At 61.1% G+C, this 113,154-nt stretch carries 102 protein-coding genes, 2 tRNA genes, 3 rRNA genes, 4 pseudogenes and 1 riboswitch (2 of these 112 running past the window's edge); of the genes and pseudogenes, 67 read left to right on the top strand and 44 right to left on the bottom strand.

The window, feature by feature from the left end; translation table 11 throughout:
- The 3 genes in view from greB to VCJ09_RS14415 are tightly spaced (at most 34 nt apart) and all read right to left on the bottom strand, a layout consistent with a single transcriptional unit that may run on beyond the window.
- On the bottom strand, positions 1-154 hold the start of the coding sequence (gene greB, locus VCJ09_RS14425; protein ID WP_324730849.1) for a transcription elongation factor GreB. The gene continues 344 nt to the left of window position 1, outside the view; the window shows 154 of its 498 coding nt (coding positions 1-154); its start codon is at positions 152-154; the stop codon falls past the left edge of the window.
- Between the two features lie 34 nt (positions 155-188).
- Positions 189-2,693: an ABC transporter permease gene (locus VCJ09_RS14420; RefSeq protein WP_324730848.1), complete on the bottom strand. Its 2,505-nt coding sequence runs from the start codon at positions 2,691-2,693 to the stop codon at positions 189-191.
- Positions 2,693-3,376 (bottom strand): ABC transporter ATP-binding protein, encoded by a 684-nt coding sequence (locus VCJ09_RS14415; protein WP_324730847.1) that lies wholly within the window; start codon positions 3,374-3,376, stop codon positions 2,693-2,695. Before VCJ09_RS14415 ends, VCJ09_RS14420 begins: the two co-directional genes overlap by 1 nt.
- 10 nt (positions 3,377-3,386) lie before the next feature.
- Here VCJ09_RS14415 and VCJ09_RS14410 point away from each other — a divergent pair, with 10 nt between their 5' ends.
- The 8 genes from VCJ09_RS14410 to rrf all read left to right on the top strand — a co-directional run bounded on the left by VCJ09_RS14410 (position 3,387) and on the right by rrf (position 11,637).
- A complete protein-coding gene (locus tag VCJ09_RS14410; protein ID WP_407692970.1) occupies positions 3,387-3,992 on the top strand; it encodes an arylesterase in 606 nt (201 codons plus the stop codon).
- Positions 3,993-4,050: 58 nt separating this feature from the next.
- Positions 4,051-4,332: a hypothetical protein gene (locus tag VCJ09_RS14405; protein ID WP_324730845.1), complete on the top strand. Its 282-nt coding sequence runs from the start codon at positions 4,051-4,053 to the stop codon at positions 4,330-4,332.
- A 74-nt stretch (positions 4,333-4,406) separates the two neighbouring features.
- Positions 4,407-5,363, top strand: coding sequence for a L,D-transpeptidase family protein (locus tag VCJ09_RS14400; protein WP_324730844.1), 957 nt, complete (start codon positions 4,407-4,409; stop codon positions 5,361-5,363).
- 1,056 nt (positions 5,364-6,419) lie between these two features.
- A 16S ribosomal RNA gene (locus tag VCJ09_RS14395) occupies positions 6,420-7,956 on the top strand.
- 84 nt (positions 7,957-8,040) lie between these two features.
- A tRNA-Ile gene (locus VCJ09_RS14390) sits at positions 8,041-8,117 on the top strand.
- A 37-nt stretch (positions 8,118-8,154) separates the two neighbouring features.
- Positions 8,155-8,230, top strand: a tRNA-Ala gene (locus tag VCJ09_RS14385).
- Between the two features lie 248 nt (positions 8,231-8,478).
- Positions 8,479-11,369: ribosomal RNA gene (locus VCJ09_RS14380) — 23S ribosomal RNA — on the top strand.
- Positions 11,370-11,521: 152 nt separating this feature from the next.
- A 5S ribosomal RNA gene (gene rrf / locus VCJ09_RS14375) occupies positions 11,522-11,637 on the top strand.
- The 16S, 23S and 5S rRNA genes sit together here with 2 tRNA genes alongside, the layout of an rRNA operon.
- Before the next feature lie 135 nt (positions 11,638-11,772).
- Here rrf and VCJ09_RS14370 read toward each other — a convergent pair.
- The 9 genes and pseudogenes from VCJ09_RS14370 to VCJ09_RS14330 all read right to left on the bottom strand — a co-directional run.
- Positions 11,773-12,420 (bottom strand): annotated as a pseudogene (locus VCJ09_RS14370) (IS3 family transposase); the annotation flags it as partial.
- Entirely contained in the window at positions 12,408-13,352 is a 945-nt protein-coding gene (locus VCJ09_RS14365) for an IS1595 family transposase (protein WP_324730843.1), read from the bottom strand. The gene VCJ09_RS14365 and the pseudogene VCJ09_RS14370, both read right to left, overlap by 13 nt.
- Positions 13,353-13,592: 240 nt before the next feature.
- Positions 13,593-14,396 carry an IS21-like element helper ATPase IstB gene (istB, locus tag VCJ09_RS14360; protein WP_324730842.1) on the bottom strand — a complete coding sequence of 268 codons (804 nt, stop codon included), beginning with the start codon at positions 14,394-14,396 and terminating at the stop codon, positions 13,593-13,595.
- Positions 14,389-15,888: an IS21 family transposase gene (gene istA / locus VCJ09_RS14355; protein ID WP_324734669.1), complete on the bottom strand. Its 1,500-nt coding sequence runs from the start codon at positions 15,886-15,888 to the stop codon at positions 14,389-14,391. The genes istB and istA overlap by 8 nt, the downstream gene beginning before the upstream one ends.
- Positions 15,889-15,999: 111 nt before the next feature.
- Positions 16,000-16,512 (bottom strand): annotated as a pseudogene (locus tag VCJ09_RS14350) (transposase); the annotation flags it as partial.
- Positions 16,513-16,567: 55 nt separating this feature from the next.
- Positions 16,568-16,705, bottom strand: coding sequence for a hypothetical protein (locus tag VCJ09_RS14345; RefSeq protein WP_324730841.1), 138 nt, complete (start codon positions 16,703-16,705; stop codon positions 16,568-16,570).
- 243 nt (positions 16,706-16,948) lie between these two features.
- Complete coding sequence (gene queD, locus VCJ09_RS14340; protein WP_079202358.1) at positions 16,949-17,305, bottom strand: 6-carboxytetrahydropterin synthase QueD; 357 nt, start codon at positions 17,303-17,305, stop codon at positions 16,949-16,951.
- A gap of 159 nt (positions 17,306-17,464) precedes the next feature.
- Complete coding sequence (locus VCJ09_RS14335; protein WP_324730840.1) at positions 17,465-18,610, bottom strand: catalase family protein; 1,146 nt, start codon at positions 18,608-18,610, stop codon at positions 17,465-17,467.
- 75 nt (positions 18,611-18,685) lie between these two features.
- Positions 18,686-20,560: a di-heme-cytochrome C peroxidase gene (locus tag VCJ09_RS14330; protein WP_324730839.1), complete on the bottom strand. Its 1,875-nt coding sequence runs from the start codon at positions 20,558-20,560 to the stop codon at positions 18,686-18,688.
- A 190-nt stretch (positions 20,561-20,750) separates the two neighbouring features.
- Between VCJ09_RS14330 and VCJ09_RS14325 the strand changes: the two genes are divergently transcribed.
- Positions 20,751-21,218 (top strand): DUF3429 domain-containing protein, encoded by a 468-nt coding sequence (locus tag VCJ09_RS14325; protein ID WP_079202355.1) that lies wholly within the window; start codon positions 20,751-20,753, stop codon positions 21,216-21,218.
- A 185-nt stretch (positions 21,219-21,403) separates the two neighbouring features.
- Here the strand turns inward: VCJ09_RS14325 and VCJ09_RS14320 are convergent, their stop codons facing one another.
- Both VCJ09_RS14320 and VCJ09_RS14315 read right to left on the bottom strand, forming a co-directional pair.
- Positions 21,404-22,018, bottom strand: a complete 615-nt coding sequence (locus VCJ09_RS14320) for a hypothetical protein (RefSeq protein WP_324730838.1) — start codon at positions 22,016-22,018, stop codon at positions 21,404-21,406.
- Positions 22,019-22,026: 8 nt separating this feature from the next.
- On the bottom strand, positions 22,027-23,661 hold the full coding sequence (locus VCJ09_RS14315; protein WP_324730837.1) for a methyl-accepting chemotaxis protein: 1,635 nt from the start codon (positions 23,659-23,661) through the stop codon (positions 22,027-22,029).
- A gap of 339 nt (positions 23,662-24,000) precedes the next feature.
- Here VCJ09_RS14315 and VCJ09_RS14310 point away from each other — a divergent pair, with 339 nt between their 5' ends.
- The 3 genes from VCJ09_RS14310 (at position 24,001) to VCJ09_RS14300 (ending at position 26,630) form a co-directional block, all read left to right on the top strand.
- A complete protein-coding gene (locus VCJ09_RS14310; protein WP_324730836.1) occupies positions 24,001-24,831 on the top strand; it encodes an undecaprenyl-diphosphate phosphatase in 831 nt (276 codons plus the stop codon).
- Between the two features lie 88 nt (positions 24,832-24,919).
- Positions 24,920-25,888 (top strand): alpha/beta fold hydrolase, encoded by a 969-nt coding sequence (locus VCJ09_RS14305; protein WP_324730835.1) that lies wholly within the window; start codon positions 24,920-24,922, stop codon positions 25,886-25,888.
- A gap of 40 nt (positions 25,889-25,928) precedes the next feature.
- Positions 25,929-26,630, top strand: a complete 702-nt coding sequence (locus tag VCJ09_RS14300; protein ID WP_324730834.1) for a DUF1294 domain-containing protein — start codon at positions 25,929-25,931, stop codon at positions 26,628-26,630.
- 5 nt (positions 26,631-26,635) lie between these two features.
- Here VCJ09_RS14300 and VCJ09_RS14295 read toward each other — a convergent pair whose 3' ends face one another.
- A complete protein-coding gene (locus VCJ09_RS14295) occupies positions 26,636-26,989 on the bottom strand; it encodes an MmcQ/YjbR family DNA-binding protein (RefSeq protein WP_318961243.1) in 354 nt (117 codons plus the stop codon).
- Positions 26,990-27,070: 81 nt separating this feature from the next.
- Between VCJ09_RS14295 and VCJ09_RS14290 the strand changes: the two genes are divergently transcribed.
- Both VCJ09_RS14290 and VCJ09_RS14285 read left to right on the top strand, forming a co-directional pair.
- Positions 27,071-27,577 carry a DUF1993 domain-containing protein gene (locus VCJ09_RS14290; RefSeq protein ID WP_324730833.1) on the top strand — a complete coding sequence of 169 codons (507 nt, stop codon included), beginning with the start codon at positions 27,071-27,073 and terminating at the stop codon, positions 27,575-27,577.
- A gap of 295 nt (positions 27,578-27,872) precedes the next feature.
- Entirely contained in the window at positions 27,873-29,057 is a 1,185-nt protein-coding gene (locus tag VCJ09_RS14285; RefSeq protein ID WP_324730832.1) for an MFS transporter, read from the top strand.
- A gap of 186 nt (positions 29,058-29,243) precedes the next feature.
- Here the strand turns inward: VCJ09_RS14285 and VCJ09_RS14280 are convergent, their stop codons facing one another.
- Positions 29,244-30,242 (bottom strand): AraC family transcriptional regulator, encoded by a 999-nt coding sequence (locus VCJ09_RS14280; RefSeq protein ID WP_324730831.1) that lies wholly within the window; start codon positions 30,240-30,242, stop codon positions 29,244-29,246.
- 158 nt (positions 30,243-30,400) lie between these two features.
- Between VCJ09_RS14280 and VCJ09_RS14275 the strand changes: the two genes are divergently transcribed.
- From VCJ09_RS14275 to VCJ09_RS14265, 3 genes are all read left to right on the top strand, one after another.
- The gene (locus VCJ09_RS14275; RefSeq protein ID WP_324730830.1) at positions 30,401-31,540 is read left to right on the top strand and encodes an acyl-CoA dehydrogenase family protein; all 1,140 of its coding nucleotides are present in this window, start codon (positions 30,401-30,403) and stop codon (positions 31,538-31,540) included.
- 61 nt (positions 31,541-31,601) lie between these two features.
- Positions 31,602-33,239, top strand: coding sequence for an AMP-binding protein (locus VCJ09_RS14270; RefSeq protein ID WP_324730829.1), 1,638 nt, complete (start codon positions 31,602-31,604; stop codon positions 33,237-33,239).
- An 85-nt stretch (positions 33,240-33,324) separates the two neighbouring features.
- A complete protein-coding gene (locus VCJ09_RS14265; RefSeq protein ID WP_324730828.1) occupies positions 33,325-34,506 on the top strand; it encodes a CaiB/BaiF CoA transferase family protein in 1,182 nt (393 codons plus the stop codon).
- 287 nt (positions 34,507-34,793) lie between these two features.
- Here the strand turns inward: VCJ09_RS14265 and VCJ09_RS14260 are convergent, their stop codons facing one another.
- The gene (locus VCJ09_RS14260) at positions 34,794-35,507 is read right to left on the bottom strand and encodes a lipoyl protein ligase domain-containing protein (protein WP_324730827.1); all 714 of its coding nucleotides are present in this window, start codon (positions 35,505-35,507) and stop codon (positions 34,794-34,796) included.
- 121 nt (positions 35,508-35,628) lie between these two features.
- On the opposite strand from VCJ09_RS14260, the gene VCJ09_RS14255 reads away from it, so the two are divergent.
- Complete coding sequence (locus VCJ09_RS14255; protein WP_324730826.1) at positions 35,629-35,871, top strand: hypothetical protein; 243 nt, start codon at positions 35,629-35,631, stop codon at positions 35,869-35,871.
- A 116-nt stretch (positions 35,872-35,987) separates the two neighbouring features.
- Here the strand turns inward: VCJ09_RS14255 and VCJ09_RS14250 are convergent, their stop codons facing one another.
- The 3 genes from VCJ09_RS14250 to VCJ09_RS14240 form a co-directional block, all read right to left on the bottom strand.
- Entirely contained in the window at positions 35,988-36,482 is a 495-nt protein-coding gene (locus VCJ09_RS14250; protein WP_324730825.1) for a SprT family zinc-dependent metalloprotease, read from the bottom strand.
- Between the two features lie 111 nt (positions 36,483-36,593).
- A complete protein-coding gene (locus VCJ09_RS14245) occupies positions 36,594-37,193 on the bottom strand; it encodes a Yip1 family protein (protein ID WP_324730824.1) in 600 nt (199 codons plus the stop codon).
- A gap of 165 nt (positions 37,194-37,358) precedes the next feature.
- A complete protein-coding gene (locus VCJ09_RS14240) occupies positions 37,359-37,955 on the bottom strand; it encodes a DNA-J related domain-containing protein (RefSeq protein WP_324730823.1) in 597 nt (198 codons plus the stop codon).
- 97 nt (positions 37,956-38,052) lie between these two features.
- Between VCJ09_RS14240 and ttcA the strand changes: the two genes are divergently transcribed.
- The 20 genes and pseudogenes from ttcA to argE all read left to right on the top strand — a co-directional run bounded on the left by ttcA (position 38,053) and on the right by argE (position 56,779).
- On the top strand, positions 38,053-38,877 hold the full coding sequence (ttcA, locus tag VCJ09_RS14235; protein WP_324730822.1) for a tRNA 2-thiocytidine(32) synthetase TtcA: 825 nt from the start codon (positions 38,053-38,055) through the stop codon (positions 38,875-38,877).
- A 42-nt stretch (positions 38,878-38,919) separates the two neighbouring features.
- Positions 38,920-39,591: a DNA-3-methyladenine glycosylase I gene (locus VCJ09_RS14230; protein ID WP_324730821.1), complete on the top strand. Its 672-nt coding sequence runs from the start codon at positions 38,920-38,922 to the stop codon at positions 39,589-39,591.
- 49 nt (positions 39,592-39,640) lie between these two features.
- Positions 39,641-40,420, top strand: coding sequence for an NAD-dependent deacylase (locus tag VCJ09_RS14225; protein WP_324730820.1), 780 nt, complete (start codon positions 39,641-39,643; stop codon positions 40,418-40,420).
- A 52-nt stretch (positions 40,421-40,472) separates the two neighbouring features.
- Positions 40,473-41,096: a C40 family peptidase gene (locus tag VCJ09_RS14220; protein ID WP_324730819.1), complete on the top strand. Its 624-nt coding sequence runs from the start codon at positions 40,473-40,475 to the stop codon at positions 41,094-41,096.
- An 83-nt stretch (positions 41,097-41,179) separates the two neighbouring features.
- Complete coding sequence (locus VCJ09_RS14215) at positions 41,180-41,698, top strand: C40 family peptidase (RefSeq protein WP_324730818.1); 519 nt, start codon at positions 41,180-41,182, stop codon at positions 41,696-41,698.
- A 132-nt stretch (positions 41,699-41,830) separates the two neighbouring features.
- Entirely contained in the window at positions 41,831-42,493 is a 663-nt protein-coding gene (locus VCJ09_RS14210) for an O-methyltransferase (RefSeq protein ID WP_324730817.1), read from the top strand.
- Positions 42,494-42,702: 209 nt separating this feature from the next.
- Positions 42,703-42,942: riboswitch (cobalamin riboswitch) on the top strand.
- A 201-nt stretch (positions 42,943-43,143) separates the two neighbouring features.
- On the top strand, positions 43,144-43,755 hold the full coding sequence (gene cobO, locus VCJ09_RS14205) for a cob(I)yrinic acid a,c-diamide adenosyltransferase (protein WP_324730816.1): 612 nt from the start codon (positions 43,144-43,146) through the stop codon (positions 43,753-43,755).
- Positions 43,756-43,861: 106 nt separating this feature from the next.
- Entirely contained in the window at positions 43,862-45,166 is a 1,305-nt protein-coding gene (locus tag VCJ09_RS14200) for a cobyrinate a,c-diamide synthase (RefSeq protein ID WP_324730815.1), read from the top strand.
- Positions 45,163-45,822 carry a 5,6-dimethylbenzimidazole synthase gene (gene bluB, locus VCJ09_RS14195; protein ID WP_324730814.1) on the top strand — a complete coding sequence of 220 codons (660 nt, stop codon included), beginning with the start codon at positions 45,163-45,165 and terminating at the stop codon, positions 45,820-45,822. Before VCJ09_RS14200 ends, bluB begins: the two co-directional genes overlap by 4 nt.
- Positions 45,823-45,850: 28 nt before the next feature.
- A complete protein-coding gene (cbiB, locus tag VCJ09_RS14190; RefSeq protein WP_324730813.1) occupies positions 45,851-46,759 on the top strand; it encodes an adenosylcobinamide-phosphate synthase CbiB in 909 nt (302 codons plus the stop codon).
- Positions 46,752-47,744: a threonine-phosphate decarboxylase CobD gene (gene cobD / locus VCJ09_RS14185; protein ID WP_324730812.1), complete on the top strand. Its 993-nt coding sequence runs from the start codon at positions 46,752-46,754 to the stop codon at positions 47,742-47,744. Before cbiB ends, cobD begins: the two co-directional genes overlap by 8 nt.
- On the top strand, positions 47,741-49,192 hold the full coding sequence (locus tag VCJ09_RS14180) for a cobyric acid synthase (protein WP_324730811.1): 1,452 nt from the start codon (positions 47,741-47,743) through the stop codon (positions 49,190-49,192). Before cobD ends, VCJ09_RS14180 begins: the two co-directional genes overlap by 4 nt.
- 126 nt (positions 49,193-49,318) lie before the next feature.
- Positions 49,319-49,840 (top strand): bifunctional adenosylcobinamide kinase/adenosylcobinamide-phosphate guanylyltransferase, encoded by a 522-nt coding sequence (cobU, locus tag VCJ09_RS14175; protein ID WP_324730810.1) that lies wholly within the window; start codon positions 49,319-49,321, stop codon positions 49,838-49,840.
- Complete coding sequence (gene cobT / locus VCJ09_RS14170; RefSeq protein WP_324730809.1) at positions 49,837-50,892, top strand: nicotinate-nucleotide--dimethylbenzimidazole phosphoribosyltransferase; 1,056 nt, start codon at positions 49,837-49,839, stop codon at positions 50,890-50,892. Before cobU ends, cobT begins: the two co-directional genes overlap by 4 nt.
- The gene (gene cobC / locus VCJ09_RS14165) at positions 50,889-51,464 is read left to right on the top strand and encodes an alpha-ribazole phosphatase family protein (RefSeq protein WP_324730808.1); all 576 of its coding nucleotides are present in this window, start codon (positions 50,889-50,891) and stop codon (positions 51,462-51,464) included. The genes cobT and cobC overlap by 4 nt, the downstream gene beginning before the upstream one ends.
- Complete coding sequence (locus VCJ09_RS14160) at positions 51,461-52,186, top strand: adenosylcobinamide-GDP ribazoletransferase (protein WP_324730807.1); 726 nt, start codon at positions 51,461-51,463, stop codon at positions 52,184-52,186. Before cobC ends, VCJ09_RS14160 begins: the two co-directional genes overlap by 4 nt.
- Positions 52,187-52,929: 743 nt before the next feature.
- Positions 52,930-54,320: pseudogene (locus VCJ09_RS14155) on the top strand (flavin-containing monooxygenase).
- Entirely contained in the window at positions 54,320-54,730 is a 411-nt protein-coding gene (locus VCJ09_RS14150; protein WP_079202324.1) for a RidA family protein, read from the top strand. Before VCJ09_RS14155 ends, VCJ09_RS14150 begins: the two are co-directional and overlap by 1 nt.
- Positions 54,731-54,873: 143 nt before the next feature.
- Positions 54,874-55,548 (top strand): DUF1028 domain-containing protein, encoded by a 675-nt coding sequence (locus tag VCJ09_RS14145; RefSeq protein ID WP_324730806.1) that lies wholly within the window; start codon positions 54,874-54,876, stop codon positions 55,546-55,548.
- Positions 55,549-55,621: 73 nt separating this feature from the next.
- On the top strand, positions 55,622-56,779 hold the full coding sequence (gene argE / locus VCJ09_RS14140; RefSeq protein WP_324730805.1) for an acetylornithine deacetylase: 1,158 nt from the start codon (positions 55,622-55,624) through the stop codon (positions 56,777-56,779).
- 220 nt (positions 56,780-56,999) lie between these two features.
- Here argE and VCJ09_RS14135 read toward each other — a convergent pair whose 3' ends face one another.
- A complete protein-coding gene (locus tag VCJ09_RS14135; RefSeq protein ID WP_324730804.1) occupies positions 57,000-57,323 on the bottom strand; it encodes a 2OG-Fe(II) oxygenase in 324 nt (107 codons plus the stop codon).
- A gap of 160 nt (positions 57,324-57,483) precedes the next feature.
- Here VCJ09_RS14135 and VCJ09_RS14130 point away from each other — a divergent pair, with 160 nt between their 5' ends.
- Together VCJ09_RS14130 and VCJ09_RS14125 are read left to right on the top strand one after the other, a co-directional pair.
- Complete coding sequence (locus VCJ09_RS14130; protein WP_324730803.1) at positions 57,484-58,308, top strand: alpha/beta fold hydrolase; 825 nt, start codon at positions 57,484-57,486, stop codon at positions 58,306-58,308.
- A 59-nt stretch (positions 58,309-58,367) separates the two neighbouring features.
- Positions 58,368-58,709, top strand: a pseudogene (locus VCJ09_RS14125) (peptidase dimerization domain-containing protein); the annotation flags it as partial.
- Between the two features lie 17 nt (positions 58,710-58,726).
- Here the strand turns inward: VCJ09_RS14125 and VCJ09_RS14120 are convergent.
- Both VCJ09_RS14120 and VCJ09_RS14115 read right to left on the bottom strand, forming a co-directional pair.
- Entirely contained in the window at positions 58,727-59,119 is a 393-nt protein-coding gene (locus tag VCJ09_RS14120) for a GFA family protein (protein WP_324730802.1), read from the bottom strand.
- A gap of 380 nt (positions 59,120-59,499) precedes the next feature.
- Complete coding sequence (locus tag VCJ09_RS14115; RefSeq protein WP_324734668.1) at positions 59,500-60,417, bottom strand: DMT family transporter; 918 nt, start codon at positions 60,415-60,417, stop codon at positions 59,500-59,502.
- A gap of 142 nt (positions 60,418-60,559) precedes the next feature.
- Here VCJ09_RS14115 and VCJ09_RS14110 point away from each other — a divergent pair, with 142 nt between their 5' ends.
- Positions 60,560-61,486 carry a LysR substrate-binding domain-containing protein gene (locus VCJ09_RS14110; RefSeq protein ID WP_324730801.1) on the top strand — a complete coding sequence of 309 codons (927 nt, stop codon included), beginning with the start codon at positions 60,560-60,562 and terminating at the stop codon, positions 61,484-61,486.
- Positions 61,487-61,871: 385 nt separating this feature from the next.
- Here VCJ09_RS14110 and VCJ09_RS14105 read toward each other — a convergent pair whose 3' ends face one another.
- Both VCJ09_RS14105 and VCJ09_RS14100 read right to left on the bottom strand, forming a co-directional pair.
- Complete coding sequence (locus VCJ09_RS14105; protein WP_324730800.1) at positions 61,872-63,110, bottom strand: NADH:flavin oxidoreductase/NADH oxidase family protein; 1,239 nt, start codon at positions 63,108-63,110, stop codon at positions 61,872-61,874.
- A gap of 73 nt (positions 63,111-63,183) precedes the next feature.
- Positions 63,184-63,492, bottom strand: a complete 309-nt coding sequence (locus tag VCJ09_RS14100; protein WP_324730799.1) for an ArsR/SmtB family transcription factor — start codon at positions 63,490-63,492, stop codon at positions 63,184-63,186.
- Between the two features lie 613 nt (positions 63,493-64,105).
- On the opposite strand from VCJ09_RS14100, the gene VCJ09_RS14095 reads away from it, so the two are divergent.
- The gene (locus VCJ09_RS14095) at positions 64,106-64,882 is read left to right on the top strand and encodes a phosphatase PAP2 family protein (protein WP_324730798.1); all 777 of its coding nucleotides are present in this window, start codon (positions 64,106-64,108) and stop codon (positions 64,880-64,882) included.
- Positions 64,883-64,911: 29 nt separating this feature from the next.
- On the opposite strand, the gene VCJ09_RS14090 is transcribed toward VCJ09_RS14095, so the two are convergent.
- Positions 64,912-65,886 (bottom strand): cysteine synthase A, encoded by a 975-nt coding sequence (locus VCJ09_RS14090; protein ID WP_324730797.1) that lies wholly within the window; start codon positions 65,884-65,886, stop codon positions 64,912-64,914.
- A gap of 629 nt (positions 65,887-66,515) precedes the next feature.
- Here VCJ09_RS14090 and acuR point away from each other — a divergent pair.
- Together acuR and acuI are read left to right on the top strand one after the other, a co-directional pair.
- Positions 66,516-67,148 carry an acrylate utilization transcriptional regulator AcuR gene (gene acuR, locus VCJ09_RS14085; protein ID WP_324730796.1) on the top strand — a complete coding sequence of 211 codons (633 nt, stop codon included), beginning with the start codon at positions 66,516-66,518 and terminating at the stop codon, positions 67,146-67,148.
- 47 nt (positions 67,149-67,195) lie between these two features.
- Entirely contained in the window at positions 67,196-68,179 is a 984-nt protein-coding gene (gene acuI, locus VCJ09_RS14080) for an acrylyl-CoA reductase (NADPH) (RefSeq protein ID WP_324730795.1), read from the top strand.
- A gap of 438 nt (positions 68,180-68,617) precedes the next feature.
- Here the strand turns inward: acuI and VCJ09_RS14075 are convergent, their stop codons facing one another.
- On the bottom strand, positions 68,618-69,532 hold the full coding sequence (locus tag VCJ09_RS14075; RefSeq protein ID WP_324730794.1) for a LysR family transcriptional regulator: 915 nt from the start codon (positions 69,530-69,532) through the stop codon (positions 68,618-68,620).
- A 331-nt stretch (positions 69,533-69,863) separates the two neighbouring features.
- On the opposite strand from VCJ09_RS14075, the gene VCJ09_RS14070 reads away from it, so the two are divergent.
- The 5 genes from VCJ09_RS14070 (at position 69,864) to VCJ09_RS14050 (ending at position 75,214) form a co-directional block, all read left to right on the top strand.
- Positions 69,864-71,354 (top strand): aldehyde dehydrogenase, encoded by a 1,491-nt coding sequence (locus VCJ09_RS14070; RefSeq protein WP_324730793.1) that lies wholly within the window; start codon positions 69,864-69,866, stop codon positions 71,352-71,354.
- 42 nt (positions 71,355-71,396) lie between these two features.
- Entirely contained in the window at positions 71,397-72,815 is a 1,419-nt protein-coding gene (locus VCJ09_RS14065; protein WP_324730792.1) for an APC family permease, read from the top strand.
- A 52-nt stretch (positions 72,816-72,867) separates the two neighbouring features.
- Positions 72,868-74,250, top strand: a complete 1,383-nt coding sequence (locus tag VCJ09_RS14060) for an aspartate aminotransferase family protein (RefSeq protein ID WP_324730791.1) — start codon at positions 72,868-72,870, stop codon at positions 74,248-74,250.
- A gap of 221 nt (positions 74,251-74,471) precedes the next feature.
- The gene (locus tag VCJ09_RS14055) at positions 74,472-74,756 is read left to right on the top strand and encodes a glutathione S-transferase family protein (RefSeq protein WP_324730790.1); all 285 of its coding nucleotides are present in this window, start codon (positions 74,472-74,474) and stop codon (positions 74,754-74,756) included.
- A gap of 242 nt (positions 74,757-74,998) precedes the next feature.
- Positions 74,999-75,214, top strand: a complete 216-nt coding sequence (locus tag VCJ09_RS14050) for an SRPBCC family protein (RefSeq protein ID WP_324730789.1) — start codon at positions 74,999-75,001, stop codon at positions 75,212-75,214.
- A gap of 101 nt (positions 75,215-75,315) precedes the next feature.
- Here VCJ09_RS14050 and VCJ09_RS14045 read toward each other — a convergent pair whose 3' ends face one another.
- Entirely contained in the window at positions 75,316-77,571 is a 2,256-nt protein-coding gene (locus tag VCJ09_RS14045; RefSeq protein ID WP_324730788.1) for a CehA/McbA family metallohydrolase, read from the bottom strand.
- Between the two features lie 470 nt (positions 77,572-78,041).
- Between VCJ09_RS14045 and VCJ09_RS14040 the strand changes: the two genes are divergently transcribed.
- From VCJ09_RS14040 to VCJ09_RS14020, 5 genes are all read left to right on the top strand, one after another.
- Positions 78,042-79,250, top strand: a complete 1,209-nt coding sequence (locus tag VCJ09_RS14040; RefSeq protein WP_324730787.1) for an MFS transporter — start codon at positions 78,042-78,044, stop codon at positions 79,248-79,250.
- Positions 79,247-79,375 carry a hypothetical protein gene (locus VCJ09_RS14035; RefSeq protein ID WP_256573162.1) on the top strand — a complete coding sequence of 43 codons (129 nt, stop codon included), beginning with the start codon at positions 79,247-79,249 and terminating at the stop codon, positions 79,373-79,375. Before VCJ09_RS14040 ends, VCJ09_RS14035 begins: the two co-directional genes overlap by 4 nt.
- Positions 79,376-79,535: 160 nt before the next feature.
- Complete coding sequence (locus VCJ09_RS14030) at positions 79,536-80,462, top strand: lipase family alpha/beta hydrolase (RefSeq protein ID WP_324730786.1); 927 nt, start codon at positions 79,536-79,538, stop codon at positions 80,460-80,462.
- Between the two features lie 49 nt (positions 80,463-80,511).
- The gene (locus VCJ09_RS14025) at positions 80,512-81,582 is read left to right on the top strand and encodes a lipase secretion chaperone (protein ID WP_324730785.1); all 1,071 of its coding nucleotides are present in this window, start codon (positions 80,512-80,514) and stop codon (positions 81,580-81,582) included.
- 48 nt (positions 81,583-81,630) lie between these two features.
- Positions 81,631-83,418 carry a hybrid sensor histidine kinase/response regulator gene (locus VCJ09_RS14020; RefSeq protein WP_324730784.1) on the top strand — a complete coding sequence of 596 codons (1,788 nt, stop codon included), beginning with the start codon at positions 81,631-81,633 and terminating at the stop codon, positions 83,416-83,418.
- A gap of 48 nt (positions 83,419-83,466) precedes the next feature.
- Here the strand turns inward: VCJ09_RS14020 and VCJ09_RS14015 are convergent, their stop codons facing one another.
- The 4 genes from VCJ09_RS14015 to VCJ09_RS14000 form a co-directional block, all read right to left on the bottom strand.
- Complete coding sequence (locus tag VCJ09_RS14015) at positions 83,467-84,084, bottom strand: response regulator transcription factor (protein ID WP_324730783.1); 618 nt, start codon at positions 84,082-84,084, stop codon at positions 83,467-83,469.
- A gap of 69 nt (positions 84,085-84,153) precedes the next feature.
- Entirely contained in the window at positions 84,154-85,419 is a 1,266-nt protein-coding gene (locus VCJ09_RS14010) for an OmpP1/FadL family transporter (RefSeq protein WP_324730782.1), read from the bottom strand.
- A gap of 187 nt (positions 85,420-85,606) precedes the next feature.
- On the bottom strand, positions 85,607-86,086 hold the full coding sequence (locus VCJ09_RS14005; RefSeq protein WP_324730781.1) for a hypothetical protein: 480 nt from the start codon (positions 86,084-86,086) through the stop codon (positions 85,607-85,609).
- Positions 86,087-86,752: 666 nt separating this feature from the next.
- On the bottom strand, positions 86,753-87,625 hold the full coding sequence (locus tag VCJ09_RS14000) for a sulfurtransferase (RefSeq protein WP_324730780.1): 873 nt from the start codon (positions 87,623-87,625) through the stop codon (positions 86,753-86,755).
- 55 nt (positions 87,626-87,680) lie between these two features.
- On the opposite strand from VCJ09_RS14000, the gene VCJ09_RS13995 reads away from it, so the two are divergent.
- Together VCJ09_RS13995 and VCJ09_RS13990 are read left to right on the top strand one after the other, a co-directional pair.
- Positions 87,681-88,535: a ZIP family metal transporter gene (locus tag VCJ09_RS13995; RefSeq protein ID WP_324730779.1), complete on the top strand. Its 855-nt coding sequence runs from the start codon at positions 87,681-87,683 to the stop codon at positions 88,533-88,535.
- A 52-nt stretch (positions 88,536-88,587) separates the two neighbouring features.
- Positions 88,588-89,271 (top strand): spermidine synthase, encoded by a 684-nt coding sequence (locus tag VCJ09_RS13990; protein ID WP_324730778.1) that lies wholly within the window; start codon positions 88,588-88,590, stop codon positions 89,269-89,271.
- A 292-nt stretch (positions 89,272-89,563) separates the two neighbouring features.
- Here the strand turns inward: VCJ09_RS13990 and VCJ09_RS13985 are convergent, their stop codons facing one another.
- Both VCJ09_RS13985 and VCJ09_RS13980 read right to left on the bottom strand, forming a co-directional pair.
- Positions 89,564-90,625, bottom strand: a complete 1,062-nt coding sequence (locus VCJ09_RS13985) for an SMP-30/gluconolactonase/LRE family protein (protein ID WP_324730777.1) — start codon at positions 90,623-90,625, stop codon at positions 89,564-89,566.
- An 82-nt stretch (positions 90,626-90,707) separates the two neighbouring features.
- Positions 90,708-91,622 (bottom strand): LysR family transcriptional regulator, encoded by a 915-nt coding sequence (locus VCJ09_RS13980; protein ID WP_324730776.1) that lies wholly within the window; start codon positions 91,620-91,622, stop codon positions 90,708-90,710.
- A 153-nt stretch (positions 91,623-91,775) separates the two neighbouring features.
- Here VCJ09_RS13980 and VCJ09_RS13975 point away from each other — a divergent pair, with 153 nt between their 5' ends.
- The 6 genes from VCJ09_RS13975 (at position 91,776) to VCJ09_RS13950 (ending at position 96,882) form a co-directional block, all read left to right on the top strand.
- On the top strand, positions 91,776-92,519 hold the full coding sequence (locus tag VCJ09_RS13975) for an SDR family oxidoreductase (protein WP_324730775.1): 744 nt from the start codon (positions 91,776-91,778) through the stop codon (positions 92,517-92,519).
- Between the two features lie 70 nt (positions 92,520-92,589).
- Positions 92,590-93,723, top strand: a complete 1,134-nt coding sequence (gene rnd, locus VCJ09_RS13970; RefSeq protein WP_324730774.1) for a ribonuclease D — start codon at positions 92,590-92,592, stop codon at positions 93,721-93,723.
- Complete coding sequence (locus tag VCJ09_RS13965) at positions 93,720-94,013, top strand: YcgL domain-containing protein (protein ID WP_324730773.1); 294 nt, start codon at positions 93,720-93,722, stop codon at positions 94,011-94,013. The genes rnd and VCJ09_RS13965 overlap by 4 nt, the downstream gene beginning before the upstream one ends.
- Positions 94,014-94,018: 5 nt before the next feature.
- On the top strand, positions 94,019-94,951 hold the full coding sequence (locus VCJ09_RS13960; protein ID WP_324730772.1) for a D-2-hydroxyacid dehydrogenase: 933 nt from the start codon (positions 94,019-94,021) through the stop codon (positions 94,949-94,951).
- A 145-nt stretch (positions 94,952-95,096) separates the two neighbouring features.
- Positions 95,097-95,546: a YcgN family cysteine cluster protein gene (locus VCJ09_RS13955; protein WP_079202296.1), complete on the top strand. Its 450-nt coding sequence runs from the start codon at positions 95,097-95,099 to the stop codon at positions 95,544-95,546.
- 106 nt (positions 95,547-95,652) lie between these two features.
- Positions 95,653-96,882 (top strand): hypothetical protein, encoded by a 1,230-nt coding sequence (locus tag VCJ09_RS13950; RefSeq protein ID WP_324730771.1) that lies wholly within the window; start codon positions 95,653-95,655, stop codon positions 96,880-96,882.
- A gap of 75 nt (positions 96,883-96,957) precedes the next feature.
- Here the strand turns inward: VCJ09_RS13950 and VCJ09_RS13945 are convergent, their stop codons facing one another.
- A complete protein-coding gene (locus VCJ09_RS13945) occupies positions 96,958-97,425 on the bottom strand; it encodes an RNA methyltransferase (protein ID WP_324730770.1) in 468 nt (155 codons plus the stop codon).
- Positions 97,426-97,808: 383 nt separating this feature from the next.
- Positions 97,809-98,183, bottom strand: coding sequence for a YajD family HNH nuclease (locus tag VCJ09_RS13940; protein ID WP_318946739.1), 375 nt, complete (start codon positions 98,181-98,183; stop codon positions 97,809-97,811).
- A 129-nt stretch (positions 98,184-98,312) separates the two neighbouring features.
- Here VCJ09_RS13940 and VCJ09_RS13935 point away from each other — a divergent pair, with 129 nt between their 5' ends.
- Positions 98,313-98,642, top strand: coding sequence for a hypothetical protein (locus tag VCJ09_RS13935; protein WP_324730769.1), 330 nt, complete (start codon positions 98,313-98,315; stop codon positions 98,640-98,642).
- A gap of 138 nt (positions 98,643-98,780) precedes the next feature.
- Here the strand turns inward: VCJ09_RS13935 and VCJ09_RS13930 are convergent, their stop codons facing one another.
- Both VCJ09_RS13930 and VCJ09_RS13925 read right to left on the bottom strand, forming a co-directional pair.
- A complete protein-coding gene (locus VCJ09_RS13930; protein WP_324730768.1) occupies positions 98,781-99,254 on the bottom strand; it encodes a cyclic nucleotide-binding domain-containing protein in 474 nt (157 codons plus the stop codon).
- A 112-nt stretch (positions 99,255-99,366) separates the two neighbouring features.
- Entirely contained in the window at positions 99,367-101,415 is a 2,049-nt protein-coding gene (locus VCJ09_RS13925; RefSeq protein ID WP_324730767.1) for a S9 family peptidase, read from the bottom strand.
- 163 nt (positions 101,416-101,578) lie between these two features.
- Between VCJ09_RS13925 and VCJ09_RS13920 the strand changes: the two genes are divergently transcribed.
- From VCJ09_RS13920 to VCJ09_RS13910, 3 genes are all read left to right on the top strand, one after another.
- On the top strand, positions 101,579-102,061 hold the full coding sequence (locus VCJ09_RS13920; RefSeq protein ID WP_324730766.1) for an MFS transporter: 483 nt from the start codon (positions 101,579-101,581) through the stop codon (positions 102,059-102,061).
- A gap of 273 nt (positions 102,062-102,334) precedes the next feature.
- The gene (locus VCJ09_RS13915; protein WP_079202289.1) at positions 102,335-103,111 is read left to right on the top strand and encodes a class II glutamine amidotransferase; all 777 of its coding nucleotides are present in this window, start codon (positions 102,335-102,337) and stop codon (positions 103,109-103,111) included.
- 32 nt (positions 103,112-103,143) lie between these two features.
- Positions 103,144-103,668 (top strand): DUF2937 family protein, encoded by a 525-nt coding sequence (locus VCJ09_RS13910; protein ID WP_324730765.1) that lies wholly within the window; start codon positions 103,144-103,146, stop codon positions 103,666-103,668.
- 231 nt (positions 103,669-103,899) lie between these two features.
- On the opposite strand, the gene VCJ09_RS13905 is transcribed toward VCJ09_RS13910, so the two are convergent.
- The 6 genes from VCJ09_RS13905 to VCJ09_RS13880 all read right to left on the bottom strand — a co-directional run bounded on the left by VCJ09_RS13905 (position 103,900) and on the right by VCJ09_RS13880 (position 112,444).
- Positions 103,900-105,264, bottom strand: a complete 1,365-nt coding sequence (locus tag VCJ09_RS13905; RefSeq protein ID WP_407692969.1) for a TolC family outer membrane protein — start codon at positions 105,262-105,264, stop codon at positions 103,900-103,902.
- A gap of 3 nt (positions 105,265-105,267) precedes the next feature.
- Positions 105,268-106,614: an HlyD family type I secretion periplasmic adaptor subunit gene (locus tag VCJ09_RS13900; RefSeq protein ID WP_324730764.1), complete on the bottom strand. Its 1,347-nt coding sequence runs from the start codon at positions 106,612-106,614 to the stop codon at positions 105,268-105,270.
- A gap of 4 nt (positions 106,615-106,618) precedes the next feature.
- Entirely contained in the window at positions 106,619-108,358 is a 1,740-nt protein-coding gene (locus VCJ09_RS13895; protein ID WP_407693045.1) for a type I secretion system permease/ATPase, read from the bottom strand.
- Between the two features lie 677 nt (positions 108,359-109,035).
- Positions 109,036-110,214: a vWA domain-containing protein gene (locus tag VCJ09_RS13890; protein WP_324734666.1), complete on the bottom strand. Its 1,179-nt coding sequence runs from the start codon at positions 110,212-110,214 to the stop codon at positions 109,036-109,038.
- A 162-nt stretch (positions 110,215-110,376) separates the two neighbouring features.
- On the bottom strand, positions 110,377-111,222 hold the full coding sequence (locus VCJ09_RS13885) for an AAA family ATPase (protein WP_079202284.1): 846 nt from the start codon (positions 111,220-111,222) through the stop codon (positions 110,377-110,379).
- 133 nt (positions 111,223-111,355) lie between these two features.
- Entirely contained in the window at positions 111,356-112,444 is a 1,089-nt protein-coding gene (locus tag VCJ09_RS13880) for a DUF748 domain-containing protein (RefSeq protein ID WP_324730762.1), read from the bottom strand.
- Positions 112,445-112,562: 118 nt separating this feature from the next.
- Between VCJ09_RS13880 and cysK the strand changes: the two genes are divergently transcribed.
- Positions 112,563-113,154 carry the 5' portion of a cysteine synthase A gene (cysK, locus tag VCJ09_RS13875; RefSeq protein WP_079202282.1) on the top strand. The gene runs 383 nt beyond the window's last position, so 592 of the gene's 975 nt are visible here — the first part of the coding sequence; its start codon is at positions 112,563-112,565; its stop codon lies beyond the right edge, outside the window.

The raw sequence follows: 113,154 nt of genomic DNA, 5'->3' as shown, positions 1-113,154 counted from the left end.
AACGATCACCTTGCGCCGCCGCTTCACTGACCGACTGGGTGACCTGGGGTCGGCGTACGTGCCAGAGTTCGTGCAGTTCGGCGCGCAGACGTGCCTCGCCTTCGGGGGTGATCAGTGGCGTGCCGGCGGAGCGGGGTGGACGATAGCGACTCATATAACTGCTGTCTGGCCGATAAAGCGCGAGTCTATCAGCCCTCGCGCAGCACCGTCAGCGGGCTGACATTCAATGCACGGCGAGTGCCGAGCACGCCGGCGCCACCCACCAGCAGTGCGCCGATCAGCGGCAGGAGCAATAGCCAGGGGTGGGCGTGCCAGGCTAGATCGAAGGCGAAGCGATAGAGCAGAAAACTGATCAGTTCGCAGCCGATGGCCGCCAGCAGGCCACTGGTTGCACCAAGCAGGGCGAATTCGGCCCGTCGCGCCTTGACCAGCAATTTACGCTCGGCGCCCAGCGCGCGCAGCAAGGCGCCTTGGCGGATGCGCTCATCCAGGGTGGCCTGCAACCCGGCGAATAGCACGGCCAGGCCGGCGGCGAGCACGAACAGCAAGACGAATTCGATGGCCAGGGTGACCTGGGCCAGGATGCTGCGCAGTTGCGCGAGCAGGGCTTCGACCTGCAGCAGGGTGACTGCCGGGAAGGCGCGTGACAGTTCGACCAACTGCCGTTCTTGCTGGGCAGGCAGGTAGAAGCTGGTCAGGTAGGTGACCGGCAGGTCCTGCAGGGTGCCGGGTTCGAAGATCATGTAGAAGTTGGGCTGGAAGCTGTTCCAGTCGACTTCGCGCAGGTTGCTGACCCGAGCGTCGCGGTCGAGTCCACCGACATTGAAACGTAAGCGGTCGCCCAGTTTGAGCTGCAGGCTCTTGGCCAGTTCCGACTCGACCGAGACGCCCGGCAAGTCGTCGGCTGTGGAGGTGTTCCACCAAGCGCCGGCGAGCAGCTGGTTACCCTCCGGCAGATCGGCCGACCAGGTCAGGCTGAGGTCACGGCGAACGGCGCGCTCGCCCTGGGATTCCTTGCTGACGATTTGCCGTACCGGTTCGCCATTGATCATGGTCAGGCGACCGGGCACCACTGGGTAGAGCGGGGCCGGGTGGGGCGAGAGTTCAGCCAGGCGCGCGGCGAATGCATCCTTGTCGGCCGGTAAGACATTCAGGGCGAAATGATTGGGCGCCTGCTCGGGCAATTGATTTTGCCAGGTGTCGAGCAATTCGCCGCGCAGCAAGGCAATCAGCGACATGGCCAGGAGGATTAGGCCGAATGCCAGGGCTTGTCCGGCGGCGGCCAATGGGTAGCGCAATAACTGGCCGAGCCCCAGGCGCCAGTGCAGCGAAGAGCGGGCCAGCAGACGACGCAGGCTTTGCAAGCCGAGCAGGAGCAGGCCGCCGAGCAGCAGGGCGGTAACCAGGCCGCCGCCGAGCAGGGCGAGGGTCAGTTGCAGATCCAGGCTCAGGCGCCACATGATCAGGCCTAAGGCGAACAGCGCGGCGCCATACACCAACCAGGAACTGGCGGGGACGGGGAGCATGTCGCGACGCAGTACCCGTAGTGGTGGTACTCGACCGAGGGCGGCCAGGGGTGGCAGGGCGAAGCCGGCGAGGGCGACCAGGCCGGTGGCGATGCCGGCGAGCGCAGGCCATATACCGCCCGCCGGGATCTGCGCCGGTAGCAGACCCTGCAGTAGGTAGAACAGGCCATGCTGGGCAAGCCAGCCGAGCAGTGCGCCGATCAGGCTGGCGCCGAGCCCGAGCAGGGCCAGCTGCAGGCTGAACAGGCCGAGCGCTTGATTGCGCGACAGGCCAAGGCAACGCAGCAAGGCACTGGCATCGAAGCGCCTGGCGGCGAAGCGCGCGGCCGAAAGTGCTACCGCAACCCCGGCGAGTAGCACGGCCGCGAGGCTGGCGAGGTTCAGGTAGCGTTCGGCACGACCCAGGGCACTACCGATTTGCCGATTGCCGTCGCGGGCATCTTCGAGGCGCTGGTTGGCCGCCAGATTGGTGCCGATTGCTTGTCGGTAAGCGCCCAAGGCCTGCGGTGTGCCACGCCAGAGCTCGTGGTAACGCACCCGGCTGCCGGGCTGAACCACGCCGGTGGCGGCCAGATCATCCAAATGCATCAGCACGTGTGGGGTCAGGCTGTAGAAGTCGCCAGCGCGATCCGGTTCATAGGTCAGGACCCGGCGCAGGATCAGGGTTTTCGAGCCGACCTCTATGCTGTCGCCGACGTTCAGTTCAAGTGCGGCGAACAAGCGCGCCTCGGCCCAGGCCTCACCGGGTTGCGGACCGGGGCCGGTTTGCTCGGATTCGTAGGGTGCCGCTGCGCTTTTCAGCTGGCCGCGCAGGGGGTAAGCACTGTCCGCGGCTTTGACGCTGGCCAGTTGGATGCCGGCATCGCTGGCGATCACGCTGGAGAACTCGACCACTTGAGCGTGATCCAGCCCCAACTGGGCGCCGCGACTGATCTGTTCTGGCGCGGCGGGCGAGCTGCCGCTGAGGCGCAGGTCGGCGCCGAGGAACTCGGTTGCCCGCATCAACATGCCGTCGTTCAGTCGCGCGCTGAAGTAGCCGATCGCGGTGCTGGCTGCGACGGCGACCAACAGGGCGAAGAACAGCACGCGCAACTCGCCGGCGCGGGCGTCGCGCAGCAGTTGGCGGGTCGCCAGCGAGAGCAGTCGGGTAAACGGCAAGTGAGTCATCAGGGTTCCACGTGGTCGACCAGATGACCGCCTTCGAGGCGGATCAGGCGCTGGCAGCGATGGGCCAGGCGCTCGTCATGGGTGACCAGCACCAGAGTCGCGCCGCGTTCCCGGTTAAGTTCGAAGAGCAGGTCGCTGATGCGTTCACCGGTGTGGCTGTCGAGGTTGCCGGTGGGCTCGTCGGCGAACAGCACGTCGGGTTCGGCCACAAAGGCGCGGGCAATGGCCACGCGTTGCTGCTCGCCACCGGAGAGCTGACGCGGGTAGTGGGTCAGGCGCTGGCCCAGGCCGACCCGCTCGAGCAGAGCGCGGGCGCGCTCGCGGGCGTCGGCATGGCCTTCCAGTTCCAGTGGCAGCATGACGTTTTCAAGGGCATTGAGGCTGTCGAGCAACTGGAAGGATTGAAAGACGAAGCCGACATGCTCGGCGCGTACCCGGGCGCGCTGATCTTCATCCAGCGAACCCAGGTTGTGCCCGGCCAAGGCGACTTCGCCGCCACTCGGAAGATCGAGGCCGGCGAGCAGGCCTAGCAGGGTCGACTTGCCCGAACCCGAGCTGCCGACGATGGCCAGGCTATCGCCCTTGTTCAGCGCCAGGGACAAGTCATGGAGTATGGTCAACTCGCCTTCCGCGCTGGCAACCACTTTGCTAAGGTTGCGGGCGGTAAGAATGCTTGAGCTCATGGGGAATCCAATGCGTGCAGGGCTAATGAGTGCGATTTTTACCCTGTTGTGCTGGGGGCAGGTCGCGCTGGCGGACACCGTGCTGGTCGTTGGCGATAGTATCAGCGCGGCTTTCGGCCTGGATACCCGTCAGGGTTGGGTCGCTTTGCTGGAAAAACGTCTGGCCGAGCAGGGTTATGAGCACCAGGTGGTGAATGCCTCGATCAGTGGCGACACCAGTGCAGGCGGGGCTGCACGGCTGCCCGGGCTGCTTGTCGAGCATCAGCCAAACCTGGTGATTTTAGAGCTGGGTGGCAACGATGGCCTGCGTGGCCAGGCCCCGGATCAATTGCAACAGAATCTTGCGTCGATGATTGAGCAGGCGCATGACGCCGGTGCCAGGGTGCTACTGCTGGGGATGCGCCTGCCGCCCAATTACGGTATTCGCTACACGACAGCCTTTGCCCAGGTGTTTGCCACCTTGGCGCAGGAGAAACGGGTGGCCTTTGTTCCCTTCTTTCTTGAGGGGGTGGGAGGCGTGCCCGAAATGATGCAGCGCGATGGTCTTCATCCCGCCGCCGTTGCTCAGTCAGTACTCCTGGAAAATCTCTGGCCGGCCCTGCAACCGCTGCTTTGACAGGCTTTTCCGCGAGCGGTCTTTCGGCTAATGTGGCGCCCCCGCCTAGGAGCCATCAATGCCGCGTTCTGCCTGGTCCTTGTACGCCTATCAATTGATCGAGCCGGACGAGCAGCTCGACCTATTCGCTTGCCGTGAGGTGCGCGTGCACCTGGTCGCGCGTCAGCTCGAGTTGAGCGGCTTCGCCGATCGGACTTTGTGTGGCGGGTTATTACCGGCGCAACCGCTCTGGCGTGAGCTGGACAAGCGCATGCTGCGCGACACGCGTCTGTGTTCGGCGTGCCGGGTGACCCTCGACGCCCAGCGCCGCGGTCAGCGGCCGCTTTGGTCCGAGCGCTGAGTACTCCCAGTGTGATAAGCGTCGGTGTACAATCACCAAGTTAAATTGTCAGCCATTTCGTCAAGGATTTCCGGATGTTGTCGCGCGTTCCTGTCGTTGCCCGTTGCTTGTCAGTCTGCGCGATGTTCGGCGCCAGTTCAGTCGTTGCCATGGAATGGCCCTTGCCGCCGCCCGGCGAGGACGTCGTCGGCCAGGTGCAGGTGATCAAAGCCAAATACGAAGACACCTTTGCCGATCTTGGCGTGGCCAACGATTTGGGTTATCTGGAAATGATTGCAGCCAACCCAGGAGTCGATGCCTGGCTGCCTGGTGAGGGTACAGAAATCATTCTTCCTACGCGTTTTATACTTCCGTCGGGGCCGCGCGAGGGGATCGTGATCAATCTCGCCGAGTACCGTTTGTACTACTTCCCGAAAGGGCAGAACGTGGTGCACACCTATCCGCTGGGCATCGGCCGCGAGGGTTGGAGTTCGCCAGTGGCCGATGCGCGTATCACTGCGAAGACGCCGAATCCTGGTTGGACTCCTCCGAAGTCGATTCTTGAGGAACATGCAGCCAATGACGATCCGCTGCCGGCTTACGTGCCGCCAGGACCGAATAACCCGCTGGGGCCCTACAAGATGACCTTGTCGGTACCCGGCTACCTGATCCATGGCACGAACAAGAAGTTCGGTATCGGTATGCGCGTCAGCCACGGTTGTTTCCGCATGCTTAACCATAACGTGTTGCAACTGGCCGAAATGGCGCCGGTTGGCACGCCGGTGCGCATAATCAACGAGCCGTACAAGTTTGGTTTGAGTAACGGCAAGGTGTATCTGGAGGCGCATGCGCCTCTGGATGATACGGGCGAGTCATCCATTGTCGATCGACACGCTGCCGTGATCAACGCACTGCTCAAGCGTGAAGAGCTGGGCAGTCTGCGACTGGACTGGGATATGGTGCGCGAAGTGGTAGCGGCCGAAGATGGATTGCCGGTGCCCATTGCTCAGCCAGATGCGACGGTTGCTAGTAGCGCAGCTACTGAGATCTGATTGCGTGAAATCGAGTAGAGCCTGATGCGCAGAAACGTTGGCGGTTTTTCTTGTATCTCGCGCCTTACGGGGTAGGCCAGCCTTGGCTATCTGGAAGAGCTAGTGGGAATCTTGATCATCGTAGGCAATGCTTTTGATGATTTTGACGCGATTGATCGCCCTTTCCAATCTGCTGGTGCGTATGTACTAGCGTGCGCTGGCGTGAATGCCTCGGGCCTAACACCAGAGGTTTCGAACAAAACGCTGCACGGCTTTCAGTCCCCTGTCTTGTTGTATGGAGCATCCAACAATTGGCGGTGTCGCGCACTGGCCAGGCAGGGCGCGGGTAGATATCCCCAGTTCTCGCAAGAGATAGCCATTCCTCCAATTGGCAGCCCAGGTATTGTCTGGCTTCTATATATAGAGGCGCGCCGTTTTGTTGACCCGGATCTTGTAAGCGTCATGGCTGCAGCGGCGTTAATCGGCAACAGGCAGTACAGGGTTGCAGTGCGATCGACGGAAAGTGGCAAATAACCTCCAATAAAGGTTTGACGTAATTTCTGCTGGGCCTATAATCCGCACCTCTTCTGGCGCAGGCCTCTCGGTAAACCTCTTGTAAAACAAGAAGTTAGCTTAAAAAGAGAAGTTGCTAAGCAGCGAAAGCTGTGTAGAATGCGCCGCTCTGCAGGGTTGAGGTTTGGTTCTGCAGATGGGTCGGTCGAGGTGATCGAAAGCGGTAAAAGAGGTGGTTGACAGCGGTTTGAAACGCTGTAGAATTCGCCTCCCGCTGATGAGAAGCCTTAGAGTTGATCGGAAGCGCAAGTGGTTGAAGTTGAAAAGAAATTTTCGGAATCGCTTGACAGTAAATGAGGCTGCTGTAGAATGCGCGCCTCGGTTGAGACGAAAGACTCAGCCACCGCTCTTTAACAACTGAATCAAGCAATTCGTGTGGGTGCTTGTGGAGTAAGACTGTTAGTCGCAAGATTATCAGCATCACAAGTAGGCACTCGAAGTTAGAGAGTATATTTGGAAATGCTGAGCCAAGTTTAGGGTTTTCACAAAACCCAAGCAGTATTAAAACTGAAGAGTTTGATCATGGCTCAGATTGAACGCTGGCGGCAGGCCTAACACATGCAAGTCGAGCGGTAGAGAAGTGCTTGCGCTTCTTGAGAGCGGCGGACGGGTGAGTAATACCTAGGAATCTGCCTAGTGGTGGGGGATAACGTTCGGAAACGGACGCTAATACCGCATACGTCCTACGGGAGAAAGCGGGGGACCTTCGGGCCTCGCGCCATTAGATGAGCCTAGGTCGGATTAGCTAGTTGGTGAGGTAACGGCTCACCAAGGCAACGATCCGTAACTGGTCTGAGAGGATGATCAGTCACACTGGAACTGAGACACGGTCCAGACTCCTACGGGAGGCAGCAGTGGGGAATATTGGACAATGGGCGAAAGCCTGATCCAGCCATGCCGCGTGTGTGAAGAAGGTCTTCGGATTGTAAAGCACTTTAAGTTGGGAGGAAGGGCAGTAACTTAATACGTTGCTGTTTTGACGTTACCGACAGAATAAGCACCGGCTAACTCTGTGCCAGCAGCCGCGGTAATACAGAGGGTGCAAGCGTTAATCGGAATTACTGGGCGTAAAGCGCGCGTAGGTGGTTTGTTAAGTTGGGTGTGAAAGCCCCGGGCTCAACCTGGGAACTGCATCCAAAACTGGCCAACTAGAGTACAGTAGAGGGTGGTGGAATTTCCTGTGTAGCGGTGAAATGCGTAGATATAGGAAGGAACACCAGTGGCGAAGGCGACCACCTGGACTGATACTGACACTGAGGTGCGAAAGCGTGGGGAGCAAACAGGATTAGATACCCTGGTAGTCCACGCCGTAAACGATGTCAACTAGCCGTTGGGTTCCTTGAGGACTTAGTGGCGCAGCTAACGCATTAAGTTGACCGCCTGGGGAGTACGGCCGCAAGGTTAAAACTCAAATGAATTGACGGGGGCCCGCACAAGCGGTGGAGCATGTGGTTTAATTCGAAGCAACGCGAAGAACCTTACCAGGCCTTGACATCTACAGAACTTTCCAGAGATGGATTGGTGCCTTCGGGAACTGTAAGACAGGTGCTGCATGGCTGTCGTCAGCTCGTGTCGTGAGATGTTGGGTTAAGTCCCGTAACGAGCGCAACCCTTGTCCTTAGTTACCAGCACGTAATGGTGGGCACTCTAAGGAGACTGCCGGTGACAAACCGGAGGAAGGTGGGGATGACGTCAAGTCATCATGGCCCTTACGGCCTGGGCTACACACGTGCTACAATGGTCGGTACAAAGGGTCGCCAAGCCGCGAGGTGGAGCTAATCCCATAAAACCGATCGTAGTCCGGATCGCAGTCTGCAACTCGACTGCGTGAAGTCGGAATCGCTAGTAATCGTGAATCAGAATGTCACGGTGAATACGTTCCCGGGCCTTGTACACACCGCCCGTCACACCATGGGAGTGGGTTGCACCAGAAGTAGCTAGTCTAACCTTCGGGGGGACGGTTACCACGGTGTGATTCATGACTGGGGTGAAGTCGTAACAAGGTAGCCGTAGGGGAACCTGCGGCTGGATCACCTCCTTAATCGAAGACTTCAGCTTCTTCATAAGTTCCCACACGAATTGCTTGATTCATTGAAAAAGACGATTAGGTTAGAAGCCCGTTATTGGGTCTGTAGCTCAGTTGGTTAGAGCGCACCCCTGATAAGGGTGAGGTCGGCAGTTCGAATCTGCCCAGACCCACCAATTGTCAATTGAGTGGGGTGAGGCCTTGCGATTACCTGGGGCCATAGCTCAGCTGGGAGAGCGCCTGCCTTGCACGCAGGAGGTCAACGGTTCGATCCCGTTTGGCTCCACCACTTTATGACGTTGTAGAGAGTTCAGAACTGAACATTCCTGCCGACGGTAGCTGAATGTTGATTTCTGGTCTTTGACCGGTAAGAAAAATCGTTCTTTAAAAATTTGGGTATGTGATAGAAGTGACTGATTGACTGCTTTCACTGGCAGTTAATTTGGTCAAGGTAAAATTTGCGTGTTCTCAATTGCAAATTTTCGGCGAATGTCGTCTTCACGTTATAGACAGTAACCAGATTGCTTGGGGTTATATGGTCAAGTGAAGAAGCGCATACGGTGGATGCCTTGGCAGTCAGAGGCGATGAAAGACGTGGTAGCCTGCGAAAAGCTTCGGGGAGGTGGCAAACAACCTTTGATCCGGAGATGTCTGAATGGGGGAACCCAGCCATCATAAGATGGTTATCACACACTGAATACATAGGTGTGTGAGGCGAACCAGGGGAACTGAAACATCTAAGTACCCTGAGGAATAGAAATCAACCGAGATTCCCTTAGTAGTGGCGAGCGAACGGGGACTAGCCCTTAAGTGGCTTTGAGATTAGCGGAACGTTCTGGAAAGTACGGCCATAGTGGGTGATAGCCCTGTACGCGAAAATCTCTTAGTCATGAAATCGAGTAGGACGGAGCACGAGAAACTTTGTCTGAATATGGGGGGACCATCCTCCAAGGCTAAATACTACTGACTGACCGATAGTGAACTAGTACCGTGAGGGAAAGGCGAAAAGAACCCCGGAGAGGGGAGTGAAATAGATCCTGAAACCGTATGCGTACAAGCAGTGGGAGCCTACTTTGTTGGGTGACTGCGTACCTTTTGTATAATGGGTCAGCGACTTATTTTCAGTGGCAAGCTTAACCGAATAGGGGAGGCGTAGCGAAAGCGAGTCTTAATAGGGCGTCTAGTCGCTGGGAATAGACCCGAAACCGGGCGATCTATCCATGGGCAGGTTGAAGGTTGGGTAACACTAACTGGAGGACCGAACCGACTACCGTTGAAAAGTTAGCGGATGACCTGTGGATCGGAGTGAAAGGCTAATCAAGCTCGGAGATAGCTGGTTCTCCTCGAAAGCTATTTAGGTAGCGCCTCGTGTATCACTGTTGGGGGTAGAGCACTGTTTCGGCTAGGGGATCATCCCGATTTACCAACCCGATGCAAACTCCGAATACCAACAAGTGTCAGCACGGGAGACACACGGCGGGTGCTAACGTCCGTCGTGAAAAGGGAAACAACCCAGACCGTCAGCTAAGGTCCCAAAGTTATGGTTAAGTGGGAAACGATGTGGGAAGGCTTAGACAGCTAGGAGGTTGGCTTAGAAGCAGCCACCCTTTAAAGAAAGCGTAATAGCTCACTAGTCGAGTCGGCCTGCGCGGAAGATTTAACGGGGCTCAAACCATACACCGAAGCTACGGGTTCATCTTAGGATGAGCGGTAGAGGAGCGTTCTGTAAGCCTGTGAAGGTGAGTTGAGAAGCTTGCTGGAGGTATCAGAAGTGCGAATGCTGACATGAGTAACGATAATGGGTGTGAAAAACACCCACGCCGAAAGACCAAGGTTTCCTGCGCAACGTTAATCGACGCAGGGTTAGTCGGCCCCTAAGGCGAGGCAGAAATGCGTAGTCGATGGAAAACGGGTTAATATTCCCGTACTTCTAGTTACTGCGATGGAGGGACGGAGAAGGCTAGGCCAGCACGGCGTTGGTTGTCCGTGTTTAAGGTGGTAGGCTGGAATCTTAGGTAAATCCGGGATTCTAAGGCCGAGAACTGATGACGAGTTGTCTTTTAGACGACGAAGTGGTTGATGCCATGCTTCCAGGAAAAGCTTCTAAGCTTCAGGTAACTAGGAACCGTACCCCAAACCGACACAGGTGGTTAGGTAGAGAATACCAAGGCGCTTGAGAGAACTCGGGTGAAGGAACTAGGCAAAATGGCACCGTAACTTCGGGAGAAGGTGCGCCGGTGAGGGTGAAGCATTTACTGCGTAAGCCCACGCCGGTCGAAGATACCAGGCCGCTGCGACTGTTTATTAAAAACACAGCACTCTGCAAACACGAAAGTGGACGTATAGGGTGTGACGCCTGCCCGGTGCCGGAAGGTTAATTGATGGGGTTAGCTAACGCGAAGCTCTTGATCGAAGCCCCGGTAAACGGCGGCCGTAACTATAACGGTCCTAAGGTAGCGAAATTCCTTGTCGGGTAAGTTCCGACCTGCACGAATGGCGTAACGATGGCGGCGCTGTCTCCACCCGAGACTCAGTGAAATTGAAATCGCTGTGAAGATGCAGTGTATCCGCGGCTAGACGGAAAGACCCCGTGAACCTTTACTATAGCTTTGCACTGGACTTTGAGCTTGCTTGTGTAGGATAGGTGGGAGGCTTTGAAGCGTGGACGCTAGTTCGCGTGGAGCCAACCTTGAAATACCACCCTGGCAACCTTGAGGTTCTAACTCTGGTCCGTTATCCGGATCGAGGACAGTGTATGGTGGGTAGTTTGACTGGGGCGGTCTCCTCCTAAAGAGTAACGGAGGAGTACGAAGGTGCGCTCAGACCGGTCGGAAATCGGTCGTAGAGTATAAAGGCAAAAGCGCGCTTGACTGCGAGACAGACACGTCGAGCAGGTACGAAAGTAGGTCTTAGTGATCCGGTGGTTCTGTATGGAAGGGCCATCGCTCAACGGATAAAAGGTACTCCGGGGATAACAGGCTGATACCGCCCAAGAGTTCATATCGACGGCGGTGTTTGGCACCTCGATGTCGGCTCATCACATCCTGGGGCTGAAGCCGGTCCCAAGGGTATGGCTGTTCGCCATTTAAAGTGGTACGCGAGCTGGGTTTAGAACGTCGTGAGACAGTTCGGTCCCTATCTGCCGTGGACGTTTGAGATTTGAGAGGGGCTGCTCCTAGTACGAGAGGACCGGAGTGGACGAACCTCTGGTGTTCCGGTTGTCACGCCAGTGGCATTGCCGGGTAGCTACGTTCGGGAAAGATAACCGCTGAAAGCATCTAAGCGGGAAACTTGCCTCGAGATGAGATCTCACTGGAACCTTGAGTTCCCTAAAGGGCCGTCGAAGACTACGACGTTGATAGGTTGGGTGTGTAAGCGCTGTGAGGCGTTGAGCTAACCAATACTAATTGCCCGTGAGGCTTGACCATATAACACCCAAACAATTTGCTGTTTGTGTGCTAGACGATCGAAGTCGACAACACGCCGAAAATTTGCAGGACCACGCACTACCCTTTATCACATACCCAATTTGGAGCCGCGTCCTTCTTGATAAAAGAAGCACGATGTTCCACCCGAATTGCTTGACGACCATAGAGCATTGGAACCACCTGATCCCATCCCGAACTCAGTAGTGAAACGATGCATCGCCGATGGTAGTGTGGGGTTTCCCCATGTGAGAGTAGGTCATCGTCAAGCTTGTATTCCAAACCCCCCATCCGTGAAAACGGATGGGGGGTTTGTCTTTGCACGCGGAAAATCTATCGCGGCAACCTTGCGCTCGCTCAACCCGATGGTAATCCCCCCATTTTTAGTATTCGCCAGAAGTAGAGGTCAGGCCGTGAGGGCCAACTTCTGTTTTGGGGTGATGCCTCCCAGAGCCATGTGTGGCCGTTCGTGATTGTATGTCCACACCCAACGAGTTGCATGTGCCTGCACTTCGGCGATGGACTCCAATAAATAATGCCCCAGCCAGTCGTAACGCACCGTGCGGTTGTAGCGCTCAACGTAGACATTCTGTTGCGGATTTCCTGGTTGGATATATTCCAGGCGGATGCCGTGCTTTTCCGCTCAGAGTACAAGCTTGCTGCTGATGTACTCCGGCCCGTTGTCGCTGCGTATGGCTTGCGGTTTGCCGCGCCACTCGATGACCTGATCCAGTGCGCGCACCACGCGCTCCGCGGGCAGTGACAGGTCGATATCCATGGCCAAGGTTTCCCGGTTGAAGTCGTCAATCAGGTTGAACAGGCGGAAGTTGCGACCATCGGCCAACTGATCGTGCATGAAGTCCATCGACCAGCAGTGATTGATCGCCTCTGGTACCGCCAACGGCTCAAGCTTCTCCCGCACGATGCGTTTACGCGGTTTGATTCGCAGGTTCAGCTCCAGCTCCCGATAGATCCGGTATACCCGCTTGTGATGTTGGCGCTGATTGAAAACTGACCCACCCTGCCGATTGAAATTCCTGATTACGCATAAACCTCAGCCAGCTTGAGGAGCCGGTAAGGCATAGGCGGTGTCCTCAATGCGGCATAGCTGAACCGCTCTATCATGGCACCAAGGTCGAAGCGCCGGTTGAAGCGGTACTCGAACTCGGCCAGATAGCGCGGAGCATGCTTGAGATCGAACGCATGGAAAGTCCCGGTCAGGGCGTTTTTGACGTTGCCCAGCAGGGTGTTAACCCACTTGAAGGTCGGATGCTGGGCACTGGCCCGACCACTCCCTGTCACGATGGAAAAATGCTGGCACTCCCGCGCATCGAAAGCCCGGAAACACGCAAGACCGTCGCTGAATACGGTACTTCCAGGCGCCACCGACTGTTGCGCGTAACTGCCGATCGCCTTGAGCGTGAAGGCCCGTACACGGCGTAGCTGCAAATACTGAGGGTGACCTTCTGCGCTGGTCTGCACCGCCGCGATGAAGGGAGCCTTGTTCTCCGAGCCGCGACCGCGCTTTCCCGGCCGCTCACCACCCAGATAGGCATCATCGACTTCAATGCGACCACTGAGCACCGTGTTCCGTTCGCGCTCGAACATCACCTGCATGATCTTGTGCTTGAGCTGCCAGGCCGTGTTGTAGCTCACGCCCAGTTCACGCGAGAGCTGCAAGGCCGACAAGCTGTTCTTGCGTTGAGTCAGCAGGTAGATCGCCAGGAACCAGGTGGTCAGAGGGAGCTTGGTACTGTCAAAAATCGTCCGTGCGGTCAGCGAGGCCTGATGATGGCAGCGGTTGCACTGATACAGCCGCCGTGCCAATTGGCAGCAGGCGCCCTGATGGCCACACTCGGGGCAGATGAAGCCGGCTGGCCAACGTAGCTTGAAGAGCGCTTCGCGACACTGCTCCTCGGTTGCGTAGTGCTTAAGGAAGTTAGTGAGCGAAAGACCGGGCTGGAATTGAACCTGATTGCGGGCCATGGGACACCTGCTGCTGGTTATTCATACAGTTAACCGTAGCAGCGGATTCCAATGAAGCAACTGAGCTTGGTACGTAATCAGGTTGAAATTTGACCCAGGGCGGATTGCTGATTTCTGCATCAGCAACTGTGGATAAGTTTAGCAACGCAGCTGCTTTCAAATCCCTCTTTTCGATAGCTCTGTGCTCTAGTCGAAGACCTGCCGCATCCAGTCATGCAGCAGGTCGTCCTTTCCGAAAAATCAAAACGGCTCGTCGTCCTGCTGATCCTGGCCAACCTTACGTTTTTGTTCCCGTGATTTGATTTTTGCCTGGGCCACCAAGCTACTGTGTTGCAGGCGGTAGGACTCGTTGCCGGTTTCGACGATGTGGCAGTGGTGCGTCAGCCGGTCCAGCAAGGCGGTGGTCATCTTGGCGTCGCCGAACACGCTCGACCATTCGGCGAAGCTCAGGTTGGTGGTGATTACCACGCTGGTGTGTTCGTACAGCTTGGACAGCAGGTGAAACAGCAGCGCACCGCCGGCCTGGCTAAACGGCAGATAACCCAGTTCATCAAGGATGACCAAATCCATACGCAGCAGTGCCTGGGCGATCCGCCCGGCTTTGCCGTCGTGCTTCTCGCGCTCCAGCAGGTTGACCAGGTCGACCGTGGAGTAGAAGCGCACGCGCTTGCCGTGCTGGGTGATACCGGACACGGCCAGCGCGGTGGCCAGGTGGGTTTTACCGGTGCCCGGCCCACCGATCAGCACCACGTTCTGCGCGGTGTCGGTAAAGGCCAGGCTGGCCAGCTCTTTGATCAGGCGTGCATCGGCGCTGGAGGCGCTGAAGTCGAAGCCAGCCAGGTCACGGTGCATCGGCAGTTTGGCCATGTGCATTTGGTGGCTCACCGAGCGCATGGCGCGGTCTGTGTGTTCTTGTTCCAGCAGGTGTTCGAGTAACCACCTGGAGGAGGCTGTTGCCGACTCGCCCTGCGCGATCAAGTCCGACCAGGCAGTGGCCATGCCGTGCAGGCGTAGTTCCTTGAACTCTGCCATGAGATCACGCATGACCGATCTCCTCAGCGCAGTCACGTAGACGGTCGTAGCGCGCCGTGTTGGCGACGGGTGCCTCCTTGATCGACAAGTGGGTTTCGACGGTGGGTGGTGGTTCGCTCGCTGTCAGCCGCGCCACGACATTGAGGATGTGTTCGGCGCTCAGGCGGCCGCCCTCAAGCACCAGTTCAACAGCCACCAGCACGGCATCGAGCCCGGCGATCGGCACGGCGGCCAGGACTTGCGCCATGATCCGGTCACCGCCGGCATGACGCCCCAGGCCGTGCTTGAGCTGATGCAGCGGCGCTGGTAAATCGGCAAAAGGAGCACCGTTACGCAGTGCGCCCGGCTTGCGCTCGATCAGCGGGATGTAGTGCTGCCAGTCATAACTGACCTGGTCGCGATCCAGCAAACGCGCATGGCTGGCGATCAGCATGTCATCGGCCACCACCTCGATCCGCGTCGGATACAGGCGACTGCTGACCCACTTGCCGGCGAACTCACAGGGCACCGAGTAGCGGTTGCGCCCCACGCTGACCAGGCAGGTACTGGAAACCCGCGCAACACGCTCCACGTAACCGTCGAAGGCAGTGGGCATTGGCATCATCTCAGCCCGCTCTAACTCCAGCACCTCGGCCACACTGAGCCCGCTGTATTGCGGATGCGAGAGCTCATTCCAGAGCGCCCGGCAGCGCTGCCCCAGCCAGGCATTGAGCTCTTCGAAGGAATGAAACTGGCAGTCTTGGGCGTCCAGCCAAATACGTCTGCGGCTGTCCTGCACGTTCTTTTCAACGATGCCCTTTTCCCAGCCCGAGGCGACGTTGCAGAAGTCCGGATCGAACAGGTAGTGCGCGCACATCACCGCAAAGCGCGCATTCACCGTGCGGCCTTTGCCCTTGTTGACCTTGTCGACGGCCGTCTTCATGTTGTCGTAAATACCCCGGCGCGGCACGCCGCCCAAGGCGCTGAACGAGCGCGTATGCGCATCGAACAGCATCTCGTGGCCCTGGCTCGGATAAGCCACCAACCAGAACGCACGACTGGCGCACAGCTTCAGGTGCGCCACTTGCATGCGCCGGTAAATACCGCCGATCAGCAAGCCTTCTTCGCTCCAGTCGAACTGAAACGCCTCGCCCAGCGCAAAGGTCAGCGGTACAAAGGCCTGCGGCGCCTTGCCCTGATCCCCACGCCACGCGCGGATAAACGCGGTGAGCTGGCTGTAGCCACCCTCATAACCCTCGGCCTTGATGTGCGCCAACAGCGCCTTAGCAGTGCGCCGATGCTGCTTAGGACGCAGCGAGTCGGCTTTCAGCGCCTGCTCCAGCGTGGCGTGAAAAGGGCTGAGCTTGTTGAAGACCGCGCGGCGTTGGTACACCGGCTGAGTCGCTTCCGGCTCCCTGACCCATTTGCGAATCGTGTTGCGCGATAACCCCGTGCGCTTGGCTATCTCATGCAGCGACAGCTTGTCGCGGAAATACATCCGCCGGATTTTGCCCATCATTTCCATACTGATCACCCTGTGTTCTCCTGCTCAAAAATTGAGCAGAAGCAGTTGAACACCTGGGTCAGTTTTCAGTCGGCAGAACAGCCTCTACTGGGTCAGTTTTCGGTCAGCGGCAACACGCTTGTGATTCCACCGGGGGCTTTCACGCTGCGCAGATACAGGAAGCACAGGCCAAATCCCCAGTTGCGCTGGTTGTGCGTAAGCCGGATCAGGTGATCGGCGATCTCGGCATTTTTCGTGGACAACCGTGGTTGGTAGCGATAGCAGGTGACGTTGACCCCGAAGGCCAGGCACGCCTGTTTGATACTGATTCGGCCAGAATGAACGGCCTGCTGCGCCATCTCTCGCCGTCGAGATGGCTTCACCACTTTTTTGCCATGGCCTCCTGGAGGATCTCAGCCTTCAGGCGCTCTTCGGCATACATTTTTTGAGGCGGCGGTTTTCTTCCTCCAGCTCCCGCAGACGGACCATCAATGAAGCGTCCATGCCGCCGAACTTGGCGCGCCACTTGTAGACGGTCGCCGAGCTGATGCCGTGCTCGCGGCACAGCTCCGGGACTGGGCTGCCGGCTTCGGCCTGCTTGAGGATGGCAATGATTTGGCTGTCCGAAAAACGCGATGTTTTCACGCAAAATTTCCTTGACCCGATTAGGAGAAAATTCTACTTCTGACGAGTACTGATTTCAGGGGGGATTACCGATGAGCTCTTCAAAGCCATCTCGCTGCACGTTGATCTGGAGAAAATGCTGAACGATGGACTTCTGTTTGAACGTGAGGCGATCAAGCCGAGCCAGTAGGTGTTGAAAGGATTGGGCATCCATAACGGCGCTCCTTGATGAGCACACGTCTTAAGTCTAGGCCTTGCAACAGTTAACGGGTACCTAGCCAAAAAAAACACCCTGCGAAAGCGTAGCCCTCGTAGGGTGCGGGGGGGGGACCATCTCATTACCCCACCTCCTGCTGGTGGGGTTTTGCGTTTTACAGTGCCGCCGTCGGTTGGCATAGATTTATGGCGCGCTTACAAAAAGCCACCCGCAGGTGGCTTTTGGATAGTGGCGGCTTGTTCAGTCTCCGCGGTATACACAGCCACTGGTGCAGGTCTCGTGGATGCGGATCCGGGACAGTTCGGGAAGGAGGGGCTTGAGTTGCTGCCAGATCCACTTCGCGATGACTTCGCTGGTGGGGTTTTCCAGGCCAGGAATTTCGTTCAGGTAGTTGTGATCAAGTTGCTCATACAGTGGCTTAAAGATGGCTTTTATTTCAGAAAAGTCACGAATCCAGCCGGTGTAAGGATCGACCTCGCCTTCGATATAAACGGCAACGCGGAAGGAGTGGCCATGTAATCGCCCACATTTATGTCCTTCGGGCACATGGGGAAGTCGGTGGGCCGCTTCGAAAGTAAACTCTTTGAACAGTTCCACGGGTTGTCTCTCTGAAAATTCGCGGTTGCACGCACCGCTCCGATAAAGAGTGATATTACCAGTTCTGGCTGCCCAACGTACTCGTGCAGCCTTCTGGCGTGCTGGTCTTGCAAGTGCACCACTACGCCCTGCAGCGTTGAGCCGGTACCTCGCTGGCCTCTACTTGGTAGCGCTTTGCCGGTTTCTCTCTTGCCGATAAACGCTGACGGCTTCATATACAGCCTTTCTCAGGCGGTTGATCCCGCCTATGGGACGATGCTCCGGTAGCGAGTGCCATGGATTGAATGCCAGGTTGTCGCAAAAGAGATTTTGCTCACTGCTGTCGAAGTCTTGCGCAGGCAACTGGATAGTGGCGACTGTTTCGAATGCTGCAATTGACTCGTCCCACTCGACGCTAGGGTCTTCGATCGGCATGTAGTGCGCAGGATTCTGCCGCTGTATCTGTAGCGCGAAGCAGGCGGGTACGCGGTCGAGCGAAAGCTGCTGGTAGAGCGCATTGCGCAGGAAGTTGGGCAGATCTCTGTTTGGTGTCGGTAGGGCATAATCCGGGCAGTTCTTTGGAGCAGGAATAACTCGGAATTTGATGTTGTGCGGGCCAAGCTTGAACGGGGCGATGGAGTTGTAGGTGGTTTCAACCGGGCTTTGGGGGGCGGGGGCAAGAGTTTTCAGGGCAATGATCAGATGGCGGATTTCCCAGCTCTGCGGATTCCAGCCAGGAAAGAATGCCAGCGCTTTCTTGCCCTCGGCTTGGGCGGCGAAGTTACTTTTGTACTCAGCTACATCGCGGACGAAAAATGCAGTGTGATTGAACATGACGAAGTCTTGTTCAGTTGTGTGCGCAGGGCTGCTCAAGAGTTTTTCTCCTGGCACCTCTAGCAGTTTGAGGGCCATGCCGCGGGCATCGCGAGCACGGTCGAATTGCGGGTAAGCGTTGCCGTTGGATAAGCGCACCCATGCTTGCCAGGTTTTGCCTCGCTCGCTGAAGACGCCATACCGGAGACTACCGTCCAGGTTTTCGAGCACGGTTACTTGTGCCTTTATGCAGCCGTGGGCTTTGGCATGGGCGTCGCGCAGGACACGGGTGTTGTCTCGGTGTTGTTCGACTACCCGGATAGCATCTTCGATGATGCCTTGGGTAAGCGCCGCTTCACCGGGAGGGATTTGTTCTTCGCTGGCAACCGGGCCGGAGAATTTCCAGTTGTAGTACACCGTACCTATGCCCCAGGCGCTCAGGCCTATGACCAGTAGCAGCAGTAAGAACTTACCGAGCCAGCGGCCAAGCCAGAGCCAGAGTCGATTGAGCATGGTGCTAATCCTTGTTCGTTATTGTTATTCCTGTTGGCAGTTAACGGCTCTGCCGTTTCTGTCAACGGTATTGGATCAAGCTTGGCACTTGGGTCCTGGGTTCCAGGGTTTTGCTTTGATCGATTGGAGTTGGGCTTCGAACTCTTGGATGCCCAGCACCTTGAGGTATTCGAGCAAAGCCCAGCGCTCTTCAGGTTGCAATGCACGACCGATCACGCCGTCCTGGCGGCAACCTTCGCGAAATTCATGGCCGCGGTTGCTGTTGCCGCTGATGCTGGTATCGAATAAGAAGCCACCTGGGAATTTGCCGCTGTCGAAGCCGAGATGCTTCGGGTTGTACTCGAAGCTGCCGACCCAGAATTGAGCTTGTCGCTCCGAAAGGGGTGATAGCAGTTGGAACAATGTAGGAACCGAACCGTTGTGCAAGAACGGTGGGGTGGCCCATATGCCGTGCAGTGGCCGGGCCTTGTAACCGCGTTTTTCTTGCACGCCTATAGGTAGGCCGTAGCCGTTCATGCGCCAGCGTTCACGAGGTTGGATCTCTTCGTTTTGGTAGGCGCGGTTTTCGACATAGGCGGTCAGGTAGGCCAGGCCCTTGGCGCTGGAGATACTGCGCAGATCAACGTCATCCAGGCTCGTGCCGAAAAGGCGGACATCCAGCTTGCTGAGCTCCGCTTTAGTCCAGCCGAGTTTGCTCATATCGAAGCGGTGATCGGCAATATTGTCGGCGGTGGTTGGATCTGTGCCGATTATGTCGGTTGGCACGATGCGCATGCGCCATTCGGGATCGCGTGCCGGCGCCAGACGTTCGGCGCGCGGTTTGGGATCGGGGGCGTGACAGTAGGCGCAGTTTTCGGCGAACAGGGCGCGACCCTGGCTGGCCAGTGGCAGGTCGATCTTGCCGAAGATATCCGCGGGCCAAGCCGGTGGCTTCAACTGCTTGAGGGCTTCCTCCAGAACGTACAGGTCGCGCAGGCGTACGCTTGACGAGTATCGCTCAGCGTCTGGCACAGGATGTCCGTCAGCTTGCAGTAGCTGCAATGTTGCCCCGACGCCTAGAGCTTCGCCGACATTGCGCGCCATGGGCTGCATGGCTGAGCCATTCCACTGTACCCAGTCGAATTTCCAGATATCCCAGACTTGTGGGTAGCTGACCGGGGCGTTCGCGACCCTGTAATTACTGGCGTCGATAGCATCACCGAAGACGCTGTTGGCGATGCGGCCAAAGGCATCGGTACGGCCAAAACCTTCCTCGGTCGGGTAGAGGCCGCGATGCCAGTCGTTGAATGCCGTACCGAGCAAGCGATCAAGTACGACTTTGACGTCCTGGCGCAGTTGATCACGGTCTTGCGGGTAGCGTTCACCGAGTACGGCCTTGGCAAAACGCTTGAATTTAAAGGGATTATAGTAAGTGAAGGCCATGCTCATGCCGAGTGACTGGCCAAAGCTGCCGCCTCTCAACGTAGGCACGGTTGAGGCCAATGAATGCAGCGCTGCGCCTCCATCGATCCTCACGGCCTGTCCTTGATAGCGCAACTCGCCGGTATGACAGGCCGCGCAGCTTATATCCAGGTAATGAGTGGACGTCTCGCTATCTTCATGGCGGGCAAAGCCAACAGGCAGATTGGCGGGGTTGAATTCTGTCGGCTTCTGGTCGGGATCGACTAGAAAGCCAAAGCGCGCCAGGTAGTCGGGCGCAGAAAATTTGTCTCTACTCAGGGGTAACTCAAGGGCGCTGAACCAGTCGTAACGCAAGCCTTTAACTTGAGTGCCCTGAGGTGTGTAGTAATACGTCTGGCGCTGCTCGTCGCTCCATTGGTTAAGGTAGTGGAGCTTGTCCGGCTTCTGGTAACTGGGTAGGTTGGGGTAGGCAATGAAGTAGAAACCCAGAGCCAGAGCGCAAACCAGAAGCACTAGGAACCCGCTGGCAACTATACGGAGCACACGCATCAGACACTTCCTTGTTGCGTTCTTGTTTTCTGACTTTATGCCAAGCTGGATGGTTGATGGCAAGCTGCCTTTACTAATTTTTCTCAGGCTGGAAAGCCTGGGCTGTTCCATTGCTAATACTTGGCCTTTGCTCAACACATGGATAAGTAGCAGACGGTCGTGGCATTAAACCGAAAGTCAGGAGTAGGCAATGCACCCCTTTGAGGCCGAAAAACCACCGCAGTTGGCAATTTTGCTCGGTTATGCCGGGTTGCTACCCTTTGTTAGTGGTGCGCTGGGAATCTGGGTGATTCCATTGGGTTGGCGTCCCTTCGTTTTAGAGGCGTTGCTGGATTTCGCAGCCTTGATCCTGGCTTTTATGGGGGCGATCCATTGGGGCCTGGCGATACGGGCCGAGGAGAGCGATGAGCAAGCGCAGATTCAGTTAGGCTTGTCGGTGATTCCGCCATTGCTCGGCTGGTTGGCTATTTCTGCAGGAATGCCAATGGGGTTGGCCCTGCCGACACTTCTGATCGCGTTCGTAGGTCTTCATTTTGCTGATGTGCATGCGGTCAAGTTGGGGCTGGCTCCACGCTGGTACTCGAGCTTGCGTATGCCGCTAACCGTGGTTGTCTCACTCAGTTTGTTATTGGCCTGGGCCAGTGTGTTGGTTGCATGAATTCAGTGCGTCGCTGATGTATGCCCGCGCGACTCGAGCCGTTGCCCCCAGTCGTAGTGAAAGCCCTGATCGCGTTGTCTCGGCTGGCCAAGTCCTGAGGGACTGCTCATCGTCATTAGAGTCAGCCGGGGTTGGTGGTCTAGCTGGATGAGCCGGTATCTAGCGTTGTGGGAGCGGACCTGGCGCTAACACGCCAGACTGTCAGCTTGGCGATAGAGCATTAGCAGTTTACGGGTGATGGTCTGCTGAATATCGTCGCGCTCGAACGTGGACAATCGGCTGAGGTGGCTGACCTGCAAGCGGTGCAAGTGGATATATGGCATCTGTTGATCAAACTCGCGCAGATCACCTTTCATCATGATGGGCAGAAAAACGTCGCCGGCTTTCTTCTGATTGCTGATGATTTGCGCCAATGCGCGCTTGAACGGCATGGTTTTCGGCGCGGAGCCACCGTCTGTTATCCGTGTGGATAACAGCAGGCCCGGTTTCCCCAGTACCACGCCCGGCAATACGCAGAGCCCGGTTTTGCGTACTGCGTGTGCTTCGATGCCATGCAGGGTGTCATGGAACGCATAGGGGTTGGGCAGTACCACCATTTTGCGTCCCTGATCGTGGGGGAAGTGCAGGTTGTAATTGGTGTAGAGCTGACGCACGGATTCGGAATAGACGCACAAGCGGTTTTCGAACAACTTGATGAAGCTCTCAGCCAGCTCGCGTCGAGCCATGCTGTCCAGATCCCAGATCAAATCCTGATTCTGCGGTCGGTCGAGGTCGACTTCCTGATGTTCCATGCCGCTCATTCATTCCCTCATACGCGAAACTGGCCCAGTAATTGATTGAGCTGCTCAGCCAGTTGGCCCAGGCGTTGGCTGGACTCGCTGGATTGTTCAGCAGCGAGTGCGTTGCTGTGTGCTAAACCGGCTGCCTGGGTGACATTCTGGTTGATATCTTCAACCACCTGCGACTGCTGTAGTGTGGCACTGGCGATCGAGGCGTTCAAACCGGTGAGGTTGCGCAGCGATTGGGCAATTTGCCCCAGGCTCTCACCGGCCAGGCTGGCTTGCTCGACCGTGAGCTGTGACGCGCGGCTGCTTTCATTGATGACTTTCACTGCAGCTTCGGAATTGCCTTGCAAGCGCTCGATCATACCCTGAATTTCAGCGGTCGATTGCTGGGTGCGTTGAGCCAGCAAACGCACTTCGTCGGCGACCACGGCAAAACCGCGACCTTGTTCGCCAGCGCGGGCGGCTTCGATCGCAGCATTGAGGGCGAGGAGGTTGGTCTGTTCGGCAATCGAGCGAATTACTTCCAAAACGCTGCCTATCTGCGTGCTTTCTAGAGCCAGCTTTTGAATCACCTCCACCGCCTGATTGATCGTGCCAGACAGTTGGCTGATCTGGCGCAGGCTGGCGTCGATGTTCTGCTGGCCTTGGCTCGCCTGGGCTTCGGCGGCATGTACTTCGCTCGACGCATGTTCGGCATTTTTCGCGACGTCTTGTACGCCATAGGTTACCTGGTTGATCGCGGTGGCCACGAGTTCCATCTGCTGAGATTGCTGCTGACCATGCTGCTGGGCCTCACGGGCAATGCTACCGAGCGAGCGAGCGGCTTGATCGAGTGCACCGGCAGAGTCGAGTGACTGGCGGATCACGTGGCGCAATTTTTCGGTAAAGGCATTGAAGTGTCTGGCCAAGGCGGTCAGTTCGTCATTGCCGTTGGTATCCATGGAGTGGGTCAGGTCGCCTTCACCGTTGGCGATGTTGGCCATGGCGTCGACCTGCTCCTGCAGGGGCCGGGCAATACTGCGCGAGATCAGGGTTACCAGCAGGGTCATCAGCAGAGCGATCGCAATGCCGATAGCGAGTGCGCGTAAGGCTTGTGCCTGGAACTCCTCCTGCACGTCATCGACATACACGCCCGAACCGATGATCCAACCCCAGGGCTGGAACAAGCTAACGTAGGAAACCTTGGCTATCGGGTCGCTCGAGCCTGGCTTCGGCCAGCGATAATGCACTGGGCCGGCGCCCTTGGTTTTGCTGATCTGCACCATTTCATTGAACAGCGCCTTGCCGTCCTGATCCTTGACGGCGGAAAGGTTCTGTCCTTCGAGTTTGGGGTTGGTTGGATGCATGATCATGGTTGGCGTCTGGTCATTGATCCAGAAATACTCCTGGCCGTCGTAGCGCAGGCCGCGGATCACCTCAATGGCCTGTTTCTGCGCCTCCTCGCGACTGAGCGTAGTGGCTGCCTCGAGGCTGTGGTAATGGGCGAGAATGCCTGCCGCGCTCTGTACCACGTGCTGGGTCTTCTCTTCTTTGGCGGCATACAGGTTGCGATTAACCTGTTGCAGCATCAACGACCCGAGGATGAACAACATGGCGATGGCGACAACGAGAATAAGCCACAAGCGACGGCTAATAGGCAGACTGCGTAGGCTGTTCATAGAAAGGCTCTCTCGGTTCTTGATCTGGGGGGGCAGGGCGCGTCCCTTATATACGGAATGCACCACTGGTTGTTCTAGACCATCCGCCAATTGGCTTGAGGCGTTGGGCGATGCCGAAATTTCCTCGAATCTGCATCAGTTGGCTCTAATGCAGACAATAAAACCTGGGTCTCTGATAGCATTTCGGCCGCGCAGGCCAAAACCTGAGGGTTTCCCGGCTTTTCCTGTTTATTAGGACCGAAGCACAGGGTCTGAGTCCGACAGCCGTTCAAGTGTTGATGGTGTTTCACATAATTTATGTCGTTCGTGCGGTGCATACCGCGCGCCTTAGGAGTGTTGATGGATCTTTGGACCGCCGTGCAGTCGTTTATTTTGGGTGTTGTCGAGGGTATTACCGAGTTTTTGCCGATTTCCAGTACGGGTCATCAAATCATAGTCGCCGATCTCATCGACTTTTCCGGTGAGCGGGCCATGGCGTTCAATATCATTATCCAGTTGGGCGCGATCCTGGCGGTGGTTTGGCAATTCAGGCGCAAGATCATCGAGGTGGTGGTTGGCTTGCCGCGGGAGGCAGAAGCGCAACGCTTCACCGCCAATCTGCTAGTTGCCTTCCTGCCCGCGGTGATTCTCGGTGTGAGCTTTGCCGATCTGATTCATCAATACCTGTTCAATCCGATTACTGTCGCTGCAGCGCTGATAGTGGGTGGCGTGATCATGCTCTGGGCTGAGCGGCGTGAGCATGTTATCCACGCCGAAAGCGTCGACGATATGACCTGGAAGGATGCGCTGAAAGTCGGCTTTGCCCAGTGTCTGGCGATGATTCCGGGCACCTCGCGCTCGGGCGCGACGATTATCGGCGGCCTGTTGTTTGGCCTGTCACGCAAGGCGGCTACCGAGTTCTCCTTCTTTCTGGCGATGCCCACCATGGTCGGCGCGGCGGTGTTCTCCGGCTACAAGTACCGCGAACTGTTCCTGCCTGCGGATCTGCCGGTGTTCGCCATCGGTTTCGTGACCTCGTTCATCTTCGCCATGATCGCCGTGCGTGCACTGCTCAAGTTCATCGGCAGCCATAGTTATGCGGTATTCGCTTGGTATCGCATCGGTTTCGGTCTGCTGATTCTGGCGACCTGGCAGCTGCATCTGATCGACTGGAGTACCGCCCAAGGTTGAACGTGTAAGGCTGTATTCGGCGGATTGATAAAAGGCGCGCTGCTTGGCGCGCCTTTGTCATAGTGATGCCCGCTCATGGAGGCCTGTTATGAATTCGCTGGAACACCAACTGCTCGACGTCAACGGCATCACGCTTAGCCTCTACAGTGCAGGTCCTGCGGATGGACGTCCGCTGTGGTTGCTGCATGGTTTTCCCGAATGCTGGCACTCCTGGCGTCAGCAGATCGGTCCATTGGCGGCGGCTGGTTATCGAGTGCTGATTCCGGAAATGCGTGGCTATGGGCAAAGCAGTGCGCCGCGTGATCCAGCGGCTTATGACCTGATTACCGTGTGTGGCGATATCCAGGCAGCCATGGATCTGCTCGGGCACAGCGAGGCGTGCGTGGTCGGCCACGATTGGGGCGCGCCGATTGCCTGGCACCTGGCGTTATTGGCGCCGCAGCGGGTAAAAGCAGTGGTTGGCATGGCCGTGCCATTTGGCGGGCGGCCCCGGCAGCCCGCGATTGACATGATGCGTCAGCACTATGCCAAGCGCTTCCATTACATCCTGCACTTCCAGCAACCCGGTGTTGCCGAGCAGGAAATGGACGCCGATATCCCGCGCACCCTGCGCATGATGATGCACAACACCTCTGCCGCCGTACCCAAGGACTTTTTCCTGCAGGAAAAGCCTGCGGGTGCCGGGTTGTTCGACGGCATGCAGGACCCCGGCATATTGCCGCTTTGGTGCGATGTCGAGGCGTTCAACCACTACCTGCAGACCTTCACTGGACGCGGTTTCCATGGCGCACTCAACTGGTACCGCAACTTCGAACGCAACTGGAAGCGCACCGAGGCGTTGGCTGACAAGCACATCGAACAACCGGCGATGTTCCTGCTCGGCGACAAGGACCCGGTTGGCACCCTGGAAGCCTACACCCTCAAGCAGATGCCCAAGCGCATCGCGAACCTGGAACAACATCTGCTGAGCGATTGCGGTCACTGGATCCAGAACGAACAGGCCGCCCAGGTAAATCGGCTATTGCTGGCGTTTCTCACGCGTCACTACGCCGCGTGAGCCCGCTAGAATAGATCCTTTTAAGTTAAGGACTGGCGTCATGGAACAGCGCGGGCTGTTGCGCAATTGGGACGACGACAAGGGCTTTGGCTTTATCCAGCCGCAGCAGGGCGGTGGCGAGGTGTTTGCGCATATCTCGGCGATGCGTGGCGATCGGCGTCCTGTAGCCGGCGACCAGGTGCTGTATATCGCTGGCAAGGACCGGCAAGGGCGTCTGCGCGCCGAGCATATACGCCTGGCGGGCGATTTGGCGCTCGATCAGCCGGCCATCCGGCGGAAGCCGCGGTCCGCCAAACCGTCACCTGCGCTGGTGCGAAAACCCAGTCAGCCAAGGGCAAAACGCGAGGCCTCTGGACCGATTCAGAACCTCGGCCTTAAGTCGTTGCTGTTTGCCGGATTGGGCGGCCTGCCGCTATTTGGCGCACTGCAACTGCTGCTGAGTGCGGGCTTGATCTGGGCGCTGGTGGCATATGCCGCCGCTAGCCTGATCAGCTTCGGGCAATACTGGCATGACAAGGCCCGTGCGCTGCATGGCGGCAGGCGTATCCCGGAGAACAGCTTGCATCTGGTCGAGTTGCTGGGCGGCTGGCCCGGCGCGTTGTTGGCTCAGCAGATCTTTCGCCATAAAACCCGCAAGGGGTCTTATCAGCTGCTGTTCTGGACGATTGTCGCAGCACACCAGGCGTTCTGGTTCGATTGGCTGGTGCTGGACGGTGCCTATTTCGGTGCCGTGCTGGGCTAGATCAATCACAGGTCGAGGAGCAGGCCCACTTGCAGGCGTTTGGGCAGCCTGCGTACCACCAATTGGTGCGAGCGGGTCAGCAGTTGCCACAGTTCGTCGTCGCCAAGGGGCGGGTGTGCGCAACTCATGCTGATCCAGTGCGCCCGCGCCAGATAGGGCGCCGGGCGGATGCCGGGGCGGTCGACGTAACCAAGGAACAAATCGCTGTCGACCTTGAACGCCAGTTCATGGCCGAGAAAATTGAGGATGGCGAACATCTTGTTGCCCGCCACGGAAAACACCTGGTTGTTGCCCCACTTGAAATCTTCGCGGGCACCGGGCAGTTGCAGACAAAAAGCGGCTATTTCCTGTTGTTTCATGTGCCTCGAGCCTTGTTGCGGGTTCTCTAGCTAAGCTAGCAGAGTGTTGGCCCAACCTTCAGCCCCGATGGAGATTTCCTTATGTCGCTGTCCATGTATGACGCCTCGCTTGCGCAGTTCATTCGTATGCTTGGCAACCTGTCGGCCATCCTGGATAAAGCCGAAGCTTACGCCGCTGAGCGCAAGATCGAGGCGAGCGTGCTGCTCAATGCGCGCCTGGCGCCGGATATGCTGCCCTTGATAAGCCAGGTGCAGATCGCCAGCGACAGCGTCAAAGGCTGCGCCGCGCGTCTGGCCGGTATCGACATCCCCAGCTATGTCGACAACGAAAGCAGCTTTGCCGAATTGCAGGCGCGTATCGCCAAGACCCAGGCATTTCTCGGCAGCGTTACTGCGGTGCAGCTCGAGGGCAGCGAAGGCAAGTCGATCACCCTGAACTTTCCGGGTCTGGAGTTGCAGTTCACGGGGCAGGAGTACTTGCTGCATTTCGTCCTGCCGAATTTCTATTTTCACCTGACCACCGCCTACGCGATCCTGCGCCACAACGGCCTGGATATAGGCAAGATGGATTTCCTCGGCCGACCTTGAGTCCCCAGGCGCCGTAGTGCCCGTTACTCAGGAACGTGCGGCTGTCCCGGTAAGGCGAAAGTGGCGGGTTTCGGTGGCATGGAGGCGTGGAAGCAGGGACGGAGTTGGCGCATGGCCGGGAGTTAAAATCTAGTGCGTCATTCGGGCGGCACGTAACCTGCCAAGCGGGGGCGGCCTGTTCCATCTGCTTGTTCGCCAGGCGCACAACACTTGTGCGCGGTGGCGTGAACTAGCGGGCCAGAGCGCGTGCTAGGCTTTGTGCCGGCCTGTTCGGGCCTTATTGCGAGTGTCGTCGATGTCTTCCTCTGCTGCCAGTGCATACCTCAAACGCGGCACCCCTGCCTACCGGCGTGCCACCCTGGCGTTGTTCTGCGCCGGTTTCGCCACCTTTGCCTTGCTCTATTGCGTGCAGCCGCTGTTGCCGCTGTTGGCCGCGCACTTCTCGGTATCGGCGGCCGGTAGTAGCCTGGCGTTGTCGCTGACCACCCTGAGCCTGGCGCTGTGCCTGCTGGTATCAGGCGCGTTGGCCGAGAGCTGGGGGCGCAAGCCGGTGATGGTCGGTGCCTTGGGCCTGGCCTGTGTGCTCGGCATCGCCTGTGCGCTGGTCGAAACCTGGGACTACCTGTTGCTGCTGCGCGCGTTGCTCGGCCTGGCACTGAGCGGCTTGCCAGCGCTGGCCATGGCCTATGTTGGCGAGGAATTCGATCCCGAGGCGTTGCCGGCGGCGATGGGCCTGTACATCGGCGGTACGGCTCTGGGCGGCCTGCTCGGACGTTTGCTCGCAGGCCTGCTCAGCGATATCGGCGGCTGGCCGCTGGCGCTGGGCGGCATCGCCGGCATGGGCTTGCTGGCTTTGGCGTTGTTTATCTGGCTGTTGCCGCCGTCGCGGCATTTTCGCGCCCAGCCATTGTCGCTGCGCGGGTTGCTCGGCAACTTCGCTCAACACCTGGGCAACCGGCAGCTGCGCGCGCTGTTTCTGCTGGCGTTTCTGTTGATGGGCGGCTTCGTCGCGCTGTTCAACTATGTCGGTTTTCGCCTGGCGGCGGCGCCGTTCAGTTTGTCGTCGACGTTGATCGGCCTGCTGTTCACGGTGTATCTGGTCGGGATTCTCAGTGCCGGTTGGGCCGGGCGCCTGGTGCCGCATTTCGGTGCGCGCCAGGTGCTGCAGGGCGGTATCGGCATCATGCTGCTCGGCGTCGCGCTCTGTGCCACGCCTTGGCTGAGCGCCGTGGTGCTGGGCCTGGCGCTGCTGACCCTGGGCTTCTTCGCCGCCCATGCGGTGGCCAGCGGTCAGGTCGGTCAGCATGCCAAAGGCGCCAAGGCGCAGGCCTCGGCGCTGTATCTGTGTGCCTATTACCTGGGCTCCAGCGTGGTCGGCTATGTCGGCGGCTATGTCTGGGAACATGCCGGCTGGTTGCCGTTGCTGGCGGTGTTGGCGGGGTTGTTCCTGCTAGCCGGATGGTGGGCGCGTAAGCTCTGACTGTACCGTTTTCCCGGATGACAGCCGGGCTGCGGCTGCGGTGTAGGCCGTACTCGCGAAGCAGTCCGGTGCGCGGTAATAGTCGGCTGTTCGTTGCGCTCCTGAGCGGCGGCCGCTGCGGTCCGCCCTAGGGTTTTGCACGGCTTGCGTATCGACAGCCCCGAGGCATCTGCATTCGATACGGCGTCAGCTTTCCTGGGCGCGATAAGCACCCGGGGTCAGGCCGGTCCACTTCTTGAACGCGCGATGAAAGGCCGAGGGCTCGGAAAACCCCAGCTGCTCGGCAATGTCCTGAATCGACAGGTCATCGCGGCCCAGGTGGTAGATGGCCAGGTCGCGGCGCAGGTGATCCTTCAGCTCCTGAAAGCTCGAACCCTCCTCGCGCAGATGCCGACGCAGGGTCTGCGGGCTCATATGCAGTTGTTGCGCGACCGCGTCCAGGTCCGGCCAGGCGCTGCAGTCGCGCCCGAGCAAGCGGCGGATCTGGCTGATCAGGCTGTCGCCGCCATCTGGGCGGGCCAACAGATCGGCGGGGGAGTGTTGGAGGAATTGTTTGAGCGTGCGTTCGTCCTGCAGCAGCGGCATGGCCAGGTAGCGGGCGTGGAACAGCAGGCTGGTTTGCCCAGTGGCGAAGCGCCGGTTGCAAGGGAATAGCAGCTCGTATTCGCCAGCGTGAGCGGGTTGGCTGTAGGTGAAGGTGGCTTCTTCCAGGCGGATACGCTGGCCGATCAACCAGCTACCGAGGCGATGCCAGATCACCAGCAGGCTCTCGACCAGAAAGTGGTCGGGGTCGCACAGGGTTGAGTCGTCCACCGACAGCCGCGCCCAGTCGCCTTCGCGCTGGATGCTGATGGTCGGGGCTTCGGGGAACAGGCTGTAGAACAGCGCGCCCCGGCCCAGGGCTTTTTCCAGTGAACGGCAGTGGATGATGGCGTAACACATCATGGCGAAGGTGCCGGGCTTGCTGCGCAGGCGGCCAAAGCCGAGGTATTCATCGCCAAGGCTTTCCCACAGTAATTGCATCAGGCGGGCGAACTGTTCGGGGGCGACCCGTGCGCGCGGCTCATCGAGCAGGGTGGCCTGAATGCCCACTTGGCGCAGTAGCGCGGCGCAGTCGTGGCCCTGGCGTTCGGCTCCACTCAACGCGGCGCGGACAAAGTGGCTGGCGATGGTGCGTTCGCGCATGACAACTCCTTGAAAGTGCGCCGATGGTAGGCAGCTCAATGGGCTGAGGACAAGTGCCGAGCGAATGGGTCAATCCAGGCTGAGCGTATGGGTCATTGAGGCAGCCGGGTGGGCGGGCCTAACCTGCAACACGACTTCAACTCAGGGAGCACACTCGCATGCAGCGCAACATTTTCGACACTGAACACACCATGTTCCGTGACGCCTTCGCAGCCTTTCTGAAGAAAGAGGTGGTGCCGCATCAAGATCAGTGGGAGGCCGACGGCATGGTCAGCCGTGAGGTGTGGAAGAAGGCCGGCGAGATGGGTTTCCTGCTGCCCTGGGCGGACGAGGAATACGGCGGTTCGGGCCTCAAGGATTTTCGCTATGAGCAGATCATGTGCGAGGAGCTGGCCAAGATAAACGAGGCAGGCTTCATGCTGCCGCTGCATTCGGCGCTCTGTGGTCCCTATATAGCCGAGTACGGTAACGCCGAGCAGAAGGCGCGGTTTATGCCGGGCATCATCAGTGGTGAGCTGATTTTAGCCGTGGCGATGACCGAGCCCAGCGCTGGCTCCGATCTAGCTGGCATGCGCACCAGCGCGGTGGACAAGGGCGATCACTACCTACTCAACGGCTCCAAGGTGTTCATCTCCAACGGCTTGCTGGCCGATGTGGTGATAGTCGCGGCCAAGACTGACCCGGATAACAAACACGCCATGGGCCTGTTCCTGATTGAGCGTGGGATGGAAGGTTTCGAACGCGGCAAGAAGCTGGAAAAACTCGGCATGAAGAGCCAGGACACCGCCGAGCTGTTCTTCAATAACGTCAAAGTACCCAAGGCCAATCTGCTCGGCGATGCCAAGGGTGGTTTTTTCTATTTGATGAACATGCTCGCCCAGGAACGCCTGACCAACGCCTGCGGCGCGGTGGCCGGTGCCGAGGCGGCGCTGCAGGTGACCATCGATTATGTGCGCGAGCGCAAGGCGTTCGATCGGCCGATCTCGCACTTCCAGAACACCCGTTTCAAGCTGGCGGAAATGCGCACTCAGATTGATGTGGCCCAGGTGTTCGTCGACCGTTGCGTGATGGATCACAACGAGAAAAAGCTCACCCCGGAAGTCGCCGCCGAGGCCAAGTTGTTTACCACTGAGCTACTGGGCAAGGTGGTGGATGAAGGGGTACAACTGCACGGCGGCTGGGGCTATATGTGGGAATACCCAATCTGCAAGATGTACGCGAACGCGCGTATTCAGCGCATTTTTGCAGGTACTTCGGAGATCATGAAAGAGATCATCAGCCGCGGCATGAAGCTTTAATCGAGGGTCGGACACCTAAGCGTCCAGCGCTGAACTAGAACAATAATCATGAGGGCGGGATATGACGGATCAACTGCCTCTGGAGCGTTTCGCGCTCTGGGTCGAGAAACGCCCGGATGCGGCCTGGCTGCGCCAGCCGGTAAACGGCCAGTGGCATGATTTCACCTGGCGTCAGGTCGATGACCAGGCCCGGCGTTTGGCCAGCGCACTGCTGGCCCAGGGCTGCGAGCCGGGAGACCGGGTGGCGCTGCTGTCGAAGAACTGCGCCGAATGGTTTATCTGTGATCTGGCCATCATGATGGCTGGGCTGGTCAGCGTGCCGTTGTATCCGCTGCAATCGGCCGAGAGCATTGCCTACGTGCTGGAGCACGCGCAGTGCAAGGTCATCCTGCTCGGCAAGCTGGATGACGCAGAGAAGCTGGAGGCGGGGATTGGCCCGCAGCTGACGCGCATTGCTCTGCCGTATCCGACCCTAGCCTGCACCCATGATTGGCACACGTTGCTGGCCGCCCATGAGCCGTTGCAAACTCCTGCAGTGCAACTGCCTGACCAAGTGCTGACGCTGGTGTATACCTCCGGCACCACGGGTAATCCCAAGGGGGTGATGCTCTCGGTGCACGCTATGGCCTTTACCGCAGCCAACGCCTGCCGGGAAATGGACATGAGTACGGAAGATCGATTCTTCTCCTTTCTGCCGTTGTCGCATGTGGCCGAGCGCTTTATGGTCGAATTCAACAGCCTGTATAGCGGCGCGCCAGTGGCGTTTGTTGAGTCGATGGAGACCTTTTCCCGCGATCTGTGCCATGTGCGGCCCACGGTGTTTTTCGCCGTGCCACGCCTTTGGACACGCTTTCAGCTGGGGGTGCTGGAGAAACTGCCGCAGGCCAAGCTGACCCTGCTACTGCGTATCCCGTTGCTGGGGCGGCTGGTCGCGCGCAAGGTGCGTCGCGGCCTGGGCCTCGATCAGGCACGCATCATGATCTCTGGCGCTGCGGCGATTTCGCGTGGGCTGCTCGACTGGTATCAAACTATCGGCCTGACTCTCTGTGAAGGCTATGGCATGAGTGAAAATGTCGCCTACGGCTGCTTCAATCGGCCCGGTCAGGTGCGCTTTGGCACTGTGGGGCGGCCGATGAAAGGCCTGGAGGTGCGTATAGCCGACACTGGCGAGATTTTGTTTCGCAGCCCGACGCTGATGCTCGGCTATTACCGGGACCCAGAGAAAACCGCCGAGGCGTTGGTCGATGGCTGGCTACACACCGGTGACAAGGGTGAATTGGACAGCGATGGCTACTTGCGCATCACCGGACGGGTGAAGGACATCTTCAAAACCAGCAAGGGCAAGTACATCGCTCCGGCACCGATTGAGGGTGAGATTGCCAAGAATCAGTGGATCGAACAGGTGTGCCTGATGGGCAGCAATCTGGATCAGCCGCTGGCGCTGATCGAGCTGTCGCCCGCAGCCCGCAATCAGGCGCGCGAACAGGTGACGGCTGACCTGCAGCAAACCTTGCAGCAACTCAATGCCACGCTGCAAAACCATGAGAGGATCAGCCATTTTGTGCTGGTGCGTGAACCCTGGACCGTGGACAACGGTTGCATGACGCCGACCATGAAAATCCGCCGCAATGTGCTGGAAGCGCGCTTTGCTGAGGAAGTCGGCGCACTCAATGTCAAGCAGCCACTGCATTGGCAATGACTCGACTACGTAGGATGGGGCGGGCCGCGTAGGTTGAGCGCAGCGATACCCATCGGCATTTTAAAGAGTATCCACAGGAGTTTTTATGTCAGGCCCGCTCTCCACCCTGAAAGTGCTGGATTTTTCCACCCTATTGCCTGGGCCATTCGCCTCATTACTGCTGGCTGATATGGGCGCGGAGGTACTGCGGGTTGAGTCGCCCACACGCATGGACCTGGTGCGCGTATTGCCGCCGCATGACGGCGGGGTGTCCGCCAGCCATGCCTACCTCAACCGCAACAAGCGCTGCATCGCCCTGGATCTGAAGCAGGCCGAGGCGGTGGCGATGGTTAAACAGTTGGTGGCCGATTACGACATCGTTCTTGAGCAGTTTCGTCCTGGGGTGATGGACAAACTCGGCGTGGGCTATGAGGCGCTCAAGGCGATCAACCCCAGGCTGATCTACGTGTCGATCACCGGTTATGGCCAGACCGGGCCGTATAAAGACCGGGCCGGGCATGACATCAATTACCTGGCCCTGGCCGGCATCGCCAGTTACACCGGGCGGCGAGAAACAGGGCCTTTGCCGCTGGGCATTCAGGCGGCGGATATTGCCGGTGGCTCATTGCACGGGGTGATCGGCTTGCTGGCCGCAGTATTTCAGCGGCAGGCAACGGGGCAGGGGCAGCAGGTGGATATCAGTATGACCGACTGCGCCTTCAGCCTGCACGGCATGGCCGGGGCGGGTTATCTGGCTGCCGGGGTCGAGCCGCAGATGGAAAACCAGGTGCTCAACGGCGGCAGTTTCTACGACTACTACCGCACCCGTGATGGTCGCTGGTTCTCGGTCGGCAGCCTGGAGCCGCAGTTCATGCAGCAGTTCTGCGCCGCCTTGGGACGTCCGGAACTGGCTGCCCGCGGCCTGTCGCCCAAGCCCGAGGATCAGTGCGCACTAAAGCGCGAGCTTGAGATCGAATTCGAGACGCGCGATTTTGCCGAATGGAGCCAGCTATTCGCCGGTCTGGACGCCTGCGTCGAGCCGATGCTGAGCCTGGCCGAGGCGGTCGAGCACCCGCAGCTCAAGGCCCGCCAAGTGATCACCGAGGTGCCGCGGAGCGATCAGGCCCCGCAGCAGCAGATCGCCTGCCCGATCAAGTTCTCCGGTGGCTTGCCCGAGCCTAGGCATGTGGGCGCAGCGCTGGGGGCACACACCGAGGAGGTATTGCGCGAGCTGGGCTACTCGGCTGAACGGATCACCGCGCTGAAGGCGGCCAAGGTCGTGGCGTAAGGGGCTGGCAGCGATCCATGGCGCTATGTTTCGGGCATGGGCTGCGCTCCTCAAACTCAATCGAGGTCTTTGTTTCGGGCTTTATCCGAGGCGCTTTGATCGCCTCAACCACTAATGGACGCGGAGCGTTCGGGCCGCCTACCCACGCGGAGCGTGGGCACGATCATTACACGTCGTGTCGACCAAGCGCTGTTGCGCAGCACTTGCAAGGGGGTGCGTAGATCGAGACCATCTACGCCGTGCAGGAGCGGCGTGTTGGGGCCTACCCTGCGGCGGCCCCGCGCACCCTACGCGGAAAGCGGCAATCCCGCCCCCGCCAGCTGTTGCCGGTAGCAATCCTGCAGGCCGTTTGCAGCCGGCCATACCGGGGTGATGAACTCGTCCAGCGCCACATGACTGGCGACCCGACAACGGCTCGGTAGGTCGCAATCCCGGTAGAAGCTATTGACCACCTCGACCATCGACTGGCGCTGATTGTCCAGCAGGATAGCGGCATGGGCCAGGGTCACGTGGCGGCCATCGCTCGGCCGCCGGCGCCAGCGTTGCGCGGTACCGACCAGCTTGCGTTGCTCCAGGGTGACGTTGTAGCGGCCGTCGCAGAAGGCGCCATCCACTTCGCCCAGGCCGGGATCCAGACCGAGGTCGCGCAACCAGTCGCACAGTGGCTCGCACAGGCGCAGGTAGGCCGTTTCGATGCGTTTTTGCTCATCGTCGCCCGCGGGCACGGCATAGGCCAACGCCACGTTGAGCACCGCCGGAGACTGCGGCACCGGTTCGCCGCCGGTGTCGCGCAGTGCCACCGGCCAGCCTTGCGCCGCGCAGGCCGCCTCGGCGGCGGCGAAACCAGCCAGACGGCTCAGGCGGCGCGGCATCACCAGCGCGGCATCCAGTGGCCGCCAGAACAGCAAGCCACAGTCGAGGGCACCGGCATGCACCTGTTCCAGTAACTGCCGTTCCGCATCCAGACCGGCCTCGACCGGCAGTCGTTGTATGGGCGTCATGTCACCTCGTTTCGCTTGAGTCGTCGGTACAAACCATCGAGAAACTACACCGCTGATGGTAACCGACTTACCCTTATCTGCCATTCCCGGGGGCGGCCGTGCTGCCGCGGGTGCGAATCGCGTGCAGGCCGAACCAGCACAGGTAGCGCTCGCTCAGTACGCCGAGCAGGGCGAAGACGCTGTTGCCAATCTCCAGGGCACCGACGATGGCAATCAGCAGCCGTGCTGCATCAGATCAGACCCCAGCCAGATGGCCGCAGAGGAACGCTGCCCCGGCCTGCTGACCTGCGCGGTACCGATACCGTACAACGCCAGCACTCCAGATCCAGACGTGATGCCGGCGAGTGGGGCCTTGGCGGTCTGAGTTGCGCGCAGCTGCGGTCGTTGGTAATGCAGATGGGCCTATCCCAGGTGTCTGCTGGCTGACGAGGGGCCGCCGCTTGGCTCTTCGATGTATTGCGGGGGAACCTCGACGGATGCTCACTCCACTCGCTGTTCGCCGGTATAGCTCAGGGTCACCTTGCAGCGCCGGCAGAAGTAGCGCCGGCCTTTGCCGACCAGGGCGTGACGTTGGGCGGAGAAGGGGAAATCGCCCTGGGGGCAGCTGCAGCGGTAGATAAAGCGGCTGACCTTGCGACGCTTGACGTCATAGCTATGGCAGCGGTTAGGCGGCAACTCATAGACGCCGCGCATGATCAGTTGCCATTCCTCGCCGTGAGCTTGGATCTTCAGGCCAAACAGTTGATGGGCGATCAGGTGTGCTACTTCGTGGGCCACCGTCTGTTTGAGGAAATCTTCGCGGTTTTCCCGGTATAGCTGGGGGTTGAAGCGCAGTTTGTTTTCCGTCAGGTGCGCCACCCCGGCCTTTTGCCCGCGCAGTTTGAAACTCACTTCGGCACGGACAAAGCGCTGTTTGAAAAAGGCCTCGGCCTGCTGGTAACAGGACTCGACACGGGTGTGGATGTGTTCGGGCATGGGCGTAACCTGAAGATGACGGCGCGATTATGCCTAAGCCGAACCGCTACGGCAGCCCCAAAACGACGAAACCACCGTGAGGTGGTTTCGTACGGTCTTCGCTGCCATGCCTTAGCTGGTGTAGACCGGGCCTACCCCAAGACCCCAGAAAATCACCGAGCAGGCGATCATCGCCACCAGTACCACCAACCCTACTGCGAGTACCGAGCTGGAGAACATGAAACCCTCATCCTCGGGGATACTCATGAAGGTTGGGATACCCACATAGAGCAGGTAGACGGTGTAACAAATGGCCAGTGTTCCCACCACCATGGCCAGCCACATATTTGGATAGAGCGCCGCCAGGCCGCCGACGAACAAGGGCGTCGCGGTGTAGGCGGCGAACACGATGCACCGGGTCAGGTTGGGGCTGGCGTCATAGGTACGTGCCATCCAGTGAATGAAGGCGCCCATCACCGCAACACCGGCAAGCATCGCCAGGTAGGTCATGATCGTCATTTGCAATGCGCTGGCTTCAGTCAGCATTACCGGTGCCCGATCACCGATGGACCAGCCAATCTGGGTGGTGCCGATAAAGGCTGAGATCGCCGGAATCGCGGCGAGCACCAGTACGTGGGTGAGATACATGTGGCTGATGGTTTCTTCTTCGCCACGAATTTCCTGCCATTCCTGATCGGGATGGGTGAAGAGCCCCCAAACGTGATGGATCATGCCAGACACCTCCTCTTGTTATGCGGTCGCCCCCCAGCGAAGTGCCCGGCGCGCGTAGACAGCTCCACCGGGTACTGGCCGAACCTATGCGACCGTATGTCGCAGTATAGGCAGAGGCTGGCGTTCGAGAGAGGGCTGCTCTTAGAGCAAATTGGTCTCTGAAAGTCAGTTGTAATAGCGTTCCAGAATTTCCATCGCTTTGTTGATTGACTGCAGGCGCGCAGTGCTGCCGCCTCGATCGGGGTGATGCAGGCTGACCAGTTGCCTGTAGCGATGCTTGATAAGTCCAAGATTGAGCACTTGCTGGCTTTCGCTCAGTTCGAACAGCTCCAAGGCTGCACGCTTTTCCTCGCCGCCTTGCATGCGTGTCCAGAAACTGGCCAGCAGCTTTTCCACATCGCGCTCGTCGGTGTCGCTCAATTGACTGAGATCCAGGTAATACTCGCGCAACGGGTCGTGCTCGCTCAGTTCGGCGCTGCCAGCCTGGTAAGGCAGCAGCTGGATGCACAGCGGGTTGATCTGGACAAAGCCGAGCCGTTCGCTCCATAGCTGCTCGCGCAGCCGGTACAGGGCGTTGAAGACCAGGAAGTGGGTGCGAAATAGCACCAGGTTGTCGGTCAGCGGCAAGTGGGGAATGTGCGTGCAGTGGCGATCTTTCAGCTGTTGGATCAACTGGTATTCGCCAATCCCGGCGGGGGCGTCCTGCAGCAGCTGGTGCAGGTGTTCTGCCAGATCGGCAGAGGGGTCAAGTTCGTCGTTCATTATTCGAGCCTAGCATTGCAGCGCGATTGGGGTAGGGCGCGTCGCGCTTTCTGGGTAAAATGCCGCTCTTTAGTAAGCCTCCGGATTCCAGTGCACCATGGGTAGCCTCTCGGTCAATCAGAACAAGCTGCAAAAACGCCTGCGTCGTCAGGCCGGCGAAGCCATTGCCGACTTCAACATGATCGAGGACGGTGACAAGGTCATGGTTTGTCTGTCCGGGGGCAAGGACAGCTACACCATGCTCGATGTGTTGCTGCATATGCAGAAGGTCGCGCCGATCAAGTTCGAGATAGTCGCGGTGAATATGGACCAGAAACAGCCAGGCTTCCCCGAGCATGTGTTGCCGGCCTACCTGGAATCCATTGGTGTGCCCTACCACATCGTCAAAAAAGACACCTATTCGGTGGTCAAGGAGATGATCCCGGAAGGCAAGACCACCTGTTCGCTGTGTTCACGCCTGCGCCGCGGCACCCTGTACACCTTCGCCGACGAGATCGGCGCGACCAAGATGGCCCTGGGGCATCACCGCGACGACATCCTGGAAACCTTCTTTCTCAACATGTTCTACGGCGGCACACTCAAGGCCATGCCGCCGAAGTTGCGTGCCGATGACGGGCGTAACGTGGTGATCCGCCCGCTGGCCTACTGCAACGAGGCGGATATCGAGGCCTACAGTAAGCTCAGGCAGTTCCCGATCATTCCCTGCAACCTCTGCGGCTCGCAGGAAAACCTGCAACGTCAGGTGGTCAAGGAGATGCTCCAGGACTGGGAGCGCAAATCGCCGGGGCGTATCGAGATCATGTTCCGCGCGTTGCAGAACGTAGTGCCCTCGCAGTTGGCCGACCGCAACCTGTTCGACTTCAAGAACCTGAGAATCGACGAAAATGCCGCATCACGCTTCGTCAATGTGATGAATCTGTAGGGCCAGCGATAAAGCTCAAGCGACAAGCAAAGGCGAGGGATGATGCGCGACTACAAATGGCTCCATGAGTATTGCCTGAATCGTTTTGGCTCGACCGCTGCCCTCGAGGCGCGCTTGCCGCAGCCGTGTAGCGATGCAGAGTTGCGTGCGCTGAGCGATGACCGCTATCTGTCCACCATCAGCCTGCGCATCTTTCGGGCCGGTCTCAAGCACAGCCTGGTCGATGCCAAGTGGCCGGTTTTCGAGCAGGTGTTCTTCGCTTTCGATCCGGAGAAAGTCGTACTGATGGGCGCCGAGCGTCTGGAAAACCTGATGCAGGATGCGCGCATCATCCGCCACCTGGGCAAGCTCAAGAGCGTGCCGCGCAATGCCCAGTTCGTGCTGGATGTGCGCCGGGAGAAAGGCAGCTTCGGTGCGTTGATCGCCGACTGGCCAGTGACCGATATCGTTGGTCTGTGGCGCTACCTGGCCAAGCACGGTAGCCAGATGGGTGGGTTGTCCGCGCCGCGGTTCTTGCGCATGGTCGGCAAGGATACCTTCATTCCCAGCGATGACATGGTCGCCGCGCTCAAGGCGCAGAACATCATCGACAAGGTGCCGACCAGCTTGAAAGACCGCGCAGCCGTGCAGGCAGCGTTCAATCAGTGGCACGTACAGAGCGGTCGGCCGCTCTGTCAGTTGTCGATGATGCTGGCCTATACGGTCAATCATTGAGCCGATAGGGTGGTTGACGCTTTATCCACCCTACGCAGGAGAGCTTGAGATGGATGAGGTCATTGTCCGTGTCGCCGAAGCCATCAATGCGGTCGAGCGCATCCTGATCATCACTGGCGCCGGTCTGTCCGCCGACTCCGGTTTGCCGACCTACCGCGGCATCGGCGGCCTGTACAGCGGCCAGACCGCCGAAGGCTTGCCGATTGAGGCGGCGCTTTCCGGTCCCATGCTGCAACGCGACCCCGCGCTGTGCTGGAAGTACCTGGCCGAACTGGGCAAAGCCTGTCTCGGCGCCCAGGCCAATGCCGGGCATTACGCCATCGCCGAGTTGCAGCGTTTGAAACCCCAGTGCTGGGTGCTGACCCAGAATATCGATGGCTATCACCGCGCTGCCGGCAGTCCGCCCGAGCGCTTGATCGAGATCCATGGCGAACTGGCGCCGTTGTATTGCCAGTCCTGCGGCGCACAAGACCCGCAACTGGCCGAGCACCTGAGCCGGCCACTGCCGCCCAAGTGCCAGCAGTGCGGCGGCATCCTGCGCCCGCCGGTGGTGTTGTTCGAGGAAATGCTGCCGGAGCAGGCGATCGACAGCCTGTATACCGAACTGGGCAAAGGCTTCGAGGCGGTCATCAGCATCGGCACCAGCGCCAGTTTCCCCTATATCGTCGAACCGCTGCTGCGCACCCGTCAGGCGGGTGGTTTCACCGCCGAGATCAATCCGAATCGTAGCGATTTTAGCGATGTCGTCGACATACATCTGCAGGGGCGAGCCTTAGATGTTTTGCCGGCGCTACTGAGTCACATCAACAGCCATAGAATTTGCAAATGAAGGGCATTGAAGGCATAGTCGCGCCCTTGTGAAACTACGACACGTTGTGCTCATGTTCAAACACTTCGCCCCTCTCGTGCCTCTCGCCCTCACTCTGGTTCTGGCCGCCTGCGCCAGTCACGCGCCGCAAACGCCGGCGACCACTGCAGTGGCGAAGGTCAAGACGGCTGAACATGCAGTTCTTCTTGACGATACCGAAGCGAAAGCCGAAGCCGAAGCAGTCATCGACTTTGCCGGCGACAAATCCTACGAGCTTCCCCAGTTGGCCGACAGCATCCTGTCCCACGGCCTGTCGCTGGTTGGCACCCGTTACCGCTATGGCGGCAGCACGGTGAAGTCGGGGTTCGATTGCAGCGGTTTCATCGGCTACCTGTTCAAGGAAGAGCTCGGCATGCAACTGCCGCGTTCGACCCGCGAAATGATCAAGATCGATGCGCCGCTGGTTGAGCGCGAAGAACTGGAGCCGGGTGATCTGCTGTTCTTCGCTACCAACGGTCGCGGTCGGGTCAGCCATGCTGGCATCTACCTGGGCGATGACCAGTTCATCCATTCTGCCAGCCGCAGCAGTGGTGTGCGGGTTGACAGCCTGGACGATCGCTATTGGAGTCGCACCTTTATTGAGGCTAAGCGGGCGTTGGCCATGGCCCCGACCGATCAGCTAGCCCGCCATCCCTGATTTCTCGGCGCAGCCGCAAAGGTTGCGCGGTTTCTCCTGAGTCGGCACAGTAGAGCGCACTCAGGCTCTGGATCGTTCCGCTCATGCACTTCACGACCCGTGTTGCCCTGCTTCTGCTTGCCGCGCTGCTGACTGCCTGCGCCGGTCGCCCTCCTGCTCCACAGTCAATCGTTCATGTGCCCGTTGCCAGCATCGACAGTGGTGCCGAAGAGGTCTTGTTTCGCGCCCTCGGACTGGTCGGCACACCCTATCGTTATGGCGGTAATACCCCGGCGGGCGGTTTTGATTGCAGCGGGCTGATCGGCTACGTCTATCGCGACGCGGCTGGCGTCAGCCTGCCGCGTTCTACCCGCGAGTTGATCAGCATGCGTGCGCCAGCCGTAGGCCGTAATGCGCTGAAAAGCGGTGACCTGGTGTTTTTTGCCACCAGCGGTGGGCGCCAGGTCAGCCATGCTGGTATCTATGTCGGTGAGGGCCGCTTCGTGCATGCACCTTCCAGCGGCGGCACCGTGCGTCTGGACAGCCTCAGCAACAGCTACTGGCAACGCACCTATCTGGATGCCAAGCGCGTATTCAGTCCCGAACTGGCGGGTAATCCCTGACGACGGCGTAGGGCCAGCCCATAGCCCGGATGAAATTCGCGGCTTTCGCATGAACATAGGGTCTACGGATTGCCGGGTAGACGACATGGCATCTCTTATCTGGACCTGCGCGTAGTAATTCAGGAGAGTCATATGACCAACCGTACCCTCACGCTTGACGACAGCCTTTACCACTATCTGCTCGACGTTTCCCTGCGCGAAACGTCGCTGCTCAAGCGTCTGCGCGATGAGACGGCGCAGCTGGCCAATGCCAACTGGCAAATCGCGCCCGAGCAGGGCCAGTTCATGGCGCTGCTGGTGCAACTGACCGGCGCCAGGCGGATTGTCGAGGTCGGCACCTTCACCGGCTACAGCGCCCTTTGCATGGCTCAGGCCATGGGGGAGGCGGGGCGGTTGATCTGCTGCGATATCCCCGGCGACTACAACGCCATCGCCGAGCGCTACTGGCGCGAAGCCGGCCTCTGCGAACGCATCGAACAACGCCTGGCACCGGCCCTGGAGACCTTGGTCGCGCTTGAGCGTGGCGGGCAGGCGGGTAGCTTCGACCTGATCTTCATCGACGCGGACAAAGCCAACTACCCGGCCTATCTGGAACATGCCCTGCGGCTGGTGCGCCAGGGCGGCCTGATCCTGTTTGACAACACCCTGTGGAGCGGTCGGGTGCTGGAGCAGGCCCCAGGCAGTGACGACACCCGCGCCATTCAGGCGCTCAACCTGGCCCTGAAAGACGATCAGCGCATCGACTTGTCGCTGCTGCCGCTGGGTGACGGCTTGACGCTGTGTCGCAAGCGCTGAAGGCTGTGATTGCGCAGCTCTTATGTTTCATGCGCAAGGCCTGCGATACGTAGGCCGGATGCAACCCGGGAGTGAGTAGTAGAGAGCAAAGCTTAGACCCGCTGCGCTAACCCTGGGCTCCAAGTTCGATCCACTCTTGATGGCTTCCCCGGATTGCCCCGGCTACCGAACTGCGCCTATCCATTGACGCTAAGACCGCGTGCCACTAACCTGCGCGGCTTGCAACAGGTGCCCCCAACGCTGTGCGTCCGCGGGGTGAAACAGGGAAGTCGGTACGTTGTGCGTGTTCACGCCAACAATTTCGACGCTGCCCCCGCAACGGTAGGCGAGTTTAAACAAACGCTGATTGAGCCACTGTGCATTGGCATGGGAAGGCGCGTTTGAAGGTGTTCTGCATAGTCGGAGCGCCGCTCGCAAGCCCGGAGACCGGCCTGCTGCAGTCCACGACATCGCGGAGGGCGTTGTCTGGCGTGTGGCTGCGCGGTTGTTGCAGTTCATGCGTCCTCGCTCTCCGTATGTCTTTTCCCGCCTGGGTCGCACGGGTGAGAGCGACGGAGCTAAATCGAGATGAGCAAACCCCTTCCCCCCATGACAGCCGCTGTGCTGTGCAGCCGTTCCTGTATGCCGTTACGGCTGTGGGAGTGTGAGCGATGAGCGAGTCGGCAGAACGCGACGCGCGACACAAGACGCGCATGGCCCGCAAGAAGGCCTTGATCGACGAGAAAATCGCCCAGGCCCAGGACCAATATGGCCTGCTGCTAGTGCACAGCGGCAACGGCAAAGGCAAAAGCAGCAGTGCCTTCGGCATGGTCGCTCGCGCCCTCGGCCATGGCCTCAGGGTCGGTGTGGTGCAATTCATCAAGGGCGCGGCCAGCACCGGGGAAGAGACCTTCTTCCGGCGTTTCCCCGATGAAGTCAGCTACCACGTGATGGGCGAGGGCTTCACCTGGGAAACCCAGGATCGTCAGCGCGATATCGACAAGGCCCGCGAAGCCTGGGCGGTCGCCGCGCAGTTGCTCAGCGATCCGGGCATTGGCCTGGTGGTGCTCGATGAGCTGAATATCGCCCTGAAATATGGCTATCTGGAGCTGGAAGCGGTGCTTGCCGATATCGAGGCGCGGCCGTTGCTGCAACATGTGGTGGTGACCGGGCGTGGCGCTTTGCCGGGCATGATCGAGGCGGCGGACACCGTCACCGAGATGAGCCTGGTCAAGCATGCGTTTAAATCGGGTGTGAAGGCGCAGAAAGGGGTGGAGTTCTGATGTTCTCGCTCTTAATGCGCCGGGCGCGTCGTCAGCGCCACTTGCCACCGGTACTGCCTGCGTGGTGCTTCCTCGCGCGCAGCGCATTGGCTAACGAGAGGTCGCGATGAGTGCTAGAAGCTGCCCGGCCCTGCTGATCGCCGCGCCCGCCTCGGGGCAGGGCAAGACCACGGTCACCGCCGCCCTGGCGCGCTTGCATACGCGCCAGGGCAAGCGGGTGCGGGTGTTCAAGTGCGGGCCGGATTTTCTCGACCCGATGATCCTCGCCCGCGCCAGCGGTGCGCCTGTGTATCAGCTCGATCTGTGGATGGTCGGCGAGGCCGAGAGCCGGCGCCTGCTCTGGGAGGCCGCGGGCGAGGCCGACCTGATCCTGATCGAGGGGGTGATGGGGCTGTTCGATGGCACTCCTTCAGCGGCCGATCTGGCTCGACACTTTGCTGTGCCGGTATTGGCGGTGATCGACGGCTCGGCCATGGCCCAGACCTTCGGCGCCATGGCCCATGGCCTGGCGACCTTCCAGCCGGACTTGCCGTTTTCCGGGGTACTCGGCAACCGGGTCGGTAGTACGCGCCATGGCGAGATATTGCACGCCGCGCTGCCGGCTTCGATCCGCTGGTACGGCGCCCTGCCGCGCAGCGCCGAAGTCGGATTGCCGAGTCGCCACCTAGGCTTGGTGCAGGCCGCAGAGTTGGCCGATCTGGATGCCCGTCTGGATGCTGCCGCCGATGCCTTGGCCGCCAGCGCCGATGTGGCCTTGCCGCCGGCGGTCGAGTTCGCCGCGCCCGCGCCGCGTGAGCTTGCGGCCTTGCTCGACGGCGTGCGCATCGGCGTGGCCCGCGACAGCGCCTTCGCCTTTCTCTACCAGGCCAACCTGGATCTGCTGGGTGAGCTGGGCGCCGAGTTGCATTTCTTCTCGCCGCTGACCGATCAGGCGCTGCCCGAGGTCGACAGCCTCTACCTGCCCGGTGGCTACCCGGAGTTGCACCTGGCGCGGCTCGAGGCCAATCAGGCCATGGCCCAGGCGATTCGCGACCATCACGCCGCTGGCAAGCCAATCCATGCCGAGTGTGGCGGCATGCTCTATCTGCTCGACAAACTGACCGACAAGCAGGGCGCCAGTGGCCGCATGCTCGGTGTGTTGGCGGGCGAGGCGACCCTGCAGCCGCGCATGACGGCCATGGCCTTGCAGTTCGCCGAACTGCCCGAGGGCCGGCTGCGCGGTCACAGTTTCCATTACTCCGCGTTGACCAGCGCGCTGGTCCCGATCACCCGCGGCGAGTGCCCGAACTACAGGCGCACCGCCGAGCCGGTCTATCGCATCGGTCAGCTGACGGCGTCCTATATCCACTTCTACCTGCCGTCCGACCCGCTGGCCGCTGCGGCGCTGTTTCTTCCGCGAGAGCAGCCATGAGTGCATCCGGTGACCAGCATGCCTTCAGCCCGGAGGAGCGCGCGGCGGTCTATCGTGCGATCGCCGAACGCCGCGATATGCGCCACTTCAGCGGCGGCGAGGTGGCGCCGGAACTGCTCGCGCGTTTGCTCGAGGCGGCGCACCAGGCCCCCAGCGTTGGCCTGATGCAACCCTGGCGCTTTATTCGCATTACCCGCCCAGCGTTGCGCGAGGCGATCCATGGTCTGGTGGACGAGGAGCGGCTACGCACCGCCGAGGCCCTGGGCGAGCGCTCCGGCGAATTCATGCGGCTCAAGGTCGAGGGCATCCGCGACTGCGCCGAACTGCTGGTAGTGGCGCTGATGGACGGGCGCGAGGGGCATGTGTTCGGCCGCCGCACTCTGCCGGAGATGGACCTGGCCTCGCTGGCCTGCGCGATTCAGAATCTCTGGCTCGCCGCCCGCGCGGAGGGCCTGGGCATGGGCTGGGTTTCATTGTTCGAGCCGCAGGCGTTGGCCGAGTTGCTGGGCATGCCGCCCGGCAGCAAGCCGTTGGCGGTGCTCTGTCTGGGACCGGTGGTGGCGTTCTACGACGCGCCGATGCTGGTGCAACAGGGGTGGGCAGAGCCGCGCCCACTGAGTGAACTGCTGTTTCAGGATCAATGGGGAACACGATGACGGTATTGCCAGCGAGCGAGGCATGGGCTTGAGCCTGGTACTTGGCGCCGTGGCCGGAGTGGCGCTGGATGCAGCCCTTGGCGAGCCGAAAGGCTGGCATCCGCTAGTGGCCTTCGGGCGCATGGCTGAGCGCATCGAACAGCGCTTCAACGTCGGCGGCGGTGGCTGGCGCAGTCATGGAGTCAGCGCCTGGTGTCTGGCGGTACTGCCCTTGACCCTGCTGGTCGGGGTGCTCGCGCAGGTGCCGGTATTCGGTTGGGCGGTGGAGATACTTGCTCTCTATGCCGCCCTCGGCTTGAAGAGCCTGGGCGAACATGCCCTGCCGGTGGCCCAGGCCTTGCGCCTGGGCAATCTGCAACTGGCGCGCGAGCGGGTCGGTTATATGGTCAGCCGCAACACCGCCGAGCTGGATGCCTCGGGCGTGGCGCGCGCCGGCACCGAGTCGGTTCTGGAAAACGGCGCGGATGCGGTATTCGCCGCGCTGTTCTGGTTCCTCGTCGCCGGTGCGCCGGGCGTGGTGCTCTATCGCCTGAGCAATACCCTGGATGCCATGTGGGGCTACCGCAATCCGCGTTTCGAGCGCTTCGGCTGGGCCGCGGCGAAGATCGACGATGTCCTCAATTACCTGCCGGCGCGGTTGGTGGCGCTGACCTATGCGCTGCTCGGCAAGACGGCCCTGGCGCTACGTTGCTGGCAACGCCAGGCGCCGCAGTGGGACAGCCCCAACGCCGGCCCGGTGATGGCCGCCGGTGCAGGTGCCCTCGGCGTCAGCCTGGGCGGCGCGGCCGAGTATCACGGCGAATTGCACCCGCGTGCGCAACTGGGTCAGGGCCCGCCAGCGCGGGCGCGGGATATCGAGCGGGCGATCAATCTGGTCTACGCCGGGGTGCTGCTGTGGCTGGCGCTGCTGGTGCTCTGGGAGCTTTATCGTGCTTGAACATGGCGGCCGCTTGCGTGCGGCGGCGCTGAATTTTGCCATTCCGTTGCGTGACTGGCTGGATCTGTCCACCGGTATCGCCCCTTATGGTTGGCCGCTGCCGGATATTCCCGCGTCGGCCTGGACACGTCTGCCCGAACTGGACGACGGCCTGGAAGTTGCCGCCCGCGACTATTACGGGGTGGCCAATCTGCTCCCGGTGGCTGGCTCCCAGGCGGCGATCCAGGCGCTGCCGCGATTGCGGCGCAACGCTCGGGTCGGCATCGTCTCGCCGGCCTATGCCGAACATGCCGCCGCCTGGCAACGCGAAGGCCATCGCCTGCTGGAACTCAGCGAAGGCGGGATCAACCGTGCCCTGGAGCGCCTCGACGTGTTGCTGCTGGTCAGCCCGAACAACCCCACCGGCCGCCGTTTCGCGCCCGAGCAATTGCTGAGCTGGCATGCACGCCTGGCCGAACGCGGTGGCTGGCTGGTAGTCGACGAGGCCTTTATCGATTGCACCCCCGAGCACAGCCTGGCGGCGCATAGCGCGCTGCCAGGGCTGGTCGTGCTGCGCTCGTTCGGCAAATTCTTCGGTTTGGCCGGCATTCGCCTGGGTTTTGTCCTGGCGCAGCAAGAGCTGCTCGATCAGTTGGCCGAGTTGCTTGGGCCCTGGACTGTCAGCGGGCCGAGCAGGGTAGTCGCAACGGCGCTGTTGCAGGATCAGCTCGGTCAGCAAGCGCAACGCGAGCGCTTGCGTGCCGATGGTCTGCGTCTGGCGGTGTTGCTCAGCGCCCATGGTTTAGCGCCGACTGGTGGCTGTGCCTTGTTCCAGTGGGTCGTCCATCGGCGGGCCAGCCTGATACACGAATTTCTCGCCTGTAATGGCATTCTCACCCGCCTGTTCGCCAGCCCCGACAGCCTGCGTTTCGGTTTGCCGGCGGACGAGCAGGGCTGGCTGCGCCTGGAGCAGGCACTACAGGTATTCGCCAAGGAGTTTGCATGAGCACGCTAATGGTTCAAGGTACGACCTCGGACGCCGGCAAAAGCACCCTGGTAACCGCGCTGTGTCGCTGGCTCAAGCGCCAGGGCGTGGCCGTGGTGCCGTTCAAACCGCAGAACATGGCGCTCAATAGCGCGGTAACTGCCGACGGCGGCGAGATCGGTCGCGCCCAGGCTGTGCAGGCCCAGGCAGCTGGCCTGGCGCCGCACAGCGACATGAATCCGGTGCTGCTCAAGCCCAATAGCGACACCGGCGCCCAGGTGATCATCCATGGCCGCGCCCTGAGTAGCATGGATGCCGTGGCCTACCACGACTACAAGAAGGTGGCGATGAACGCGGTGCTGGAGTCGCACCAGCGTCTGTCCGCCGCCTATCCGGTGGTGATGGTCGAGGGCGCTGGCTCGCCGGCGGAGATCAACCTGCGCGTCGGCGACATCGCCAATATGGGCTTCGCCGAGGCAGTGGACTGCCCGGTGATCCTGATCGCCGATATCGACAAGGGCGGCGTCTTCGCTCATCTGGTAGGTACACTCGAATTGCTCAGTGCGTCGGAACAGGCGCGGGTCCAGGGCTTCGTGATCAACCGTTTTCGCGGCGATATCACCCTGCTGCAACCAGGCCTGGATTGGCTGGAGCAACGCACCGGCAAACCGGTGCTCGGCGTGCTGCCCTACCTGATGGATTTCCACCTGGAAGCCGAGGACGCCATCGATACCCGGCAGATCGCCAAGGCGGCCGAGACGCTCAAGGTGCTGGTGCCGGTGCTGCCGCGCATCAGCAACCACACTGACTTCGACCCGCTGCGCCTGCACCCGCAGGTCGAGCTGACGTTTGTCGGCCCCGGTCAAGCGATACCCGCCGCCGACCTGATCATCCTGCCTGGCTCGAAGAGCGTGCGCGCCGACCTGGCGTTTCTGCGCGAGCAGGGCTGGGACACGGCTATCGCCAAGCACCTGCGCTACGGCGGCAAGTTGCTGGGCATCTGTGGCGGTCTGCAGATGCTTGGCCAGCGCATCGATGATCCGCGCGGCCTGGAGGGCGCGGCGGGCAGCAGCCAGGGTTTGGCCCTGCTGGACTTCTCAACCGTGCTGGAACCGGAGAAGCAGCTGCGCAATGTGCGCGGGCAACTGCTCCTGGAAAATGCCGACGTCAGCGGTTACGAGATTCACGCCGGGGTCAGCAGCGGGCCGGCCCTGAAGGCCGCCGCAGTGCGCCTGGACGACGGCCGCAGCGACGGCGCCCTGAGCGCCGATGGCCAGGTGCTCGGCAGCTACCTGCACGGCCTGTTCGAGTCGAGTGCGGCCTGCAGCGCGCTGCTGCGCTGGGCAGGGCTGCGCGAGGTGCAGCCGGTCGACTACCACGCCCTGCGCGAGCGCGATATCGAGCGCCTAGCCGATCTGGTCGAGGCGCATCTGGATACCGCCCGACTGCGCGAGCTGTGCGGCCTGTGAGCTGCTTTCGTGGGAGGGGTTTTAGCCGCGAAATAGCGCAATACAGCGTTTCGCGGCTAAAACGGATCGCCGCTCGGCCCCTCCCAGATGGCCTCCGCCATCCATTTGATTGAAAAGGTTATCGACATGCTTGAACTGATCCTCGGCGGTGCCCGCTCTGGCAAGAGCCGTCTGGCCGAGAAGCTGGCCGCCGACAGCGCTCTGCCGGTGACCTATATCGCCACCAGCCAGGCGCTGGACGGCGAAATGACTGCGCGCATCCAGCACCACCGCGCGCGGCGTCCGGAACATTGGGAGTTGCTGGAAGAACCGTTCGAGCTGGCCCGGGTGCTGCGCGAGCACGCGGCGGCGGGGCGCTGCCTGCTGGTCGACTGCCTGACCCTGTGGCTGACCAACCTGCTGATGCTGGACGACCCGGCGCGTCTGAACGCCGAGCGCGAGGCGCTGCTGGCGTGTCTGGCCGAACTGCCGGGACGGATCATTCTGGTGAGTAACGAGACCGGCCTGGGCGTGGTGCCACTGGGCGAGCTGACCCGCCGCTATGTCGACGAAGCCGGCTGGCTGCATCAGGCCCTGGCCGAGCGTTGTCAGCGGGTGATTTTTACGGTGGCGGGTTTACCGATGGTCTTGAGGGGGGAGGGGCTATGACGCACGCATGGTGGCTGGCCGGTGCCAAGCCGGTGGATCAGGCCATGCAGGCCAAGGCCGCGGCGCGTCAGCAGCAACTGACCAAGCCGGCCGGCTCGCTCGGCCAGTTGGAGCAGCTGGCGATTCAGTTGGCCGGCCTGCAAGGCTGTGAGCGGCCAAGCATCGAGCGGCTGTGGATCAGCATTTTCGCCGCCGACCATGGCGTGGTCGCGGAAGGCGTGTCGGCTTTCCCACAGGCCGTCACCGGGCAGATGCTGGCCAACTTCGTCGGCGGCGGCGCGGCGATCAGCGTGTTGGCGCGGCAGCTGGGCGCCAGCCTGGAAGTGATCGACCTCGGCACCGCAGTGCCGACGCCGCCGCTGCCGGGTGTGCGCGTGTTGCAGATCGGCGCCGGCACGCAGAACTTCGCCCGTGGTCCGGCGATGAGCCCGGAGCAGGCCAGCGCGGCCTTGCAGGCTGGGCGCGACAGCGTGCTGCGCGCCCAGCAGGCCGGTAGTGAACTGTTTATCGGCGGCGAAATGGGCATCGGCAACACCACCGCCGCCAGCGCCCTGGCCTGCGCCCTGTTGAACCAGTCGGCGACCGCCCTGGTCGGCCCCGGCACCGGGCTGGATGCCGCTGGCGTGGCGCACAAGGCGGCGGTGATCGAGCGCGCCTTGGCCTTGCACGGCGCCGCGCTGCATGACCCGTTGCTGGCGCTTGAACGCCTCGGCGGTTTCGAGATCGCCGCCCTGGTCGGCGCCTACCTGGCCTGCGCTCAGCAGGGGCTGCCGGTGCTGGTCGACGGCTTTATCTGCAGCGTCGCGGCACTGACCGCGGTGCGCCTCAACCCGAGCTGCCGTGAGTGGCTGCTGTTCGCTCATCAGGGTGCCGAGCCGGGGCACCAGTTGGTGCTCCAGGCCTTGGCGGCCGAGCCGCTGTTGCAGCTGGGTCTGCGCCTGGGCGAGGGCAGTGGTGCGGCGTTGGCCGTGCCATTGCTGCAACTGGCCTGCCGGCTGCATAACGAGATGGCCACCTTCGCCGAGGCCGCTGTGGCCGAGCGTCCGGCATGAGCCTGCACCTGGAACTGCTGCGCCACGGCGAAACCGAGCTGGGCGGCGGCCTGCGCGGCAGTCTCGACGATGCCTTGACCGAGCAGGGCTGGGCGCAGTTGCGCGGCTCGGTACTCGCAGCCGGACCCTGGGATCGAGTGATCAGCTCACCGTTGCAACGTTGCGCGCGATTCGCCGAGGAGCTGGCCGGGCAACACGGCGTGCCCTTGCGCCTGGAACCTGACTTGCAGGAGCTGCATTTCGGCGCCTGGGAAGGTCGTAGCAGCGCCGATTTGATGCAGACCGACGCCGAGGCGCTCGGGCGGTTCTGGGCCGATCCCTATGCCTTTACTCCGCCCGAAGGCGAGCCGCTGCTGGCCTTCGAAGCGCGGGTGCTGGCCGCCGTGCAGCGCCTGCAGGTCCGCCATGCCGGTGAGCGCGTGCTGCTGATCACTCACGGCGGGGTCATGCGCCTGCTGCTGGCGCGGGCGCGGGGTTTGCCGCGCGCCGAGTTGCTGCTGGTGCAGGTCGCTCACGCCGAACGTTTTCGCCTGCGGGTTGAGGCGGACGGTCAGTTGCTGGAGCTGGCATGACGCCTTTGCTGATCGCCCTGCAGTTCCTCACCCGCTTGCCCATCAGCCTGGCGGGGATGCCGGCACCGCAGCAGGTTGGCCGTTCGCTGCTCTGGTATCCCGTGGTGGGGCTGTTGCTTGGCCTGCTGCTGCTCGGTCTGCAACAGCTGCTCGGCGGCACGCCCTTGCTGTTGCAGGCGGCGCTGCTGCTGGCGGTCTGGGTGGGCATCACCGGTGGCCTGCACCTGGATGGCCTGGCCGATACGGGCGATGCCTGGGTCGGCGGCTTCGGCGACCAGCAGCGCACCCTCGAGATCATGCAAGACCCGCGCAGCGGACCGATTGCCGTGGTGGTGTTGGTGCTGGTGTTGCTGCTCAAGTTCGCCGCGCTGGTGGCCTTGCTGGAGGCGGGCGAGGGCGCGCTGCTGCTCATGGTGCCCTGGCTGGCGCGCGGGCTGGTGCCGCTGCTGTTCCTCACTACCCCTTATGTGCGTGCCGGCGGCCTGGGTCAGGCGTTGGCCGAACACTTGCCGCGCCAGCAGTTGCCCTGGCTGCTGGCGGCGCATGCCGCGGCGCTGCTGCTGTTCGGCTGGCCCGGCGTGCTGGCGCTGCTGGTGGCTGGGTTGCTGTTCGCCTGGCTGCGCCAGCTGCTGCTGCAGCGCCTCGGCGGCACCACCGGCGATACCGCAGGCGCCATGCTGGAACTGGCGGAATGTGCGGTGCTGGTAGCCTTGGCGCTGTGAACGGCGTGCGGCCTGAGTAGGCCGCGGCCACAACACGCCAAAGAGTCGAACCTGTTGGGGACGGCTAGTGTCACGACAACGTTTAAATGCCTGTTAATCGCGATCTTACCCATGTACCGCGATCCCTGTAGGGTGGGTTAGGCGCATGCTACCGATAGCGATGAGCCTGCAAGATCCGTTGCGCCGTAACCCACCATCGGCGCGACGCAGGCCTATCGCCTGGTGGGTTACGCGGCGCGCCACGATAGCGCTGCCTGAACGTTCGGAGCTTGGCGCCGCTAACCTGCGCGGCCCGACCCACCCTACAATGATCCGACATTTCATGATTGACACGACACTAGGCGTGATCCCTCAGTAGGTTTTTCATCCGGGCCGAGCCCGGAATTCTGCAAGCGCGCCCCACAACTCGGCCGGCTGCATGGGGCGCTTTCGCTGCTGGGGGGCGGGCGCTGGCAGGCGCATGCCGCTCAGCAATCCTCTGCGTGGCAGGGCAGTGCGGGGTGATTCTGCGAGCGCCGTGGGGGCGCGAAGTTAGCTAATTGCTCACGCATGACGCTAAACAACCTATATCCAAAGCCTTCGGCCATGCGGGCCGCGCGTTTGCGTGCGGGCAGCTTTTTCCTAGCCAGCGACTACAAAAATCATAATTTCGCAAATCCCTGGCTCCGAACAGAATGCAGCCAACACCCCCACGGATAGCCGCAACAGTAGAGCAGCAATGATTGGCATCAGCGGCAGCAGCCATGAGCGACCTGAATCAAAGCGCCTTGCGAAGGACACAGACATGACAGTTGAAAAAATACAAATAGATACGCTGGTTATTGGCGCCGGTCAGGCTGGCGTGGCCATGAGCGAACATCTGAGCAACCTCGGCGTAGCCCACCTCGTTCTGGAGCGCAAGCGTATCGCCGAAGCCTGGCGTACCGGGCGCTGGGATTCGCTGGTTGCCAATGGCCCGGCCTGGCACGACCGTTTTCCGGGGCTTGGATTCGAGGGTCTCGACCCCGACGCCTTTGCCGCGAAAGAGCAGGTGGCGGACTACTTCGAAGCCTATGCCAAGAAGTTCAACGCGCCTATCCGCACCGGTGTGGACGTGCAGAAGGTGCAGCGCAATGCGGACCGGCCGGGTTTCACGATTGAAACCTCCGAGGGCGTGATCGAGGCCAATCAGGTGGTTGTCGCAACCGGCCCCTTCCAGCGCCCTGTTATTCCGCCGATCGCGCCTGAAGATAACAACATCACGCAGATCCACTCGGCCGAATACCGTAATCCGCAACAACTGCCCGAAGGTGCGGTTCTGGTGGTGGGTGCCGGGTCGTCGGGCGTGCAGATCGCCGATGAACTGCAACGTGCCGGCAAGCAGGTTTACCTTTCCGTAGGCGCGCACGACCGTCCTCCGCGCGCCTATCGCAACCGTGACTTCTGCTGGTGGCTGGGGGTTCTCGGCGAATGGGATGCCGAGGCCGTTCAGCCGGGCAAGGAACACGTCACCATTGCCGTAAGCGGTGCGCGTGGCGGCCATACGGTTGACTTCCGCAGGCTTGCCGAGCAGGGGATGACGCTGGTTGGTCTGACTAAATCGTTCAATGAGGGTGTGGTGAGCTTCGAAGCGAATCTTGCAGACAACCTGGCTCGCGGCGACGAGAACTATCTGGCGCTGCTGGATGCGGCTGACGCCTACATTGCCCGCAATGGCCTCGACCTTCCGCAAGAACCTGAAGCCCGCAGCATGCTTGCGGATCCGCACTGTGTGAGCCATCCGCTTCTTCAACTCGATCTGGCCGAGGCCGGCGTTACCTCGATCATCTGGGCAACCGGCTATTCAGTTGATTACAGCTGGCTGAAGGTCAATGCCTGCAACGCAAACGGCAAACCACAGCATCAGCGCGGGGTTTCCAGCGAGCCTGGTGTCTATTTCGTCGGCCTGCCGTGGCTGTCGCGTCGTGGCTCCGCGTTCATCTGGGGCGTTTGGCACGATGCCAAGCATATTGCTGAGCACATCGTTAAACAGCGCACCTATCTCGCCTATCGAGATGCCGCGCAACGCCATGCAGAGGCTGAGCGAAAGGCAAGGCTTGATGCCCCAAACCCCAATTCGCACGTCCAGAAAGCCAGCCTGATGGGAGTAAGTTGATGCCTACTCATACCCGCATCCGCATGTTCAACACTAAACAGACCTACCCCAACCAGAGCCTGGACAACGACCTGTGCCAGGCGGTGCGTGCCGGTAACACCGTGTACGTGCGCGGCCAGGTCGGTACCGACTTCGAGGGTCGCCTGGTCGGTCTCGGCGACCCGCAGGCGCAGGCCGAGCAGGCGATGAAGAACGTCAAGCAACTGCTCGAGGAAGCCGGCAGCGACCTCAGTCATATCGTCAAGACCACCACCTACCTGATCGACCCGCGCTACCGCGAGCCGGTCTACCAGGAAGTCGGCAAGTGGTTGAAAGGGGTATTCCCGATTTCCACCGGCCTGGTGGTCACTGCCCTCGGTCAGCCGCAGTGGCTGATGGAGATCGACGTGATCGCCGTGATCCCCGACTGACAGCTACTGCGCTCGCTCAGGCTGGGTTAAGGACCGTCTGAAAATGCTCATGTGCAGCAGCAGACTCCGCTTTTTTCGACGGTCCTCGCCTTGCCTGAGCGTCGCTCGTGACGCTTTCAAGATCTTTTGTTTAAGGAGGTTTTATGACGTTCTCCATCGTCGGTCACTGCGCCGAAACCGGTCAGCTGGGCATCGCCATCAGCTCTTCGAGCATTGCCGTGGGCGCCCGTTGTCCCTGGCTGCGCGCCGGGGTCGGTGCGGTAGCCACGCAGAACATTACCCTGCCGGCGCTTGGCCCGCAGATTCTCGACCTGCTGGATGCCGGTCAGGAACCCGCCGCCGCGCTGGAGCAAGCGCTGAGTAGCAATGGCTGGAGCCAGTACCGCCAGGTCGCGGTGATCGACAGCCAGGGGCGCAGCGCGCTGTTCAGCGGTACTCAGTCGCTGGGCATTAGCAACGCGCTGGCTGGCGAGCACTGCGTCGCCGCCGGCAATCTGCTGGCCGGGACTGAGGTCATCGCGGCCATGGTGGCAGCCTTCGAACAGGCCGAGGGCAGTTTGCCCGAGCGCCTGCTGGCCGCCATGCACGCCGCCGTGGCCGCGGGTGGCGAAGCCGGGCCGGTGCATTCGGCGGCGCTCTCGGTGGTCGGCGAGCTGATCTGGCCGATCGTCGACCTGCGGGTGGACTGGGCCGACGAAGACCCGCTCGGCCAGCTCGATCAGCTCTGGCAGGCCTACCGCCCGCAGATGCAGGACTACCTGACCCGCGCGCTCGACCCGACTGCCGCCCCCAGTTACGGCGTGCCGGGCAACGAGTAGGCAGTCGATCCGTAGGGTGGGTTGCACGCAGCGAGACCCATCAACTCTGTTGCTTCAGCCACAAGGAGTCCCCATGCCCACCAGCCGCGACCTGCTGGCCAAGTTGATTGCCTTCAACACCGTCAGCCGCGAGTCCAACCTGGCGCTGATCGAGTTTATCCACCACTACCTCAAGGGGCAGGGGGTGGCGTGCGAGCTGGATTACAACGCCGAGCGCAGCAAGGCCAACCTGTTCGCCACCATCGGTCCTGATGATCGTGGTGGCGTGGTGTTGTCCGGCCACACCGATGTGGTGCCGGTGGCCGGCCAGGCCTGGACGGTCGAGCCATTCCAGCTGACCGAGCGTGACGGCAAGTTGTACGGGCGCGGCAGCGCCGACATGAAGGGCTATATCGCCTGCGTGTTGGCCGCCGTGCCGCGCTTTCTCGCCCAGCCGCTGCGCGTGCCGCTGCACCTGGCCTTCTCCTACGACGAGGAAGTCGGTTGCCTCGGCGTGCGCTCCTTGCTGGCCGAACTCGAGCGGCGACCGCACAAGCCTATTGCCTGCATCATCGGCGAACCCACTGAGCTGAAGCCGGTACTCGGCCATAAGGGCAAACTGGCCATGCGCTGCCAGGTGCAGGGCGCCGCCTGTCATTCGGCCTATGCGCCCCAGGGGGTCAACGCCATCGAATATGCCGCGCGCCTGATCGGCAAGCTGGGCGAGATAGGCGAGCAGTTGGCGCGCGTGGAGCTGCACGACCCACGTTTCGATCCGCCATTCTCCACCGTGCAAACGGGCGTGATTCAGGGGGGCAGGGCGCTGAACATAGTCCCGGCCGAGTGCCAGTTCGACTTCGAGATCCGCGCCCTGCCGGACTTCGATGCTCAGCAGGTGGTCGAGCAGCTGGCCGGCTACGCCGAAAGCCAGCTATTGCCGGCGATGCGTGCGCGCAGCGCCGAGACTTCCATCGCCTTTCAGCCGTTGTCGGCCTATCCGGGCCTGGCCACCGACCCGCACAGTCAAGTGGCCGAGCTGCTGGCGCTGATCAGCGCTAGCCGCGAGTTCGGCACCGTGGCCTTCGGCACCGAGGGCGGCCTGTTCCACCAGGCTGGCATCCCCACCGTGGTCTGCGGCCCAGGCAGCATGGCGCAGGGGCACAAGCCCGACGAATTCGTTAGCGTCGAACAGCTGGATAGTTGCGACGCCATGCTCGTGCGCTTGGCAGGCTGGATGCTGAACCCAGTGTGAGTCACCCCGTGCCCGTCACATCAAGGCCAATACCGTCTACCCGACGATACGGGTCGCCACCGACGAGGGAGACTTCGCGGGGCTGTACTGGGTCGCACTGCAGCCGCCCTGAGTAATTGCTGAGACAAGCCGTCAGGCCTGATAAACGTGTGAGAGGTGAAGAGGACGCCCCAGTGCGTCCTCTTCTTGTTTGTCGCCGTTTTCAAGTGCGTCTGCCATGTCATTGTTCCTGAGCAGCGGAGCCCCAGGGTGCATGCAGCGCGATGCTCAGCAGCACGCGCTTGCCACGCATGATGGTCGAGACACTGTGATCGTACAGATCGGGCCGGAACAGGGTGACGCGATTAAAAATGGAGAAAATGACGCGATCTGTCTCGAAAACTCCACCTTCAATAGGTTTCATTACTACAAAATTGAGCTTGTAGTAGCTGCCGCTACCGATGGGGTCATTGTGGCGCATCACACGATGGCCTTCTGGGTAGGTGACCAGATTGACGGTCAGGCGTCGGGTGTTGAGCAAGCTACGGTTGATGACGCGGCCCATGCGGAGGTCTCCGAAAGAATCAATGAAGCGTATTAAATCGTATTTTGAACGATTGCTCAAAAACTATTTGAACGAACATTCAAATATCTTTAAGGTGATTGGCGTTCCACATCATTGGGCGGCCAAGTGGTTGCCAATACACACGAAATACGAGGTTGGTATGAATACGCAAGTCGTCACGCAGTACGCCATGATCGAAGGCCATCGGATCGCATATCAGGAAATGGGCGAAGGGCGTCCGGTGATCCTGATCCACGGTATCCCCACCAACAAACTGATGTGGCGAGACGTGATGCCGAGCCTGGCGGCGCAGCACCGAGTGATCGCGCCGGACATGCTCAATTATGGTGAGTCCGACATGCCACTGGATGCCGATGTCTCGATCAATGCCCAGTGCCGGATCATCATCAAGCTGATGGATGCGCTCGGCATTCCCAGCGCAGACATCGTCTCTCATGACATTGGTGGCGGAATCGGTCAGTTGATGGCGGTCAATCATCCGGAAAAAGTACTGCGTCAGGTGCTGATCGACAGCGTCTGCTTCGATTCCTGGCCGATTCCGGAATTCAAATCGCTGCTGGAACCTGGTGTCGAACAGGCCACGAGCGTCGAGACGTTCATCGGCATCATGCGCGACTTCATGCCCAAGGGTGTGCACAACCCGGCGGTAATGACCGAAGAGCTCAGCGAGATCTACGTAAAGCCGTGGAACAGTGCCGCGGGCAAGGCAGCGTTCTTCCGCAACATGCGCCGTCTCAACAAGGAGTACACCCAGGCGATTGCCGATGATCTCAAAAATGTCGAGCACGACACCCTGGTGCTGTGGGGCGACAAGGACAACTTCCAAAAGCCCGGGTATGCACCGATGCTTACCGAGGCCATCCCCGGTGCCAAGTTGGTCTGGGTCAAGGATGCCGGTCACTGGGTCACCGATGAACAGCCGGAAGAAGTCTCGCGCTTGATCGGGGAATTCCTGGCCCGCTAAGAGCCCCGTTCGTCAATCAAAGGGGGAGTGATTAACCATAAATTACTCCCCCTTTCAGTGAGCGAGGGCCGCACAAGCCATCGCCTGTATCATCGGCGAACCCACCAAGCTGAAGCCGGTGCTCGGCCACAAGGGCAAGCTGGCCACGCGCTGCCAGGTGCAGGGCGCCGCCTGTGACTCGGCTTATGCGCCTCGGGGGCAACGTCATCGAATACGCCGCGCACTTGGTTGGCAGTTGGGCGAGATAGGCGAGCAGTTGCCGCGCGTGGCGTTGCACGACCCACGCTCGATCCGCCGTCTCGACCGTGCAAACCGGAGTGATTCAGGGGGGCAGGGCGCTGAACATAGTCCCGGCCGAGTGCCTGTTCGACTTCGAGGTGCGCGCCCTGCCGGACTTCGATCGCACCGTTCGTACCCACTACTCCTCAACGCGACCCGTAGCGTCACGATCGCGCTGGTATCGTCTCGTGAGCGGAAACGGCGGCAACCAGGACTCGCGACGGACGATCCAGCTTTCGTAGGTTGGCATCAGTTGGTCAGGGGCATCCAGGGATCCTAGGTTCACTTCGATTTCGTCTGCGGTGCGGGCGAAAATGGACGAGCCGCAGCGGGGACAGAAAAACCGCCCGGCGTAGTCGCGGGTTTCGCCATCGATCGTCACCGCATCCTGAGGGAACACCGCGGAAGCGTGAAAAAGGGCCCCATGATGCTTGCGGCAGTCGAGGCAGTGACAAAGGCCGATCCGGTAAGGGAGTCCGGATGCCACAATTCGGACGTTGCCGCAGAGGCAACCACCCGTGAATCGGTCCATGCGGCGTCTCCTCTAAAATCAAGCAGTCGGAATATTTACAACGAACCCCGTTGGGCGTCCGCGATGCTCTACCCACTGGGCCACGACGGAGCTTTTGCGCGACGCTGCGGCGCTTGAGCATTTCCTTGATGGCTACCGCAAGGCCGGTCTTTCCGAGTGACGCGCCGGCGTGACCTCGCAAACGGCCATTCTCGGTGTTTGTGAAAATAGCAACTAAACGAGTGCAAAGGATCGGTTGCTGCCGAACAGGGTTGACTGACTTGCTCAGGGCGTGAAACGGACTTTCACTATTGGTCGCAGAGGAACATAGCGCGTTACTCAAGCTGAGCCCGGCTGCAAGGCCCTGGTTGCCGCTCCCGGCGCGAGATTAATCTTTCGCATTAGGTCACTTGCCGTCGTCCGTGCACAGCGCTTCGGCCTTCAGCCCGGATCGTCCAGAACACGCTGCCTAGTACTAACAAAATGCCGAGCATTTCCGCAGCGCTTGGTAGCGTCCAGGCCAGCAGATAGCTGTAGAACAGGGCGCAAAGGGTTTCGAAGATGATCAATTGACCGCCGATGGATACTGGCAAGCGTTGGGCCGATGCGTTCCACAGGGCGTTGGCTACCCAGGAGCCAGCAATGGCCATGAACAAGGCTGTAACCAAAAAGATGGAGAGGCGCCCGGAACTCAGGTCGGTTGGTAATAGCTGCGTTTGAGCCAGGATCACCACTACTGTCAGCAGCAGGGCCACGAAGCCGGTTGTTATGCCCAGCAGCGTTGACCATTCACGAGGGCTGAAGCGGCCTGTCTTGAGCTGATGGGCATTGCGTAGTGCAAACCATGACCATGACAGCACGCCGAGTCCTGCGTAAACGGCGCCCAGAACCTGCCGCATGCTGCCTTCGCCGCGAATGACCTGCATGACTGCGGGAAGGTTGATCCAGATGATGCCGGTGAAGATCAGCGCGAGCGAGGCCAGCATTGAGCGCAGGCTGGCCTGACTGAAGCGGCGGCCCATGAGCATCACTGCTACAGGAATCAGTCCATTGATAAGGGATGCAGTGGCGACGCCGGCATGCTGCACTGCCGCACTCAATAGAATGAAGTACACCAGGTTGCCAGTCAGTGCCAGCTCAAGCAGTAGGAGCTGATCCTGGCGAGTCAGGCGGGTAAGCAGCGCGCGCGCGTTGGGCAGCGCTACCAGGGTCGCAAACAACCCGTAGAGCAGAAACCGTACGCAACTGATCACCACTGGGTGAACGTCCGGGATCAGAGCGGGCGCGACGATCACGGCTCCCCATAGGGCTCCTGCCATGCCTCCATGGACTATTGCTGTTCTCATGTCGCTCTACCTCCTCAGTAAAGGCAGCGACCTTACGGTATAGTTCTGGGGTCTTGCAGCGACATTGCTGCATGCTGCTATTCCGTACAGGCATACCGATAGTCGAGAAAACTTAATGTCCGGACGCTTTCGCCATCTTCCTCCGCTCGATACGTTAATTGCTTTCGAGTCCGTTGCCCGCTTGGGCAGTTTCACCCGCGCCGCCGATGAACTCTGCGTGACTCAAAGCGCGGTCAGTAAACAAGTGCGCACACTCGAGCAGGCACTGGGCGTCGCCCTGTTCATGCGGGGTGCACGGGGCGTCGAGCTTTCAACGGCGGGCGTGCTCTACCAGCAGGAGGTCGTGCCAGCACTGCAACGCATCCATGTGACGGGGCAGCGGATTAGTGCAACTCACCATCCCAATACCGTCACCGTGCTGGCGACCCATGCCGTCTCGCAGTTTTGGCTATTTCCACGCCTGCTCAGTTTCAATGCCGTGCACCCGGAAATCACCATCCACATCCATGCCAGTAACGAGATCATGCCTTTCATGGTTCCCGACCATGATCTGGCGATTCTCTATGGTGGCGGTGACTGGCCGAGCCTGGAGGCGACAGCGCTTATCGCCGAAGTCATCTATCCGGTGGCTCGCCCTGGGATTGCAGGTAGCGCAGCGCAAACGCTCGAGGAACTGGCAGGACTGCCACTAATCCAGTTGGCTTCGGCATGGGACTGTATCGAGTGGCGTGACTGGTTTGCTCACTTTGATATTGCCTACCAGTCGCCTAAGTCCGATCCCACCTTCAACCAACTCACTCTGACTTACGCTGCGATTCAACAAGGTGGGGGGATTGGCCTCGTTTGGGACTTCATGGCGGCAGAGGCGATAAATAAGGGCGAATTGGTGCGCGTGACTGATTTTTTGGTTGAAACCGGACTTGCCGAGTTCGTCGTGCATGACCTCGTCCGGCCAATGTCCGCAGCCACAACGCTATTCAGGGATTGGTTGATAGAGGGCGCCACGAATCGTTGCATCCCATCCCCACGCTCAGAGGTTTAACGACTGGAGCACAAACTTGGAGCGGGCCAGAGTTAGAGCGCTGTGCGGCCGTTTGTAGGCGGTTTCTGCCCGTCACGACGGGTAGCAATGGGTCGACTACTGCCGGTCGCGACTGGCCGGAGTCGACCCAATATAGCTAGCCCGTCCGTCTTCCGTAAGGCTCGCTATGGCTGGCAGGTTGCTGTCAGCAAAGGCGGAACATGCACCCGAGGACTATGAATAAATCGACCCAGACGCGTGACGTTTGCCGCTTTAGCTTCGAGTTCACGGGTGCGCTTGCGTTCGATAATGAATACTCAAGGTTCACCGTCGTACCGGCTCGCCATGTTGCCAATTGAGCCATGCGCGTTCCTGCCAGTGTTAATCGTTTCTGACGCACCCTGCTCTAAACGCGCTCTCTCAGGCGAGCGAAGGCTTTACGCCAGGTGTCGCAGCGCTCCGCATCGCGCACGTCATAGAGGCTCATGGCGGACTCGAGGTCCACACTGAATTCATCCTCGTTGTCTTCTGCGAGCGCAGTCAGTCGCATCGTATACCAAGCCGTCACGCCGCCCGGAGGGGTTGTATCGAATTTCGGAAACGCCGGGTCGCCACCACCAACGCTCAACCAATCGCGCGCAAGATGCGGATTGAGCGCCATGGCACGGCCCACGCTCACCATGTCGACAGCGCCGCTCTCGACGGCGTCAACTGCTTGTTGCCGCGTCTTGAAGCCTCCGGTGGCCATGATTGGAATGGCGGTCGCCTGTTTCGCCCGGCGTGCAAAATCAAGGAAGTAGGGCCCGCTACCAGAGGTGCTATCGGAGCTTGCCGCAGCACCCGGAAAATAGGTTCCGCCGCTGATATCGATCAGGTCAATAGATGTCTGATCGAGGATGCGGACCACTTCCATAGCCTCGTCTTCGGTCAGTCCACCTTGCAGTTTATCGGTCGAGTTGATCTTGATAGCAATCGGGAACGAAGCGCCAACAGCCTGCCGAACCGCTTCTATCACCTCGTGAACGATGCGGAATCTCGCCTCGATTGATCCACCATATCCGTCTGTCCGGCGATTGAACAACGGAGACAAGAATTGGCTTAACAGAAACCCGTGTCCGGCATGAATTTGCACCCCACCAAATCCTGCGCCTTTGGCGATTGTCGCAGCCCTTGCGTAGATGCCCGGCAGCTCCCCAATGTCTTCGAGGGTCATGCCCGCGCATTGCAGCCCTTCAATGTCCAGCGAGGAGGGGCCTTTTGCTCGACTGATAGGCAAATGGGCAAGCGCTCCGGCGTGTCCGAGTTGCGGCCAAAGATGCGCACCCTCAGTCGATCCCCGACGCGCCAAGGATCGCAACGCCTTTTGATCTGTATTCGGTCCCAACACCAGATTTCCCGGTTTTTCGGGATAGCGCGGATCACCCTGCACCTCGCCAATCAGCGACAATGCTGCGCCACCTTCTGCCCAGCGCTCATAGAGCCGTGCCTGCGCTGCGGTAGCATTGCCTTTCCCGTCACCAAGGGAATCCGACATTGCCGACTTCATCAGTCGGTTTTTCAGAACCACACCACAGGGAAGCTCAAGCGGGCGGCCCAATACATTTTCCGGGCCTGAGAAATCATGCTTGGTCGTTGGCTGCGTCATCAGGCTTCTCCATCGTAATATTTCGTTTTTTGTGCGCGACATGCCGTTCGTGGCCAGGTGGCGTGATCAACGATCACGGCTTCAACAGTTCTTTCTCAACCTCATTGAGAAACGCTTGGATGTTGCCTTCATCGCGCCGGTAAAACGTCCACTGTCCATGACGCTCAGCAACCACCAACCCAGCCTGCTTCAGCACACCCATGTAGTTTGAGATCGTCGATTGCGACAACCCGGCCTTCTCTTGAATGTACCCAACACACACACCGTCCAAATCGGCATGCTCTGGCAGCGAGGGCGGAAAGTTCGACCGGTCTTTCAACCATTCAAGAATTCGGCGTCGCACAGGGTTGTTGAGGGCGGAAATCACGCTTTCAATATTCATAAATCAAGATATCTCGATATTTAGGCGAGAGTCAACCGCAGCATTTACTACTGCCTCCTCTCGGGTTTCGCCTGGATAGTGTCACAACCATAAGTGACGTCAGCTTTTGACACTTTTCGCAGAATTGATGTGATCCAGTTTCAGCCACATTGGGCTCCGGGCGGCTGTCTACCGCCGGGTAGGAGGGGCGCAATCTTCAGAACTACACCTCAGGCAGCGTGCTTGGTACGTCCTGGTTGAAAGTGCAGAACGCCGCAATCGGTAAGCAACAGCTTGAGTCTGCGACTCATCAGGTATTTCGCCATAGCCGGCGATCGTCGGCGAAAAGTCGCGCCGAGTTGGCCCGTCGTTGTCGGCCGTGAAGAAAAGGGGACGCCCATTAGCCGGTCGCAAGTCGAGGCTAAAAGCCAACTCTCCCTGCAGTTTCTGCAAAAGCCCTCACTCGCCAAGCGAGCCGGTCGCCTACCGATCACCTTGACGAAGTTTTCACACAGGCGCGTGCAAGGTAGTGCGCACCGCAGACAGTCCCCGCTGGCAACGAACGGGACCCGCGCAGCGGCCTATTTCTCTGGCTCTAGCTACGCTCGTCCTGAGCGACCAAGGTAAATGAACGATGAACAAACGGCAGTTCTTCGGCGTGTTGACGCTCCTCTGCGGCAGCAGCCTGACCTGGCAAACCCAAGCCGCCCCCCTGTTTTCCTGGGAACGTCTCAGCGATGCAAGCGTACGCGCAGCTCGCGAGCCGAGCACCTGGGCGCCCCTGGCGGCCGCCACGGTGATTGCCGGTGGTCATTGGGACAAGCAGTGGCAACGCTCGGCAAGCAAGCATCAATACGTGTTCGGCGAGGACGCCGAGGATATGAGCAACTCGCTGCTGGGCGCCAGCACCCTGTTCTATGGCGTCAGCATGCTGATGGCCGCTCCGCCCGACCAGGACCATGGCGAGGCCCTGGAGTGGAAGGCCAGCAACGTCGGCGTCCTGCTGGCCGACAAGGCCCTGGTGGATGGCATTGTCGGCGAATGGAAAACCCGCTCCGGGCGTGACCGACCGGATGGCGTGGCAGATGATTCATTTCCCTCCAAGCACAGTGCGACCACCGCCACCCAAACCACCCTGACCCGGCGCAACCTGGACTACATCGACATGAATCCTGGGATGCGCCAACTGGCTAAGGTCGGTCTCTACGGGATTGATGGCCTGACCGGCATTGCGCGCATCGAAGCGGATAAGCACTACCCGACCGACGTACTGGTCGGCATGGCGCTGGGGAACTTTCTCGCCAACCTTAGCTATAACCTGTTCCTCGAACAGCCTGCGTCCGAGTCATACAGCTTCTCCTTGCTCCCCACCCGCGAGGGTTTGACGCTTAGCAGCCAATTGCGCTTTTAACCGAACGGTTGCCGCAACGGGCATCTGCGCTAGGCGGGCGACAGGCCATGCTCACTCAGCCACGCCGGGTTGAACAAGCGGCGCATGTAGAGCCCGCCACGGTCGCACAGCAAGGTCACCACCGTATGCCCGGGGCCCAGTTCGTGCGCGACCCGCACGGCGGCGACCAGATTGATGCCGGAGGATCCGCCGAGGAACAAGCCTTCCTCACGTAACAGGCGATAGACCATGCTCACGCAGCTCTGGTCATCGACCTGCACCGCACCGTCGATCGGCGTGCCCTCCAAATTGGCGGTTATCCGAGTGGTGCCGATGCCTTCGGTGATGGAGCTGCCCTCAGCCTGCAGCTCACCGCTCAGCACCCAGTGATAAAGCGCGCTGCCCATGGGGTCGGCGAGGATGATACGCACTTTGGGATTACGCTCTTTGAGGTAGCGCGCGACGCCGGCCAGGGTGCCACCGGTGCCCGTGGCGCAGACAAAGGCGTCCACCTGGCCCAGGGTGTCGTGCCAGATTTCCGGCCCAGTGCTGGTGTAATGAGCCTGGCGGTTGGCCAGGTTGTCGAACTGGTTGGCCCAGATCGCACCGGGCAGTTTGTGGGCCAGGCGGCCGGCGATCTTCTGATAGTTGTCCGGGTCCCGGTAAGGTTTCGGCGGTACCGGGCGCACCTCGGCACCGAGCACGCGCAGCAATTCCAGTTTCTCCTGGGATTGGTTGTCGGGAATCACGATGATGCAACGGTAACCGCGCGTGGCGCAGATGTGCGCGAGACTGATGCCGGTGTTGCCGGCCGTCCCCTCGACCACGATGCCGCCGGGGCGGAGTGCGCCACGCTTCTCGGCGTCGAGCACGATGAACAGGGCGGCGCGGTCTTTCACCGAACCGCCGGGGTTGAGGAATTCGGCCTTGCCGAGAATCTCGCAACCGGTCTCGCGGCTGAGCCGCTCAAGGCGGATCAACGGGGTGTTGCCGATGCTGCCGATAAAACCTTCACGGATGTCCATGCCGCACCTCCATCAGGCGCACGGGGAAATGCCGTTTTCACTGATTCAGTCTAGCGCCTGAGCGGCGAATGGCACGCCGCCACGCCTGCACACGGGTGTTTTCAGTCGCGCCGCCCCGGCCTCATTTGTAACCTAGGTGAGAACAGACGGCAGTGACCAACATCTTGCTACGGCCACGGCCAACGTTCTCCTTTCGTGCGAAATAGCCGATGGAGTTCTCTTTGGCCGCAGCCACTGGCGAACGACCGGATGCCCTGGCTGATATCCGGCTGCTGGTTGCTCGGCATCCCACTGGCAATCACCGGACAGTCCTGGCCGGTGCCGGCCACGCTGCTGAGCGGGCTGCAGCTTTATCTGTGACAACAGCTGCGCCAACGCCAGCAGTTACAGCGCCTGCGGCGAGGCCTGCAACAGCGAGGTAGCACGGATAACCATTGGTTCCCACCCTATGCGAACTTGAGCGCTATGTAGGGTGGAAAGCCGCGGAGCGTTTTTCACAGGGTCTAATCCAAGTACCTCGCTGTACAGGCCGCGCGGGTATCCGCAGACGTAGGACCGGCTAATGGATGCCCCCTTTCACGCGCTGGTTTCTGCATTGACATTTAAAACGATCGGTCTAATATGGCGCCATGACTATCGCCAAACCGCAGGCCCGTCGTGGCCGCCCGCCAAAAATCGAACGAGAGCACGCCGACACACGCGAGGTGCTGCTGCGTTGCGGCATGGAAATACTGACCGAACAGGGCTTTGCAGCCACGGGTATCGACGCCGTCCTCAAGCGGGTCAGCGTCCCCAAGGGCTCGTTCTATCACTACTTCGATAGTAAGGAAGCCTTCGGGCAGGCGGTGTTGCGACGCTACGCAGATTATTTTGCCCGCAAACTGGATCGCTGGCTGCTGAATGAGACGGAACTCCCCCTCCAGCGCCTGCGCAATTTTGTCGAGGACGCCAAGACGGGCATGGCCAAGCACCAGTTCCGCCGAGGCTGTCTGGTCGGGAATCTCGGCCAGGAGATCATTGTCCTGCCCGAGAGCTTTCGCAATGAGTTGGAGGAGGTCCTGCTCGACTGGCAGAGGCGTCTGGCTACCTGCTTGCGCCAGGCAGTCAGTCAGAGGCAGATAAACGTAGACAGTGATTGCGAAGCCCTCGCCGCCTATTTCTGGATCGGTTGGGAAGGGGCAGTACTGCGCGCCAGGCTGGTACAGGATGTGCGGCCGCTGGATGTATTCATGAATGGTTTTCTCGCCGGCATTACACGGTGATTTTTCTTCGATAATTAATAGACGATCGGTCTAAATAGGAGCTAGCAATGTTCAAGGCAATTCTTATTGAGAAAGACGCAGATGCTTACCAGGTTCGTTTGACTGAACTGGATGATGCACAGCTTCCCGAGGGGGATGTCACCGTCCGCGTGGCCTTCAGTACACTGAACTACAAGGATGGTCTGGCCATCAGCGGCAGCAGCCCGGTCGTTCGCCGGTTTCCAATGGTTCCCGGCATCGACTTGGCCGGAACCGTTGAAACCAGCAGCCACCCTGACTACAAAACCGGTGACCGGGTTCTGCTCAACGGCTGGGGCGTGGGCGAAGGGCATTGGGGAGGACTGGCGCAGAAGGCCAGGCTGCGTGGTGACTGGCTGATCCCCCTACCCAAGGCGTTAAGCGAGCGCCAGGCAATGGCGATCGGAACCGCAGGCTACACCGCAATGCTCTGCCTGATGGCGCTGGAGCGCCACGGCCTGACGCCGGAGTGCGGCGAGGTGCTGGTGACGGGCGCAAATGGTGGGGTTGGCAGCTTCGCCATCGCGCTGCTGGCGCGTCAAGGCTACTCCGTGATCGCCGCCACCGGCCGCCCGGCCGAAGCGGACTACCTGAAGCGCTTGGGCGCAACGACCATCATCGATCGCGCCGAACTGTCCAGCCCCGGACGCGCATTGGCAAAAGAGCGTTGGGCGGCGGCGATCGACTCTGTAGGCAGCCATACCCTCGCCAATGTGTGCGCGGGCACTCGCGCAGATGGCCTGGTCGCTGCGTGCGGCTTGGCTCAAGGCATGGACTTTCCGGCGACTGTGGCGCCCTTCATCCTGCGCGGCGTTAGCCTGCTTGGCATCAACAGCGTCACCCGTCCTTACAAGGAGCGCGTTGAGGCCTGGGAGCGCCTCTGCACTGGCTTGGACCTGGCACAACTGGATGAAATCACCCGGGAGATCGGCCTGAGTGAAACCATACCGGTTGCACACGAGTTACTCGACGGCAAGGTGCGGGGCCGCGTGGTAGTGGATGTGAATCGGTGAGCACCGAGTACACCGACCGGCAGGCTGAATTGCACTAAGGTTTTTAGCGGCTATGTCCCAGTTCCGTCTTGAACGTGCCGCCCGGCTAGGCGCTGCGCGGGGGGGGGGGCGATGATTCGTAGGGTGGGTTCGGCGCATGACTGCAGGCTGTTGGCTGGTGCGTAGTCGGTTGCGCCGTAACCCACCGGATGAGGTAAGCCGACAACCGCTTGGTGGGTTACGCGCCGCGCAATTTGCGCAGTTGATTTTCAGCCTCTGCTCGGCGCCACTAACCTGCGCGGCCCGACCCTCCCGACAAAAGCTGCGTGCAACACGTATCTGGTACATAGCCTTTTTAGAGGTAGCCGAAAGACTGCTTTTGGCTGTGCAGTCCTTCGTAGATTCCCCCGCCACTCTTCGAACCTGCTGTCACCCGTCCAGGCGTCGAGCCGCTTCGATTTACTCAGGATTAGCCTGTCCCAGCTGCTCCTTGCAGTAATCCATGAACAGCTGTGCCGGCTTGGTCAGTTGGGCGCGCTTGAGCCAGGCGGCCACCAGGCCGGAGGTCGCCACCTGCTCGGCGATGTCTACCGTCACCACCTTCTTGCCGTCGTAGGTGCATTCGGAGTGTGGCCGGGTCACCAGCAGCGAGAAGCCGAAGCCCTGGCCGACCATGCCGCGAACCATCTCGATCGACGGCGAGCTGAAGACGATGTTCGGGGTCAGGTCCAGCTCGGTGAAGAGGCTGACGAAGTAGCTGCGACTCGGCAGCACGTCGAGCAGGATCATCGGTTCCAGGCACAGGTCGCGCAGTGAAACCTGGGTCTGCTCGGTGAAACGGTGCCCCTCGGGCAGCAGCGCGTAGGGTTTCTGCGGCGGCATCAAGGGCTCGGTTTCGATGGTGTTGTCGAGGTCATGTTCGTAGAGAAAGGCCAGGTCGAAGGTGCCGGCGGTGAGGCCCTGGACCAGTTCCTGCTGCTCGCCGTCGCGCAGGCGGATTTCCACGCCTGGGTAGAGGGCGGTGAACCCGGCGATCAGGCGCGGCAGGTACAGCGGCGCCACCGTCTCGAAGCAGCCGATGTCGATCTGCCCGGCCACTATGTCGTTATCCGCCAGGGCGTTCTGCTCGAACTCGTGGGCCATGCGCAGCAGCTCCTGCGCCTTGCGATAGAAGCGCGCGCCGCTGGGGGTGAGCGACACGCCCTGAGCATGGTGACGAATGAGCAGCTGCACGCCGAAGTTTTCCTCCAGACCCTTGATCGCGGTGGAGATCGACGGCTGGGCGATATACAGCTTGCGCGAGGCCTCGGCGACGCTGCCGGCCTCCACGGTGGTCACGAAATACTTGAGTTGGCGCAAGGTATAGGTAGCCACGCAAACCTCTGCTGGGTTGTTGCTGCCCGGTTCTCGGGCAGTCTGTTGGGCCGGGTTGCGGCGGGCTTGGCTGTCCGCCTGGTTCCGCCACGTCAGCCGCATGCACTGCATACGCGCTGGAGTAGGGCAGCGTTAAGTCCGACAGGCTCCTAGGGTCGCCCGAGTCTGCACCATACCTCAGCTGCGCGGTTGGGGAGCGCTCGCTCTGCCGAGCTTTTTTATAGGCCCCAAGCATATTTTTACTAATTTTCCTCTGCGGTCTTCTGCCGCACCATCTCCCTCAATCCAACAACAAGCTCGACCGTAGTGGTGGTCGATGAGGGAGTGCAGCGTGTTAGATCTCAGCTATTGGCAACAGCGGGCGGCCCGCCAAGGGTTTATCGACAAGGCACTGATCGGCTGCCGCCAGGTGGCTGCCGCCTCCGGGCTCACCTTCGACGCGATCAATCCGGCGACCAACCAGCTGCTGGCCAAGGTGACCGCCTGCGGCGAGGTCGAGGTCGACCTGGCTGTGCGCAGCGCCCGCCAGGCCTTCGAGCAGGGCTCCTGGGCGCGGATGGCGCCGGGCGAGCGCAAGAAAATTCTGCTGCGCCTGGCCGAGTTGATTCTGCAGCATCGCGAGGAACTGGCACTGCTCGACTCGCTGAACATGGGCAAGCCGGTGATGGATGCCTTCAACATCGACGTGCCCGGCGCCGCCCATGTGTTCGCCTGGTATGGCGAAAGCCTGGACAAGCTCTACGACCAGGTCGCGCCCAGCGCGCAGAACGTGCTGGCGACCATCACCCGCGTACCGCTCGGGGTGGTCGCCGCCGTGGTGCCGTGGAACTTCCCGCTGGACATGGCCGCCTGGAAGCTCGCGCCGGCGCTGGCGTCGGGCAACAGCGTGGTGCTCAAGCCGGCGGAGCAGTCGCCGTTCTCCGCCCTGCGTTTGGGCGAACTGGCCCTGGAAGCGGGCATACCGGAAGGCGTGCTGAATGTGCTGCCGGGCCTCGGCGAAAGCACCGGCAAGGCCTTGGGCCTGCACCCGGATGTCGATTGTCTGGTGTTCACCGGCTCGACCCAGGTCGGCAAGTACTTCATGCAGTACGCGGCGCAGTCGAACCTCAAGCAGGTGTGGTTGGAGTGCGGTGGCAAGAGCCCGAGTCTGATCTTCGACGACTGCCAGGACCTCGACCAGGCGGCGGAAAAAGCCGCCTTCGCGATTTTCTTCAACCAGGGCGAAGTCTGTTCGGCCAACTCGCGCCTGCTGGTCCAGCGCTCGATCCACGACCAGTTCGTCGAGCGCCTGATCGACAAGGCCCGTCAGTGGCAGCCGGGCGATCCGCTCGACCCCAGCAGCCGCGCCGGGGCCCTGGTCGATGCCGGCCAGACGGCTGGGGTGATGGGCTTTATCGAGGGCGCCCGTGCCGAGGGCGCGAAGCTGGTGTATGGCGGCGAGCGCCTGAGTATCAACGGCTCGAGCAACTTCGTGCAGCCCACGCTATTTACCGGCGTCAGCGCCGAGATGCGTCTGGCCCGTGAGGAAGTGTTCGGCCCGGTACTGGCGATCAGCGCCTTCGACGACGAAGACCAGGCGGTACGCCTGGCCAACGACAGCCTCTACGCTCTGGCCGCCTCGCTGTGGAGTGATGACCTCAACCGCGCTCACCGCGTCGCCCGCCGGCTGAACGCCGGCACGGTGTCGGTCAACACCGTGGACGCCCTGGATGTGACGGTGCCGTTCGGCGGCGGCAAGCAGTCCGGCTTTGGTCGCGACCTGTCGCTGCATTCCTTCGATAAGTACACCCAGCTGAAAACCACTTGGTTTCAGTTGCGTTAACCAGTCAGTGCGTTCCTTACAACAACAATAGAGGGCAAGACAATGACGCAGGATATAAGTGTTCCGCTGCACGGTGCGGCCGCCGCACCACGGGTAAAGGGGGCGCGCAAGGCACTGGGCCTGGGTTCCCTGCTGGCCGTGGCCATCGGCCTGGTTGTCTCGCAAGGGGTCATGGTGATCATGCTGCAAGGCGCCGGGATCGCCGGCTTGGGCTTTATCGTGCCGCTGGGCCTGGCCTATCTGCTGGCTCTGAGCTACGCCTTTTCCTTTTCCGAGCTGGCGCTGATGATCCCGCGTGCGGGCAGCCTGAGCAGTTATACCGAAGTCGCGATTGGCCAGTCCCCGGCCATTCTCGCCACCTTCTCTGGCTACATAGTAGTGGCCATGTTCGCGCTGTCGGCCGAGCTGCTGCTGCTCGATCTGATCATCGATAAGGTCTACCCCAGCGCGTTGCCGTCGATGACGGTGGCCTACGGCGTGTTAGGTCTGTTCACCGTGCTTAACCTGCTCAATATCGACATCTTCGCTCGCCTGCAGTCCGTGCTGGCGCTGGTGATGGTGGTGGTGTTGTTGTTGCTCGGGTTTAGCGCGGTCGGTCACGAGAACGCCGCGCCCATGGCCAGCCTTAGCCTGGAAGGCTGGAATCCTATGGGGCTGGGCGTTTTGGCGCTTACCGCGTTGGCCATCTGGGGCTTCGTCGGCGCCGAATTCGTTTGCCCGCTGGTGGAAGAATCGCGTCGGCCGGAGCGCAATATTCCGCGCTCGATGATCATCGGTCTGAGCGTGATTTTCGTCACCATCAGCCTCTACTGCCTGGGTGCGCTACTGATGGTGCCGCAGGCAGAGCTGGCGAGTAACGGCCTGCCTCACTATCTGTTCGCCACCGCGGTATTCGGCGAGACCGGTCAGCTACTGTTGGTGACCGCCGCCATCACCGCCACCTGCAGCACGCTCAATACCTCGTTGGCGGCTATCCCGCGCATGCTCAGTGGCATGGCGCAGAACGGTCAGGCGTTTCCCTGCTTCAAACGCCTTAGCGCACGTACCGGCGCGCCCTGGGTGGCCGTATTGTTTGTCGCCGCCATCACCGGCTTGCCGATCCTGCTGATGGGTGTCGATTCGATCAATCTGCTGCTGATCGCCGCCGCGCTGGCCTGGCTGCTGGCCTACATCATCGTCCACGTCGATGTGATCGTCCTGCGCATGCGTTATCCAGATCTGGCGCGGCCGTTCCGCACGCCGTTCTACCCGCTGCCACAAGTGTTCGGCATCGTCGGCATGCTCTATGCCGCCTGGTATGCCTCGCCCTCGCCGGAGCTGACCACGCAGATTTTCACCAGCGCTGGGGTAGTGCTGGGCATCGTCTCGCTGATCGCCGTGCTGTGGATCAAATGCGTGATGCGCAAACCGCTGTTCAGCCCGGAGCCGATCGACAAGGTGCTGAACCCAAATCAAGCCTGAAGGCCGCAGTGCGGTCCTCGTGTTAATGCCCCATAACGGGGAGGAGAGTTGTATGAATGCGCAAATCAAGCCAAACCGTGAAACCCGTGATTACCAGGCCCTGGACGCCGCTCACCACATCCATGGCTTTGTCGACCAGAAGGCGCTGAATGCCGAAGGCCCGCGGGTGATCGTTAAAGGCGAGGGCTTGTACCTCTGGGATAACGACGGCAACCGCTACCTCGACGGCATGTCCGGCCTGTGGTGCACCAACCTCGGTTACGGTCGCAAGGACCTCACGGCCGCCGCGACTCGGCAGATGGAGCAGTTGGCGTACTACAACATGTTCTTCCACACCACCCACCCGGCGGTGGTGGAACTGTCCGAGCTGCTGTTCAGCCTGCTGCCCGGTCACTACAGCCATGCGATCTATACCAACTCGGGCTCTGAGGCCAACGAGGTGCTGATCCGCACGGTACGGCGCTACTGGCAGATTCTCGGCAAGCCAGAGAAGAAGGTGATGATCGGCCGCTGGAACGGCTACCACGGCTCGACCCTGGCCAGCACCGCGCTGGGCGGCATGAAGTTCATGCACGAAATGGGCGGCATGCTGCCGGACATCGAGCATATCGACGAGCCCTACTGGTACGCCCAGGGCGGCGAGCTGAGCCCGGCCGAGTTCGGTCGCCGCTGCGCCCTGCAACTGGAGGAGAAGATTCTCCAACTGGGTGCGGACAAGGTTGCGGGCTTCATCGCCGAGCCGTTCCAGGGCGCCGGCGGCATGATCTTCCCGCCGGAAAGCTACTGGCCGGAGATCCAACGCATCTGCCGTCAGTACGACGTGCTGCTGTGCGCCGACGAAGTGATCGGTGGTTTTGGTCGCACCGGCGAATGGTTCGCCCATGAGTACTTCGGTTTCGAACCGGACACCCTGTCGATCGCCAAGGGCCTGACCTCGGGCTATATCCCCATGGGCGGCCTGGTGCTGTCCACGCGCATCGCCGAGGTATTGGTGGAGCAGGGCGGGGTGTTCGCCCACGGCCTGACCTATTCCGGGCACCCGGTCGCCGCCGCCGTGGCATTGGCCAATATCAAGGCGCTGCGCGACGAAGGCGTGGTCAGCCAGGTGAAGAACGACACCGGCCCCTACCTGCAGCAGTGTCTGCGGCAGGTGTTCGGTGACCATCCGCTGGTTGGCGAGATCCAGGGCACCGGCCTGGTCGCCGCGCTGCAGTTCGCCGAAGACAAGGCGACCCGCAAACGCTTCGCCAACGAGAGCGACATCACCTGGCGCTGCCGCACCGTCGGCTTCGAGGAAGGCCTGATCATCCGCTCCACCCTCGGTCGGATGATCATGGCGCCGGCGCTGGTGGCCACGCGCGGCGAGCTGGACGAACTGGTGGAGAAGACCAAGCGCGCGGTGGACCGCACCGCGCAGGAAATGGGTGTGCTCTGAGGCGTGTGCCGGCAGCCTGCTTTGTGCCCTTCCTTGCGGAGGGCACAAAGGCCTGCGCTGGGTCGCTAGGGAAAAACTTTGACGAGTCATAGCAGGCTATGGCGAGGAGCGGCCACTCCGTATCGGGGCCGCAGCGCCGAAATTGATTAATCGAATCTTTATCTGTTAAAGACAAGGAAAGGACATGACTCTGACCGTTTACGGCGCCTGATCGCCAAGAGATGCAGACGTCGACTGCCATGAGTGATGCCATGCACGCGGAGTGCCGCTACCTGGAAGAGTTGCTCGACGGTCAAGCCTACCTTGCGGGGGAACGGCCAAGCGCGGCCGAGCCCATCGTTTTTCCCGAGATTCGTCTTGTACCGCGGGCCATGGAGCGCAAACCGGAGATCATGACGGCGCTGGACTTTGATCGCCTCGCCGACCGTTACCCGCGCCTGGCGGCATGGGAGGAACGCGTCGGGGTGGACAAGACCCCTGGTGACCAGCGGGAGGCAAGAGAATGAGTGAGCAGAGCTACAGGCGCACCTTCGGCGTAGCGACCGGCCCCGCAGTGGCATATCGAGCGCTTATCTAGGGCTTCGAGCATTGGGGGATCACGCCGGATAGGCCGATCGAAAAGCGCGGTGATCGCGCCAGATTCAGCTTTCCACCCAGGCGCGGCTACTGGGTTTTCGAAGCATCGACACTGTCCGCCAATCGGCTGGTCGAATTGCGCTGTGTCGAAGCATTGCATGTGTATCAAAAGATGCCCAAGAAGATCGAACAGGAGTGGCTGGGCACCAGGCTCAGTTGGCACCTCGAAGCCCACGACGGGCACAGCACCATTCATTTCGAACACCTGGGGCGGAACCCCAGCTTGCACTGTTACGGCATCTGCCTGGCTGGCTGGGATCTATTTCTTGTCGACAGCCTCAAGGCCTATCTCGACACGGGTGTCGGCAAGCCTTTTCGGGCGGGGTAAGAGGTTGGACGCGAGCCTCAATGCCCGCAGCGTCAAAAAGGACAAGCGCAAAAAAAGGCCCGAGGCCAAGGCCTAGGGCACTCACAACGTTACGGTTGTGATCAGAACTGCTTTTGCTCGACCAACTTCAGCCATACGGGATTGCTGAACGCCTTGTTCTCTTGGCTGTCCTCGACCACCAGCGCGACCCAGCCGGACTCCTGGGGCACCTCGAACTGCACCGAGGCTTTCTCGCCGGAGAGTGCCTGTTCGCGGATCACGCCCTGCTTGCCGATCAACTGCACGGACTTCAGGCCATTGACCGAGAGCAGGTCGAAGCTGAGGCTCTGCGGCTGATCTTTCGCCAGTTTCAAGGTGTCGCCGAACATCACGTTCTGCGGATAGATGAGTGGGCCAAAGGAAACGTAGGCGCGGCCGTTCTTCATCGCCTGGGCGAAGGCATTGGCGTCGGGTTTGCTGCCGGTGTATACGAACATCCGGTCCAGGCCGGTGGTTTCGTTCCACACATCATGCGTGTCGGAGCCGGCGGTGTAGTAATACGGCAGGCCCTCAGACCAGAGTTGGCGGGCCTTTTCGACTGCCTTTTGGTAGTCGACCACCGCGTTGACCTCGATCAGGTCGATAGACGGATCGAAGCTGCCGGGCACGCTGTTCTTCTCCAGGCTGCTCATATAGCCGTACGGGATGTAAGGGTGGTTGGAGGCGACCACTGTCGCGCCCATACGGCGCATGTCCTTGAGCAGGGCGTGGATGTCGTCGACGCCGGGATCGACGGAGAGTTTTGCGCCGATCGCCACGGGGAAGGGGTTGAAGTGTCCCCAGGACGGCGAAAACTCGACGGACGGAACGAAGGGCACGCCGCGTTTGTCCGACAGCGCCTTGATCGCGGCGTGGTTTTTCGTCGAGTCGTGGTCGCTGACGAAGGTGACGTTGAGGCCAGCGGCCAACTGCGAAAGAACCAAGTACTGCGGAGGAGTCGAGCCCTCCAGCACATCGGAGTGATGGTGCAGATCACCGGCGTACCAGCCGTGCTGGGTCGGGTAAGTGCTGATTGGTACTTGGCCGATCACTTCGGTGGTCTCGTTCGGCGCGATGCGCGCGTCCACCAGCACCGGCTTGGACACGAAGTTGGCGCCGGCCGAGACTTTGAGCTGATAGTCGCCGGGGGCGAGGGTAAAGCGCGCTCGGCCGATTTCGTCCATTTCGGTGAAGAAGGTCTTGGCGCCGAGAAACTCGATCAGTGGCTTGTTGCCGCTTTCGATCTGGATTTTCGCGTCCAGCGGCGACTTGCTCTGGGCGTCCGTCACCTGAATGCTCACCTCGCCGGGGGCGAGAAGATCGTCGAACGATAGGCTCAGGGCGTTCTTGTTCTCGATGCGAATAGCATGCCTCTTGCTTTCGGAATAACCCTTGGCTGTTGCATAGACTTGATAGTCGCCGACAGGCAGGTCGAGGTTGTACGTGCCGTCCTTGCCGATTGCCCAGATGTAGGGCACGCCGTCCTTCAAGACCACGACCGCCGGCGCCTCGACGGTTTTTCCATCTTGGGTTTTCACGCTGCCGGACAGCGAACCCGCGTCCAGGTGTTTGCGTTCGATTTCCGCCTTTACCACCGGCGCGATATCGCCGCTGCCAAGTACCTGATATTCGCCTTCGAACGAGACCGACTGCGATTTTTTCAGGCTGTGCTTGAGGTACAGGTCGCGGGATTTGTATTTCAGCTCGGTAAAGTAGGGCGCGTGCAGGGCGATTGCCCAGTCTTCGTCGTAGCCGACGAAGCGATCGGCTATCGGCTTGTCGACACTCGCCTCTTCCTCGCCCGCATAGCCCGGTACCGCGAATTTGTAGCCACCTTCGGGCCACAGGGTAAAGCCCGATTCCAGATCGGTCAGGTCTTCGCCTTGGTTGGTCATGGTGGTTTTGACATGGATGCGATCGGAGCCCGACTTGAGGCTGTATTCGGTGCTGATCACCGCTTTGCCGAAGTCGCGCGTGACTTTGACCACGGCTTCCTCGGGGCTGTCTTTGACAATCTCGAGCTTCTGATAGGTGTTCGGCCAACTCGACCAGTTATTGGGAATGAAGTCGGCGAAGGCTACCCGGTCGTTGCTCAGCGAGCCGTCGGCTTTGACGTTCGCCATATCGATGATGCAGCCGCGGGCCACGCCCCATGGCGGTGGCGTGCCCAATGCCAGCGAGAACGCCAGCTTGTCGTTTTTGATGGTCAGGTCTTTGTCGGACAGCGCGGTGCCCGCTGGAATAATGGTCTTGCCGTGAGTGATGGAGACGCTCGCATGGCTCTGGGCGGCCGCGCCAAGTATCGATGAGAGAATAATTACCTTTGCGATCAATGTCATACGAAACGGTTTTGTCATTATTCTGGACCTTTCGTGCGTGCTGAGATTCGTATTTTAATTGATTATTCAGTTAACAAAAAAACGAATCTATGCGTGCCCCTATCGGCTGTCAATGCGCACCTCGTCGGAGAGCTCTGCTTGTATCCCGTTAGGTTAGGAGGCCGTAGGCGCTAGTTCGGTGGACAAGCGATTCGATGCGGATTGAGTGCGAGCCCGGGTTGAGCCGGAGTGTCCCTTCGCCCGCACGTAAAGGCGGGCCCGCTGTTTGGCGGATTAACCATCATGCTGCGCCAGCATCGGCCGCCGAGGTGGGCGACGAAGGCCGATCAGTCTTAGCTTAGGTAGCTTTTTCTGCAGATCCGGTGCGGTGCCTGGGGTCGCCGTCGTTGGTGTGATTGCCTTATGGCGCGGCGCGCTTCAAGCTAGCCGATTGCTGCTGGGCAGCGGTACGGATTTCAGGTGATAGGCAGATGACGTCGTTAGGACGGACTACGTTTTGGATCATGGTGGGCGGGTCGTTGATCCTCGCCCTGTCGTTGGGCACTCGGCACGGCTTCGGCCTGTTCTTGCCGCCGATGAGTGCCGAGTTCGGCTGGGGTCGCGAGGTGTTTGCGTTCTCCATCGCCCTGCAAAACCTGGTCTGGGGCCTGGCTCAGCCCTTTACCGGTGCGCTGGCCGACCGCCTGGGGGCCAAGCGCACGATCATCGTCGGTGGCGTGCTGTATGCCGTTGGCCTGGTTTTGATGGGCCTGGCGGACTCGCCCGGGTCGCTGTCGCTGAGCGCCGGTCTGCTGATCGGCCTGGGCCTGTCCGGCACGTCGTTCTCGGTAATTCTCGGCGCGATCGGTCGCGCCGTGCCGGTGGAGAAGCGCAGCATGGCCATGGGCATCGCCAGTGCGGCGGGCTCGTTCGGTCAGTTCGCCATGTTGCCGGGCACCCTGGGTCTGATTGGCTGGCTTGGCTGGTCGACGGCGTTGTTGGTGCTGGGCCTGCTGGTTGCCTTGATCGTGCCGCTGGCGAGCATGATCAAGGATCACCCGCTGCCGGTGCTAGGCCATGAGCAGACCCTGCGTGAGGCGGTGCGTGAGGCCTGTGGCCACTCCGGGTTCTGGTTGCTGTCGCTGGGTTTTTTCGTCTGTGGCTTTCAGGTGGTGTTCATCGGCGTGCATCTACCGGCTTATCTGGTCGATCAGCACCTGCCGGCGCTGGTCGGCACCACGGTGTTGGCACTGATCGGCTTGTTCAATGTGTTCGGGACCTACTTTTCCGGTTGGCTCGGTGGACGCATGTCCAAGCCGCGTTTGCTCAGCGCCCTGTATCTGGCGCGGGCGGTGGTGATTGCAGCCTTCGTCATGGCCCCGCTGACCACCTGGAGCGCCTATGCCTTTGGTATCGCAATGGGCCTGCTGTGGTTGTCCACGGTGCCCTTGACCAACGGCACGGTGGCGACCATGTTTGGCGTGCGCAACTTGTCGATGCTCGGCGGCATCGTCTACCTGTTCCATCAGATCGGTGCCTTTCTCGGAGGCTGGTTAGGCGGCTATATGTACGATAAAACCGGCAATTATGACCTGGTTTGGCAGATATCCATTCTCCTCAGTCTGCTGGCCGCAGCGCTGAATTGGCCTGTGCGCGAGCAGCCGGTGGCGCGTCTGCAAGACGCTGGAGTCGAAGCTTGAACACGCGATATTGGCTGGGCGGCGGTCTGCTGGCTGCCGCCGCGCTCGCGCTGCTGGCGCTGATCTGGTGGGGTTGGCAGCAGAGCGGTTTGGCATTTTTGCAGCTCGGCTTAGGCATCTGCTAGGCGTTGCGCCATAGCTTGATCTTTCCCCGTCGGTAGCTCGTCACACTCCCGCCGTATTCACCCATCTGGGCGATGGGCCGGTGCTCCTCACCTCCTTAGACTCTTGGCACGCCGGACGCAGTCTCCCGGCGTGCCCACAAGAAGAATAATGGAGGCACCCATGCGTCGAGCAATCACTACAACCCTGGCCGCTCTGGCCCTGGCCGGAGCCGTCGAGGCCCAGGCCGGTTACACCCAGACCAAATACCCGATCGTGCTGGTGCACGGCGTTACCGGTTTCGACACCATCGGTGGCCTGGTCAATTACTTCCATACCATTCCCTGGAACCTCGAGCGCGACGGCGCCAAGGTGTATGTCGCCAGCGTCGCGGCATTCAACGACAGCGAGCAGCGTGGTGCCGAACTGGCCCGGCAGATCGTGCCCTGGGCCAGTGCCAATGGCGGCAAGGTCAACCTGATCGGCCACAGCCAGGGCTCGCCGACTTCCCGTGTGGCCGCGTCCTTGCGCCCCGATCTGGTGGCCTCGGTGACCTCGATCAATGGCGTCAACAAGGGCTCGAAAGTTGCCGACGTGGTCCGTGGGATCGTTCCGCCGAACGGCGCCATCGAAGGCGGTGCCAATGCCATTGCCATCGCGCTGGGGGCGGTGATCAACCTATTGTCCGGCAGCAGCAATCCGCAGAACGGCCTGGCCGCCCTGGAAACCCTGACCACACCGGGCACCGCAGCGCTAAACAGCCGTCATCCGTGGGGGGTGAACAACGCCAGCTACTGCGCCAAATCCACCGAAGTGCACAATGTGCGCGGCTACAACATCCGCTACTTCTCCTGGACCGGAAATTCGTCCTACACCAACATCTTCGACGCGGTCGACCCGTTCCTGGCCATCACCGGTCTGGCCTTCGGTAGCGAGAAAAACGACGGCCTGGTCGGCGTCTGTGCTTCTTACCTGGGCGAGGTGCTCGGCGACAGCTACCACATGAACCACGTCGATGCGATCAACCACCTGTTCGGCATCCGCGGCTGGACCGAGCCGGTCTCGCTGTATCGCCAGCATGCCAACCGCCTGAAGAACAAAGGCGTCTGATCGTTACCACGTTTGCGGGCTGGCCAAGACAGCCCGCCTTGGAGGTCGCATGCCCTTGCCCATCCGTTCCATCGCCTCGCTGGCCGTGTTGGCCAGCCTTGCTGCGGCCCTGACCCTTTATTGGCAATGGCCGGAGCCGGTGGTGGCCCAGACCGATTCAGCCAGCCTGGTTCAATCTGTCGCTCCAATCATTGCCAGCCCCTTGCCGCGTCAGCCGGCGCCCACTGCAGTCGAACAGGCCGCGCCAGCGGCGGTGCTGCCGAGTATGAGCGGTACCGAGGTCGACGGTGAATTGAAGACCGACAGCGCCGGTAATCTGCAGCTCGATTTGGCGCTGCGTGACTATTTCGATTATTTCCTCAGCGCTGTCGACCAGAACGGGCTTGATAGCTCGGTCGAGGTATTGCTGGCTGACGCTGGCGGACGCTTGCAGGAGCCCGCGTTGGGCCAGTTGATCGGTCTGCTGGGTGATTATCTGGATTACAAACGCGCGAGCCTGGCGCTCATGCAGCAGCCGCTGAACGCACAACAGCAAGCCCAGCCGCAAGCGCAGCTCGCGGTATTGCAGCAGGCCTTCGACAGCATGGCTCAGCTACGCCGCAGCCACTTTTCACCGGGAGCGGTCGAGGCCTTGTTTGGAGCCGAAGAGGCCTATGCACGCTATACCCTTGACAGCCTGAACCTACTTGCTCGCGACGATTTGAGCGAACAGGGCAAGGCCGCTGCGCAGCAGGGCTTGCGCGAACAATTGCCTGCCGCCATGCGCGCCAGTGAGGAGCGCCAGAGCCAAGCCCTGGCGCAGCAGGCACAAAGCGAACGGCTGTGGCGTGAGGGGGCGAGCGAGGAACAGGTGCGCCAGTCATTGGCTTTGTCCTATGATCCGTCGACTGTCGAGCGTCTGCTGCTTGAGCAGCGCAACGAGCGCGACTGGCAGCAGCGCTACACGTCTTATCGCGAGCAACTGACCCGGTTGCACAGCAATGGCCTGAGTCCGGCGGACCAGCAGCATGAACAGCAGCGTTTGCGCCAGCGCTTGTTCAACGCCGCCGATCAACACCGAGTCGACACCTATGATGCGATTGCCGCCAAACAGCAGGACAGCGAACCTGCCGAGCTTTAAGCCCGGGTGGCGGGCCGAGCGGTCACTCGCGCAGTCGGGCGGGGTGCGATGAACCTGGAGCAGGAAGAACGCCTGCTGCTGGCACAACAGCGCCGTGGCTACCGGCGGTTGTGCTTTGTCCCTGAGCTGGAACAGGGCTTTGTCGAGCACCGGGTGCAGCGCATCGGCCGCCGCTTATTGTTGATTGTCAGCACCGCAATTGTCTTCCAGCTGATCTACGCCGCTCTCGACCTGCTGCTGATGCCGCTGGCGGTGAGCTTGTCGGTGGAGCCCTTGCGGGGGCTGGGCATCCTTGGGGTGCTGGCTGCTTTCGTCTACTGCCGGCGCCCGCAGAGTCCGCCGCGCGCGGTGTTATTCGCCTACATCGGCGCCTACGCGCTGAACGGCGCTTGCGTGGCGGTGATCATTCACCTGTGCTGGGCCCAAGGTGTGGACATGCCCTACGATGGGCTGTTCCTGATCCTGTTGTTCGGCTATGTGCTGCTCGGTGTCTCGTTCCGCGCCGTGAGCCTGGCCGCCTGGGGCTTCTGCCTGCTGTTCCTGGCGCTTGGCCTGTTGTTGGTCGAACCGGGCAGCCTGTGGGCCTATCAGGGCCAGTTCCTGATTTGCGCCAACCTGATCGGCAGCGTCGGCGCCTACCTGCAGGAGCACGGTCAGCGCGGTGCCTGGCTCAACCTGCGCCTGCTCGATCTGGCCCGCCAGCGCGCCGAAGCGGATGACGCGCGCAAGCTGCGCCTGCTCGCCGCCGCCAGCCATGATCTACGCCAGCCGCTCAACGCCATGGGGCTGTATGCCCAGCACCTGCTCGAGCAGAGCCGGGAGCCGGATATTCAGCGGGTCAGTGCGCGCCTGGCGACCTCGGTGGAACAGCTCAGCCGCATGCTGCAATCCCTGCTGGACTACACCCGCCTGACCTTGCCCGGCGGGGTGCAGGCCAAGCTTGAAGTGTTCGCCTTGCGGCCTCTGCTCGAACGCTTGAGTGGCGAAACCCGCCGCGAAGCCGAATTGCAGGGGGTCGCGCTGGACCTGCAATGCGCGGATTTATGGGTGCGCAGTGACCCGCTGCTGCTCGAACGGGTGCTGCGCAATCTGCTCAACAATGCCCTGCGCCATGCCCAGGCGCGGCGCGTGACGCTTAGCGTCGAGGAGGATGCTGACAGCGTGCTGCTGCAAGTCGCCGACGACGGCCGGGGTCTCAGCCCGGCGGAGCAGGCCCAGATCTTCGAGGAGTTCCGTCAACTGGACAACCCCGGGCGCAATGCCGAGCGCGGCCTGGGCCTCGGCTTGGCCATCGTCCAGCAACTGGCTACGCTACTGGAGCACCCGTTGCAGCTGAATTCCACTCCGGGGCAGGGCGCCTGCTTCGGTTTGCGCCTGCCGCGCGCCACGGTGGGTGAGTGGCAGCCAGCCAAACCGGTCGGCGCAGCACTGCATGGGCGGGTCTTGCTGGTGGAGGACGATGCCGCCGGGCGCGTGGCATTGTCCGGGCTGTTGCAGCGCTGGGGCTGCGAGGTCTGGTCCTGCGCCGATCTGCAGGCGGCGCTGGAATGCCTGGCAGAAGCGACGCCGCAGTTGTTGATCAGCGATTACCGCCTGGCCGCCAATGAAGATGGTCTGCGCGCCATCGAGCGCTTGCGCGAAGAAGCCGGATGCATGTTGCCAGCCTTGCTGATCAGCGCCGATATCAGCCCCGCGTTGCAGGAGCGCTGCATGCCCGCACACGTGACCCTGCTCGGCAAACCCCTGTTGCCGGCGCGTTTACGTCAGGCTTTGGCGGTGCTGTTGCCGGTTGCCGCCGCGCCTGAATCAGCGGTGCCTGGCGCAACGCAGACCTAGGGTGGCCGGGAGGCAGTTCGCTTCAGTCCAACGCTGCAAGGATCGCCTCTATAACCAGCCACGCTGGCGCGCAGCGCTGACACAGGCGGTGCGGGTGTGTACGTCGAGTTCCTGAAACAGAGTCTTCAGATGGGTTTTTATGGTGTCTTCGGATATGCCCAGTTGCCTGCTGATGGCCTTGTTTGGCAAGCCGTCGGCCAGCAACAGGAGAATCTGTAATTGGCGGGGTGTGAGTTGGGGTTTTTCGCCGGCTCCCGGCGCCGGCAGGGTTTCCCCAAGTAATACGCGGGTCACCGCTTGGCGTAGATCGTCGCTGTTGGCGCTTTTCGGGATAAAACCCAGGGCGCCAGCGCCCAGCGCCGCCTGAGCATCCAGGTTGGAGTCGCTGGCACTGAGAATTGCCACTGGGGTCATGCGCCCTTGCTGCTGCCAGCGCTGCAGCAATTCGAGGCCGGCGACGTCCGGCAGGCGCAAATCCAGCAGAATCAAATCGAAATCGTGCTGACTCAGGCACGCCTCGGCTTCTGCAGCGTTCTGCGCGGTATGTAAGTGCAGGTCTGGGCAAAGCGGGGCGAGGGCCAGGCTGAGGCCGTCGAGAAATATCCGGTGGTCATCCACCAGCAACAGGCGGAGTTGTTTGGGTAAGGCAGTACAGAGTGTGGTCATGGCTGTCTCACGCGGCGTTTTCTTATGTTTATAGTCGCCGCGCGAGTTTAGCCTAAAGTACTCGCTGAATTAGAAGCGGTAGGTCACTTGTGCGCCCAAACCATGGGCGGTGTTTTTGTACGTGGAGCGGTAAGCCCCTTTAGTCGCGCTGACATGGTTGATTTCGGTGTCGTCCTCCATCAGGTAGGAATAGGCCAGATCGATGGTCATCTCGTCGTTCGGGCTCCAGCCGGCGCCCAGGCTGAGGATGGTGCGGTCGCCCGTGGGAATGCGTGGCGATCGGTCGGCATTGTTGGTCGGCGACTGGTCGACGGCCAAGCCGGCGCGTAGCGTCCATTGCGGGTTCAGCTTATAAGCCGCGCCCACGGCATGGGCCCAGGTGTCATGCCAATTCTGCTCTTCGGTGATGGTGGTGAGGTTGCCGGCGAGCAAACCGCCGACGCCCTGGTTGTCGACGCGAATCTCTTCCAGCTGGCTCCAGCGGGTCCAGGTGCTGCCGGCGTACAACGTCCAGTCGGCGTTGAGCTCATGGGTGATGGAGAGATCCACGGACTCGGGGGTGGTCAGCTCCAGCGAGGCGTCGTAGGTACCCGCCGATGAGCCGATCACAAAGCCGGGACCTGCCACTTCTGTCTCGCCCTTGAGGGTGTATTCGACCTTGGAGTGATAGGTCAGGCCGAAGCGGGTCTGGGCGCTCAGCTCAAACAGAACGCCGGCGTTATAGCCCAGCGCCAGGTCGTCGCCCTTGATCTTCACCTCGCCGTCGCCGGCACCCGGCAGCGGGTTGCGCAAGGCCGAGGTCAGTTCGCCGTCGATGCGGTTGATGGTCGGGCCAAAGCCGATCGACAACTGATCGTTGAAGCGATAGCTGAGGGTCGGTTGCAGGGTCACCACGCGCACTTCGCTGCGGTCACCGTAATAGCGGCCCTGGAAGTTGTCTTCGTAATCGGTGATCAAGCCGAAGGGCACGTACATGCCGAGGCCGAAGGTCCAGTGATCGTCCAGCGGTTTGACGTAATAGCCCATGGGCGCGCCAACCAACGGCACCATATCGCCGTCGTTGCTGCCGGAAAAACTGCCGCTGGCGTCGTCGATATCGGTTCGGGCATAGATCAACGCAACGCCGCCGCTGACTTGCTCGCGCTTCAGGCGCGACATGCCTGCGGGGTTACCGAAGACGGTGCTGGCATCTTCGGCAGACGACGAACGGCCAGCAAAGGCGCTGCCCATGCTGCTGACGCTTTGTTCGTTGAGGGCGAAGCCGCCGGCCAGGCCATGGCTGGACACTGCGGCCATGGCGAGGGCCAGGCTGGTTTTGAGAGCGCTTTTCTTCACGGGGACTCCATCGGGGGGGTAGCGAGGCGCGCAAACTAGCAGGCTTTGCGATGCCCGCCAAGTGGCTGTAACCCCCGGAGTAGAGCGGTTTTGTCCTACAATTCACGGCAGTGTTTGGGTATTTACAGCGATGGTTTGATTTTCGCGGTGGATTGTTTCGTGCTGTTCGCGAGCGTGTTGAGTGCGCTCAGGCAACTTGGCTGAAGTTGCCGATGCAGCGCTGCCAGGCTTCGATGAAGTCACGCGGACGACCTTGTGGGTGAAATACTCGGTGCCAGACTCGGGCCAGGCCGAGCAGGTCGTCGGCGGCGGGCAATTCGTGTTGTTCTACCTCAACCAGCATCCAGGCGATGGCGGTGGCGTAACGCAAGTTGACTGTCAGTTCCAGGTGCGGCGCCGCGAGAAAGGCGTGCTGGCTGGCCAACCCGCGGATCTGGCTGGCCAGGTCTGGATCGAGCGCCAGGTAGTGATCCCAGAGCTGTTGGTGGCGCAGTTCGGCGATGCGGTAGAGGCCATGGCCGCCCTGAGCGTCCAGCGCCGAACCTAGCGCCGACTGGCAGGCAGCGGCGCCCAGCAGCAGGACTTCGGCAGCAGGTGAGTGACGCCCCAGATAGATCAGCGTGGGGCGTATGACGTGCTGGATTAACTCGCAGGCTGGAATTCCCATATAGCCCTCGCGAAAATGGCCGGTGGGGCCGGGACGCGTGGCAGCGTGTGGTGTTATTGAAAAGGCCCCACCGGAAGCGGGGTTAGCCGCTTGATTTGAAGTGTAGTGCGATCTTTCGCGTGTAAAAGACTGTTTTTAAATTGTTTTATGCTTTCGGTTATTACCTATATTCCGCTTGGTACTTAGCCAGCAGGCAGGCGCAATCTGCCGCCATCGGTTTGGTTTTGCGGATTACCTACTCAACTCGGCGATTGCCCACGCCGCCAGGCGCCGCACGGACCTGTGGGGCCGCGGCTGTTCTCGAACATGTTCCCGACATTATTCCTACTCCCCCATCCATGGGCTCGCTGACGGGCGCGCGGCATTTCCCACTTCCATGTGGAGCGCTCGACCGGGGCGATGCTTTGGGTGTTTGGCGGACTGCGTCCACTATCGCCGCGGGGCGCGCCTCCTGCAGGGATTGGCGCTGTGGGCTGCTCTTGTCGGAGGGTCCGGGCGGCGTTCCGTGACCTCGGCGCGAGGCTTTGGCGATCCTGCGGGCCAGCGGCCCGCATCGCGCGGGCTCGCGTCTCCTGCATGAGCTCAGCGTTGCGCTTGCCCGCGTCGCGGTGGCAATGGCTAGGTGCCGACTCAGGAGCTGAAGAAAGTACGTGGTCAGGTTGGCGGTTAACGATTGCGTGTTTGCTCGTCGCCCACCGCCACAGGGCGGCTCGGGTCGGTAATCCACTCGCTCCAGGAGCCGGCATACAGTGGCGCCAGCGGGTAGCCGGCGAGGCACAGGGCGAACAGGTTGTGGCACGCGGTGACGCCGGAGCCGCAGTAGGCCACCAGTTCGCTGGCCGGGCGTTCGCCAAGTTGCGCGGCGAAGCGCTGGCGCAGTTGGGCCGCCGGCAGGAAGTGCCCAGTGCTGTCCAGATTGTCGGTGAAGGCTGCGCACCGGGCGCCGGGGATATGTCCGGCAACCGGGTCGAGCGGCTCCACCTCGCCACGAAACCGCGGCAGGGCGCGGGCGTCGAGCAGGGTCAGCTGCGGATCGGTGAGGCGTTGTTGCAGCTGGCTGGCGTCGACCAGCAGGCTGCTATCGGGGTGTCCGTCGAAGTCGCCGGGTGCTGGCTGCGGCAGCACTTGGCTCAGTTCGCCACCTGCCTCGCGCCAGGCCTGCAAACCACCGTCGAGCAAGTAGACGCCCTCGCGCTTGCCCAGCCAGGTCAGTAACCACCAGGCGCGTGCGGCGAAGGTGCCGGGGCCATCGTCGTAGAGCACCACCGTGCTGTTGTCGTGCAAGCCCCATGCACGCAGGCGCGCCAGCAGTTGTGCGGGCTCCGGTAGCGGATGGCGGCCGCTGATACCCTTTTGGATCGGCCCGGACAGATCGCGCTCAAGATCGGCGAACTGGGCGCCGGCGATATGCCCATCGGCATAGCTGCGCTGACCGTAGGCCGGGTCATCCAGGGCGAAGCGGCAGTCGAGGATGACCAACTCGGGTTGGTCAAGGCGGGCCTGGAGTTGATCGGTGCTGAGCAGTTGGGCAATGGGCATGGCGGGCGTCCTAGGTAATAGCAGGTTCGAGGCATGATAAACCGCAGCATGCACTATGCAGAATCTGATGCGGCAAGTCGCGAGTCTTGCCATAGGCCTAATATTGTCCAGCGTGGATGCACGCGGAATGTTTAGCTGGCGGCCTGGGCTAAAGGCTTCCAGCCCTATTTTTGTTCGATTGGATGAGGTGCCTGTGCCCCCGCTGTTATCTGTTGTGGCTTTTACCTTACTGGTTGGCATTGCCATGCCGGTGGGGGCGGCGCTGGCTAGCGTCGAACGAATTCGACCGCGTTGGTTGGAGACCGAGTTCAGGCACGGTGTGGTCGCTTTCGGCGGTGGCGCGCTGCTGGCTGCGGTGGCGTTGGTCTTGGTGCCACAAGCGATTGGCGAATTGAGCCCCTTGCTGGTTGCCCTGTGGTTCTGTGCCGGCGGCGCCGCGTTCATGGGGCTGGATATTCTGCTGTATCGACTGAAAACCTCGGGCAGTCAGTTGTCCGCGATGCTGGCGGATTTTATTCCGGAGTCTCTGGCCTTGGGTGCTGCATTTGCACTCGGTGGCCGGGGCGCGGTTTTGCTGGCCGGTTTGATGGCGCTGCAGAACTTGCCGGAAGGCTTCAATGCCTATCGGGAATTACGCGCTTCGACGGACTACAGCCGCGCAAAAATAGTGCTGACATTTACCGTCATGGCGCTGCTTGGGCCGCTGGCAGGCGTATCGGGTTATTTGTGGTTGGCGAGTTTTCCGCAGTGGGTGGCGGCGATCATGCTGTTCGCCGCAGGCGGTATCCTTTACTCGGTGTTTCAAGACATCGCGCCCCAGGCCAAGCTGAACAAGCATTGGGCTCCTGGCCTGGGAGCTTTGCTGGGATTTATGCTGGGGATTATCGGGCACATGCTTACGGTGGTTTGAGGGCTGCTGTATCGTTCAGCCCCTTGCAAACCCACAGAATCATGAGACAACCATGAAGCGCTTTGTACTGCTCGATACCGCCCAGATTCCCGATGGCTCGGGTGCGCTCTGCCTGTTCGAGTATGGCGAGGATTTCGTGATCAAGATCGCCGGTGGCGATGGCGGTCAACTGATGAACACGCGCATGCACGGCTCCGAAGATGCCCTGGCGGCGATCCCCTGCAAAAAAGTCGCCGGGCGCCCGGATTCGCGGGTATTGATCGGTGGTCTGGGCATGGGCTTCACCCTGGCGGCGGCGCTGCAGAACCTGGGCAAGACCGCCGAAGTGGAAGTCGCCGAGTTGGTGCCAGGGGTGGTCGAGTGGAACCGCGGCCCGCTGGGCGCCAAGGCCGGCTACCCGCTGCTCGATCCGCGCACGCGGGTGGTGCAGGATGACGTGGCCAATTGCCTGAAACCGGCGGACAAGCGTTATGACGCCATCATGCTGGATGTCGACAACGGCCCCGAGGGCCTGACCCAGAAGCGCAACAGCTGGTTGTATTCCGCACAAGGGTTGCAGCGTTGCCACCAGGCGTTGCGCGCCAAGGGTGTGCTGGCGGTCTGGTCGGCCAGTGCCGATAGCAAGTTCGCCGACAAGGTGCGCAAAGCCGGTTTCAAGGTCGAAGAGGTGCAGGTATTCGCCCATGGCAACAAGGGCGCCCGCCACACCATCTGGATGGCCGAAAAAATCGGCTGAATCCCTCCGACTTTCAGTGCAGTTCGGCTGTAGCACTATTCACTGGGCTGCGAGTCGTAGGATGGGTTAGGCGCCCGCAAATTGGCCTGTTGCCACAAGCGCAAACACGCCGTAACCCATCAGCGATATTGGCCATGGCACCAGGTACAGGCATATCCCGCTGGATGGGTATCGCTGCGCTCAGCCTGCGCGCCCCCCCCATCCTACGGTCGGGTTGCTCCTGCATATGCAGCTCGTAGCAGCGAATGGGTGATCACCCATCACTGCGATTGATGGCGCGCGGCGTTTTGCTTCAACGAATCTTCAGTCTGCCAATCCTGTCGTTATCCAGGCTGCCGAAGTACAGGTAATCACCCACCGGCTTGACCGAGGTGACCATGCGCAGGTGCGAGCCGCTGGTGTCGTGCAGGCTGCGGATGATTTCGCCTTGCTCGTTGATGGCGATGGCTAAGCCGTAGGGAATCGCCTTCGGCCAGAGCGCGCGCGGCAGCTTGGCCAGCTGCGTTTTCAGCCAGGGGTGGCGATGGAGGAAGTCGGCATCGGCCTTGCGCGGCGTCGGCAGGGCGACCCAGAAGGTGCCAGCGCGGTCGCCTTGCAGGTTGTCCGGCAGACCCGGCAGGTTGTCGATGAACACATCGTGAGTACCGGCTTGCTCGCCCTTGAGCCAGTAGCGGGTGATGCGATAACGGTAGGTTTCGTTGACCAGCACGAAGTCCTCGTTGGCCGACAACGCCACGCCGTTGGCGAAGTATAGGTCGTTGAGCAGTACGCGGGTCTCGCCGCTGTGTGGGTTGTAGCTGAGCAGGCGGCCATGGGGGCGGGCTTCGAGCAGGTCGAGCAAATAATCCGGCTGCTCGAAGCGCGAGGAGGCGTCGCTGAAATAGATGGTGCCGTTGCTGGCGATGTCCAGATCGTCGGTGAACTTGAACGGCACGCCTTCTGCTTCGGTTGTCAGTACCTTGATCTGCCCTTGTGGGTCGATGGACAGCAGGCCCTTGTAGGCGTCGGCGACGATCAGGTTGCCGGTGGCGTCGAAGTCCATACCCAGCGGGCGGCCCCGGGTGTCGACAAAGGTCGCGACGCTGCCGTCGGCCTCGATGCGCACGATTCGCCCGTCATGCAGGCCAGCGTAGACCCGGCCCTGGGCATCCACCGCGGTGTCTTCCGGGCCGTGCAGCTGACCACGACCAAGCAGTTCGGCCTTCATCAGGGTGTCGTTGGGTTCCAGCACGCCGATCATGGCGAGGGCGGGCGGCGCTTCCCAGGCCAGTGGGTCGATGGGGCTGGGGGTGACGGCCAGATAGATCGCCATGGCGGCAATCAACAGGACGAGTAGGCCAAGCAGTTTCTTCATTGCGCTTATTCCTTGTGCCGAAGCGTGCGAGCGGCGGCCAGATTACACAGTAATTAGGCGGCGATGCGAGATTGGCTGGCGCTCAGGGCGTGCTGGGCACCAGGGACGGATCGCCCAGGCGCTCGTTCAGACGGTCGTAGACCAGGCGCACGCGCGCGGCTACCGGGCCACTCTGCGGGCGGTAGATGAACAGCTCCCAGGGCGGCGGTTGGTGTTCGTCGAGCAGGCTGAGCAAGGCGCCGCTACGCAGTGCCGGCAGCACCAGATAACTGGGCAATTGGCCGATCGCCAGCCCGGCCAGTACGGCGTCCAGCTCGACCTCCTGATCGTCGGTGGTGAAGCTCGGCTTGGCCGGTTGCAAGTGGCGGTCGCCAGCGAAATACCAGGGCCAGGGCCGGCCGCTGCTACGGTCGACCAGGGCGCTGGTGGGCAGTTCGTGCAGGGCGTCGATGCTGGTCGGGGTGCCGCTGCTGGCCAGCAGTTCCGGGCTGGCGACGACGAACATGGGGATAGGTGCGACAGCGCGGGCAATGTAGCGACGGTCGCGGATAAAACCGATGCGCACGCCGATGTCTATCTGGGCATCCACGGCATCGGTCATCGCGTCCGACAGGCGCAGGTCGAAGTCGATCTGCGGGTATTCGTTCATCAATTCGCCCAGCACCGGCATGACGAAACGCCGCCCCACGGCCTGCGGGGCGGTGATGCGTACTCGCCCCGCCAGGTCGTTGACCGGTTGCTGAGCATTGCGTTGGAACAGTTGATCAAAACTGCTCAGGGTTTGCTGCGCCTGCTCGGCCAATTGGGCGCCGAACGCGGTGATCTGCACCTGGCGGGTGCTGCGGTGAAACAGCAGTTCGCCGAACAGTTCCTCCAGCTCCTTGATCGCCCGCGTCACACTTTGCGGAGAGACCCCGAGGCGGCTGGCGGCTTCGCGGAAGCTGTTGGTGTGCGCGGCGACGGTGAAGATACGCAGCATTTCCATTCGGTTGAGCACGCGATGAGCCTTGTTGGGTGAGTGGAGAAGTGTCGGATCAGTTATTCCATTATATGGAATTACAAAATCCTGACTATTCCATTAACCGGATTACCAGCGCCATGCATACTTTGGCCATGTTCGTTCTTGTGCAAACGCCAGAGAGGAAACTCCATGAGCAACAATATTATCGACAAAGTAATTGTGATTACCGGGGCCAGCAGCGGCCTTGGCGAAACCACCGCCCGTCACCTGGCAGCCCTTGGCGCCTCGGTGGTGCTGGGTGCGCGGCGTCAGGAAAACCTCGACAGGATTGTCAACGAGATCACCGCAGCGGGCGGCAAGGCTGTTGCTTTTGCTACCGATGTCACCGTGGCAAGTGATGTCAATGCACTGGTTCAGGGTGCGGTCGACACCTTTGGCCGCATCGATGTGCTGGTCAACAACGCCGGGTTGATGGCTATCGCGCCGATGGCCCAGGGGCGTACCGACGAGTGGGAGCGGATGATCGACATCAACATCAAGGGCGTGCTCTACGGCATCGCCGCTGCCTTGCCGCACATGCAGAAGCAGGAGAGCGGGCACATCATCAATATCTCTTCGGTGGCGGGGATCAAGGTGTTTGCCCCGGGCGGCACCGTGTACAGCGGCACCAAATATGCCGTGCGGGCGATCACCGAAGGCCTGCGCATGGAAGTGGGCGCCACGATCCGCACCACCATCATCTCCCCCGGTGCGGTGGACTCGGAACTCAAGCACGGCAGCTCCGACGAAGCGTCGAGCAAGGCGGTCAAGGACTTCTATCAGATGGCCATCCCGTCTGACTCGGTAGCTCGCGCCATTGCCTACGCCATCGAGCAACCGGCCGAGGTAGAAATCAATGAAGTGGTGCTGCGCCCGACCGCTCAGGACTTCTGATCCGGGACGCAATACCCGGCAAAGGGCCGGGGCGATATATACTGCGCGGCATTCTTCATGGGAGAGCCGCGTGGCTATTGATATTCACTGGATTCGTGACAACGCCAGCCTGGCGCAGCACTGCGCCAGCTGGCGCAGCTTGCCATTCGTGGCGGTCGACACCGAATTTATGCGGGTCGACACCTTTTACCCGATCGCCGGCTTGCTGCAGGTCAGCGAAGGTGAGCACGCCTACCTGATCGATCCGCTGCTGATCGACGACTGGGCGCCGTTCAGCGCATTGCTGCAAGACCCGGCCGTGGTCAAGGTGCTGCATGCCTGCAGCGAGGATCTGGAAGTCTTCCTGCGCCTGACCGGTAGCCTGCCAGTGGCCTTGTTCGACACCCAGCTGGCCGCCGCCTATCTCAATCTTGGCTTCTCCATGGGCTATTCGCGCCTGGTGCTGGCGGTGCTGAACATCGAGTTGCCTAAGGGCGAAACTCGCTCGGACTGGCTGCAGCGCCCGCTCACCGAGACTCAGATCAGCTACGCCGCCGAGGACGTGCTGCACCTGGCCGAGGTCTATACCCAGTTGCAGCAACAGCTTTCGGCCGAGAAAAAGGCCTGGGTCTTGGAGGACGGTGCCGAACTGGTGGCCAACCTGGGCCGTGAAGTCGCCCCGGAAGTTGTCTACCGCGAGGCCAAGCTGGCCTGGAAACTGTCCCGCGCGCAGCTGGCAGTGCTGCGCGAGCTCTGCACCTGGCGCGAGCGCGAGGCGCGGGCACGCAATCAGCCGCGCAACCGCATTATCCGCGAGCATTCGCTGTGGCCGTTGGCCCGCACCCAGCCGGACAATCTGGTGGCGCTGGCGCGGATCGAAGACATGCACCCGAAAACCGTGCGTCAGGACGGCGAGTTCCTGCTCCAGCTGATCAAGCACGCCGCTGCCACGCCGCCGGCCGATTGGCCCGAGGCGTTGCCCGAGCCGTTGCCGCTGGAAGCCGCGACCTTGTTGAAGAAGCTGCGCGCCCTCGGCCAGCGCGAAGGCGAACGGCTGAACATTGCCCCGGAGCTGATGCTACGCAAGAAAACCCTCGAAGCCCTGCTGAAAACCGGCTACCCCAACGGCCCTTACCAGTTGCCGGACACGCTACGCGGCTGGCGTCGTGAATTGATGGGCCAGGCACTGCTCGATTGCCTGGCCAGTGAAGGAGAATCCGCGTGAAACGCATCTGTTCAATCTACAAAAGCCCGCGCAAGAACGAGATGTACCTCTATGTGCTGAAAAGTGATGCGCTGGAGCGGGTGCCGGAAAGCCTGCTGGCGGCGTTCGGCCCGCCGACCCTGGCCTTCAGCATGGTGCTCACGCCGGAGCGCAAGCTGGCTCGCGAGGACATTCACGCCGTGCTGGAAAACCTCGAGAAGCAGGGCTATCACCTGCAGATGCCGCCACCGGAAGATGAATACATCGAGCACCTGCCGGACGAATTACTGCGCCGCAACGACCCGCTGTGACGAGCATGCGCGTATTGATCGGCGAAGCCGAACATGCCCGCTATGCCGACCTGTTACACCAGGCGGCACCCGAGCTTGAGCTGTTCGGCAGCGCCGATCCGCTCGAGTTGGCACAGTGGGCCGGCAGTTGTCCGCTCTGGCTCGGCCAGCCGGATCTGCTCGCCGCCTTGCTGCGCCAGGGGCACCAGCCGCAGTGGCTGCAATCGACCTGGGCCGGCATCACGCCGTTGCTGGCCGCCGATCTGCCGCACGATTATCAGTTGAGTCGTGCGGTCGGCATCTTTGGCCAGGTGATGGCCGAGTACGTGCTGTGTCACCTGCTGGCCCACGAGCGCCAGCTGTTTGCCCGCCTGGCCGCCCAGGTCGAGCAGCATTGGGACGACCGCCTGCCGCAGAGTCTGGCCGGACGCCGTGCGCTGATCGTCGGCAGCGGCGATATCGGCCAGAGCGTGGCACGCTTTCTCGCCCCATTCGGCATCGAGTTGTACGGCGTGGCCAGTCGCGCGCGCGCCCTCGCGCCTTTTCACGAAGTAGCCGGACTCGATCAGTTGCCACGCCTGGCCAGCCAGGCCGATTACCTGATCAACCTGTTGCCGGACACCCCGGCCACCCGTGATCTCTACGACGCTGCGCTGTTCGCCCGGCTCAAACCCGACGCGCTGCTGATCAACGCCGGGCGCGGGGTGGCGGTGGTCGATGCCGACCTGGTCGCGGCGCTGCAGCAGGGCCAATTGGCCGGCGCGGTTATCGACGTCTGCCGCCAGGAGCCGCTGCCCGCTGGGCATCCATTCTGGACCGCGCCGCGCCTGTTGCTCACCGGGCACAGCTCTGCACCCACCGAGCCTCGGCTGCTGGTGCAGTTGTTCGTCGACAATCTGCAGCGTTATCAAGTCGGCAGCCAACTGCACGGCGCCGTGGATTTTGCCCGCGGTTATTGAGTTGCACGCATGGACAAAGGATCAACGAGAGTGTTGGCGGGTGAGTTGTAGCCGCCCGCGCGCTGCCATTCGGCCCGCCGGCCTTGGCCACTTGCGAGGCGCGCGCTAGACTGCCGGCCTTTTCGCCAGACACCGTACCCTCGCCATGGCCGCCAAAGTCGAACCCTTCTGGAAACGCAAAACCCTCGAGCAACTCGATCAAGACGAGTGGGAATCGCTGTGCGATGGCTGCGGCCTGTGCTGCCTGCAAAAACTCGAGGATGACGAAGACGGCAGCGTCTATTACACGCGTATCGCCTGCACGCTGCTCGACCTTAAGACCTGCCGCTGCACGGACTACAGCAATCGCCGAAAGACCGTGCCCGATTGCATCCAGCTCACCCCGGCCCAGGCCGACCAGTTCCAGTGGCTGCCGCCAACCTGCGCCTATCGCCTGGTCAGCGAAGGCAAGGATCTGCTGTTGTGGCATCACCTGGTCTGCGGCGATCCGGAGCAGGTGCACCAGCAGCGAATTTCCCAGTCCGGGCGCATGCTCAGCGAAAACAGCGTGGCCGACGACGATTGGGAAGAACACCTGATTTTCCGCGCCGGCTGAGGCAGGGCGCGCATTAACCAGCTATAACGATCAGCTTGCATTGAATTGCACGGCTCATAGCCGGTCTACCCAATGCACTGACCCGTCCCGCAAGGAAATGCCCATCATGATGATTCGCCGTAGCTTGTTGTCCGCCTTACTGCTGAGCCTGTGCACACCGCTCTGGGCGGCGCAGAAGGTCGACCTGGATTACCACGTGCGTTTTCTGCCCGAGAGCGATCAGGCCGAAGTCAGCCTGACCCTGGAGGACGGCGAGCGAGTACGCAGTCTGACGTTCAATCTGGGTGATGAGGATAACTACAGCGATTTCAGTGGCGACGGCGAGTGGAGCCAGGAAAGCCCAGAACGTGGGGTCTGGCAGCCAGGTAAAGGCGTGGCGAAGCTGACCTACCGCGTGCGGATCAGTCAGCCGCGGGGAGATGGCCGTTTCGATGCGCGCATGACCGAAGACTGGGCCTTGCTACGCGGCGACAACCTGGTGCCCAGCGCCCGGTTGCGTCAGCAGAACAAGACCGAGCTGGTCGCGCGCCTGCAGTTCGAGCTACCCAAGGGCTGGCGCGGCGTCGAGACCGGTTGGCCGAAAATCGGCAAGGACAAATTCCGCATCGACAACCCGCAGCGCAAGTTCGATCGCCCGACCGGCTGGATCGTCGCCGGCAAGATAGGGACACGCCGCGCCCAGCTTGGCGAGACCGACGTGACCATCGCCGCGCCGGTTGGCGAGGGCATGCGCCGCATGGATATTCTCACCCTGTTGACCTTCGTCTGGAAGGAGGCCCAGGCGGTGTTCCCGCGTGACCCGGCCAAGCTGCTAATCGTTGGTGCTGGCGACCCGATGTGGCGTGGCGGCCTGTCGGCACCTAATTCCTATTACATGCATGCTGATCGTCCGCTGGTCAGCGAGAACGGTACCAGCGCACTGGTGCACGAGCTGGTGCATGTATTCAGCCGCATCCAGTCGCGCGACCGTAGCGACTGGATCACCGAGGGGCTGGCCGAGTATTACGCCATTGAATTGGTTCGCCGCGCGGGTGGCTTGAGCGAAGAACGCTACCAGAAAGTCCGCGAGCAGCTGGTTGACTGGAGCGAGCCGGTGAAGAGCCTGCGTGGCAAGAGTGCCAGCGGTCCAGTGACTGCGCGCGCGGTACTGTTGCTGCAGGAGCTGGATCGGGAGATTCGTCAGAAGACCAAGGGCAGTACTGAGCCACGCTCGCTGGACGACGTGACCCGCGGCTTGATGCGCCTGGACAAGGCCAGCACCAAGGACTTTATCGAGATCAGCGAGAACGTGATGGGCGGGGCCTCCAAGGTGCTCGACAGCAAACTGCTGAAGTAGCGCCCGCGCAAGTGGGCTCAGGGTGGGCTTATCTGCCGGCCTGCCGCTCGCGCGTCCCGGCTTCGCTCGGGGCGTTTAGAACTTGGGCCCGGATTTGGTGTTGTTGCCCTTGGCCATGCGGTCGTAGAGCACCACATTGACCGTGGCGGCGAGGTTCATGCAGCCCTGGGTGGGGATGTAGATCACATCCTCGCACCAGGCGCGTATCTCTTTGTTCAGGGAGCCGTCTTCCGGGCCGAAGATATAGATCGCCCGATCCGGGTGGGTGTACTGCGGCAGCGGTCGGGCGCCTTCGACCAACTCGACGGCGACCGGTGTACAACCCAGCGGGATGATCTTCTGCAGATCATCGATGCCGATCAACGGAATATCCTGGAACACCTTCTTGGTGTCGGTGACGAAGTCGCGAGCATGCTCATAGCGTTTGCCGGTGTAGAACACCGAGGCCGCGCCATAGCAACCGGCGGCGCGCATCACCGCACCGACGTTCTCCGGAGATTTCGGATTGAATAAACCGATGCAGCTGTATCGTTTGTTCGCCACGAAGCAGGGCCTTTACGCAAAAGGCGGCAGTATAAGGCCTGGAGGCATTGCTGCCAGGGCAATCGGATGAAGCTCCACGTGGATTGGCGGACCGTCGGACTGCAAAAAAACCAACGCATTGCCATAGGCGCGGCCTTCCCGCAGGTTCATGTAGTGCCTGGCGACGTGACAATCCGTAGCCCGGATTGCGCCGTCCCTGCTGACGCTATGTCGGGTTACGCGGCGCCTTTACGCTGGGTTTTGCTCGGGCTAAGCGTTCGCCGCTAACCCAACGACTACAAAAGCCCCGATTGCGTTGATTGAGCGGTGATCCCGTAGGATGGCGTTGAGCGCAGCGATACCCATCACAGATCATCCTGTCGGCAGACTTGTGCGGTGCCGCCTCAGTCTTTGCTTTTCAGCAGGGCGGCCAGGTCGGCAAAGGCCTTGTGGGTCGATTTCGGCCCCTGCGGGCTGGCGGTCGAGCCTTCGCTGAAGTACTGCTGGTCGGTGTAGCGCGCGTGTTCGTTGTCATGGCAATACAGGCACAGCAACTCCCAGTTGGAACCGTCTTGCGGGTTGTTGTCGTGGTTGTGATCGCGGTGGTGAACGGTCAATTCACTCAGGCGCTTGCCGGCAAACTCCCGGGCGCAACGGCCGCAGACATGCGGGTACATCTTCAGGGCTTTATCCCGGTAGCCTTCTTCGCGACTGCGCTGGGCATCGGCGAGGATGCGGTCGAGCTTGGCGGTAGGTGAGGGTGATTTGTCCGTGCTCATGGCTTGTCTCGTGGCGGTATGCTGATGCCGACAGTGTAGCCCTGCCGGTGGTCGGCGAAAACAGCCGGACGGGCACTTATCGGTGGTGCGCGCAGCCCAATGCCCAAGCGTCCTGCTAAAGAGAGGTGGATGATGCGCCTGACCAGTGTGCTACTGCTGTGCCTGACGGTCCTGGGCGGCAGTGCGATTGAAGCGCGGGACTATTCCGCGTCGACGCCCCGGGAGCGACCTGCCGGCTCACCCGGCACCACCACGCCGCAACCCTTCACCCAGCTGCTGCCGCGCAACCTGCCGACTCCGGCGCCGAATAATCCACCCTTGCTCAACGACGGTACGGGCTACCAGGCCAATCCACCTGGCGGTTCCCTGGCTCCACCAGATGGCGAGTTACCGCTGTTGAAGCAGCAGCTTGAGCGCAACAGTCAGGGCTTGCCGGGCAGCCGCAAGGACGCCGACTGAATTCGCCAACGTCGGCAAAGCCAACGTTTCGCGGCTGAAGCGGATCGCCAGACTAGCTGGCTCTCGTAGCCCGGATGCAATCCGGGATCGCTGCCCTGGGGGCCCTGGTTCCGGCGAGTACGAAGCCGTTATGTCTGCCTAGATCTGATGCTCGACCAACTGCCCGTCGACCATGCGCAAGCGCCTGGACATGGCCACGGCGATGGCGCGGATGACCTGGGCGGCGGACTTGGGGGCCTCGTGCAGCATCTTCTCCAGCGAGTCCCGGGCCAGGATCAACAAGGTGCAATCGCTGACGGCGATGCAACTGGCCGAGCGTCTTTCGCCGTCCAGTACCGCCATTTCGCCGAAGGCGCGACCCTTGCGCAGCTTGGCGATCTCGACCGTTTCGCCGCTGGAGTTGGTCTTGCGGATCGACACCGCGCCTAAGTGGATGATGCACATGAAGGTGCCGGCATCGCCCTCGTGGCAGATGATGGCATCCGGCTGATATCGGCTGATGTTGAAATAGCCAGCCGCGCTGAGTACTTCGCTGGGCTGCAGGCTGTTGAACAGGCCGCAGTCGAGCAGCATGTCGCGGATTTCATCGATCAAGTAAGAGCTGTCTGGCATGGATGTTCTGCTGCGTCTGGCCGGTATAAGGGTGACGTTAGCCGGCCAGCCCAGGATTGCCAACTGCCGCTTGCGCGAAGCTGTGAATGGGCGCGCAGTCGGGTGTCTTTTTTCAGCCCAACTTGAACACCTTGAGCAGGAAGGCGTACTCCAGCGCCACGTCCCTGAGCGCCTGATAACGTCCGCTCATGCCGCCATGGCCGGCGTCGAGGTCGGTCTTGAGCAGCAACAGGTGGTTATCGGTCTTGTTTGCTCGCAGCTTGGCCACCCATTTGGCCGCCTCCCAATACTGCACGCGGCTGTCGTTGTAGCCGGCCACGGCGAGGATGGCCGGATAGGCCTGGGCCTGGACGTTCTCGTAGGGTGCATAGCCCTTGATCCGCTCGAACACCTCGGGCTCATGCGGGTCGCCCCACTCGTCGTACTCGGTGACGGTCAGCGGCAGGTCGGGGTTCTGCATGGTGTTGAGCACGTCGACGAAAGGCACCTCGGCGATGGCGGCGGCGAACAGTTCGGGGCGCTGATTGAGCACTGCGCCGATCAGCAGGCCACCAGCGCTGCCGCCGCTGATAGCGAGTTGGGCCGCAGTGGTGTAGCCGCTGGCGATCAGGTGTTCGGAACAGGCGATGAAGTCGCTGAAGCTGTTGTGCTTGTGCTCCAGCTTGCCGGCGCGATACCAGGCTTCGCCCAACTCGCCGCCGCCGCGCACGTGGGCGATGGCAAAGACGAAACCGCGCTCCAGCAGGCTCAGGCGCGCGTGGGAGAACCAGGGGTCGAGGCTTTCGCCATAGGCACCATAGCCATAGAGGTAGAGCGGGGCGGTGACCTGGCCAAGCACCTCACGCTTGGCCACCAGGCTGATGGGCACCTGGGTGCCGTCCGCTGCGCTGGCCCAGAGCCGCTGGCTGACATAATCGTCGGCGTCGAACGGGCCCAGCACCGGGGTTTCCTTGAGTACCCGCTGTGCGCCGTCGGCGAGCGTGAGCTGGCGGATCTGCGCCGGCCGGTTGAGCGCCTCGTAGCGCAGGCGAATCACCGGGCTGGCGAATTCCAGGGTGTCCTGCACGTACAGGCTGTAGGCCGCATCCGGTAGGTCAACGCGGTAGGCTGGCTGAGCCTGGGCATGCACCTCGATGATCGGCAGGCCGCCCTCGCGCAGACTGAGGACCAGCGCGCTGTCGTTGAGGCTCACGCCTTCGAGCATCACCTGCGGGTCATGGCCACGCAGTTCGCTCCAGTGCTCGCGGGTCGGCGTCTGCGCGGCGGCGCTGCTTTGCTTCACGCAGTACAGGGCGAAGTTGATTCCGCTCTGGTTGCTGCGGATCAACCAGGCCCAGTCGCCATCGACCTTGCCGTGGTCGGCATAATATTCGTGGCCTTCCTCGCGCGGCGCCAGGCAGCTGAACGCGGCGTCCGGCGTATCGGCATCCAGGATCCAGGCCTCGCTGGTGGTCTTGCTATTAAGCAGCAGCACCAGTTGGCGCTCGGAGCTGGTGCGATAGCAGTTGAGAAAGAAACGCCCGTCAGTTTCGTGGAACACCTGCTCGGCCGAGTCGCTGCCGAGCCGATGGCGGTACAGCTTGTGCGGGCGATGGCAGTCGTCCAGCTCGCCGAAGAACAGGGTCTGGTTGTCGTTGGCCCAGGTCATGCTGCCGTCGCAATCGGCGAAGGGCAGTTGGCTGATCGCACCAGTGGCCAGTTCCTTGACGAACAGCTGGTAAACCTCTTCGCCGCTGGTATCCAGGCTGTAGGCCAGGCGCTGGTGATCCTGACTGACGCTGAAGGCACCCAGCGAGATAAAACCGCCATCTGCCAGAGTGTTGGGGTCGAGCAGCAATTGCTCGACACTTTCATCGACGTCGAGCGAGCCATCGGCCGGGCGCGGGCAGCGGTAGTGGCGCGGGTATTCGTCGCCGGCGGTGGTGCGCTGGTAATACAGCCAGGGGCCCCAGGGCGAAGGCAGCGACAGGTCGGTCTCGCGGATGCGGCCCTTGATCTCCTGAAACAGCGCCTCGCGCAGCTCGCGTTGCTCGGCCAGCTCGGCTTCCAAGTAGGTGTTTTCTGCCTTGAGGTACTCGAGCACCTCCTCGGCGTCGCGCTTCTCTAGCCAGTCGTAAGGGTCGGCAGCGATCTCGGTGCGGGCGATGGGGGCGTGCGGCATCTGGTAACTCCAATTCTGTACGGTCTGCAGCTAGCAGCCTGTCGGACCACGGAAAAGCCGTTATCATATGCCGCACTGCGTCAGCAGGCCGTTGAAAAATGCCGCCTTCACTCGCTGCGGTTGCCAACGGCCCAGCCCCGTCATGCTCAGAGATCCGCGTTTTATGACCGAGAACGACTATTTACTTGCCTGGGGCGCCTATGCCGTCGCCGCCCTGGGTTGCCTGCTGGTGTGGTTCCGCTTGACCCGCTGGATGTGGCGTTATCTGCGTGAGCCCCTGCGTTTGCTGGCAGCGGTGCTGCTGTTCAGTCCGACCGTCGTCGATCCGTCCAATGAAGAGGTGCTCGCCCCGGCGATTGCGATCACCGCGCTGGATCTGCTGTTTGATGTGGGAAACAGCATCTGGCGCGCAGTGGCCGATCTGTCCATGTACGGTCTGATTGCATTCGCTCTGTATGTGTTGTTCGTGGCCATTCGTTGGCCCCTGGCGCGCTGGTGGAAGAATCGCCGTGGTCCGCAACCGGAGCCGGATGATGAGAACGCGCCGACCCTGCGCGAGATCATGCAACGTGAGGATGGCGACTATGCCGATACGCGTTATGACCAGGGTGGCAAGGGACGTGCGCGGGTCGAACCGCGACTTTGAGCGGATTCTTCGCGGCTAAATGACTGGCCATGCCCGGCTCCTATAGATCTACGGATCTTTGGGATCAAGACTGTAGGATGGCGCGGGCCGCGTAGGATGAGCGTAGCGATACCCATCAGGGGGCAGCAGGTTCACCGCCATGCTGGGTCACGCCGTACAGAACATGCGGTCTTGCCTAACATCACCTGGGCGGCTAACCCATCCTACGGGCTTGTCGTCGCTCTCGCGACGGCGTTGGATAGTTTCACAACCTCTGAGTCGAGAGTTTTAACCATGTGTGAATTGCTCGGCATGAGTGCCAATGTGCCCACCGATATCGTCTTCAGCTTTACCGGGCTGATGCGCCGCGGCGGCGACACCGGGCCGCACCGCGACGGCTGGGGTATCGGGTTCTATGAAGGGCGCGGTCTGCGGCTGTTCCAGGATCCGCGCGCCAGCAGCGAATCGGAAGTGGCGCAGCTGGTGCAGCGCTACCCGATCAAGAGCGAGGTTGTGATCGGGCATATTCGCCAGGCCAATGTCGGCAAGGTCTGCCTGGCCAATACCCACCCATTCGTGCGCGAGTTGTGGGGGCGTAACTGGTGTTTCGCACACAACGGCCAGTTGGCGGGTTTTTCACCGACGCCGAGCTTCTATCGCCCGGTTGGCGACACCGACAGCGAGGCGGCTTTTTGTGGTCTGCTCAATGGTCTGCGCCGCGACTTCCCGGAGCCGGTGGCGGTGGAGCTGTTCCTGCCCAGCCTGGTCGCTGCCTGTGCGGCCTATCGCCAGTACGGCGTGTTCAACTGCCTGCTCAGCGATGGCGACTGGTTATTCAGCTTTTGCTCGACCAAGCTGGCACATATCACCCGGCGTGCGCCTTTTGGCCCGGCACAGTTGAAAGATGCCGATGTGCGGGTGGATTTCCAGGCCGAAACCACGCCCGCCGATGTGGTCACGGTGCTGGCCACCGAGCCTTTGACCGATAACGAATGCTGGAACCTGTATCGCCCCGGCGAATGGCGGCTGTGGCGGCGCGGCGAGTGTGTGGCTCAGGGCTTGACCGACTGAGCGGTGGCTAACTTGAAATCAGGGGAGGGGCGATGTTCAGAAGCTATCTACGCTTGGCGCTGTTTGCTTTGGGCCTGCTGGTCGGCGTACAGGTGCCGGGGTTTATCGCGGATTACAGCAAGCGTGTCGACGCGCATCGGCTGGAGTCCGAGCTGAGCCTGACGGGTTTCCGTGAGACTGCCAGGCGCTTTTTCCAGGGTGATTTGCAGGCGTTAGTGACGCACTATCAGGCCAGTGATGACCCGGTTATGCGCAGTGACGCGCAGAGCGTGGGGTATCTGGTCGATCGCGCCAGTTTCCTCGAGTTGGAATGGCAGGCCATGCAAGGGCCGTGGTACGGCCAGGTCTGGCATCTCGCGACGGCCGCCGATCGCGAGCTGATGGACGAAACCTACGGAGCCTACCGTTACCAAGTGCTGCTGGCGCCACAAGCCATCGCCTGGGGCCTGGTGTGTGCCTTGCTGCTGGCCTGGCTGGTGGAAAGCCTGCTGCTGATGGTCGGCTTGTTACTCGGTGGCGGTCGTAGCCAAAAGGTGCAGCAGCGGCATTGGCGTTAGTAGCGGCGAAATGCCAAGGCCGGAGTCCATCTTCGGATAAGCCCTGGCGCAATCCGCGAACGGTTTGGCCGGTGATGAACGTCCCTGGATTTTATCCGGCTACACCGTGCACCTTGCGTCTTCAGCGGCAGTGGACGCAGAGCGTCCGGGCTGCATGCCCACGCAGAGAGCGGGAGTGGTGTGTGCCCAGCATTTGCAGCGAACAACTCCGCTCCTCGGCACCTATCGGCTTCAATAGCCCAGAACCAGTTCCGGGCCAAGGTAGCTATTGGCCCGACTGATATCGTCATCGCCGAGCAGGCCCACGGCGGCCGACAGCTGCAAGCGTGCGAGTAAATAACGCAGCTTGGATTCCAGTAGGTCGCGGCGTGCGATAAATACCTGCTCCTCGGCGTTGAGGATGTCGACGTTGGTGCTGGCACCGGCGAGAAAGCCTTTCTTCGCCGAATCCTGAGCCCGCTCACTCGACATCACGGCATTTTCCAGGGCATTGATGCGCGCCTCGCTGCTTTGCACACCACGAAACTGGCGGGTGGTAGACGAGTACACCTCCTCACGCGTGGCATTCAAATCTTCGCTGGATTGCTCGCGACTGGCCACCGCCTGGCGCACTCTGGCGCTGGTCGCGCCGCCGGCGAACAGCGGCATATTGAACTCCAGGCCAACCGAGGCATAACGGTTCTGCTGGTTGATGGTCGAGATCGAATCACTCTGACTGTCGGTGTAGCCCAGCACCAGGTCGAGGGTCGGCCAATGCCCGCTTTTGGCCCGGTTGACTTCTTCATCGGCCACTCTTTGGCTGTAGTCTCGCGCCCGCAGTGCCGGGTTATTCGCCTGGGCCTTGTCCATCCATGCCTGCAAGTCGTTGGGATGCAGGGGCGGGATGGGGAAGTCGTGGCGCAAGGTGGCGACATGTTGCGGTACCTCTCCGAGCATCTCTTCCAGCAGGCGCATAGCGATCAGCAGGTTGTCTTGCGCTTCGATCAGTTCGGCCTGGGCCAAGTCACGCCGCGCGGCTGACTGATAGACGTCGGTGATGGTGCCATCGCCGAGTTTGAAGCGGCGATCCGACGCCGCTACTTGTTGCTCAAAGGCCTTCAGCTTGGCATTCGCCAAGTCGATGGTTTCACGCGTCAGCAGGACATCGAAATAACGGTTGGCCAAGCGTACGGCGACGTTCTGCGTCTTGGCATCGAAGACGGCTTCGCTGTAATTGGCGCGTTGTTTGCCCTGGCGGTACTCGGCGAGTTTCTGTCGATTGAACAGCGGTTGACGCAGCTGCACCGCGAGATTTTCCGAGTCATAGTCCAGGTCGCGCTCGATCGAGCCGCCGGGTAGCCCCGATTGTTCCTGGGTGCCGTTGACCTTGTTTTTACTGGCGCTGGCGTTGATATGTGGCAGTAAGCCTGCTCGTCCAAGGGCGCGGTTCTCCAGGCCGGCATCGCGTTCGTGGACCGCAGAACGGTAGGTCGGCCCTTGCAGTTGCAGGGTTTCCCAGGCCTGCTGAAGGTCCAGAGCCGCTACCGGCAGGCTGGCTAGGCCCGCCAGGCCCGCGAGGACTAAATGGATCGTGATGCCATGACTTCTTGAGGTCACTGTTTATTGCTCCTTGAAGGCGTTGTCGACGCGGTCAAGCATCGGCTTCATCAGATAGCTCATCAGGTTGCGCTCGCCGGTTATGATCGTCACCGTGGCCGGCATGCCGGCGCGAATGCGGTTGCTGCCGAGCTTTTCCATGCCTTCTGGCGTCACCTCAATCTGCGCGAGGTAGTAGGGTTGTTTGTTGCTCTCGTCGACCAGGCGGTCAGCCGAGATGGTCAGCACCCGACCAGGAATGCTCGGTGTTTGGGCATGGTTGAAGGCGGGGAAGGTGATGTCTACGGGCAGGCCGGGGGTCATCTTGTCGATAGCCTGTACCGGGATCTGGGCGTCTACCTGCAGCGGTTCGTTTGCCGGCACCACATTCATGATCACCGAGCCGGCCTGGATCACGCCACCGATGGTCGAGGCATTGAGGCCCAGTACGATGCCGTCGATGGGTGAGCGAATCACCGTATGGGTGACCTCGTAGTCAAGCGAGCGCAAACGGTCGGTTAGGGCAGAGGCTTCCTTCTGCGCATCGGTCAGAAGTGATTGCACCTCCTTCTGGAAGTTCTGCTCGAGTTGCAGGGTACGCAGTTTCAATTCGGCAATCTGGTTACGTGCACGACCAATGTCGGCAATATTTTGGGCCAACGCGGCGTTCAGTTCGGCTGCGCTGCGCTCCAGTTCGAGCATGCGGTTGCGGGTCACATAGCCTTCAGCGGCGAGACTGCGCACGCCTTCGAGCTCCTCGTTGAGAAACCTGATTTGCGCGCGACGCGAGACTTGCACTTGGCGAAGCCCTCGAATCTGCTCCTCGGCGCCGTGGATGTTCTCTTGCAAGATGCCGGCTTCGCCGGTCAAGGCGCTACGCCGGGTGGTAAAGAGACGTTGTTGCAGGGCAATCGCGGCTTGCAGGCGCGGGTCGTCGGCGAAACGGGCCAGTAGGTCGGGGTCGAAATCCACTTTGGCTAACCCGTCGCGCTCGGCCTGCAAGCGGTTTTGTACGGTCCTCACCACGATGTACTGGGCGCTGACTACACCTTGTTCGGCGATGGCTTGGGTCGGCTCCAGTTCGATTAGCGCCTGGCCTCGTTTAACCAGATCGCCTTCGCGAACCAGAATGGACTCTACCGAACCTCCCGTCAGGTGCTGAATGATTTTGCGATTGTCGGTCACATTGACCGTGGCGTTGGCGACTATTCCGGCGTCGAGGGGCGCGAAAACGGCCCACATGATGAACCCGCCAAAGCCCGCTAACACCAGCCACATGCCCCAGCGCCCCGGACGGCGATCGTCGACGTCAACTTCTTGCGCCGGGTCGGCAAGTTTTAAACTTTTGCTTTCGAACTGAAGATCCGACATGGCTCTACTCCTTCCCCTTGACCGATGCCAGGCTCGGTGAACCCGCCGCCGCGGGTATCACGCCGGCCTGGCGGAGCGCGTTGAAGACTTCATCGCGGGAGCCGAACGTATGGACTGTGCCCTCGCGTAGCATCAGTACCTTGTCGACCATGTTCAGTATGGTTGGCCGGTGAGAGATCAGGACCAGGGTCTTTTGCCGCCGCTTGAGGTCGGCGATGGCCTGGACCAAGGCCGCTTCGCCGAGGTCGTCGAGGCTGGCATTCGGCTCGTCGAGGACAATCAATGACGGATCGCCGTAGAGGGCGCGGGCCAGTCCGACGCGTTGCTTCTGGCCACCGGACAGCGAGCCGCCGTCGGTGCTCAGGACCGTGTCATAGCCTTGCGGTAAGCGCAGGATCATCTCGTGTACGCCCGCTTGTTTGGCCGCGAGGATGACCGCTTCGCTGTCGATCTCGCCAAAGCGGGCGATGTTGTCGGCAACGCTGCCTTCAAACAATTCGACATCTTGCGGCAGGTAGCCGAGCCAGGGGCCCAGTTCCTCCTTGTTCCACTCGAATACATCGGCGCCGTCCAGGCGTACCTTGCCGGCATGAGCGGGCCAGACACCGACCAGCAGGCGGGCGAGGGTCGACTTGCCCGAGGCGGATGGGCCGATCACGCCGAGTGATTCGCCCGGGGCGAGGTTGAAGGAAATGTTGCGCAGGATCGGTAGACCCGATCCGGGGGCATTGGCGAAGGCGCCTTCCACGACGACTATGCCCACGGGCTTTGGCAGTGGCATGGAAGGTTTGTGTGCGGGGAAGTCGTCCAGCAAGGCTGCTAGTCGCCCCCAGGACCCACGGCTGGAGAGCAACTGTTTCCACGCCGCGATAACCTGCTCGACCGGGGCTAGGGCACGTCCAGACAGAATTGAACCGGCGATCATCATCCCGGGGGTGATTTCGCCTTTGATCGCCAGCAGTGCCCCGGCACCGAGCATCAAGGACTGCAGGGTAATGCGCACGAAGCGCGTAGTGCCGTTGATATAGGCCGCGCGATCGGAGGCCAGCGTCTGCTTTTCAAGAATGCGCAGATGGTTGCCGAACCAGCGCTGGCGGATGGCCGGAAGCATACCCATGGCTTCGATGACTTCGGCGTTGCGCAAGTTGTTATTGGCAAAGCTGCCGGATACCACGGACGCCTGGTTGGCTTCGGCCAGTGGTTTACGGGTGCTGATCTCGGTCAGGTAAGCAAGCGCGACCAGTAACAGCGAGCCGATCAGGGCGATGAAACCGAGTATCGGGTGGATCAGGTAGATCACCAGCAGATAGATCGGTGTCCAGGGGGCATCGAAGAACGCGAACAGGCCATTGCCGGTGAGAAACTGACGTACCTGGGCCAGATCCTGCAACGCTTGCGCCGGGTTGCCGCCGGCCCTGCGCAAGTTGCGTTCGAATGCGGCGCCAAAGATGCGAGTGTTGAGCATCATGTCGAGTCGGTTGCCGACGCGAATCAATACAGTGGAGCGCACCACCTCCAACATGGCCATCAGCACGTACAGCCCGATTACCAACAAGGTCAACATCAGCAGGGTGGTGACGTTGCTGCTGACCAGCGCCCGGTCATACACCTGCAGCATGTAAACCGCAGGGGTCAACATCAGTAGGTTGATCACCCCGCTAAAAGCGGCCAAGGCGTAAAAAGTTCGGCGTAAGCGAAAGAGCACCTCAGCCAGTTCTGTGCGCGGTGAAAGCAACATGCCCATTTGGTGAACCCCCATACTGCTGCTTGCGAAATCCTGAGTCGCAGCCAACGGCCGCATGACCCTAGGACGAATGCAAAGAGATGCCCTTCTTCGGTGCAAAACTGGAGAGCTTGTACTTAGGTATAGTTGGGGTTTTAGGTTTCTGGCAAGGAGTAGTTGATACAGAGTGGGCCTGGCTTAAGTCATGTAATTTTTCCAATTTGAGCAATAAGTTATGATTTTTCAGCGGCTTTCCTTTGAGATCGGTGGTTTTTTGACGCTGTGCTAGCTCGCATCCCTCAAGCACCGCCTATACGGCCATCAGTGCTTACCAGGCATGTGCATGAGCATCGGCTAGGCGATGACTGAGCGCTGCGGGCAGGGCGCTAACGTCGAGTGTTTGAGCATCGATGCCGCGCTCGGCGCATCGACCAGCGGTGAGCTGTGGGGGCCAATGAGTAGCTGGAGTCGTGGGGAGGGATCAGCCCAAGCAGTTGCCTGGACTGTCTTTGATCTTCGGCTTTGCGCCTGAAGGCTACTTCGATGGGCCCGAGCGGAGTTAGCGAAGTGCTGCGCGGGCGCCCATTTCGTGCATCCATTTTCGGCCTGGTGCTCGCAGGTCACGCTATCCTGCGGTCATCACCACTGGGAGAGCGCAAATCTATTGCGCCCGTCGCCCTGAGCCAATTGCATGGTGCTTATTTCGACAAGAACTTCATGCCTTCTTCCAAACCTTGCAGCGTCAGTGGGTGCATCTTGTCTTCCAGCAGTTCGCGCATGATATTGGTCGAGGCGGTGTAGCCCCAGGTGTCCTTGGGGTAGGGATTGATCCAGATGAGCTTCTTGTACTTTTCCATGAAGCGCTTGATCCACACGTAGCCCGGCTCTTCGTTCCAGTGCTCGACGCTGCCGCCGGCCTGGGTGATCTCATAAGGCGCCATGGCCGCGTCGCCGACGAATACCACCTTGTAGTCGGCGCCGTATTTGTTCAGCAGGTCCTGGGTGGAGAAGCGCTCGGAGCCGCGGCGCAGGTTGTTCTTCCACACCGATTCGTACACACAGTTGTGGAAGTAGAAATACTCCATGTGCTTGAACTCGGTCTTGCAGGCGGAGAACAGTTCCTCGCAGACCTTGACGTGGGCGTCCATCGAGCCGCCGATGTCGAACAGGATCAGCAGTTTGACCGTGTTGCGCCGCTCCGGGCGCATCTGGATATTCAGCAGGCCACCGTCCTTGGCGGTATGGTCGATGGTGCCATCCAGATCCAGCTCCTCCTGCGCGCCCTGGCGGGCGAACTTGCGCAGGCGGCGCAGGGCGATCTTGATGTTGCGCGTGCCCAGTTCGACCTGATCGTCGAGGTTCTTGTACTCGCGCTGGTCCCAGACCTTGACCGCCTTGCCCTGGCGCTTGCCGGCATCGCCGACACGGATACCTTCCGGGTTGAAACCGCCGGAGCCGAACGGGCTGGTGCCGCCGGTGCCAACCCACTTGTTGCCGCCGGCGTGGCGTTCCTTTTGCTCTTCCAGGCGCTTCTTGAACTCCTCGATCAGCTTGTCCAAGCCGCCTAAGGATTCAATTTTGGCGCGTTCCTCGTCGCTCAGCGACCGCTCGAATTCCTTGCGCAGCCACTCATCGGGGATCAACGCCTCGATGTGCTGGTTGAGGTTTTCCAGGCCCTTGAAGTAGGCACCGAAGGCGCGGTCGAACTTGTCGAAGTGGCGCTCATCCTTGACCAGGATCGCCCGGGCGAGATAGTAGAATTCGTCCATGTCGGCGAACACCACGTTGTGCTTCAGCGCGTTGATCAGGTCGAGCAGCTCGCGCACCGACACCGGCACCTTGGCCGCGCGCATCTCATTGAACAGGTTGAGCAGCATGGCTGCACCCTCTTGGCATCTGGGGGACAAATCCCCTCTCCCTTGAGGGAGAGGGTTAGGGTGAGGGTGTACAGGCGACGCCGAGCTGCTGGCCGGACGCTCGCGATCAGACGGCACCCCTCACCCCAGCCCTCTCCCCGGAGGGGAGAGGGGGTTCAAAGCTTAGCGGCTGGCGCGACGGCTCATGAACGCCAGGCGCTCAAGCAGTTGCACGTCTTGCTCGTTCTTCACCAGGGCACCGGCCAATGGCGGGATGGCCTTGGTCGGATCGCGCTCGCGCAGCACCGCTTCGCCGATATTGTCGGCCATTAGCAGCTTGAGCCAGTCGACCAGCTCGCTGGTCGAGGGCTTCTTCTTCAGGCCCGGCACCTTGCGCACGTCGAAGAACACGTCCAGCGCCTCGGCGACCAGATCCTTCTTGATGTTCGGGTAGTGCACGTCGACGATCTTCTGCAGGGTCACGCGGTCCGGGAAGGCGATGTAATGGAAGAAGCAGCGGCGCAGGAAGGCGTCCGGCAGCTCCTTCTCATTGTTCGAGGTGATGATGATGATCGGGCGCAGCTTGGCCTTGATCGTCTCGTCGGTCTCGTAAACGTAGAACTCCATCTTGTCGAGTTCTTGCAGCAGGTCGTTGGGGAATTCGATGTCGGCCTTGTCGATTTCGTCGATCAGCAGAATCACCCGCTCCTCGGCCTCGAAGGCTTCCCACAGCTTGCCCTTCTTGATGTAGTTGCGCACGTCGTTAACCTTGTCCGAGTCCAGCTGCGAATCGCGCAGGCGGCTGACCGCGTCGTACTCGTACAGACCCTGATGGGCCTTGGTGGTGGACTTGATGTGCCAGGTGATCAGCTTGGCACCGAAGGACTCGGCCAACTGTTCGGCGAGCATGGTCTTACCGGTGCCCGGTTCGCCCTTGACCAGCAACGGACGCTCCAAGGTGATCGCGGCGTTGACCGCGAGCTTGAGGTCGTCGGTGGCGACGTAGGACTGGGTGCCTTCGAACTTCATCGGTAAATCCTCGAACGGTATCTGCAGGATATAAACCCGCTAGTTCAGTATTTAAAAAAGTGACTATAACGCGGAGGTGGCGCCAGTGTGAACTCAGGCGGCTCATTCAGTCACTGAATGAGCCGCGGGCAGGCTACTGATGCTCGTCTTGATCGGAATCAATCAGGGGGCGCTCGAAACTGGGGCTCAAGGCCTGAACGAAGGCGTTCTGCAGAATCGCGATAAAGGCTTGCAGCGGGCTGATTTCCCGCTGGCGCAGGCTGCCGGAGAGTTCGATGCGGGTGGCAAACTGATCCGCGCGCTGGTTCTTCAACAGCGTCTGGCTGCCGCCAACCACGGCCTCCCAGAGCGAGCGGAACAGATTTTTCTTTTCCTGCGCCACGTCCTGCTGCCAGTCGAATACCTCGACGTTATGCAGCAGTGGTTTGACATAGCCATGCAGCTGGCCATCGACCACTTGGGCCTCGATCACCAGATTTCCGCTGCCGGTGACGAAGTCGAACTTACCGTAGGCGCGAGCGAAGTCGTTCAAGCGCGTCAGTTCGACATCGGTGACGCGCAGATGCAGTTCGAGTTCGTCCATAGTGCCGAACGGGTCGAAGTCGGCTGTGGCTTCCAGCAGTGCCTGGCCGAGCACTTGTGAGCGGCCCTCGAAGTGGGCCACTCGCTTGCCCTGGACATCGCGGACATTGGACAGGTTGTAGAGGCTGGCGTTGACCGCTGCGGCCTGCAGGTTCACCGGGGGGGTTGACTGAAAGTTGCGAAAAGCCACGCGACCATCTTGCACATGCACTTCGTTGAGGGTGATTGGTATCAGGGCTTCCAACCGAGCGCGCCAGTCCACCCCTGCACCGGTCTGTGATTGCTGCGCCGTGCGGCCATCGACGAAGTTCAGCTCAGGGTGTTCCAGGGTCATCCGCCCGACAATCGCCTGGTCGTGCCAGAGCGAGCTCCAGCTCAGTGCCAGCTCGGCCCCCGGGACCTTGAGCAAAGGTACCGGCACCTGACCGTCGATTTTGACGATAGTCAGGCCCTCGACCCGACCGGCACCACGCCACAGGGCCAAGTCAATATCGTTAATGTGCCCGCGGTAGTCACCCATGTGGGCAAGCTGGGTATTGAGGTAATACCGCACTAAATAGGGCAGGACGATGTGCGCGGCCAGCAAGACTACAAGGAGGCCGAGCGTGAGCCGGATGGGAACACCGTAGCGGTTTCTCATAAATAAAAAAACTAACGTGGGTGGTCTGGAGTGTAGCCTTCATGCGCTGAGCTGGACTGCTGCGCTTGCTCGTCTTAGGCTCTTAAATTTTCCGCAGAACGCGCATAAGGATCTCGCCATGAGCCGCATCTTCGCTGACAACGCACAAACCATCGGCAACACCCCGCTGGTCAAGATCAACCGCCTTGGCCCTGCGGGTGTCACCATCCTGGCCAAGATCGAAGGGCGTAACCCGGCCTATTCGGTGAAATGCCGGATTGGCGCCAGCATGGTTTGGGATGCGGAGGAGCGTGGTGTGCTCAAACCTGGTATGACCATCGTCGAACCGACCTCGGGCAATACCGGCATCGGCCTGGCCTTCGTTGCGGCGGCGCGCGGCTACCAACTGCTGCTGACCATGCCCGCATCGATGAGCCTGGAACGGCGCAAGGTGCTCAAGGCCCTGGGCGCCGAACTGGTGCTCACCGAGCCGGCCAAGGGCATGAAAGGCGCCATTGAACGGGCTGCGGAAATCGCCGCCTCCGATCCCGCCAAGTACTTCATGCCGCAACAGTTCAACAACCCTGCCAATCCGGCGATCCACGAAACAACCACCGGCCCGGAAATCTGGAACGACACCGATGGCGCGGTCGATGTGTTGGTCTCCGGCGTCGGCACCGGCGGTACCATTACCGGCGTGTCGCGTTATATCAAGCAAGTCCGGGGCAAGC

The organism is Pseudomonas paeninsulae, assembly GCF_035621475.1.
GTDB lineage: Bacteria > Pseudomonadota > Gammaproteobacteria > Pseudomonadales > Pseudomonadaceae > Aquipseudomonas > Aquipseudomonas paeninsulae.
The sequence above is the reverse complement of the archived record's forward strand: the minus strand, read 5'-3'. Positions and strand labels throughout refer to the sequence as shown.

Bases quoted from the DNA above. Each gene is read 5' to 3' on its own strand.
- VCJ09_RS14420 (WP_324730848.1), bottom strand. From the start codon at position 2,693: ATGACTCACTTGCCGTTTACCCGACTGCTCTCGCTGGCGACCCGCCAA.
- VCJ09_RS14415 (WP_324730847.1), bottom strand. From the start codon at position 3,376: ATGAGCTCAAGCATTCTTACCGCCCGCAACCTTAGCAAAGTGGTTGCC.
- VCJ09_RS14410 (WP_407692970.1), top strand. From the start codon at position 3,387: ATGCGTGCAGGGCTAATGAGTGCGATTTTTACCCTGTTGTGCTGGGGG.
- VCJ09_RS14405 (WP_324730845.1), top strand. From the start codon at position 4,051: ATGCCGCGTTCTGCCTGGTCCTTGTACGCCTATCAATTGATCGAGCCG.
- VCJ09_RS14400 (WP_324730844.1), top strand. From the start codon at position 4,407: ATGTTGTCGCGCGTTCCTGTCGTTGCCCGTTGCTTGTCAGTCTGCGCG.
- VCJ09_RS14365 (WP_324730843.1), bottom strand. From the start codon at position 13,352: ATGGCCCGCAATCAGGTTCAATTCCAGCCCGGTCTTTCGCTCACTAAC.
- istB (WP_324730842.1), bottom strand. From the start codon at position 14,396: ATGCGTGATCTCATGGCAGAGTTCAAGGAACTACGCCTGCACGGCATG.
- istA (WP_324734669.1), bottom strand. From the start codon at position 15,888: ATGGAAATGATGGGCAAAATCCGGCGGATGTATTTCCGCGACAAGCTG.
- VCJ09_RS14345 (WP_324730841.1), bottom strand. From the start codon at position 16,705: ATGGATGCCCAATCCTTTCAACACCTACTGGCTCGGCTTGATCGCCTC.
- VCJ09_RS14335 (WP_324730840.1), bottom strand. From the start codon at position 18,610: ATGCTCAATCGACTCTGGCTCTGGCTTGGCCGCTGGCTCGGTAAGTTC.
- VCJ09_RS14330 (WP_324730839.1), bottom strand. From the start codon at position 20,560: ATGCGTGTGCTCCGTATAGTTGCCAGCGGGTTCCTAGTGCTTCTGGTT.
- VCJ09_RS14325 (WP_079202355.1), top strand. From the start codon at position 20,751: ATGCACCCCTTTGAGGCCGAAAAACCACCGCAGTTGGCAATTTTGCTC.
- VCJ09_RS14320 (WP_324730838.1), bottom strand. From the start codon at position 22,018: ATGAGCGGCATGGAACATCAGGAAGTCGACCTCGACCGACCGCAGAAT.
- VCJ09_RS14315 (WP_324730837.1), bottom strand. From the start codon at position 23,661: ATGAACAGCCTACGCAGTCTGCCTATTAGCCGTCGCTTGTGGCTTATT.
- VCJ09_RS14310 (WP_324730836.1), top strand. From the start codon at position 24,001: ATGGATCTTTGGACCGCCGTGCAGTCGTTTATTTTGGGTGTTGTCGAG.
- VCJ09_RS14305 (WP_324730835.1), top strand. From the start codon at position 24,920: ATGAATTCGCTGGAACACCAACTGCTCGACGTCAACGGCATCACGCTT.
- VCJ09_RS14300 (WP_324730834.1), top strand. From the start codon at position 25,929: ATGGAACAGCGCGGGCTGTTGCGCAATTGGGACGACGACAAGGGCTTT.
- VCJ09_RS14295 (WP_318961243.1), bottom strand. From the start codon at position 26,989: ATGAAACAACAGGAAATAGCCGCTTTTTGTCTGCAACTGCCCGGTGCC.
- VCJ09_RS14290 (WP_324730833.1), top strand. From the start codon at position 27,071: ATGTCGCTGTCCATGTATGACGCCTCGCTTGCGCAGTTCATTCGTATG.
- VCJ09_RS14285 (WP_324730832.1), top strand. From the start codon at position 27,873: ATGTCTTCCTCTGCTGCCAGTGCATACCTCAAACGCGGCACCCCTGCC.
- VCJ09_RS14280 (WP_324730831.1), bottom strand. From the start codon at position 30,242: ATGCGCGAACGCACCATCGCCAGCCACTTTGTCCGCGCCGCGTTGAGT.
- VCJ09_RS14275 (WP_324730830.1), top strand. From the start codon at position 30,401: ATGCAGCGCAACATTTTCGACACTGAACACACCATGTTCCGTGACGCC.
- VCJ09_RS14270 (WP_324730829.1), top strand. From the start codon at position 31,602: ATGACGGATCAACTGCCTCTGGAGCGTTTCGCGCTCTGGGTCGAGAAA.
- VCJ09_RS14265 (WP_324730828.1), top strand. From the start codon at position 33,325: ATGTCAGGCCCGCTCTCCACCCTGAAAGTGCTGGATTTTTCCACCCTA.
- VCJ09_RS14260 (WP_324730827.1), bottom strand. From the start codon at position 35,507: ATGACGCCCATACAACGACTGCCGGTCGAGGCCGGTCTGGATGCGGAA.
- VCJ09_RS14250 (WP_324730825.1), bottom strand. From the start codon at position 36,482: ATGCCCGAACACATCCACACCCGTGTCGAGTCCTGTTACCAGCAGGCC.
- VCJ09_RS14245 (WP_324730824.1), bottom strand. From the start codon at position 37,193: ATGATCCATCACGTTTGGGGGCTCTTCACCCATCCCGATCAGGAATGG.
- VCJ09_RS14240 (WP_324730823.1), bottom strand. From the start codon at position 37,955: ATGAACGACGAACTTGACCCCTCTGCCGATCTGGCAGAACACCTGCAC.
- ttcA (WP_324730822.1), top strand. From the start codon at position 38,053: ATGGGTAGCCTCTCGGTCAATCAGAACAAGCTGCAAAAACGCCTGCGT.
- VCJ09_RS14230 (WP_324730821.1), top strand. From the start codon at position 38,920: ATGCGCGACTACAAATGGCTCCATGAGTATTGCCTGAATCGTTTTGGC.
- VCJ09_RS14225 (WP_324730820.1), top strand. From the start codon at position 39,641: ATGGATGAGGTCATTGTCCGTGTCGCCGAAGCCATCAATGCGGTCGAG.
- VCJ09_RS14220 (WP_324730819.1), top strand. From the start codon at position 40,473: ATGTTCAAACACTTCGCCCCTCTCGTGCCTCTCGCCCTCACTCTGGTT.
- VCJ09_RS14215 (WP_324730818.1), top strand. From the start codon at position 41,180: ATGCACTTCACGACCCGTGTTGCCCTGCTTCTGCTTGCCGCGCTGCTG.
- VCJ09_RS14210 (WP_324730817.1), top strand. From the start codon at position 41,831: ATGACCAACCGTACCCTCACGCTTGACGACAGCCTTTACCACTATCTG.
- cobO (WP_324730816.1), top strand. From the start codon at position 43,144: ATGAGCGAGTCGGCAGAACGCGACGCGCGACACAAGACGCGCATGGCC.
- VCJ09_RS14200 (WP_324730815.1), top strand. From the start codon at position 43,862: ATGAGTGCTAGAAGCTGCCCGGCCCTGCTGATCGCCGCGCCCGCCTCG.
- bluB (WP_324730814.1), top strand. From the start codon at position 45,163: ATGAGTGCATCCGGTGACCAGCATGCCTTCAGCCCGGAGGAGCGCGCG.
- VCJ09_RS14180 (WP_324730811.1), top strand. From the start codon at position 47,741: ATGAGCACGCTAATGGTTCAAGGTACGACCTCGGACGCCGGCAAAAGC.
- cobU (WP_324730810.1), top strand. From the start codon at position 49,319: ATGCTTGAACTGATCCTCGGCGGTGCCCGCTCTGGCAAGAGCCGTCTG.
- cobT (WP_324730809.1), top strand. From the start codon at position 49,837: ATGACGCACGCATGGTGGCTGGCCGGTGCCAAGCCGGTGGATCAGGCC.
- cobC (WP_324730808.1), top strand. From the start codon at position 50,889: ATGAGCCTGCACCTGGAACTGCTGCGCCACGGCGAAACCGAGCTGGGC.
- VCJ09_RS14160 (WP_324730807.1), top strand. From the start codon at position 51,461: ATGACGCCTTTGCTGATCGCCCTGCAGTTCCTCACCCGCTTGCCCATC.
- VCJ09_RS14150 (WP_079202324.1), top strand. From the start codon at position 54,320: ATGCCTACTCATACCCGCATCCGCATGTTCAACACTAAACAGACCTAC.
- VCJ09_RS14145 (WP_324730806.1), top strand. From the start codon at position 54,874: ATGACGTTCTCCATCGTCGGTCACTGCGCCGAAACCGGTCAGCTGGGC.
- argE (WP_324730805.1), top strand. From the start codon at position 55,622: ATGCCCACCAGCCGCGACCTGCTGGCCAAGTTGATTGCCTTCAACACC.
- VCJ09_RS14135 (WP_324730804.1), bottom strand. From the start codon at position 57,323: ATGGGCCGCGTCATCAACCGTAGCTTGCTCAACACCCGACGCCTGACC.
- VCJ09_RS14130 (WP_324730803.1), top strand. From the start codon at position 57,484: ATGAATACGCAAGTCGTCACGCAGTACGCCATGATCGAAGGCCATCGG.
- VCJ09_RS14120 (WP_324730802.1), bottom strand. From the start codon at position 59,119: ATGGACCGATTCACGGGTGGTTGCCTCTGCGGCAACGTCCGAATTGTG.
- VCJ09_RS14115 (WP_324734668.1), bottom strand. From the start codon at position 60,417: ATGGCAGGAGCCCTATGGGGAGCCGTGATCGTCGCGCCCGCTCTGATC.
- VCJ09_RS14110 (WP_324730801.1), top strand. From the start codon at position 60,560: ATGTCCGGACGCTTTCGCCATCTTCCTCCGCTCGATACGTTAATTGCT.
- VCJ09_RS14105 (WP_324730800.1), bottom strand. From the start codon at position 63,110: ATGACGCAGCCAACGACCAAGCATGATTTCTCAGGCCCGGAAAATGTA.
- VCJ09_RS14100 (WP_324730799.1), bottom strand. From the start codon at position 63,492: ATGAATATTGAAAGCGTGATTTCCGCCCTCAACAACCCTGTGCGACGC.
- VCJ09_RS14095 (WP_324730798.1), top strand. From the start codon at position 64,106: ATGAACAAACGGCAGTTCTTCGGCGTGTTGACGCTCCTCTGCGGCAGC.
- VCJ09_RS14090 (WP_324730797.1), bottom strand. From the start codon at position 65,886: ATGGACATCCGTGAAGGTTTTATCGGCAGCATCGGCAACACCCCGTTG.
- acuR (WP_324730796.1), top strand. From the start codon at position 66,516: ATGACTATCGCCAAACCGCAGGCCCGTCGTGGCCGCCCGCCAAAAATC.
- acuI (WP_324730795.1), top strand. From the start codon at position 67,196: ATGTTCAAGGCAATTCTTATTGAGAAAGACGCAGATGCTTACCAGGTT.
- VCJ09_RS14065 (WP_324730792.1), top strand. From the start codon at position 71,397: ATGACGCAGGATATAAGTGTTCCGCTGCACGGTGCGGCCGCCGCACCA.
- VCJ09_RS14060 (WP_324730791.1), top strand. From the start codon at position 72,868: ATGAATGCGCAAATCAAGCCAAACCGTGAAACCCGTGATTACCAGGCC.
- VCJ09_RS14055 (WP_324730790.1), top strand. From the start codon at position 74,472: ATGCAGACGTCGACTGCCATGAGTGATGCCATGCACGCGGAGTGCCGC.
- VCJ09_RS14050 (WP_324730789.1), top strand. From the start codon at position 74,999: ATGCCCAAGAAGATCGAACAGGAGTGGCTGGGCACCAGGCTCAGTTGG.
- VCJ09_RS14045 (WP_324730788.1), bottom strand. From the start codon at position 77,571: ATGACATTGATCGCAAAGGTAATTATTCTCTCATCGATACTTGGCGCG.
- VCJ09_RS14040 (WP_324730787.1), top strand. From the start codon at position 78,042: ATGACGTCGTTAGGACGGACTACGTTTTGGATCATGGTGGGCGGGTCG.
- VCJ09_RS14030 (WP_324730786.1), top strand. From the start codon at position 79,536: ATGCGTCGAGCAATCACTACAACCCTGGCCGCTCTGGCCCTGGCCGGA.
- VCJ09_RS14025 (WP_324730785.1), top strand. From the start codon at position 80,512: ATGCCCTTGCCCATCCGTTCCATCGCCTCGCTGGCCGTGTTGGCCAGC.
- VCJ09_RS14020 (WP_324730784.1), top strand. From the start codon at position 81,631: ATGAACCTGGAGCAGGAAGAACGCCTGCTGCTGGCACAACAGCGCCGT.
- VCJ09_RS14015 (WP_324730783.1), bottom strand. From the start codon at position 84,084: ATGACCACACTCTGTACTGCCTTACCCAAACAACTCCGCCTGTTGCTG.
- VCJ09_RS14005 (WP_324730781.1), bottom strand. From the start codon at position 86,086: ATGGGAATTCCAGCCTGCGAGTTAATCCAGCACGTCATACGCCCCACG.
- VCJ09_RS14000 (WP_324730780.1), bottom strand. From the start codon at position 87,625: ATGCCCATTGCCCAACTGCTCAGCACCGATCAACTCCAGGCCCGCCTT.
- VCJ09_RS13995 (WP_324730779.1), top strand. From the start codon at position 87,681: ATGCAGAATCTGATGCGGCAAGTCGCGAGTCTTGCCATAGGCCTAATA.
- VCJ09_RS13990 (WP_324730778.1), top strand. From the start codon at position 88,588: ATGAAGCGCTTTGTACTGCTCGATACCGCCCAGATTCCCGATGGCTCG.
- VCJ09_RS13985 (WP_324730777.1), bottom strand. From the start codon at position 90,625: ATGAAGAAACTGCTTGGCCTACTCGTCCTGTTGATTGCCGCCATGGCG.
- VCJ09_RS13975 (WP_324730775.1), top strand. From the start codon at position 91,776: ATGAGCAACAATATTATCGACAAAGTAATTGTGATTACCGGGGCCAGC.
- VCJ09_RS13960 (WP_324730772.1), top strand. From the start codon at position 94,019: ATGCGCGTATTGATCGGCGAAGCCGAACATGCCCGCTATGCCGACCTG.
- VCJ09_RS13955 (WP_079202296.1), top strand. From the start codon at position 95,097: ATGGCCGCCAAAGTCGAACCCTTCTGGAAACGCAAAACCCTCGAGCAA.
- VCJ09_RS13950 (WP_324730771.1), top strand. From the start codon at position 95,653: ATGATGATTCGCCGTAGCTTGTTGTCCGCCTTACTGCTGAGCCTGTGC.
- VCJ09_RS13940 (WP_318946739.1), bottom strand. From the start codon at position 98,183: ATGAGCACGGACAAATCACCCTCACCTACCGCCAAGCTCGACCGCATC.
- VCJ09_RS13935 (WP_324730769.1), top strand. From the start codon at position 98,313: ATGATGCGCCTGACCAGTGTGCTACTGCTGTGCCTGACGGTCCTGGGC.
- VCJ09_RS13930 (WP_324730768.1), bottom strand. From the start codon at position 99,254: ATGCCAGACAGCTCTTACTTGATCGATGAAATCCGCGACATGCTGCTC.
- VCJ09_RS13925 (WP_324730767.1), bottom strand. From the start codon at position 101,415: ATGCCGCACGCCCCCATCGCCCGCACCGAGATCGCTGCCGACCCTTAC.
- VCJ09_RS13920 (WP_324730766.1), top strand. From the start codon at position 101,579: ATGACCGAGAACGACTATTTACTTGCCTGGGGCGCCTATGCCGTCGCC.
- VCJ09_RS13915 (WP_079202289.1), top strand. From the start codon at position 102,335: ATGTGTGAATTGCTCGGCATGAGTGCCAATGTGCCCACCGATATCGTC.
- VCJ09_RS13910 (WP_324730765.1), top strand. From the start codon at position 103,144: ATGTTCAGAAGCTATCTACGCTTGGCGCTGTTTGCTTTGGGCCTGCTG.
- VCJ09_RS13900 (WP_324730764.1), bottom strand. From the start codon at position 106,614: ATGTCGGATCTTCAGTTCGAAAGCAAAAGTTTAAAACTTGCCGACCCG.
- VCJ09_RS13895 (WP_407693045.1), bottom strand. From the start codon at position 108,358: ATGGGCATGTTGCTTTCACCGCGCACAGAACTGGCTGAGGTGCTCTTT.
- VCJ09_RS13890 (WP_324734666.1), bottom strand. From the start codon at position 110,214: ATGCTGCTCAACCTGTTCAATGAGATGCGCGCGGCCAAGGTGCCGGTG.
- VCJ09_RS13885 (WP_079202284.1), bottom strand. From the start codon at position 111,222: ATGAAGTTCGAAGGCACCCAGTCCTACGTCGCCACCGACGACCTCAAG.
- VCJ09_RS13880 (WP_324730762.1), bottom strand. From the start codon at position 112,444: ATGAGAAACCGCTACGGTGTTCCCATCCGGCTCACGCTCGGCCTCCTT.